Below are 112,100 nucleotides of genomic sequence, written 5' to 3'. Positions count from 1 at the left end.
GTCTCGCATGCCAACAACAAGACCCGTCGTCGTTTCCAGCCGAACCTGCACGAGCGTCGTTTCTGGGTCGCCAGCGAGAACCGCTGGGTCAAGCTTCGTGTTTCCGCGCATGCACTGCGCACCATCGACAAGAACGGCATCGATTCCGTTCTGGCTGAGCTGCGTGCGCGCGGCGAAAAGGTCTGAGGAGTAAACCATCATGGCAGGTAAGCGCGATAAGGTCCGTATGATTTCCTCGGCCGGCACTGGCCACTTCTACACGACCGACAAGAACAAGAAGAACACCCCGGGGAAGATGGAATTCCTGAAGTACGACCCGGTGGTCCGCAAGCACGTGATGTACAAGGAAGGCAAGATCAAGTAATCCGCAAGGATTGCCTGGATCGCCGTTCCACACCGGACCCGCCGCAAGGCGGGTTCCGTGTTTCAGGGCCATGGGCAGGCTGTCGGCAGGCCATCGGGCCACCATCAGCACATGCGCCGGCGGCATCAGGCAGTGGTGGCGGCATCGCCTACAATCGGCGCATGACAGTTTCCGACCAGACGCAGGCCTGCGACATCGCGATCATCGGCGGTGGCGCCGCCGGTGTGCTCGTGGCGATCGGCGTGCTGCGCGGCGCCACCCGCGCGCAGCGCGTGGTGATCGTCGAGCCGCAGCTGCCGCTCGGCCGCGGCGTGGCCTACGCCACGCGCCACTCCGCGCACCTGCTCAACGTGCCCGCCGGCCGGATGAGCGGTTTCCCCGACCGTCCCGACGACTTCCTCGATTACCTGCTCGCGCAGGACGCATTCCCCGGTGTCGAGCGCGAGGTGCTGGCGCGTGCCTTCGTCGCCCGCCACCACTACGCGGCGTACCTGCGGCAGCGCCTGCAGCAGGCGGTGGACGCCAGCCCGGCGTTGCTGGACGTGCGCGCGGCGCGGGTCCAGGCGCTGGAACGCCACGCCGCCGGCATCGTGCTGCAGCTGGATGCGGGCCCGGCGCTGCTGGCCGGATCGGTGGCGCTGTGTACCGGCAACGCGCTGCGCCCGCTGCCGGCCCGCGGCGCCAGCGCGGTGCCGCCCGGCAAACGCATCGAGGCCTGGGATTACGACGCGGTGCAGGACGTCGCCGCCAGCGCCGACGTGGCCATCGTCGGCTCCGGGCTGAGCATGGCCGACAGCGTGGCGTCGCTTGCCGCCTGCGGGCATCGCGGGCAGGTGCACGTGCTTTCGCGCCACGCGCTGCTGCCGCTGCCGCATGCGCAGGGCCCGGCCGCCGACTACGATCCCGAGCCGTTGCTGGCCATGGGCCTGCGCCAGCGCGTGCGCGCGCTGCGCCTGCATGCGGCCGAGGCCGCGCAGCGCGGCATCCCGTGGCAGAACGTGATGGAGCGCATCCGGCCGCTGGGCCAGGCGTTGTGGCAATCGCTGTCGCTGGACGACCAGCGCCGCTTCCTGCGCCACGTGGTGCGCTACTGGGACGTGCACCGGCACCGCATCGCCGTGCCGGTGCATGCGCAGTTGCTGGAGCTGCAGCGGCAGGGCCGCCTGCACCTGCACCGCGGCCGCCTGGAAACCGCCATCGCCGAAGGCGCCTGCGTGCGCCTGGGCGCGCTCGACCGGCGACGGCAGCCGTTCCAGATCGATGCGCACTGCGTGATCAACGCCACCGGCGTGGAGATGCGCGCGCAGGCCATGCGCAATCCGCTGCTGCAGCAGATGCTGGGCAGTGGCACCGCCCGCCCGGGCCCGCACGGCATCGGCATCGACAGCGCGCCGGACGGCAGCCTGCTCGATGCGGACGGCGTGGCCGAGCCGCGCGTACAGGTGCTCGGCAGCCTGCGCATCGGTCGCCTGTGGGAGAGCCTGGCGATACCCGAACTGCGCGTGCAGGCGGCGCAGGCGGCCGCCCGGCTGCTGCCGCCACAGGGCTGAACGCACGGTGCCGCCGGGGCCTTTCCCGTAGAATGCGCCGATGGATGTTTCCCACCTGCTCGATGGGCTGAACCCGGCCCAGCGCGAGGCCGTTTCCGCTGCCCCCGGCCATTACCTGATCCTTGCCGGCGCCGGTTCCGGCAAGACCCGCGTGCTCACCCACCGCATCGCCTGGCTCAACGAAGTGCACGGCGTGCCGACCCACGGCATCTTCGCGGTGACCTTCACCAACAAGGCCGCCGGCGAGATGCGCCAGCGCATCGACCTGCAGCTGCGCAACGGTGCGCGCGGCATGTGGATCGGCACGTTCCACGGCCTGGCCCATCGTCTGCTGCGCCTGCACTGGGCCGATGCCCGGCTGCCCGAAGCGTTCCAGGTGATGGATTCGGACGACCAGCTGCGGCTGGTCAAGCGCGTGGTGCAGGCGCTGGAACTGGACGACGGCAAGTTCCCGGCCAAGCAGATCGCGTGGTGGATCAACGCGCAGAAGGACGAAGGCCGGCGCCCGCAGCACATCCAGCCCGAGCCGCACGATGCCTGGCTGGAAACCATGCGCCAGGCCTACATCGAGTACCAGGCGCGCTGCGACCGCGCCGGGCTGGTGGATTTCGCCGAACTGCTGCTGCGCGCGCACGAACTGCTGCGCGACAACCCGGCCCTGCTGGCCCACTACCGCGCGCGCTTCGGCGAGATCCTGGTCGATGAGTTCCAGGACACCAATGCCATCCAGTACGCCTTCGTGCGCGTGCTGGCCGGCGATTCGGGCCACGTGTTCGTGGTCGGCGACGACGACCAGGCCATCTACGGCTGGCGCGGCGCCAAGGTCGAGAACGTGCAGCGCTTCCTGAAGGATTTCCCGGGCGCGCAGACCATCCGCCTGGAGCAGAACTACCGCTCCAGCGCCAACATCCTCAACGCCGCCAACTCGGTCATCGCGCACAACCCGGACCGCATCGGCAAGCAGCTGTGGACCGACAGCGGCGATGGCGAGCCGATCGACCTGTATGCCGCCTACAACGAGATGGACGAGGCGCGCTACCTGGTCGAGCGTGCGCGGCAGTGGGTGCGCGACGGCGGCAGCTACGGCGACATCGCCGTGCTTTACCGCAGCAACGCGCAGTCGCGGGCCTTCGAAGAGGCGCTGCTGTCCGAGCAGGTGCCGTACCGCGTGTACGGCGGCATGCGCTTCTTCGAGCGCGCCGAGATCAAGGACGCGCTGGCCTACCTGCGGCTGCTGACCAACCGCAACGACGACGCGGCGTTCGAGCGCGCGGTGAATACGCCGGCGCGCGGCATCGGCGAGCGAACCCTGGACGAAGTGCGGCGCGTCGCGCGCGCGCAGTCGCTGTCGTTGTGGGAGGCGGCGATGCTCGCTACCCAGGGCGGCGACCTCGCCGCACGTGCCAGGAACGCGCTGGCCGGTTTCCTCAACCTGGTCCAGCAGATCGGCGGCGAAACCGCGCAGATGACCCTGGCCGAGCGCATCGACCACGTGCTGGTGCGCTCGGCGCTGCGCGAACATTGGAGCAAGGAGAGCCGCAACACGCTCGACTCCGAATCGCGCAGCGACAACCTCGACGAACTGGTCTCGGTGGCCTCGCGCTTCGTCCAGCGCGACCAGGACGAGGAGGGCGCCGCCGACATGAGCGAGCTGGTGGCCTTCCTGTCCTACGCCTCGCTGGAGGCCGGCGAAGGCCAGGCCCAGGTCGGTGAGGACGGCGTGCAGCTGATGACGCTGCATTCGGCCAAGGGCCTGGAGTTCCCGCTGGTGTTCCTGGCCGGGCTGGAGGAAGGGCTGTTCCCGGGCGCGCGCTCGCTGGAGGAAAGCGGCCGGCTGGAAGAAGAGCGCCGGCTGGCCTACGTCGGCATCACCCGCGCCCGGCAGAAGCTGGTGCTGGGCTACGCCGAGTCGCGCCGCATCCACGGCCAGGACAACTACAGCCTGCCGTCGCGCTTCCTGCGCGAGATCCCGCGCGAACTGCTGCACGAAGTGCGGCCCAAGGTGCAGGTCTCGCGCCCGGCCTCGCTGGGCAGCAGCCGGGTGACCGGCCATGCCGCGCTGGAGGCGCCGGCGATCCGCCTGGGTGCCAGCGTCAGCCACCCCAAGTTCGGCGAGGGCGTGGTCACCGACTACGAAGGCAGCGGCGCACATGCACGGGTGCAGGTGGAGTTCGCCGAGGCCGGCAGCAAGTGGCTGGTGATGGCCTACGCCAACCTGAACGTGCTCTAGGCGCCGCAGCGCGCCGGTCGCCCGCGGCCGGCCGTTTGATCAGGCTCAATGCGCCGGGGCGGGCGCGGGTGTGTAATGCTCTCCTGCCACCCTTGCCAAGGAACACCGCCATGTACAAGCGCATCCTGATCGCGACCGATGGTTCCGAACTGGCCATGAAGGGCCTGCAGAAGGGCCTGGAACTGGCGGCGCAGCTCGGCGCCAAGGTCGACATCGTCACCGTTTCCGAGCCGTGGGCGGTGGGCATGTACGACGCCATGGGCTGGAGCGCCGGCTACGAAGCCAGCCCCGAATACAAGCAGGACCGCGAGGCCGCGGCGCAGAAGATCCTGCAGCCGTCGCTGGACGCCGCGCGCGCGGCCGGCGTGGCCGAGGTGATCGGCCACCACGTGCTCGACCGCTATGCGGCCGACGGCATCATCGAGACCGCCGATGCCTGCGGCAGCGACCTGCTGGTGATGACCTCGCACGGCCGCCGCGGCATGACCCGGGTTCTGCTCGGCAGCCAGACCGCCGAAGTGCTGGCGCGCAGCAAGGTGCCGGTGCTGGTGATCCGCTGAGGTCGCCGTACCGGCGCTGATCGATCCGGCGGGAGGGCGACTGCGCCCTCCTGCGGACAAGGCTGCCGCCCTTTCCCCGTTTTCAGCGTACCCCCTTCAATGCCATTGTTGCCGAAGGGGGCTTTTCCGTGTCCGCCGGTGCCGGTCGCGGCAGGCCATGCCCGCCGCGGCGGCCGAGGCGATCACCAGCTGTACAGCTTCCAGTAGACCGGCGACACGCCGTCCTTGTCGTTGTCCAGGCGGCCGTCGCCATTGCGGTCGTAAAGATAGAACGGCGCCCCGCGCGCGGGGGTGACCTTGACCATGCGCAGCTGGCTGCCGACGCGGTATTCCTCGATGGTGTCGCCGTTGTCGAGGCTGCGGCGGGTGACGTCGGCGCCGGTCACGTCGACCGGCGGCGCATCGGCGTCCCGGCCCATGCTGGCGCAACCGGCCAGGGCGAGCAGGGGGATCAGCAGCAGGTGTTTCATGACGGCGGCTCCTCGCATCGGTGTCTCCTGATTATGCCTGCCTGCGGCCAGTGCGCGCGTCGTGCGCAGGCCGACCGCGTAGAATCGTCGCATGAGCAGATTAGTCCTGATCGACGGGTCCAGTTACCTGTACCGCGCGTTCCACGCGCTGCCGCCGTTGTCCAATGCCGCCGGCGAGCCCACCGGCGCGCTGTTCGGCGTGGTCAACATGCTGCGCGCCACGCTGAAGGAAAAGCCCGACTACGTGGCCTTCGTGGTCGACGCCCCGGGCAAGACCTTCCGCGACGACCTGTACGCCGAGTACAAGGCCAACCGCCCGCCGATGCCCGATGAACTGCGTGCCCAGGTGCAGCCGATGTGCGACATCGTGCACGCGCTGGGCATCGACATCCTGCGCGTGCCCGGCGTGGAGGCCGATGACGTGATCGGCACCCTGGCCCTGGCCGGCGCCGCCGACGGGCTGGAGGTGACCATCTCCACCGGCGACAAGGACTTCGCCCAGCTGGTGCGCCCGGGCGTGATCCTGGTCAACACCATGACCGGCAGCCGGACCGATTCCGATGCCGCGGTGATGGACAAGTTCGGCGTGCGCGCCGACCAGATCGTGGATTACCTGGCGTTGATGGGCGACGCCGTGGACAACGTGCCCGGCGTGGACAAATGCGGCCCCAAGACCGCGGCCAAGTGGCTGGCCGAGTACAACGACCTGGACGGCGTGATGGCCGCCGCGGCCGCCATGAAGGGCAAGATCGGCGATAACCTGCGCGCGGCGCTGCCGCGGCTGCCGCTCAACCGCGAGCTGGTCACCATCCGCACCGACGTGGCGCTGGAGCAGGGGCCGCGTGACCTGCGCCTGCGCGAGCAGCACGTGGACAGCCTGCGCGAACTGTACGGCCGCTACGGCTTCACCCAGGCGCTGCGTGAACTGGGTGGCATCGCGGCACCGGCCGCGGCCGACGAGGCCAAGGTCAGCCTGCGCGGCACCGCCGCCGGCTTCGCGCGTGGCGGGGACGGCCCGGCGCCGCCCGTGACCGACCCGGCGATGGCGGGCAAGGGCGAGTACGAGACCGTGCTCACCGATGAACGGCTGCGTGCCTGGGTCGAGCGCCTGCAGGCGGCGCCCGAATTCGCCTTCGACACCGAGACCGATGCGCTGGACGCGATGCGCGCGCGGCTGGTCGGCGTGAGCCTGGCGGTCGAGCCGGGTACCGGTGCCTATATCCCGGTCGGCCACGACTACCCGGGCGCGCCCGCGCAGTTGCCGTCGGCGCAGGTGCTGGACGCATTGCGGCCGCTGCTCGAGGACGCCGGCAGGCGCAAGCTCGGCCAGCACGGCAAGTACGACATCCACGTGTTGCGGCGCCACGGCGTGGAGGTGCGCGGCTACGCCGACGACACCATGCTGGAGAGCTTCGTGCTCAATTCCACCGCCACCCGCCACGACATGGATTCGCTGGCGCAGCGCTACCTGGGCTACACCACGACCAAGTTCGAGGACGTCGCCGGCAAGGGCGCCAAGCAGATCTCGTTCTCGCAGGTCGGCATCGACGAGGCCGGCCACTACGCCGCCGAGGACGCGGACATCACCCTGCGCCTGCATCGCGCGCTGGCGCCGCAGCTGGCCGCCGAACCGGCGCTGGAAAAGGTGTACCGCGAGATCGAGATGCCGCTGGTGCCGGTACTGGCGCGCATCGAGGCCAACGGCGTGTGCATCGACAGCGCCGAGCTGCGGCGGCAGAGCGCCGACCTGTCCGCGCGCATGCTCGCCGCGCAGCAGAAGGCCACCGCACTGGCCGGGCGCAGCTTCAACCTGGATTCGCCCAAGCAGCTGCAGGCGGTGCTGTTCGACGAGCTGGGCCTGCCGGCGCTGGTGAAGACGCCCAAGGGCCAGCCGAGCACCAACGAGGAGGCGCTGGAAGCCATCGCCGAGCAGCACGAGCTGCCGCGCGTGATCCTGGAATACCGCGGCCTGGCCAAGCTGCGCAGCACCTATACCGACAAGCTGCCGGAGATGGTCAATCCCGACACCGGCCGCGTGCATACCAGCTACCACCAGGCGGGCGCCGCCACCGGGCGGCTGTCCTCGTCCGATCCCAACCTGCAGAACATCCCGATCCGCACCGACGATGGCCGCCGCATCCGCAAGGCCTTCGTCGCGCCGCCGGGACGCAGGCTGATGGCCTGCGACTATTCGCAGATCGAACTGCGCATCATGGCGCACCTGTCCGAGGACCCCGGCCTGATCCGTGCCTTCGAGCAGGGCGTGGACGTGCACCGTGCCACTGCCGCCGAGGTGTTCGGCCGCAAGCTGGAGGACGTCAGCGCGAACGAGCGCCGCGCCGCCAAGGCCATCAACTTCGGCCTGATGTACGGCATGAGCGCGTTCGGCCTGGCCAAGAACCTGGGCATCGACCGCGGCCAGGCGCAGGACTACGTGGCGCTGTATTTCAGCCGCTACCCGGCGGTGCGCGACTTCATGGAGCGCATGCGCGTGCAGGCGCGCGAGCAGGGCTACGTGGAAACCCTGTTCGGCCGCCGCCTGTACCTGAACGACATCCATGCGCGCAACCAGGGCCTGCGCGCCGGGGCCGAGCGCGCCGCGATCAACGCGCCGATGCAGGGCACCGCCGCGGACATCATCAAGCGCGCGATGGTCAGCGTGGATGACTGGCTGGCCGGCCACCGCGCGCGTGCGCAGATGATCCTGCAGGTGCACGACGAACTGGTGTTCGAGGCCGACGTGGATTTCATCGACACGCTGCGCGCGGAAGTTGAATCGCGCATGGCCGGCGCGGCCCGGTTGCGGGTGCCGCTGGTGGTCGATACCGGCGTCGGCGACAATTGGGACGAAGCGCACTAGGCATCGCTTGCCTTGCTCCACCGGCGCCGCGTGGCGGCGCGGTGGAGGCCCTGCCTGCGCTGGCGTGCCCGGAATGCAGGCGCGCAGGGCGCAACGGATGCGGAGCTGCCGATGCCGGGCCCCGGATTTCACGATATCGAAACTATTTACGCGTCGAATGGCATCCAGTGCGTTTCGTGATGCATGCCATCCGGTTTGCGATCGGCAGCACGGATTTCAGGTGAATCCACCCATTGCTGGAACGTTGCATCGTGCATGCAATATGCAATGGCGGCGCACCGCGTTTTGCGGATGAATCACTCCTTAATCATCCGGAGATAAATAGCCATTCTTCACGAACCATCAATGTACGCGGTGGTCATATAGACCGTGACAGGTGCAACGCCTGTCGCGGATCTCTCCCATCCCCTGGAGCAGATCTCGGAGCGGGGATTCCTCCCCAAATCGCCGCTCCTCCCGCCCCGTCGACCCCCCCCCTGGTCGGCGGGGCTTTTTTTTTGTGCTCGCCCCGGCGCATCCATCGTGCGCGGGCGTGGCGGGCTGTGCATCATGGGGAACGTACAGGAAGGGGGTGCAGACCGATGTCGGACATGTTCGCACTGGCGATGCCGTGGTGGGAATTCATCCTGCGCGCGGTCGTGGTCTATGCCGTGGTGCTGGGAATGGTGCGGCTGAGCGGCAAGCGCGCGCTGGGGCAGATCACGCCGTTCGACGTGCTGCTGATCGTGCTGCTGGGCAATGCGGTACAGAACGCGCTGCTCGGGCAGGACACCTCGCTGGCCGGTGGCCTGCTGCTGGCCGCGACGCTGATCACGATCAACTATGCGGTGGGCTGGCTCGCCACCCGCAGCCGGCGCGTGGAGCGCCTGGTCGAGGGCGAGCCGGTACTGATCGCGCGCGACGGCCGCCTGCTGGACTCGGTACTGCGGCGCGAACTGATCACGTCTTCCGATTTCGACGCGGCCATGCGCCAGCAGGGATGCCGTGGCATCGAGGACGTCGAACTGGCGCTGCTGGAAACCAACGGCCACATCACCATCGTGCCGCGCCGCCAGGACGGGCAGGGGCCCGGCTGACGGCCGCCGGCTACGCGGCCGGCCGTGCCGCGGTCACAGCCACTCGCGTGGAACCAGGTACGCGGCCAGCCGCGCCTCGTCGCTGCCGGCCTCGGGCTGGTAGCCATACTCCCAGCGCACGCGCGGGGGCAGGCTCATCAGGATGCTCTCGCTGCGCCCGCCGCTCTGCAGGCCGAACAGCGTGCCGCGGTCGTAGACCAGGTTGAACTCGACGTAGCGGCCGCGCCGGTACAGCTGGAACTCGCGCTCGCGCTCGCCGTACGGGATGTCCCTGCGGCGCGCGACGATCGGCAGGTAGGCGTCGAGGAAGCCGTCGCCCACGGCGCGCATGTAGGCGAAATCAGCTTCGAAATCACCCTGCAGGTCGTCGAAGAACAGGCCGCCGACACCGCGGGTCTCGTTGCGGTGCTTGAGGAAGAAGTACTCGTCGCACCAGCGCTTGTGCGCGTCGTAGCGCCCGGCGCCGAACGGCGCGCACACGTCGTGCGCGACCTGGTGCCAGTGGCGCACGTCCTCGTCGAACGGATAGAACGGGGTCAGGTCGAAGCCGCCGCCGAACCAGGCCGCGACCGCCTTGCCGTCGCGTTCGGCCTGGAAGTAGCGCACGTTGGCGTGGGTGGTGGGCAGGTAGGGATTGAGCGGATGGAACACCAGCGATACGCCGCAGGCGCGCCACGAGGCGCCAGCCAGTTCCGGGCGGTGCGCCGAGGCCGACGGCGGCAGGCGGGTGCCGGAAACGTCGGAGAAGCCGATGCCGGCCTGTTCGAACACCGCGCCGTCGCGCAGCACGCGGGTGCGGCCGCCGCCGCCAAGCAAGGGGCTGGCAACGGAGCCGGGTGCGCCGGGATGCGTGCCGGGATCGGCGCGCTGCCAGCGGTCCTCGACGAAGCGGGCGCGGCCATCGGCGGATTCGATGGCCTGGCAGATACGGTCCTGCAGACCGGTGAGGTAGTCGCGTACGCGTTCGAAATCGTCCATGCGCGTACTGTAGCGCAGGCGCTCAGCGGAACAGTGCGCGGACCTCGTCGCGGCACAGCTTGACCACCAGCCAGGCGTGCAGGCCGGCGAACGCCAGCGCGGTGACGCCGGCACTGATCAGGGCGGTCCAGCGGCTGGCCTGCATCTGGGCCATCGCGTGGCGACCATCGGGCGAGTCATGGAAGCCGGGCGGCATGATCGCCTGCATCGCGGTGAACATGCCGTCCACCAGCGGCAGCATGGCGAAGTTGGCCAGGGCCACCCCGACCAGGAACACGATGAAGCCGATCCGCCCCCACTCGTAGCGTCGCAACATCGCCCACGACACCGCGAGCAGGGCCACGCACAGCAGCAGCATCAGCACGGTCAGCGACAGCGCATGCTGCGCGGTCCACTGCAGCGCCGCCGGCACCGGCAGCCCCTGCCGCTGCAGCCAGTCCAGCGGGTCGAGCCGGTCCAGGAGGACGACCAGCAGCAGCTGGAACAGGCTCCAGGCAATGGACAGCACGGCCATCGCCAGCGACAGGCGGGCGGTGACATCGATGAAGCCGGCGGCCGATGCGGACGCGGGACGGAGAGGCGGCGGGACGGGCTGGATCACGCGATGCGCTGGTGGTGGCGGTGGGCGCACTATCGCCGGCTTCAGCCCGGTTGCCCAGCCCCCGCCAGCCGCCATGCCGCCGGCAGTACGTGGCGTTCGCTCAGCGGCGCCAGCTTCACGCCGTGGGGTGGACGCAGGGGGATCCAGACCAGTTCGGCGATCTCCGCCTGCGCATGCGGCGTGCCGTCCACCTGCACCAGGAACGATTCGCCCTGCACGCGCCGCCCTGGTTCGTTGACCGCATCGTCCTCGAAGCGGCCCAGCGCCCGTACCGGGGCCTGGCGCAGCGTCACGCCCAGCTCTTCGTGCAGTTCGCGCGCCAGCGTGTGCAGCGCGTCTTCGTCGGGTTCGCGCTTGCCGCCAGGCTGGATGAAGGTGTCCGAGCCGTGCTTGCGGACCACCAGCACGCGGCCGGCGTCGTCGAGGATCACCGCTGTGACGATGCGGATGGGAGGCACGGCCGGTTCCTGTCGCGGGAGATGCCCGGGGAGCGACGCCGGCGGCAGGCCGCCGGCACTGCCGCTCCCGCGGGGCTGGAGCCAGGGCGGCCGAGGGCCGCCGCGGCCGCTTACTTCAGCGTTTCCTCGAACAGCTTGAGGATGCGCTTGTACTGGTCCAGCCAGGAATCGGCGCGGGTGTAACCGTGGCGTTCCAGCGGGTACGGCGCGATCGACCAGTTGTCCTTGTGCAGCTCGATCAGGCGCTGGGTCATGTTGACCGAATCCTGGAAGAACACGTTGTCATCCATCATGCCGTGGGCGATCAGCAGGTGGTCCTGCAGGCCTTCGGCATACTCGATCGGCGAGGACACGCGGTAGGCCTCCGGATCGATGTCCGGCGTGTTGAGGATGTTGCTGGTGTAGCCGTGGTTGTACTGGTGCCAGTCACCGACCGGGCGCAGCGCGGCGCCGGCCTTGAACGTGCCCGGTGCCCGGTACAGCGCCATGAAGGTCATGAAGCCGCCGTAGGAGCCGCCGTAGATGCCGGCGCGGTCGCGGTCGCCCTGCTGGGTGTCCACCAGCCACTCCAGCCCGTCCAGGTAGTCCTCGAGTTCCGGATGGCCCATGTTGCGGTAGATGGCGGTGCGCCAGTCGCGGCCGTAGCCCTCGCTGCCGCGGTAGTCCATGTCCAGCACGATGTAGCCCTTCTGCACCAGCAGGTTGTGGAACATCTGCTCGCGGAAGTAGGTGGGATAGCGCTGGTGCACGTTCTGCAGGTAACCGGCGCCGTGCACGAACATCACGATCGGGTACTTCCTGCCCGGCTCCTTCTGCGCCGGGCCGTAGTACTTGGCCCAGACCACGCCGGCGCCATGCCGCGACGGCACCGCCACCAGTTGCGGCTGGATCCACTGCCGCGCCTTGAACTCGGCGCTGCGGGTGTCGGTGAGCACGCGCGCGCTGCCGCCCGTGGCCGGCACCACCGCCAGCTGCGCCGGCAGGTAGGCGCCGGAGTAGCGCACCAGCAGCTGCTGGCCGTCGGGCGAGAGCGAGAAATCCTCCACGCCGTCGAGGTTGGTCAGCTCGCGCACCTGGCCGCTGGCGGCATCGACGCCGCAGACCTCGTAGTCGTGCGGCGCCTGTCGGTTGCACAGCACGTAGAAGCCCTTGCCATCGGCCGACGGCACCGGCGCGGAGGCCTCCCACTTGCCGCTGGTCAGCGCGCGCGGCCGCGCGGTCCCCGCCTGGGTGTACAGGTGCGAGAAGCCGGACTCTTCGGACAGCAGCCACAGCGTGCGGCCGTCGGCCATCCAGCCGAAGTCGTTGAAGCCCCAGTTGATCCAGCCCGGGTCGGTGAGGCGGTGGCGGTTGTGCAGGCCGCCGTCATCGCCGACGCTGACGATCCAGCGATCCTTGTTGTCGTTGGCGCGCAGCATCACCGCCGCCTGTGTGCCGTCGGCGCTCCAGCGGATGCCGCCGCCCATGAAGTCGCCCATCACCTGCACGCTGCGGTTGCCCTTTAGCGGTTCCTTGCCGGCGGCCTTGCGCAGCGCGGCCAGCGGATCGGTGCCGATGCCGGGCAGCGCGTCCAGCGGCAGCGGCCGGACCTGGCCGGTGCGGGTGTCGGCCAGCCACAGCGCATGCGGCGCGAAACCATTGCGGCCGACGCGGGTCCGGGTGTCCTCGGTTTCCTCGTAGCCGGATTCGGTGACGTACAGCGGCATCTTGCCGCCGCGGCCGTCCTCGAAGTTCTTCGGCTTGGTCACCACCACCAGGTGGGTGGCATCGGGCGACAGCGCGCTGTCCACGATCTCCACGTCCGCGCCCAGGTAAAGCGGGCCCGGCGCGCGGGTCGGATCGGCCTGGCGCCAACGCTCGCCCTGTTCGCGCAGTGCGTCGCGCTGCGCGCGGTCGCGGCGCAGGGTCTCCAGCGTGCGCATCTGCTGGTCGCGCAGCACGTCGGCCTTGGGTGCGTCGGCCGGGTTCTTCTCGGCCTTGAGCTGGGCGACCAGGGCGATGCCGCCGGTGCCGGGGGTCCAGTGGTACCAGCTGTTGCCGACGTTCCAGATCACCCCGCCATCGGTGGCGAAGTCCACGCCCGAGGCGCGCTCGTTGCCGCGCGTGAGCTGGGTCAGCGCACCGCTGCGCAGGTCACGCACGAACACGTCGCCGTTGCGCACGAAGGCCATGCGCTGGCGCTGGCGGTCGTAGACCCGGCCGGCCGCGTCCAGGGTGCCGCGCTGGTCGTCGGCGACCTGCTGCGCCGCGCCGCCGGCCACCGGCTGGCGGAAGGTGTCGCGCACCGGGCTGCCCTTGCGCTTGAGCGCGTACTCGACCTGCGTGCCGTTCCACGACCACCAGGCCGACTCCACCGGCGGCCCGATCCAGTCCGGGTCGGCCATCGCCTGTTCGATGGTGATCGGCGTGGGTGCGGCATGGGCACCGCCGGCGGCGGCCAACAACAGCAGGGACAGGGGCAGGAATCTGGACATCGCGGGCACCGGTGAAGAAAACCGGCAAAGCCTAGCAGCCCGGCCCGTTGCGGGGCTGGGCCACAGGTCATGGGCGGGCCGGCAAGCCGCGGCTGCGGCGGGCGCGGTGGCTGCCCGGTGCCGCCGTCGCGTTTGTCCGGCTTCCGCCAGCGGCTATGCTGGGCGCCGGCCGCATCCCTGTTCCGCGGCGGTTTTCCCCCAAGGTTGTCCCGCGTGCCCGCCGCCCATCCGATGTCCTCCTGCCTGCACCCCCTCGCCGTTGGCGCCCCCGCACGACCGCTGGCGGCGGGGGCCGGCGCGCGGATCGACCTGGCCACGTTCCTGGAGCATGTACGCGGGGTGGCGGCGCTGCTGCCGCCCGGGCGCCACGCGGTCAACCTGTGCGAGGACCGGTATCGCTTCCTGGTCGGTTTCTGCGCGATCGCCCTGCGCGGCCAGGTGAACCTGCTGCCGCCCTCGCGCGCGCCGGCGGTGGTGGCCGACGTGCAGCGGTGCCATGACCAGGCCTGGTGCCTGGGCGACAGCGCGCCCGATCCCCTGCCGGACGGCTGGTTCGCGTTGCCCGAGGTGCTGCCGCGGCTGCCGGGCGAAGCCCCGCTGCTGGATGCGGCGCAGCAGGTCGCCATCGGCTTCACTTCGGGCAGTACCGGCGCGCCTGCCGCCAACCCCAAGACCTGGGGCGCGTTCGTGACCAGCACCGCGCAGAACCTGCAGGCGCTGGGCGACCTGTGGGGCGGATGCACCCCGGCGGTGGTCGCCACGGTGCCGCCGCAGCACATGTACGGCATGGAGATGTCGGTGCTGCTGCCGCTGCTGGCGCCGGCGGTACTGCATGCCGGCCGCCCGTTCTTCCCGCAGGACGTGGCGCAGGCGCTGGCCGAAGTACCGGCGCCGCGGCTGCTGGTCACCACCCCGGTGCACCTCAAGGCGCTGGTCGAATCGGGCGTGGCGCTGCCGCCGCTGGCCGGCATCGTCACCGCCACCGCGCCGCTGCCGCAGGCGCTGGCCGCGGCGGCCGAAGCGTGCTTCGCCACGGAAGTGCGCGAAGTGTTCGGTTCCACCGAGACCTGCATCTTCGCCCGCCGCCGCACCGCCAGCGAACAGGCGTGGACGCTGCTGCCGGGCGTGCGCCTGGTAGCGGAGGAGGACGGCACCCAGGTCCATGCCCCGCATCTGCCCGGCCCGGTAGTGCTGGCCGATCTGGTCGAGCTGCTGCCGGAAGGGCGCTTCCTGCTGCGCGGCCGGCGTGCGGACCTGCTGGAGATCGCCGGCAAGCGCGCCTCGCTGGGTGACCTGACCCGCCGCCTGCAGGCGGTGTCCGGGGTGCGCGACGCGGTGGTGGTGCAGCTGGATCCGGAGCCGGGCCAGCCGGTCGGCCGCATCGCGGCGCTGGTGGTGGCACCGGAGCGTGAGGAGGCGGACATCCTGCGCGAACTGCGCGCGGGTATGGACCCGGTGTTCCTGCCGCGGCCGTTGCGCCGGGTGGCGTGCCTGCCGCGCAACGAGACGGGGAAATTGCCGAGGGATGCGGTGCTGGCGTTGCTGCGGGGCGGGGAATAGTTCTGCGGTTGCCGTTGCCGTTGCCGTTGCCGTGATTTTGTTTTTGCCCTGGCTTTTGACTACCGGGTCCCCTTCCGCAGTGACGGAGCCGGCGGGAATAACCCGAAGGGCGACGCGCATGGACGCGCGTCGTTTTTCGACGAGACAGGGATGTCTCGTCGAAAAATCCCACCGGCGGAGTGGACCCGCGGCACGCAGTGCCGTGGGCGCGTAGGCAGGGCGTGCTTTCTCTTGGCTACCTTTTCTTTGCACGAGCAAAGAGAAGTAACTCGCTCCAGCGAAGCAGGGGCGAACGCTCTGCTTTCAAGCTTCCGCTTAATGGTTGGCTCCGGCTCTGCCTATCGCTTTGGCACAGACCTCCAAGGGATGCACAGCAAGGGCAGGAGCAGGATCAAAGGCTTTCGCTCCCCTTCGGGGCGCGAGCTACTTTTCTTTGCTCGTGCAAAGAAAAGGTAGCCAAAAGAAACACGCCCCTGCCTACGCGCCCGCCGCGCTACGCGCGCCGGGTCCACTCCGCCGGCGGGATTTTTCTACGCGACATCCCTGTCGCGTAGAAAAACGACGCACATCCATGTGCGTCGCCCTTCGGGTTATTCCCGCCGGCTCCGTCGCTTCGGAAGGGGACCCGGCAGTCAAAAGCGGGGAGCAACGGCAACGGCTACCGCAACCGCGGTCAGGCGCCGTGGACCCCGTCGATCTCCACCCGCAGGTCGCGCCGGCACACTTCGGCGTGCAGCACGATGTACGCCACCTCCGGCGGCAGATGCCGCGCCAGCGCCTGCCGTATCGCCGGGATCTCGGCCGCATCGCGCACGTACACCTTCAGCCGGCTGCCCGCGCCGAAATGCGCCGGCAGAGACGGCAGGCGCGCGCGCGCGGTGCCGACCAGCGCATCGAGGTTGGCGAAGGTCTCCTCCAGCTGCCGCAGCGTGTCCTCGCCGTGCAGGGTGGCGTGGCCGACCACGCTGGCAGTGCCCGACAGCAGCAGCGGCAAGCTGCTGCCCGGTGCGGCCAGCATGCCGCGGGCGAAGCTGGGCGACTGCGGGCCGTACTGGCGCGGATAGCGCCAGGCGCTGACCTGGCGCGGGTTTTCCAGCGGCGTGCCCGGCACGCGTGCGGCCAGCCAGTAGACCTGCAGTACGCGCACGCCGTCGAGCCGGCCGATGGCGGTCGCCGCCGGCAGGGTGCCGGGATCGATGGTGCCGATGCCGCGCGCGCGGCCCACACAGAACTGGCGGTAACGCTCGTCGTCGCCATCGCCGTCGGTGATCGCGTCCAGGTAGTTCCAGATCCGCAGCAGGTGCGGATAGCCCTGCCCGGGCAGGGCCGACAGCAGCCGCGCATAGGCGTGCTCGCCGGCCTCGAGGATGCCGCCGTGGCGCGATTCGTCGATCTGCAGCGCGCCGAACATCAGCGCGCCGTCGCTGGCCCAGGCCAGGCCGTCGGCCTCGCGGCCGCTGTGTACCGTACCGGTGCTGCGCCAGACCTCCAGCCGCGGTGCGCCGTCCGGCTGCAGGCCGACCTGCAGGTAGCGCGGATCGTCGCTGGCGGGCGCGCCGTCGCCGGCCTGGAAACCGAATACCGCCAGCACCCGCGGATCGGCCAGCAGCACCGGCAGCTGCGCCGGGTCGGCGTAGTCCACCTCCAGCCCGGCGGCGGGCACGAAGCCGGAAACCGCGTTCATCGCGCGCTCCGGCGGCCAGGGCGACCGGCAGCGGGGGCGAACGTGGGAGCGGGAGCGGTGCAGGGGAGCAGGGACGTCATCGTGCGCGCGGATCGGTGCTGCAGAAACCGCCATGATACCGCGCGCGCCGTCGTGGCCATGGTTGCGCCGCGGGCGGCGATACCGGATCGTTGCGCATCAATCTCTTCATGGAAGTGGCAATGTCGCAACAAACCGAGGCCGAGCGCGAGCTGGCCGAACTGCTGGTCGAGAGCCTGAACCTGGAAGACGTGGATCCCGCGGCGATCGACCCGGAGGCGGCGCTGTTCAACGACGGGCTGGGCCTGGACTCGATCGATGCGCTGGAACTGGCCCTGGCCATCGGCAAGCGCTACGGCTTCCAGTTGCGTTCGGACAACGACGACAACCGCCGCATCTTCGCCTCGCTGCGCGCGCTGTCGGCGCACGTGCAGGCCCACCGCACCACCTGAACGCCATGAACGGTGCCGGCCACGCGCCCGGCCACGGGGCGGCCGCCCAACTGCTGCGGCTCCTGCTGCTGCTTGCCTATCCGGTCCTGTCGCACGTGGCCAGCCTGCGCAGCGAGGGCGGCTGGGCCGCGCTGGCGCTGTTCGGACTGGTGCTGCTGTGCCTGCTCGATGCGCTCGCACGCCGCCGGCCGCCGGCCTGGGCCGCGCTGCTGGCGTCGGCACTGCTGCTGGCCTGGCTGGGGCGTTCGCCGTGGGCCTGGATGCTGCTGCTGGCGCCGCCGGTGGTGTTCCCGCTGCTGGTGGCCTGGGGGTTCGCGCGCTCGCTGCGGTCCGGCCGGGTACCGCTGATCACCCGCATCGTGCAGGCGCTGCATGCACGCGCCGGGGTGCCGGTCGAGCCGCCGCTGGAACGCTATGCGCGGCGCCTGACCGCGGCCTGGGCGCTGCTGCTGGCGCTGCTGGCGGCGATCAACCTGGCGCTGGCGATGAGCGCGGTGCCCGATGGCCTGCTGGCCGCGTTCGGCCACCAGCCGCGCTGGCCGCTGAGCCACGCGCAATGGTCGTGGTGGGCGAACGTCGCCGATTGGGGCCTGATCGGCGGCTTCTTCGTCGCCGAATACGCGCTGCGCTGCCGCTTGTTCCCGCACCGGCCCTACCGCAGTGCCGGCCAGTTCGTGCGCCAGATGGGGCAGCTGGGCCCGGCGTTCTGGCGCGACCTGCTGCGCTGAACCGGCGGGGCCGCGGGTATCCTGTGGCCCCCGCCGCCACCCACCCTGCCATGCAGTTCAGCATCCGTCCCGACCATCCCTGCCTGCCCGGCCATTTCCCGGGGCGGCCGCTGGTGCCGGGCGTGGTGGTGCTGGAGCAGGTCATGCGCGCCGTCGAGGCCGCGGCCGGGGGACCGCTGGGCGCGCTGCGCCTGCCGCAGGTGAAGTTCATGGCGCCGCTGCTGCCCGGGCAGGAGGCACGGATCGAACTGGACGGCGGTGCGCCGCACTGGAAGTTCCGGGTGTGGCGTGGCCACGAACTGCTTGCACGCGGTGAACTGGTGGCCGGCGGCGGACCGGTGGCATGAGCGATGCCGACTGGAAGCGCCGCCCCGAGGGCGGTGGCCGCGCCGCTATCCGCCTGATCGCGGCCATCGCCCGCCACGGCGGGCGCGGCATCGCCCGGCTCTGCCTGTATCCGATCACCGGTTACTTCCTGCTGGTACGCGCCAGCGAGCGCCGCGCCTCGCGCGCCTACCTCGGCCGCGTGCTGGGCCGCCGCGCCCGGCTGCGTGACGTGGCGCGCCACATCCACACCTTCGCCGCCACCATCCTCGACCGGGTGTTCCTGCTCGGCGGGCGCATGGACCTGTTCGACATCCGCACCGAAGGCACCGGCGAGCTGCTTGCGCGGCTGGACGAAGGCCGCGGCGTGCTGCTGTTCGGCTCGCACCTGGGCAGCTTCGACGCGCTGCGCGCGCTGGGCCGGCAACGGCCGGACCTGAAACTGCGCGTGCTGCTGGACCGTGGCCACAATGCCGCCATCACCGAACTGCTGGCCGAGCTCGACCCCGGCCTGGCCGCGGGCATCATCGATGCCGGGCAGGGCGGGCCGGCGGTGGTGCTGGCGATCCAGCAGGCGCTGCAGGAAGGGGCGATGGTGGCGTTGCTGGTGGACCGTGCGCGGCCGGGCGAAACCGCGCTGGCAGCGCCGCTGCTCGGGACGCCGGCGCCGTTCCCGACCGCACCGTGGCTGATCGCCAGCGTGCTCAAGGCGCCGGTGATGCTGGCCTTTGGCCTGTACCGCGGCGGCAACCGCTACGATCTGCTGTTCGAGCCGTTCGCGACCGCGGTCGACGTACCGCGCGCGCAGCGGGCCGAGGCCCTGTCGGCGCTGGTTCACCGTTATGCCGGCAGGCTCGAACACCACCTGCGCGGCGCTCCCTGGAACTGGTTCAATTTCTATGATTTCTGGCATTCCCAAGCCTCACCTCCTGCGCCGCCTGACGGCAGCGGCGCTGCTGGCCGCCTGGGCCAGCGCGCCGGCGATGGCGGCCGACGTTGACGCGGGGTGGATCCTGCGCCGGTTGGCGCAGCCGGCGCCCAGCCAGACCGGCTTCGTCGAACTGCGCGGCTCGGCGCTGCTGAAGGAACCGTTGCGGGTCGAAGGCCGCTACCGCCGCCCGGACACGGCCACGCTGGTGCGCGAAGTGCGCGTGCCCTATGCCGAAACCACCACGATCGCCGATGGCAAGGTCAGCATCGCCCGCGCCGGCAAGCCGCCGCGGGTGTTCTCGCTGCAGCGCGTGCCGGAGCTGTCGGACCTGCAGGCCAGCTTCGGCGCGCTGCTGTCCGGCGACCTGGCCGCGCTCGAACAGGCCTACCGCCTGCAGGCGTCGGGCACCGCGCAGCGCTGGCAGCTGGTGCTCACGCCCAGGGCCCAGGCGCTGGCGGCGCGGGTGCGTGCGGTGACGCTGCGGGGGCGCGACGGCGAGCTGCGCTGCATCGAAACGCAGCCGGCGCGGGGCGAACTGCAGCGTACCCTGCTGGGTGCTGCGGCCACTGCCGCCGATGGCGTGCGCCAAGCCGATGCCCTGGCCGCGCTGTGCCATGACGGCGCGCAGGCCGGTTCCGTCGCCGCTCCGGGCCTGGACGGGAGCCGGCGTTGAAGCTCACCCCGCGCCTGCGCATCGGCCTGGCGATCACCTGGTTGCTGCTGCTGGGCCTGCTCACCGCCTGGCTGAGCGGGCGCATGCAGGTCAGCGGCGACCTGCGCAAGTTCATGCCCGATGCACGCACCCCGGCACAGAAGCTGCTGCTCGACGAACTGGGCGAAGGCCCGGGCGCGCGGCTGCTGCTGCTGGCGCTGTCCGGTGCCGCGCCGGAGCAACTGGCCGAGCAGTCGCGGCAACTGCACCAGGCGCTGGCGGACGACCCGCAGTTCGAGCTGGTCGCCAATGGCGGCCAGGCCGGGCTGGAGGCCTTTCCCGAGCGGCTGCTGCCCTATCGCTACCTGATCGACGCGCTGCCCGCCGATGCGTTCAGCGCCGATCGCCTGGGCGAGGAACTGCAGGCACGGCTGCAGGACCTGGGCTCGCCGGCCGGGGCGCTGGTCGAGCCGCTGCTGCCGTCCGATCCCACGTTGCAGGTGCTGCGCGTGGCCGAGGCGCTGCAGCCGGCCAACGCGCCGCAACGCATCGACGAGGTCTGGTTCGACCGCAGCGGCCGCCAGGCGCTGCTGCTGGTGCAGACGCGCGCGGCCGGTTTCGACCCCGGCGCGCAGCAGCAGGCGGTGGACACCATCACGGCCGCGTTCGCGGGCATCGCCGGCGACAGCGGCAGCCGCCTGGAGATGAGCGGGCCGGGCGCGTTCTCGGTGAAGATCGGCAACCGCACCGCGCGCGAGGCCGGCACCATCGGCACCATCGACACGCTCGGCATGATCCTGCTGCTGTGGATCGCCTACCGCAGCTGGAAGATGCCGATCCTGGGTTTCCTGCCGCTGGCCAGCGCCGGCCTGGCCGGGTTGTCGGCGGTGGCGCTGGCCTTCGACGGCGTGCACGGCATCACCATCGCCTTCGGGTTCACCCTGATCGGCGTGGTGCAGGATTATCCGATCCATTTCTTCAGCCACGAACGCCCGGGCCGTTCGCCGTGGGACAACGTGCGCGCGCTGTGGCCGACCCTGGGCACCGGGGTGGTCGCCACCTGCATCGCCTACCTCACCTTCCTGTTCTCCGGCGTCGATGGCCTGAAGCAGTTGTCGGTGTTCACCATCACCGCGCTGGCCACCGCGGCGCTGGCCACGCGTTACCTGCTGCCGGCGCTGGTCGACCCGGCCACCCGCGACTTCGCCGATTCGGCGCGGCTGGCGCGGTTGTGGCGCCATACCCGGCGGCTGCCGCGCCCACGCCGGTCGCTGGCGGTGCTGGCGGTTGCGGCGCTGGCGGTGCTGGTGTGGGCGCCGGGGCCGTTCTGGCAGAACGACCTGGGCAAGCTGACGCCGGTGGATCCGGCCGACCTGCAGCGCGATGCGCAGCTGCGCGGCGAACTCGGCGCGCCCGACGTGCGCTACGTGATCACCGTGCGGGGCGCCGATGCGCAGGCGGCGCTGGCTGCCAGCGAAGGCCTGCGGCCGGTGCTGGAGCAGCTGGTCGCCGACGGCGCGCTGGACCGCTACGACATGGCCGCGCGCTACCTGCCCAGCGCCGCGCTGCAGCGCCAGCGGCAACAGCGGTTGCCGGACGAAGCCACGCTGCGCGGCGCGCTGGCCGCGGCGGTGGCCGCAACCCCGTTCCGCGATGACGCCTTCGAGCCGTTCATCGCCGACGTGCAGCGTGCCCGCGGCGCACCGGTGCTGCAGCCGCAGGACCTGCACGGCACGCCACTGGCCACCGCGGTCGATGGCCTGCTGCTGCAGGGCCATGGCCACGCCACCGCGCTGGTGTCGCTGAGCGGACTGCACGACGTGGCCGCGGTGGCCACCAGCGCGCGCCTGCATGGCGCCGAACTGCTGGACCTGAAGCATGCCTCCGAGTCGCTGGTGGCCGAGTATCGCGGCCGCGTGCTGATGGCGCTGGCGGTGGCGGTGCTGCTGTTGTCAGCCACGGTGTGGGCGGCGCTGCGCTCGCCGCGGCGCGCGCTGCGGGTGCTGCTGCCGATGCTGCTGACCACGCTGGTGGTGCTGGCGCTGCTGCGCGCCAGCGGCGTCGAACTGAACCTGTTCCACCTGATCGGGTTGATCCTCGCCGCCGGCCTGGGCCTGGACTACGGCCTGTTCTTCGAGCACGCCGGCGACAGCCTCGACGACCAGCTGCGTACCCTGCACGGGCTGCTGGTGTGCAGCGCGATGACGCTGCTGGTGTTCAGCCTGCTCGGGCTGTCCTCGATACCGGTGCTGCGTGCGATCGGTACCACCGTGGCGCTGGGCGTGGTGTGCAACTTCGTGCTGGCGCTGCTGATATCGCGCCATCCCTGGCAGGAGGCCGCCGATGCTGGCGCGTGAGGACATCCTGCAGCTGGTGCCGCACCAGGGCGACATGTGCCTGTGGGACGAAGTGCTGGCGTGGACCGCCACGGACATCGTCCTGCGCGCGCGCAACCACCGCGACCCGGCGCATCCGCTGCGCAGCGACGGCCGGCTGCGCGCGATCCACCTGTGCGAGTACGGCGCCCAGGCGATGGCGGTGCATGGCGGCCTGCGTGCGCGCCAGCGTGGCGGCGCGGTGGTGCCCGGGGTGCTGGTGGCGCTGCGCGACGTGCAGCTGCACGTGGCACGCATCGACGATCTCGACGGCGCCATCGAGGCGACCGCACAGGTGCTGGCCGAGGCCGAAAACAGCCAGCAGTATGGCTTCCGCATCACCCATGGCAGCCGCGTGCTGGCCGCAGGCCGGGCCGCGGTGATGCTGCAGCCGCGGCCGCTTCCCGGACAGGACTGACCCAGCCGCGGTCGCGGCGGTCGTGCCTCAGTCGCGCGCGTCGTCGCCCAGTCCCAGGGCCAGGGCCCGTGTCAGCAGCGCGCGCAGCCGCGCGGTGTCCATGTCCGGATCGTGGATCGCATGCACGGCAAGGCCGTTGATGAAGCAGCGCATGAACACCGCGCGCAGCGCCGCGTCTTCCGGGTCGAGGGCCACGCCACGGGCATCGGCCCGGCGCCGCAGCCACTGCGCCAGGTCTTCGCATGATTCGCGCTCGAACCGGTTCAGGACCTCCGCCACCTGCGCGTCGCGCAGCCCCAGCGCGCTGATCTCCGACAGCAGACCGGCATGCCGCATGTCCGGCGCGCCGCGGCCCCACGCCGCGTAGGCGGTGATGAGTTCGCCGACGAAGTCGGAGGTGACCGGCACCTTGTCCAGGCCCTGCCGGTCCTCGTCCAGCTGCATCTGCACCATCGCCAGGATGATGGCGCGCTTGTTGGCGAAATACCGGTACAGCAGGCTGATGCTGATTCCCGCTTCGGTGGCGATGTCGGCCATCGAGGTGGCTTCGAGCCCATTGCCGATGCAGCACCTGCGCGCGGCCTCGAGGATGCGGCGGCGTTGCTGTTGCGCGTACTCGGAGGGCGGCCTGGCGGCCGGAGGTGCGGTCGGACTCATCGGTTCTGCATGGCCCCGGGATGGCTCTGGCCGCGCAGGGTAACCGAATCCACGACAGGTGAACGGTCATTCACCTGTCATTTCCGGCCACCAGAATCCGTCGCGCCTCCTACCTACGACGAGTACCCAGACCATGACCCATCCTCTTTCACGAGCGGTGGCCGGCGTGCTGCATACCCGTGCCGCGGTGCTGTTGGCCGTTGCCTCGGCGGCACTGCCGGCGTTCGCCGACGACCGCCCGGAAGACGCGCCCGCCGCCGGCCTCGAAGCGATGGCGGCCACCACCCTGGATTCGGTGGTGGTCAGCGCGCAGAAGCGCGAGACCAACCTGCAGGAAACGCCGATTTCGGTATCGGTGGTCGGCGCCGAAGCGCTGGCCGACCGCCATGCGATCTCGCTGGCCAGCCTGGCCGACGGCTCGGTGCCCTCGCTGCGGGTGGCGCCGTTCGCCACCCGCTCCTCGGCGCTGAACATCGGCATGCGCGGCATCGGCGCCTCGGGCGATGCCAACCAGCCGGCACGCGACGCCGGCGTCGGCGTGTACGTGGACGGCGTGTTCCTGGGCCGCTCGCAGGGCCTGGGCATGGCGCTGTACGACGTGGAGCGGATCGAAGTGCTGAAGGGCCCGCAGGGCACGCTGTTCGGGCGCAACACCGAGGGCGGGGCGATCAGCGTGATCACCCGCCAGCCGACCGGCGAATTCGGCCTGAAGGCGACCGCCGGCGTGTCCAACTACGGCGGCTACAACGCTGGCGCACACCTGGACCTTCCGCGCGTGGGCGATTTCAGCTTCAAGCTGGACGGCGTGCTCGACTCGCGCGGCGGCACCACCGACAACCCGATGCGCGGCCAGCGCGACTTCAACGCCTACGACAAGCGCGGCCTGCGCTTCACCACGCTGTGGCAGCCCAGCGCCGACTTCCAGGCGACCTATGCCTACGACTACTCCTACGACGCGACCACGCCATACCACGCGCAACTGCTGGTGGCCGGCCCGTATGCCAGCCAGGCGCAGCGCGAAGGCGCGTCGACCGGGCGCCGCGACGGATCCATCTTCGGCGGCCCTCAGGAAGACAGCGTCGGCAAGACCGACGGGCACCTGCTGGTGATGGACTGGATGCTCTCGGACACGCTGCAGCTGAAATCGATCAGCTCGTACCGCGAGCTGCGGCAGAGCCAGTTCGACCAGGGCCTGGTCGATGCGATCTCCACCTTCGCGCCCAATGGCGAGTTCGGACGCTACAGCCTGGCCCAGCTGTGGCAGCACCAGTACAGCGAGGAACTGCAGTTGATCGGCAACACCGACACCCTGGAATACGCGGTGGGCGCGTTCTACTACAAGGAAGCGGTGGCCGACAACGCGCAGACGCCCAACACCCTGCGCTGGAACGCGGACGGCAGCAGCTACACGGTGATCAACGCGCCGCTGGACCTGGGCAAGGTCCGCATCGACCGCGCCAGCAAGGCGTGGACCGACAGCCTGGGCATCTTCGGCCAGGCGACGTGGACGCCGGCCTCGTTCGACAGGCTGCACCTGACCGCGGGCGGCCGCTGGACCCGCGACAAGAAGGAAGGCGTGCTGCGCACCCTGAACGACGCGCCGTCGGACCTGGCCTTCGACGGCAAGTGGAGCCGTTTCGACCCGATGGTCAACATCGCCTACGACCTGGGCAGGGAGGTGATGGCCTACCTGCGCTACAGCACCGGCTTCAAGGCCGGCGGCGCGAACTCGCGCTCGTTCAGCTACCGCGCCTTCGCGCCGGAGGAAGTGAGCGCGTTCGAGCTCGGCCTGAAATCGCAGTTCTGGGACAACCGCGCGCGGCTGAACCTGGCGCTGTTCGATTCGCGCATCGAGAACAAGCAGATGGATTTCTACCTGCCGCTGGCGCCGGGGCAGAGCCGTACCGTTTCCGACACCACCAATGCCACCACCACCGGCACCTCGCGCGGTGCGGAAGTGGAGCTGAACATCGTGCCGCTGGACTACCTGACGCTCAGCCTGAACTACGCCTACACCGACATCGGCGCGCTGCAGGCACCCAATCCCTATGTGGAAGGCAACCCGGTGGTGACCGTGTTGCCGCTGTACGCGCCGAAGAACGCCGGCAGCCTGGCGGTGGACTACCTGCTGCCGCTCGGCGCCGCGGCGCTGAAGTTCCATGTCGATGGCAACTGGTCCGACGGCTTCTACACCAGCGAGATCGAGCAGACGCTCACCGACAGCTCGTTCGTGGTCAACGCGCGCGTCGCGCTGATCGACGTGCCGCTCAACGGCACCGGCGCGACCGCCGAGTTCGCGTTGTGGTCGCGCAACCTGCTCGACGAGCAACACCTGTTCTACAAGAGCAGCAGCACCTCGCTGGGCACCTACGGCATTTTCAACGACCCGCGCACCTTCGGCGCGGAAATCAGCATCCGCTTCTGACCGACGGGAGAACCGACCCCATGCAATGCAGGAAAACCGCCCTGGCGCTTGCCCTGGCCTCGCTCGCCTCCGCCGCGCACGCCCGCCTGCCGGCCGACGTACAGATCGAGCGCCTTTCGCCGACGCGTATCGCCGTGGTCTGGAGCGGTGCGCTGGTGCCCGCCGAGAAGCTGGACGTCGGCCTGGCTCCCGCACCGGGCAAGCCGGTGGACGGCGCCACGCTGCGCGATGACGTGGCCGGCAGTGCCGGTCGCGTCGAACTGGAGCACGCCAGCGGGGTACGTCCCTACGTGTGGATCGGCGACAACAAGGGCAACGAGACCACCCTGGGCGAGCGCGTGCTGCCGCTGCAGGGCGGGGTGAACTTCCGCGACCTGGGCGGTTACCGCACCGATGATGGCCGCAGCGTGCGCTGGGGCCGGCTGTACCGCAGCGGGGTCATGGCCGACCTGACCGACACCGACTATGCCTACCTGCAGCGGCTGGGCATCACGGCCATCTGCGACCTGCGCGACAGCCGCGAGCGCAGCCATTCGCCGACGCAGGCCGGGCGCATCGCCCGCGGCGGGCGCTACATCGCCTGGGATTACCAGCAGGACTTCGACATGAAGGCGTTCGCAGGCGCCTTCGCCATGGGCGGCGACCCGCAGGAAACCGCGCTGCGGTTGATGGCCGCTTTCTACCGGCAGATGCCGGCCGCGTTCGCCGCGCGCTACCGCGAGGCGTTCGACGTGCTCAAGCAGGGCGACGGACTGCTGTTCAACTGCAGCGCCGGCAAGGACCGGACCGGCCTGCTCGCCGCACTGGTACTGACCGCGCTGGGCGTGGCCCCCGACGTGGTGGTCAACGACTACGCGATGAGCCAGCGCGTGCCCAGCCTGCAGCGCCTGCGTACGCGCATGGATGCCTCCGCCACGCAGGACCCGGGCATGAGCGCGTTGTCGCGCCTGCCCGAGCCGGCGCTGCGTGCGCTGATGGGCACCGATCCGATGTACCTCAGCGCCGCCTTCGACCAGATCCGTGCCGACCATGGATCGATCGATGCCTACCTGGAACAGCAGCTCGGGGTCGGCGCCGCCGACCGGGCGCGGCTGCGCGCGCTCTACCTGGAGCCGGCACCGGCATCGGCCGGGACCGCCGCGCGCTGACCGCGGCCGCATCCATGCCCCCGTGCGCGCGGCGCCGGGGGCGTCCGCGCCGGCTTGCCCTGCCCGCCGCTTTGCGACAGGCTGCGCGCTCGCAGCGGAAGTGGAACACCGGCATGGCCGACATCGACAACAAACGACGCGCGCTGGTGACCGGCGGCAGTGGCGACCTGGGCGGGGCGATCTGCCGGCGGCTGGCAGCGGCCGGCGCGCACGTGATCGTGCATGCCAACGGCAACCTGGCGCGCGCGCAGGCCGTGGCCGCGGAGATCGCCGCCGCCGGGGGCAGCGCACAGGCGGTTGCCTTCGACGTGGCCGACGGCGAGGCCACCGCGGCGGCGCTGGACGGCCTGCTGGCCGACGGCCCGATCCAGATCGTGGTCAACAACGCCGGGGTGCACGACGACGCACCGATGGCCGGCATGGATGCGGCGCGCTGGCGGCGGGTGATCGACGTGTCGCTGCACGGTTTCTTCCACGTCACCCAGCCGCTGCTGCTGCCGATGGCGCGCACGCGCTGGGGTCGCATCGTCAGCGTCTCGTCGGTGGCGGCGGTGCTCGGCAACCGTGGCCAGACCAACTACGCGGCGGCCAAGGCGGCGTTGCACGGGGCCTCGAAGTCGCTGGCGCGGGAGATGGCCAGCCGCGGCATCAGCGTCAATGTCGTCGCCCCGGGGGTGATCGAAGGCCGGATGGCCGGCGATGCGTTCCCGCCGGAGCTGATCAGGCAGACCGTACCGGCCGCACGCGCGGGCCGCCCGGAGGAAGTGGCGGCGCTGGTGGCGTTCCTGTGCAGCGACGACGCCGGTTACATCAACGGCCAGGTGATCGGCGTCAACGGCGGCATGGGCTGAGCCGCCGGCGGATGCGGCCAGCGGCCGGCGGCGCGGTTCACCCGCTCGGGGTGTCGTCGATGAGCGGCGGGTTGGCGCGGATGCTGCGGTGGACCCTGCGCACGTCGCCATGGCGCAGCGCCAGCCGCACGATGTGCACGGTGATCCGGGTGAGATCGCGCAGCGGGCGGAAGTGGCTGGGGCGGAAACACTCGTCGCGGTCGGCGCTGCGGTAGCGCGATTCGATCGGCACCGACACGCAGCGCGTGCCCAGTTGCCGTGCCGCCGAGATCAGCACCTGCGCCTCGAACACGAAGTCCTCGCCGGGCACGTCGCGCATGGCGATCACCCCGGCCGGGTAGAAGCGCTGCCCGCTCTGGCTGTCGGCGACCTGGTAGTGCGTGCCCCAGGCCACGCCCCAGTCGCCGAACTCGTTGGCCAGCCGCCGCAGCAGCGGCTGCGAGGCGCGCTTGCGCAGCCGCGCGCCGATGATGATGCAGCCGGGGTGGCGGTTGGCGCTGGCCAGTAGCCGTGGCAGGTCGGTCGCCGCGTGCTGGCCGTCGCCGTCCATGGTCAGCACGCCGCGCAGGCCGCGCCGCACGGCTTCGGCGAACCCGCTGCGCAGCGCCTGGCCCTTGCCGCCGCGGCGCGCGTGGCGCAGCACGGTGACCGGCAGGTCGGCGATGCACTCGACGGTGCCGTCGTCGGAGCCGTCGTCGACCACGATCACGTGCGGGCAGAACGCGAGCGCGCCGCTCACGACCTCGCGGATGCGCAGCGCTTCGTTGAGCGCCGGGATCACCACCGCCACGTCGTCCGGGCGCAACATGCGGGAATCAGCCATGGCCGATGTCGATCCGCAGCGCCTGGTCCGGGCCGGCCGGCAGCAGCACCTGCGTGCGTTCCAGCGCCAGCGCCTCCAGCAGCGGCAACGCCGGCTGCATCGCATTGCCGGCCAGCCGCCGCGACAACGGCCCGGCATCATCGGCGGCGTCGGTGCCGGCGCATGGCTCCAGCGCCATGCGCAGCGTCGGCAGCCCGGCGCAGGGCGTGCGCGACAGCACCAGGGCGACGCCGAGCAGGCCTTCGCTGGGGGCCACTTCGCCGAGCGGCCCGCACGCCGGGCCGTCGTAGGCGACCAGCAGCACCGCCTCGCTGCCGGCGGCCAGCTGCGCCATCGCCTCGACCAGGCCCTGCGCGAAGCTGGCGCGGCCGGCGCTGATCGCGGTGGCCGGTACGTGCGCGCCGGTGCCGATGGTCCAGTAGCCGGCGGCGGCGTTGTGCACCGAGTTGTGGAAGCGGGTCGGCGATATCGCGCGCGGGTCGCTGGCCAGCGTCGTGCACATGTAGTCGCTGATCGACATCTCGCCATGGGTGGAGGTGAACACCGACGGCAACTCCGCCGCTTCGCGCCCGGCCGCCTCGCAGGCGGCGAGTGCCGCTTCCAGCGCCACTGCGACGGTGGCCGGTGCGCGGCGGCGCTCGTTGGCGGCCAGCAGCATCGGCGCCGGCCGCGCCGGCACCTGCGCCGGCTGCACGCCCACCCGCGCCCAGGCGCACGCCGCGTCCCAGTCGGGCAGCCCGCTGCCCCAGAATCCGATGCCTTCGACGACCGCTTCGCGCATGCGCCTCATCCCACCTTGCCGAACACCAGCGAGCAGTTGTTGCCGCCGAAGCCGAAAGAGTTGTTCATCGCATGGCGGATATCCGCCCGCGCATTGTCGAACCGGATCTGCGGCCCGCAGGCCGGATCGGGAACCGTGCTGTTGAGCGTGCCCGGCAGCAGCCCGTCGGACAAGGCCAGCAGCGCGAACACCGACTCGACGATGCCGGCCGCGCCCAGGGTGTGGCCGGTCCAGCCCTTGGTCGAGCTGGCATGCAGCGACGGCGGGAACAGCGCCGCCACCGCGGCGGCCTCGACGCCGTCGTTGGCCGGGGTCGAGGTGCCGTGCAGGTTGAGGTAACCCAGCTGCGCGGGCTCGAGTCCGGCGCTGTGCAGCGCCTGCTGCATCGCCAGGCGCGCGCCCAGCCCCTGCGGATGCGGCGCCGACATGTGGTGGGCGTCGCTGGATTCGCCGTATCCGCTCAGCTGCAGCGCGGTCTCCGGGCCGGCGCCGGCGCGTTCCAGCACCGCATAGCCGCCGGCCTCGCCCAGCGACAGCCCGCTGCGGCGCGCGTCGAACGGCTGGCACGGCGCAGTGGCGACCAGCTGCAGCGAGTGGAAGCCGAACAGCACGCTGCCGCACAGGGTATCGACCCCACCGACCAGGGCGGCATCGGCGAAGCCGGCATGGATCAGCCGCGCAGCCTGCGCGAACACCTTGGCGCTCGACGAGCAGGCGGTGGCCACGGTCACGCAGGGGCCGCGCAGCCCGGTGGCGGCGCGGACGAAATCGCCCAGCGCATGCGGGGTGTGGATGCGCGGGCGCTGCAGCTCCGGCGGGAAATGCGCCACGCCGGCGCTGTCGGTGTGCAGGCGCGCGTACGCCTCCTCGGTGGCGCCGATGGCGGAAGTGGAGGTGCCCATCACCACCGCCACGCGGCTGGCGCCGTGGCGGGCGACGACCGCGGCCACGGCGTCGAGCAGGCCGTCCTGCTGCAGCGCCAGCCACGCCAATGCGTTGTTGCGGCATTCCAGGCCGGCCAGTGCCGGCGGCAGTGCCACCTCCTCCACGCCGTCGACGCGGCCGATCCAGCAGTCCAGCGGGTCGGCGCCGAAATCGTTGCGGCGCAGGCCGCTGCGGCCTTGTGCCAGCGCCTGGCGCTGCGCATCCAGCCCGGCGCCCAGCGCGGTGGTGGCGCTGTGCGCAAGGATGTTCAGCGGGAGCAGGCGCGGTGGCGAGGCGGCGGTCACGCGGTCTTCCGGGCATTGGGCGGGGCGCGAGTATATCGGGGCGCCCGTCCACCGTACGGTGTCCCGGCAGGGTGATGGCGTGCGCGTTTCTTGATGAAAATGAATGAAGCCCCGGCAAAGATGCGGACGGCGGCGTACGGCAATGCCTTTCACCGGCGTCGGGTTTCCGACACAATCACTTGGATTCCCAAGCAGGGCAACGCCCGCGGGCATGCAAGCCTACGTCTACAAAAGCCAACGCAAGCAGGACACCTACGTCTACCTTGCCAAGCGCGACAACTTCGATGCGATCCCGGCCACGCTCGGCGCCGCCCTGGCGCCGTTCGCGTTCGTGCTGGAAGTCGCGCTGACCCCGGAACGGCGCCTGGCCCAGGCCGACGCCGCGCAGGTGCGTGCCAACCTGGCCGCGCACGGGTTCCATCTGCAGCTGCCACCGCAGCCCCTGGCGCCGGTGAAGATCGCCCGCATCGACGGCCGCGATGACTGACGCCCGCCGTACCCGTGCCCTCGGCGCGCTGGCGCTCGGCGCGCTGCTCGCGCTCGCCGCCGGGTTCGGTGGCGTGGCGGCCGCCGCGTGCGGCCTGCTGGCGCAGCCCGCGTTCGCGCTGGGAGTGTCGTGGTGGCGGCGCACGCGAGCCCCTGCGCCGCTGTCCGCGTTGCCACGGCAGGACCTGCCGGGCCTGCTTGCGGTGTGGACCGCCGGCACGCTGTTGCTGGCATTGCTTGTGTCCTGGCCGCTGGCGGCGCTGCACGACAGCGGCAGCCTGCAGGCGGTGCTGGCCCTGTGCGTGGCGCTGAGCATCGCGGTGGCCGCGCTGTGGCGCACCTGGCCGCTGTGGCAGGCGCTGGAACGCGAGGGCGGCACCCTGCGCGCGCAGGGGCAGGCACTGTCCTCGCGGGCCATGGACTCCTGGCATGGCGTCGGCGCGGCGCTGGTGCTGTGCCTGCTGTGCGCGGCGGTGGTCGCGCCGGCCTGGCCGGGCCTGGTCGGCGACAGCCTGCGCTGGCCGCTGGCCATCGCCGTCGCCCTGTTCTCGCCGCTGCTGCACGCCGCGCTGCAGGCGCTGCCGGCCGCGGCGCCGGCCGCGCCGGCCGTGGCGGTGCAGGCCTTCGATCCGTTTGCCGAGGCGCTGGCCGAACCGGCACCGCTGGAGCCGATGGCGCAGCACGAATGGGTGCCGCAGCTGTACGAGGCCGCGCGCGCCGGGCGCGTCGACCGCGCCCTGCAGCTGCTCGATGCCGGCGCCGATCCGCACGCGCCGCCGCCGGCCGATTCGCGCGACCAGCGCAGCCTGGTGGTGCTGGCCGCGGTGCTGCCGGACCTGCGCCTGCTGCGCGCGCTGATCGGCCGCGGCGTGGACGTGAACCTGGCCCATCGCGGCATGACCCCGCTGCTGGCGGCGACCCGCGACAGCTGGCATGGCCGCCCCGAGGCGGTGATGACCCTGCTGGCCAACGGGGCCGATCCGCGCGCCACCGACGCCGACGGCAACACCCCGCTGCACCACGCCGCACGCAGTTCCGACCCGGGCGTGGCCGCGCTGCTGCGCGATGCCGCCGCCGAGATCGACGCGCTCAACCATGAAGGCCACAGCCCGCTGGCGGTGGCCTGCCAGGCCGGTAACTGGCGGCTGGCGCGGTTCCTGCTCGAACGCGGCGCCCGGGTCGAACCCGCCGACGGCGTACCGGTACTGATTCCCGCCGCCGCCACCGAAGACGACGATGCCGCCGGCGTGCAACTGCTGCTCAAGCACAAGGCACGTCTGGACGCGCGCGACCGCCGCCGCCGCAGCGCGCTGCACGAGGCCGCCGCGGCCGGCCACGGCGACATCGTCGATGCGCTGCTCGCGGCCGGCGCCAATGTCGAGCCGCGCGATGCCGGCGGCCGCACGCCGTGGCTGGATGCCGCCGCGCATGGGCATGCCGGCGTGCTCGAGCGCCTGCTCGCGCACAAACCCGATGTCACCGCGGTCGATGGCGAGGGCTGCAATGCCGTGCTGCTGGCTTGCCGCGCCGAGAGCGTGACCGCGGCGCTGGTGCGCCGCCTGCTGGAGCTGGGCGTCGCCGCCGATGTGGTTGCCGCCGATGGCCGCCGTGCCATCGACCATGCCGCCGCCGCCGGCCGCTGGAGCATCGTCTCGCTGCTGGATCCGGCGTATCCGCTGCCGGCCGCGGTCAGCGACGCGCTTGCCGGCGCTGACGCCGGCGATGGCGCGGCCACGCCACCACAGCTCAACGACCGTCCGCCGCTGGCACTGCTGCGCGAGGCGCTGGCCTTCGGCAACACCGAGGGCATGGCACCGCTGGCGCGGCTGTGTTCGGCACGGGAACTGGGCACGCTGCTGCACGACGTGGAGCTGGCGCTGCAGCCGCGCGTGGTCGACTGGCTGCTGGCGCACGGTGCCGATGCCGAGGTGCTCGATGCCTGCGGCGACACGCCGATGTTCGCGCTGCTGGCGCGCGGCGTGGATGCCGTTCCCACGCTGCAGGTACTGCTGCGGCACGGGGTTTCGCCCGCCGGCCGCGGCGGCCTGGGGCGCCTGCTGGCTGCCTGCGTGCAGCACGACCAGGGCTCGCGCGGTACCGAGCAGTTCGTGCTGGAGCTGCTCGAACAGGGCGCCGACCCGTTCGGCGCATCGCCCGCCGGCGATCCGCCGCTGGCGCTGGCGGTACGCCTGGGCTGGCTGAAGGTGCAGCATTGGCTGCTGGTGCATGGGGTCGACCGCGAGGCGCGCGACAGCCACGGCATGACCGCGCTGCACCTGGCCACCGCGCTTGCGCGCGAGGCCTCGCTGAAACAACTGGTGATGCATGGTGCCTCGCCGGACGCCCGCGCCGCCGACGGGCAGACGCCGCTCGGCGTGGCGCTGTCCAGTGGCCGCCGCGACCTGGCCGACTGGCTGGACTGGCGCGGCTGGCCGTTGCCGCTGCGCGCACTGCGCGAATCCGACGTGCCGGCCGCGGCGATGGCCGGCGACGCCGACGCGGTGCGCCGCCTGGTCGAACTCGGGCTGCCGGTGGATGCGGTCGATGCCCAGGGCTGCACCGGCCTGCTGCGTGCGGCCGGTGGCGGGCACGTGGCCACGGTGGACCTGCTGCTGGCGCGCGGTGCCGACCCGCAGCACGCGGCCGCCAGCGGTGCCACGCCGCTGTCGGCGGCGGTGAGCATGCGCCAGGCCGCGATCGTCACCGCCCTGCTCGACGCCGGTGCGCGCATCGACCACCGCCTGCCGGGCGGCGTCACCGTGCTGATGCTGGCCGCGGCGCTGGGGCTGCCGGACATCGCCGCCAAGCTGCTGACCGCCGGCGCCGACGTGCATGCCGGCGACGACCAGCAGCTGGCGCCGCTGCACTGCGCCGCGCTCTACGGGTTCACCGCACGCGACCGCACGCGGCTGCTGGCGCTGCTCGACACCCTGCTGCTGGCCGGTGCCGAGCCGGACCAGGCCTCGGCCGGTACGGTCACCCCGTTGCTGCTGCTGCTGGGCGCGCGTGCCGAGCCGGGCACCGCCTGCGACGAGCACGTGGTGCTGGCCGCGGTCGAACGCCTGCTCGATGAAGAAGTGGCACTGGACGTGCGCGATCCGCGCGGCTTCGGCCCGCTGCACCTGGCCGCGCTGCATGGCCTGCCGTTGCTGGTGCAGCGCCTGCTGCGCGCCGGCGCCGACCCCGACCTGCGCGACGCGCTGGGCCGCAGCCCGCGCGAGATCTCGGTCATGCGCGGCTTCATCGACGTGGCCGGCGAGTTCGAACCGGCGGTGCCGGGCGTCTCGTCGATGGCCCGGTTCCTGCGCGACCGCGGCTGACCGCGCCGGGCCGAGCGCCGGGCCGATCCTGCCTCCGACCGGGACGGTGCTTCCCCATGTGCCGCCGGCTATAGTCGGCGCGGGGAATCCGGCCATTGCGCCATGGAGGGGGGGATGCAGGAGTGGTATGTCCGGCGGGACGGCGCAGTCGCCGATGGCCCGCACGATATCGAGCAGCTCAGGGTGTTGTGGGGGCAGGGTGCACTCGACAGTGAAGCGGAGATCCGGGCCGGTATGGACGGTGATTGGCTTCCGCTATCCCGCGCGCTGCCGGAGATGACGGCTCCCCGCACGACCGGGACGAATTGGGCGTCGTTGCGATTCCGCGGCGGTGCGACGGAGCCGGGCATGCCGGACCTGGCGGTGGAAGATGATGGCTGGCAGCAGGCGAGGCCCGCGCCATGGCGCCGCTTCTTCGGCCGCACCTTCGACACGATGCTGTTCCTGTCCGTCGGCAGCGGGGTGCTGGCCAGTCTCATGGTGGCGTACTTCCCGCAGGCGTATGAAGCCGTGTTCGCCGAACGCAAGGGCATGGTGCTCGGCGGCGTGCTGTCCAGCCTCATGTTGTACGCCTGGATCATTGTCTGCGGCGCAACGTTGCTGGGCCTGACCGGCACCACCCCGGGCAAATGGCTGTTCGGCACGCGCGTGACCTACCGCGACGGGCGCCCGATCGGCCTGTGGCCGGCGCTGCGGCGGGAGTTCTCGGTACTGCTCGTCGGCCAGGGACTGGGGCTGCCGCTGATCACCCTGGTGGCCAATGGGTTCGCCTATGCCACGCTCAGGTCCGATGGCGTGTCCACATGGGATGCAATGGACCGGTGGGTGGTGACCCACAGGCCATGGGGTGCGATGCAGGCAGCCCTGGTCGCAGCCACCATCGTGGTGCCGATGATGCTGGTCGTCGCATGGAACATGCTCGGGGACGTGCTTGCATGAGCGCCATCTGGTTGCGTCGCGATGGCACCACCGAAGGTCCGTTGGCGACGGATGAAGTGAGGCGCCGTTTCGCGGCGGGCGAACTGGCGGGGGACACCATGTCCTGGCGTGTGGCCGAGCCGGGCTGGCAGTCGCTCGGTCGCCGCTGGGGGGCATCACGGCGGATCGCGGGCTGGCATTGGCTGGCGTGGCTGCTACTGGTGACGGGAGCGGCCGTTCTGTTGGGCTGGAACTGGATATGGGAGGCATGGGTTCCGCTTCCGGAGCGTTCAGGTGAACGGCTGGTGGCGAGTGGGGCGGTGCTGGCCTGCGTGCTTGCGGCGCTCGCACTGGCCTATGCGCTGGCCACCTCCCTGCCACGCCGCCGGCTGACGCCGCCGGCGCTGTATGCGTTGGGCATTGCACTGCTGGCCATGGCGTTCGCACTGCCGCAGCAGCACCTCCGCTCTGACCTGCTGGACGTGCTGCAGGCCGTGCCCAACGCCCGCGTGGAGGTGGACGCCGCCGGCGGTCAGCTGCTCATCACCGGAGAAATAGGGCCACGCCTGCTTGCGGACATCGAGAAGGCCTGGGCGGCGCATCCCGACATCACTCTGGTGACGATCGACAGCCCGGGCGGACTGATGGCCGAGGCCGAGCGTGCCGGGCGCTGGATCGCCGGGCACGGCATGCCGGTGCGCATCCGTTCCGAATGCAGCAGTGCCTGCGTGTTGATATGGGCAGCGTCGCCTGACCGGCAGATGCTGGCGTCGGCACGCGTCGGCCTGCACCGCGCTTCCAGCCAGATGGATCTTCCGGCCAGTGCGCTTCGTCCGTCGCTCGAACAGGTCGACCGCAGATACCGCGAGCTGCTTCGGAAAGCCGGGTTCGGCGAGGATCTGCTCGATATCCAGCGCAATACCGATGCCAGCGCCATGCATTGGCTGACGGCGGCGGAACTGCTCGACCGCAAGATCAGGCTGACCGCGGTCGATGCGGCGGGCGGTGCGGTAGCGGATGCGCGACTCCGCTGGGAGAGCATGATCGCACGCAGGGATGCCCAGGATCCGATGGCCGCCTTGATGGCGGCCACCGCCCGGCGCCTGCCGCAGGTCGTGGATAGCTACGCATCGAAGATGTATTGGGCAGCAGACAACGGCAATGGCGCCACATTCGGCTACCACGAGGACACGATGCTGTTCGATATCAAGCGCGACGCGCTGCGCCGTGCCTCGGATGCAGCAGTGGTCGCCTGGTGGGAGCCGGAGCAGGACGCATACGCTGCAGCGCTGCAGGCCCAGGATGCGGTCCGCTGCGCGGCATTGACCGGCCTCCAGTCGCCGATGCCCGGAGACGTGCTCTCGTTCCACCAGTCGCGGCTGACGGCGCTGGTGGACTCCCTGCCGGAACAGGCGGCGCCCCGGACCGCCACGCCCGAGCAGGTGTTCCGCGATGGCCAGGCCTATTCGCGGCTGGCGCAGCAGGCCTACCTCGATCTTGCCGGACGCCTGAACGACAGGCCCGAGCGCTGGAATGCCATGCAGCGCTGCGCGTTCGTGGTTTCGCTTGGTCGTCAGCTGCAGCGGCTTCCGCTGGCCGAGCGCGCGGCGATGATCCGCCACGCGGCTCTCCAGTGAACCGCCGGAAGCGGCGTGCGCGGTCAGCAGGACGCGCATGCCGGCAGAACGCCCGCCGGCTGCCTGGGCGTTGATCGAGCGTGGCCACTGACGGCGGTCGCGCAGCCGTCGTGTCCAGAGTGCCGCAGGGAGCCGCGCTCCGGTCCGCCAGGGCCTAGTCGCCGGCCGCCGGACGCTGCGGCGTCCCGTCGTCCTCGTCGTCGCCGGCGTCGGCCTCGAACAGGTGCATCAGGTCGGCGCGTGCGTCATGCGAGGTCTGGATCACCGCCGCTTCGTCGTCGTAGACCAGGTGCTGGGCCTTGAGCAGCTTCTCGTCATGTTCGCGGAAGCGGCGCACGTGCTCGCGCGCGGTGTTCTCGGCGATGCCAAGCGCGGTCAGCACCCGTTCGCTGATCTCCAGGCTGGAGCCGAATACTTCGCGGAACGGCTCGGCCGACATGTCCATCAGCTTCCACGCGTGCTGGCGGTTGCGCGCGCGTGCCAGCACCTTGGCGTTCGGGTACAGCCTGCGTACCAGCCGCACCGCGCGCAGGTTGGTATCCGGGTCGTCCATGGCCATCACGAACACCCGGATCTGGTCGCCGCCTGCCGCGCGCAGCAGGTCGGGGCGGGTGGGATCGCCGTAATAGAGGTGGTTGCCGAAGCGGCGCAGGTCTTCCACCGTGCCCGGGTCCGCTTCCAGCGCGACGAACGGGATGCGCTGCGCGGTGAGCAGGCGCGCGACGATCTGGCCGAAGCGGCCCATGCCGGCGATCAGCACCTGCGGATGCTGGGCCTGGGCGTCGTTCATGTTGTCCGGGGCGCGTTCCGGGCCCAGGTTCGGGGTGCGCGGCCGCACCAGCTGCTTGAGCCCGATCATCAGCAGCGGGGTCAACGCCATCGACAGGCTGACGATGGCCACCAGGCGGTCATGGTTGATGCGCCCCAGCAGGTTGACGCGCTCGGCCTCGTTGAACACGACGAAGGCGAACTCGCCGCCCAGCCACAGCACGCTGCCCAGCATCAGCGCGCTGCGCAGCGGCATCCGCGCGGCCAGGCCGATCAGCACCAGCAGGCCGAACTTGACCGCCAGCAGCACACCGACGCCGATGGCGATCACGGTCGGTTCGGCGGCGATGCGCGCCAGGTCGATGCTCATGCCCACGGCGATGAAGAACAGCCCCAGCAGCAGGCCCTTGAACGGCTCGATCTGCGACTCGATCTCGTGGCGGAACTCGGAGTCGGCCAGCAGCACGCCGGCCAGGAACGCGCCCAGGCTGGGGCTCAGCCCGGCCGTCTGCATCAGCCACGCCGTGCCCAGCACCACCAGCAGCGCGCTGGCGGTGAACACCTCGGGCATGCGCGTGCGCGCGACCATGCCGAACAGGTGGCGCAGCACCGGCCGGCCCAGCAGGATCACCACGGCCAGCGCGCCGACGGCGGTGGTCACGTTCTGCCAGGTCAGGGTTTCGTTGCGGATCCCGCCCAGCAGCGGGATCGCCGCCAGCAGCGGGATCGCGACCAGGTCCTGGAACAGCAGGATGGCGAAGCCGAGCCGGCCGTAGTCCGTGTTCAGGGCCTTGTGCTCGGACAGCAGCTGCAGGCCGATGGCGGTGGAGGACAGCGCCAGCGCGGTGCCGATCACCAGCGCGCTCTTCCACTGGAAGTGGTAGAGCAGCAACAGCCCGCCGAGCACTCCGGCGGTGACCAGCACCTGCAGCGCGCCGCCGCCGAACACCGTGCGCCGCATCACCATCAGCCGTGACGGCGAAAGCTCCAGTCCGATCACGAACAGCAGCATCACCACGCCGATCTCGGCGGCGTTGAGGATGCGGTCGGCGTCGTGCACGAACGCCAGCACGTGCGGGCCGAGCACCACGCCGGCGGCGAGATAGCCCAGCACCGCGCCCAGCCCGAAGCGCTTGAACACCGGCACGGCGATGACGGCCGCCAACAGCAGCACCAGGGCCAGTTCCAGACCGCCGCCATGCATCGGGATCACGCTCGGAGAAAGTGAAGGGGAAAGGCGGAGCCGTGGCCGGGGCGGGCGCATGCGGGTGCCTGTACGAAAGAGTACCGCGCGCCTGCGGCCTTGGAAAATTTCACGGCACGCCGCTTGACCCCGCCGCGCGCCGGTCGCAGACTCGCGCAGCCGCCGGCCCGTGCCGCGCGGTACTTCCTTCGGAGTTCCACCCATGCCCAGCGACAGTAGAAGTCGATCTCGTCCGACGTCGGTGACGGCCAACGCCTGAGTGGGTGTTTCGCCGCTGCCGGCGTTGCGCCAGCAACCCAGCAGCCGACCCGGTCGGCAAGGCGAAACACGATGAACCAGAAGCAACTCCTGCGTCCGGCAGCGGACGCCAGCGCCCTTGGCGCACCCCTGGCCGAGTTCAACACCGCCGACGCGGTGGTCCATCTCAACCAGCTCGAACAGGCCGCTGCCGGCGCGGTGCTGGCGGCGTTGCCGTTGCCGCGCGCGGTCAAGCTGCTGGAAGCGCCGGAGCTGCAGCATGCCGGCGAGCTGGTGGCGGCGATGCCGCCGGCCCGGGCCGCCGCCCTGCTCGGGCTGATGGCCGACGACCGCGCCACCGACATCGTCCATGAGCTGGACGAGGCGCAGCGCGCGCGGCTGATCCCGCTGCTCGACCCGGAGGCGCGCCGCTCGATCCAGCTGCTGCTCAGCTACCCGCCCAACACCGCCGGCGCGCTGATGACCACCGAGTTCGTCAGCGTTCCTGCCGACTGGACCGTGGCGCGGACGCTGCAGCACATCCGCGAGGTCGAGCGCACCCGCGAGACGGTCTACGCGATCTACGTGCTCGACCCGCGCACCCGGCAACTGCTGCAGGTGGTGACCATGCGCCGGCTGATCACCGGCGCGCCGTCCGACTCGATCCTCGACGTGGCGCAGGTCAACCCGCCGGTGAGCGTCGGCCCGGAGCTGGACCAGGAGGAAGTGGCGCAGCTGATCCGCCGCCACGACCTGCTGGCGATCCCGGTGGTCGACGCGCAGCAGCGCATGCTCGGCATCGTCACCGTGGACGACATCCTCGATGCCCTGATCGACGAGTCCACCGAGGACGTGCACAAGTTCGGCGGCGTCGAGGCGCTGGACCGTCCCTACATGCATATCGGCTTCTTCGACATGATCAGGAAGCGCGCCGGCTGGCTGAGCGTGCTGTTCCTCGGCGAGATGCTCACCGCCAGCGCGATGCAGCATTACGAGGACGAACTGGCGCGCGCGGTGGTGCTGACGCTGTTCATCCCGCTGATCATGAGCTCGGGCGGCAACTCGGGCTCGCAGGCGACCTCGCTGCTGATCCGCTCGCTGGCGCTGCACGAACTGCGCCTGCGCGACTGGTGGAAGGTGGCGCTGCGCGAACTGCCGACCGGCGCCGTGCTGGGCGCCATCCTCGGCCTGCTTGCCATCGTCCGCATCAGCGTCTGGCAGCTGGCCGGCCTGCACGACTACGGCGAGCACTGGAAGGTGCTGGCGGTGACCATCGGCGCGGCGCTGGTGGGCATCGTCACCTTCGGCTCGCTGTCCGGCTCGATGCTGCCGTTCGTGCTCAAGCGGCTGGGTTTCGACCCGGCCAGCGCTTCGGCGCCGTTCGTGGCGACCCTGGTGGACGTCACCGGCCTGGTCATCTACTTCAGCATCGCGGCGATGATCCTGGGCGGAACGCTGCTGTAGCGCGGTGGCGACCGGTTGGCGGGCGCTGGCGCGCGGCTGGCGTGGCATCATCGACCGCGTGTCGTACAGCCGTGGCTCCCCGGCACGGGGGGCACGGCATCGAGCGGGCCATGAAACGGAATCCGTCGATCGTCCGCCGCGTGCGCAAGGCCAGGCAGGGGTCGCAGGAGCCGCTGGCCTGGGCCTGCGGACCGTGCAGCGTGTGGAGGCCGACGGCGTCGCCTCGCGCGGGACCCGGGTCTGCCTGGCGGCGGCGCTGGATACCGACGTGAGCGCGATGCTGGACGCCGGTCCCGGTCCCGGCCCGGTCGCCGCGGCCCGCTGGCAGCCATGGATGCTGCTGGTCGTGGCCGGCGTGCTGGTGTTCGCCGCCGGCACGACGCTGGGGGCGCCGAGGGTCGTCGATTACGTCGCGATCCTGCTGGTTTCGGTCGGCATGCTGGGCCGTTCGCTGGCGCGCTGAGGGCCGCGGCATGGCCGCCGCGGCCGCTTGATCCTGCTCATGCCGCGGGCACCGCGACGCGTGTACCTTTGACCGCGTTCCCGTTGCCGGCATCGCGATGAGCACCTATCACCTGCAGACCGTGTTCCGTCCCCGTTCCGTGGCCGTGGTCGGCGGCAGCCCGCGCGAGCGCTCGGCCGGGCGCGCGGTGGTGCGCAACCTGCGCGCGGGCGGCTTCGCCGGGCAGATCGGCTGGGTCAACCCGCGCCACGCCGAGATCGACGGCATGCGCACGGTCAAGCGGCTCAAGGACCTGCCGTGGATACCGGACCTGGTGGTGGTGACCACGCCGGCGGCGATGGTGCCGCAGGTGGTGGCCGCCGCCGCCGACCTGGGGGTGGCCGCGGCCATCATCCTCACCGCCGGGCTCGGCCGCGGCCCCGGCTCGCTGGCCGCGCAGGTGGAGGCGGCGGCGCGGCCGAAGGGCATGCGCATCCTCGGCCCGCACTGCCTGGGGGTGATCGCGCCGCACGCGCGGCTCAACGCCTCCATCGCCGCGCACACCCCGCAGGCCGGCGACCTGGCGCTGATCTCCGAATCCAGCGCGATCGCTGCCGCGCTGGTGGAATGGGGCGTGGCGCGTTCGATCGGGTTCTCCGCGGTGGTGTCGCTGGGCGATGCGCTGGACGTGGATTTCGGCGACCTGCTCGATTACTTCGCCGCGGACTACCGCACCCGCGCGATCCTGCTCTACGTCGACCAGATCAGCGACGCCCGCAAGTTCATGTCGGCCGCGCGCGCGGCGGCGCGCGCCAAGCCGGTGGTGGTGGTCAAGTCCGGGCGCCAGCCGCGCAGCGCCGGGGCGCGCGCCGAGACCCACGCGCAGACCCTGGCCGCATCCGATGCGGTGTACGGGGCGGCGTTCAACCGCGCCGGCCTGCTGCGGGTGAACGCGCTCGACGAACTGTTCACCGCCGCCGAGACCCTGGGCCGGCTGGGCACGTTTCCGGGCAACCGGCTGGCGATCCTCAGCAACGGCGGCGGCATCGGCCGGCTGGCGGTGGACCAGCTGCAGGCCCTGGGCGGCACCCTGGCGGCACTGTCGCCGGCCACCGTGGCGCACCTGGACCAGGCATTGCCGCAGGGCTGGTCGCGCGACAATCCGGTGGACATCATCGTCGATGCCGGCGGCGACCGTTACGCCGCCGCGGTGGAGGCGCTCCTGGCCGACGAGGCCAACGACGCGCTGCTGGTGGTCAACGTGCCCACCGCGTTTACTTCGTCGGCCGATGCGGCGCAGGCATTGACCCGCACCCTGGGGCTGCGCTCGCGGCAGCTGCGCGACAAGCCGGTGTTCGCGGTGTGGCTGGGCAACGACGAGCAGGCCACGGCCACCCTCAACACCGCGCGGGTGCCCACCTATCCCAGCGAGGCCGAGGCGGTGCGCGGGTTCCAGCACCTGGTGCGCTACCGCCAGGCGCAGGCGGCGCTGATGGAGACGCCGCCCAGCCTGCCGGCCGATTTCGTGGTGGACGCCGCGGCCGCGCGCGCACTGGTGGAGTCGGCGCTGGCGCGCGGCCAGCAATGGCTGGACCCGGTGGCCACGCACGCCCTGCTGCAGGCCTATGGCATCCCGTCGCTGGCGGTGATGGTCGCGCGCGACGCGCACGAGGCGATGGAGCTGGCGCAGCCGCTGCTCGAGCGCGGCGCGACCGTGGCGGTCAAGGTGCTGTCGCCGGACATCCCGCACAAGTCCGACGTCGATGGCGTGCGCCTGAACCTGGGCACGCTGCAGGCGGTGCACATGGCGGCGACCTCGATCCTGCAGCGCGCGCGCGAACTGCGCCCGGAGGCGCGCATCGAGGGCGTGCTGCTGCAGCAGACCCTGGTGCGGCCCAAGGCGCGCGAGCTGATTGCCGGCATCGCCGACGATCCGGTGTTCGGCCCGGTGCTGGTGTTCGGCCGCGGCGGCACCGCGGTGGAAGTGATCGACGACAAGACCCTGGCGCTGCCGCCGCTGGACCTGCGCCTGGCGCACGAGGTGATTGGCCGCACCCGGGTCTCGCGCATCCTCAAGGCCTACGGCGACGTGCCGGCCGCCGACGAACGCGCGGTGGCGCTGGTGCTGGTCAAGCTGGCGCAGCTGGCCGCCGACATCCCCGAGATCCGCGGCCTGGACCTCAACCCGCTGCTGGCCGACCGCGACGGGGTGATGGCGCTGGACGCGCGCATCGCCATCGCCCCGGTGCGGCGGCTGCACAAGGGCCGCGGCCATCCGCGTTTCGCGATCTTCCCGTATCCGACCGAATGGGAGCGCACCATCGAACTGTCCGACGGTGCCCGGGCCTTCGTGCGCCCGGTGCGGCCGGAGGACGATGCGCTGTTCCGCACGTTCTTCGCCCGCGTCACCGACGACGACCTGCGCCTGCGCTTCTTCCAGTCGGTCAAGCACTTCAGCCACGAGTTCATCGCGCGCCTGACCCAACTTGACTACGCCCGCTCGATCGCGCTGGTGGCCATCGACCCGAAGAGCGGCGACATGCTCGGCGCGGTGCGCCTGCACGCCGACGCCGACTACGACCGCGGCGAGTACGGCATCCTGATCCGCTCCGACCTCAAGGGCCACGGCATCGGCTGGAAGCTGATGCAGATCATGATCGAGTACGCCGGCTGGCAGGGCCTGAACGTGGTCGAGGGCCAGGTGCTGCGCGAGAACAGCACCATGCTGGCGATGTGCCGCACGCTCGGCTTCAAGGTCAAGCCCGATCCGGACGACCCGGCGATCATGAGCGTCACCCTGCCGGTGCATTGCAGCGGCGACGGTACCGGCTGAGCGCCGGCGGCGCGACAATGGCGCCATGCAAACCGCCACCGCCGGGAATCCGCCCGGGAAAATCCCGCTGCTGTTGCTGCCGGGCCTGCTCAACGACGCCGAGCTGTGGCGCGCGCAGATCGCAGACCTGTCCGACGTCGCCGACTGCATCGTCGGCGACCAGACCCGTGGCCAGACCCTGCAGGCGGTGGCCGCCGACGTGCTGGCGCAGGCGCCGCCGCGGTTCGCGCTGGCCGGGTTCTCGCTGGGAGGCTTCGTCGCCCAGCAGATCCTGCGCGTCGCACCCGCGCGGGTACAGCGGCTGGCATTGATCGGCGCCTCGATCCACGCCGATTCGCCGGAGCGCGCAGCGCAGCGCCGTGCCCAGCGCGCCAGCGTGCGCCTGCCCGGCACCTTCCACGGGTTCGGCGACCGGCTGATGCGCAGCTACATCGACGCCTCGCGCCTGCACGACCAGGCGCTGGTGCACCGCGTGCGCGCGATGACCACGCGCCTGGGCGCGGAGGTATTCCTGCGCCAGAGCGCGCTGGAGCGGCTGGACGGCCACGACGTGCTGGCCGCCTACCGCGACCCGCTGCTGATCGTGTGCGGCGCCAACGACCGCATCACCCCGCCGGCGGTCAGCGAGGAAATGCACGCGCTGGCACCGCATTCGCGGTTGCTGCTGCTGCCCGGCTGCGGGCACCTGGCGCCGATGGAAAAGCCGGCCGAAGTCAGCGCGGCGCTGCGCGACTGGCTGCTGGCACCGGCCTGATCCTGGGCGCTCGAACGCAGGGAACGCGCCTGTCCGGGGTGATGCCAGCAGGGCGTACCCGCCGGCGCGCCGCGTCCCATGGCATCGCCAGCGCATGCCGGTGATGGTGGCCCCGAAGCACGCGCTGGCGCTGCTCCTGGCTGGCGCGCGGCCATGCCGGCCAGGCCTCGGAGCGCATCTGCCGCACGGCGCCGAGACTGGTCGAAGCCGTGCCGGCCGCTGGCGTGGACGCCGCGCCAGCACGCCATCTCCGCGTGCCCATCGAGGTTGCGACGGTCGGCAGTGTGCGGGTGTGCGCGAGCGGCCGCCGTTCGCGGTTCGTCCCCTGCAGGTTGGACTTCGCTTCCGGGCCGGCGCCGCGTTCAGTCCCCGGCGCTGGCCGCGTCGAGCTGGGCGATATCCGCTGCCGACAGCGACAGCCGCGCGGCGTCGAGGACTTCGCGCAGCTGCGCCACGCCGGTGGCGCTGACGATCGGGGCGGTGATGCCGGGCCGTGCGATCTGCCACGCCAGCGCGACCTGCGCCGGTGTCGCCCGGTGGCTGGCGGCGATGTCGTCGAGCGCGCCGAGGATGCGCCGCCCGCGCGGGTTCAGGTAGCGCGCGACCACCCGTGCGCCCCGCGCGCCGCTCTTGCCGGCGTCGGCGGCGTCGCGGTACTTGCCGCTGAGGAAGCCGCTGGCCAGCGCGTAGTAGCCGATCACGCCCAGCCCGTGTTCGCGTGCCAGCGGTTCGAGCGCGGCCTCGTAGCCGGCGCGGTCGTAGAGGTTGTACTCGGGCTGCAGGCTCTCGTAGCGCGGCAGGTGGTAGTCGGCCGACACCTTCAGCGCGTCGCGCAGGCGCGTGGCGCTGTAGTTGGAGGCACCGATCGCGCGTACCTTGCCGGCTTCGACCAGGCGCGCGAAGGCGCCGAGGGTCTCCTCCAGCGGCACCGACTCGTCGTCCTCGTGCGCCTGGTACAGGTCGATCACGTCGGTCTGCAGCCGGCGCAGCGAATCGTCCGCGGCGGCGTGGATGTTGGCGGCCGACAGCCCGGGGCGTTCGGACCATTTGCCGACCTTGCTGGCGAGCACCACCTTGTCGCGCCTGCCGCCGCGCCTGAGCCAGCGGCCGATGATGGCTTCCGATTCGCCGCCGCTGTTGCCCGGCACCCATGCCGGGTAGACGTCGGCGGTATCGACCAGGTTGAAGCCGGCCTCGACGAACGCGTCGAGCAGGGCGAAGGCGGCCTTCTCGTCCACGCTCCAGCCGAAGACGTTGCCGCCGAAGGCGATGGGGCCGACCTGCAGGCCGGAACGGCCGAGTTCGCGTAACCGGGTCATGCGCAGCTCCTTGGGATCGGCGCCCCAGCATAGACGCAGCGCCGTCCGGTTCCGTTGCGCAGCGGTAAAAACAGCGTTCCGCATGCCCTGCGCGCAGCGCCGGGGCGCGGCGTGCGCATGCTAGGCTCGCCGGACTCCAACCGTGGAACCTCCCGATGAAGACGACTGCCCCGCTGGTTGCCGCCTGTCTGTTGTTCGCCGCCCTGCCTGTCGCCGCGCAGGACCCTGCGCATGCCGGCCACGACCATGCCGCCATGCACGGCGCACCGGCCGCCTCCGCCTCCGCGCAGCTGCAGGCCGCGGTGGCCGGGGACTGGCGCAGCCCCGCCAACACCGCGCGCGATGGGTACCGGCATCCGCTGCAGACCCTGGAGTTCTTCGGCGTGCAGCCGCAGCACACCGTGGTCGAGATCACCCCGGGCGGTGGCTGGTACGCCGAGATCCTCGCGCCCTACCTGCGTGGCCATGGCCATTACGTGGCCGCGGTGGTCGACCCGATGGCGCTGCCGGCCGGCAAGGGCCGCGACTACCAGCAGCGCACCCGCGATGGGCTGGAGAAGAAGTTCGCCGCCGCGCCGGCGCTGTTCGACAAGGCCACCGTGGTCGCCTACGACCCGGCGGCCCCGGTGCTCGGCAAGCCGGGCTCGGCCGACGTGGTGCTGACCTTCCGCAACGTGCACAACTGGCGCGCCGCCAACCAGGCCGAAGGCCTGTTCCGTGCGTTCTTCGCGGTGCTCAAGCCCGGTGGCACGCTGGGCGTGGTCGAGCACCGCGCCAAGGCCGACGTCGCGGCCGACGACAAGAGTGGTTACGTCGGCCAGGCGCAGGTCATCGCCATGGCCGAAGCCGCCGGCTTCAAGCTGCAGCAGAGCAGTGAGATCAACGCGAACCCGCGCGACACCAGGGATCACCCCAATGGCGTGTGGACGCTGCCGCCGTCCAACAACCACGACGCCGCCGATGCCGCCAGGTACAAGGCGATCGGCGAAAGTGACCGGATGACGCTGCGCTTCGTGAAGCCCTGACCGGGGCCGAACGCAGGGCAGGGCGCGTGGACGCCCGCGCGGCGCGCCCTGCCGGCGGCCGCGCACCCTGCCGTTGCGGCCGGTTGCACGGCGCGGGGATGACGCCGCGGCTGCGGCCATCCCGTTCGCCGTCGTCATCGTCATCGTTTTTGCCCGGCTGCCATGCTCATCGCCTTCAACAAACCCTTCAACGTGCTGTGCCAGTTCACCGACCGCAGCCAGCCGCCGCGGGCGACACTGGCCGGCTTCGGCCTGCCCGGGGACGTGTACCCGGCAGGGCGCCTGGACTACGACAGCGAGGGCCTGCTGCTGCTCACCGACGACGGTGGCCTGGCACACCGCCTGACCGATCCGCGCCACAAGCAGGACAAGACCTATTGGGTGCAGGTGGAAGGCGTACCGGCCCCGGACATGCTGCAGGCGCTGCGTGACGGGGTGCTGCTCAATGACGGGCCGACGCTGCCGGCGCGGGTGCAGCTGCTGGAGGCGCCGCCAGCGCTGTGGCCACGCGATCCGCCGGTGCGGTTCCGCAAGACCGTGCCCGACGCCTGGCTGGCGATCACCCTGCGCGAAGGGCGCAACCGCCAGGTGCGGCGCATGACCGCCGCGGTGGGCCTGCCGACGCTGCGGCTGGTGCGCGCGGCGATGGGCGCGCATGCGCTCGATGGCCTGCAGCCCGGGCAGTGGCGGGTGTTGCAGGGCTAGGAAAAGGGCGGGCGCGCACCGCGGCGCGCGCCCGCAGGCATCAGGCGTCGCTGCCGATGTCGCTGGTCTCGTCGACCGTGGTCTGCGCGCGGCGGCGCTGGGCGATCTGCTGCGACTTGGCTTCCAGTGCGGCGTTGTCGCGCTTGTTCTTGCGGTAGACCGCGTAGCCGATCAGCCCCAGCCCCACCGCAGCCACGGCGATGGTGGCGGTCGGGTTGCGCCGCGCCACCCGGCCCACGGCGCGGCCGCCGGTCTTCATGGCGCCGATGGCAGCCCCGGCCTTGAGCCAGTCGGCGGCGTTGGAGCCGCCGTGCTTGAGGCTGTCGCCGGCATGGCCGGCCAGTTCCATGGCCCGTTCCAGGGCCGATCCGGTGATGTCGCTGAACTTGCTCATGGGGGAATCCTCGGTTGCGGGGACAGGCATGCAGTGTCGCGGGACGCGCGTGCAGGAAATGTTAGTCGCGCGCCACGCATCGCATCATGCAGCAATGCCGCGCCACTTGGGGTGGGCCGTCCGCGCCGGGGCAGTGTCACGGGCGGTGGGCGTTCACGTCCCGCGGGGTTTTGCGCGGTGCGTGGCGGTTGCGCTCCAGGGGTCGTCCGGCCATGGATGCCGGGGATACCGGCCCTTCATCTCCTTCCGCACTTCCGCATAGGTGTTCTCCCAGAAGTTGCGCAGGTCGCCGGTGACCTGCAGCGGCTTGCCGCCGGGTGAGAGCAGGTGCAGCAGCAGCGGCACGCGGCCATCGGCGATGCGCGGTGTGTCGGCCAGGCCGAACAGCTCCTGCAGCTTGACCGCCAGTACCGGCGGGCGCGGAGTCAGTCCATCGTCGTCCATCGCGTAGTCGATGGCGCGATCCATGCCCGACGGCACGCTGATCCGCACCGGCGCATGGCGGTCGATCTGCTGGCGCAGGTTCCAGTCGATGCCCGATTTCAGCGCTTCGCCCAGCTCCGGTTCGCCGAGGGCGTCGAGCCGGGTCTTGCCGGCGAAAGCCGGCAGCAGCCAGGTGTCGAGCGTGTCCAGCAATGCCGCGTCGGACAGGTCGGGCAGGCCCAGTTCCGGCATCCACTGGCGCAGTCCCTGCACGCGGTGGCGCCACTGGCGCAGCGCGCCGGTCCATGGCAGCGCGTCCAGCCCCAGTTCGCGCACCGCGTCGGTGAGCGCGCGCGCGGCCTGTGCCGGATCGACCCTGCCGGCCGGGCGGCTGTCCAGCACGATGCGGTCGAAGCCGGATTCGCGCCGTGCCTCCAGCGCGCGCCGCTCGCCGTTCCAGCGCACCACGTCGCGCTGGTGGAAGCGCTGCGGGAAATCGGTACGCAGGCGCGCCTCGTCCACCGGCGCGGCGCGCAGCAGCAGCGCGTCGCGTGCCTCGAAGCGCAGCTCGCTGATCACCAGCCAGGGCTCGCCGCGCAGGTCGCTGTTGTCGTGCAGGCGCGCGCTGCGGCCGTTGGCCAGCTGGTAGCGCAGCGGGTCGGACGGATGGCGTGCGGCGATGCGGTCGGGAAAGGCATGGGCGAGCAGGTCGCCGAGCGCGTGCGCCTCGACGTCGTCCGGGGGCGTGGCGTCGCAGCGCAGGCGCCGCCGCCACTGCCGGCTGGCCGCATCGATGGCGGCCAGCGCGCCGCGGCTGGCATCGTGCGGCACGTGGCCACCGCGCATCGCCGCCAGTGCGCGCCAGCGTGCGGCCAGCGCGTCGCCGCCCTGGCGCAGTGGGTCGCGTGCCTCCAGCAGCGCGGCCAGGTCGGCAGCCAGCGCCTGCTCGCGCGGATCGGCCGCGGCGATCAGCATCGCCGCCAGCCGTGGGTGGGTACCCAGCGCCAGCATGCGCCGCCCGGTAGCGGTGATCGTGTTGCCGTCGAGCGCACCGAGCCGCTGCAGCAGTTCCCGCGCGGCAGCCAGCGCACCGGCCGGCGGTGGATCGACGAAGCGCAGCGCGTCGCTGCCCCAGGCAGCCAGCTCCAGCGCCAGCGCGGCCAGCTCCACCTGCGCCATCTCCGGGCGCCGCTGCGGCTCCAGCCGTTGCGATTGCGGCCACAGGCGCAGCGCCAGCCAGAGGCCACGCGCCCGGCGCGGCCGGCGCGCTGGTCGGCCGACGCCTGCGATATCGGCACCGCGTCCAGCCGCGGGAAACCGCTGTTGGGGTCGTAGCGCGGCTCGCGCGCCAGGCCCGCGTCGACCACCACGCGCACGCCGGGCAGGGTCACCGAGGATTCGGCGACGTTGGTCGCCAGCACCACGCGGCGGCGCCCGTCGGGGTCGGGTTGCAGCACCCGCGACTGCTGTTCCACAGGCAGTTCGCCGTGCAGCGGCAGTACGTCGGTACCGGCCGCGCGCACCGCGTCCAGCGCGGCCTGTACGCGCGCGATCTCGCGCTGGCCCGGCAGGAACACCAGCACGTCGCCCGGATGCGCCGCCAGCGCGTGTTCGACCGCGCGCCGCGCCTGGGCTTCCAGCGTCTCCTCGCGCCGTGGCGGGAAATGCGCGACCTCCACCGGAAACCCGCGGCCCTGGCTGGACAGGCGCGGCGCGTCGAGGAACGCGGCCAGGCGCTCGCCGTCGAGGGTGGCCGACATCACCACGATGCGCAGGTCCTCACGCAGCCCGGCCTGCACGTCCAGCGCCAGTGCCAGGCCGAGGTCGGCCGACAGGTGGCGCTCGTGGAACTCGTCGAACAGCAGCGCGCCGACGCCGTCCAGCAACGGGTCGTCCTGCAGCATGCGGGTGAGGATGCCTTCGGTGACGACCTCGATGCGGGTACGCGCGGAGATCCTGTTCTCGAAGCGGATGCGGTAGCCGACGGTCTCGCCGACCGGCTCGCCGAGCTGCCGCGCCATGAACTGGGCGGCACTGCGCGCGGCGACGCGGCGCGGTTCCAGCATCACGATCCGGCCGCCCTGCAGCCATGGCGCGTCGAGCAGCGCCAGCGGCACCTGGGTGGTCTTGCCGGCGCCGGGCGGGGCTTCGAGTACCAGCCGCGGGTGCGCGGCCAGGCTGTCGGCGATGGCCGGCAACAGCGGGGAAATGGGGAAGTCGGGGCGTGCCATCGCGCAAGGATAAGGGTTCGCGCCGGCGCGACCGCCTACAATGCGCGGTTTCCGTATCCGCATCCCTGCCCACGGCCATGCAACTGATCGACATCGGCGCCAACCTCACCCACGAATCCTTCGCCCGCGACCTGGACGCGGTGCTGGAGCGCGCGCGCGCGGCCGGCGTGGTGCAGATGGTGGTGACCGGCGCCAGCCGCGAGCACTCGCCGATGGCGCTGGCGCTGGCGCAGCAGCACCCGGGCTTCCTGTACGCCACCGCCGGGGTGCATCCGCACCACGCGGTCGAGTACACCGACGAATGCGACGCGCAGATGCGCGCGCTGCACGCGCACCCGGAAGTGGTCGCGGTGGGCGAATGCGGGCTGGACTACAACCGCGACTTCTCGCCGCGCCCGGCCCAGCGCCGCGCGTTCGAACGGCAGCTGCAGCTGGCGGCGGACCTTGCCGTCGATGGCGTGGGCAAGCCGCTGTTCCTGCACCAGCGCGACGCCCACGACGACTTCCTGGCGATGATGCGCAACTTCGATGGCCGGCTGGGCCCGGCGGTGGTGCACTGCTTCACCGCCGATCGCCGCGAACTGTTCGACTACCTGGACCGCGACTGGCATATCGGCATCACCGGCTGGCTGTGCGACGAGCGTCGCGGCGCGCACCTGCGCGAGCTGGTCAGGCACATCCCGGCCGGGCGTTTGATGATCGAGACCGACGCGCCCTACCTGCTGCCGCGCACGCTGCGGCCGTTGCCCAAGGACCGCCGCAACGAGCCTGCATTCCTGTCGCACATCGTCGAGGAGCTGGCACGCGACCGCGGCGAGGAGGTGACGCTCACCGCGGCCAATGCCACCGCCGCCACCCGCGCGTTCTTCCGCCTGCCCGATCCCGCCGCCTGAGCGGCGGCACCGGCCACGGCCCGGTTGCTGCCGGGCCGCGGGCCGCGCATCAGCGCTTGACCAGTTCCACCCGGCGGTTGCGCGCGCGGCCTTCTTCGCCGGCGTTGGCGGCGACCGGCTTGTCGGCACCGAAGCCTTCCGGTTGCAGGCGGCCGGCATCGATGCCCTTGCCGGCCAGGGCCGCGACCACGGCCCGGGCGCGCGCCTGCGACAGGCTGCGGTTGTGCGCGGCGTCGCCGGTGGCGTCGGTGTGCCCTTCGACCGCCAGCTTCAATGCCGGGTCGGCGCGCAGCAGGTCGAGCACCTGCGCCAGCTGCGGTTCGGAGCTGGGCAGGATGTCGGCCTTGTCGGTGGCGAAGTTGACCTGGATGGCAACGCGTCCGTCGCTGTCCAGCTTCTGCTTCAGCGCCGCGGCGGGCAGCAGCGTGGCGGTCTGCACGAAGCCGGTGCGCTCGCTCACCACCCAGCCGGCGCTCAGGTACTCCAGCCGTGCATGCACCCAGACCTGGCGGCCATCGGGCAGGTCGGCGCGATAGACGACCAGGTCGAAGTCGTCCCAGCTGTAGCCGGCGGCCTGCGAGTAGGCCGAACGCAGCGCTTCGGGCACGGATTCGGCCTGCTCCTTGGGGATGCGCCCGTCGAACACCTTGGTGGCGTCGACCGTGGCCATCATCGCTTCGAGATTGCGGCGTACCTCGTGCATCGAGTACTCGCGCTCGCCCTTGTCGAAATCGGCCGCCCAGGTGCGGCCCTCGACCTGCTCGAAGCGGTCGCCGGTCCAGAACGGGAAGCGGTCGAAGTCGCGCTGCTGCGGCTTGTTGCGGTCGCGGTAGCCGGCCGGCAGCGACAGGTGCGGGAAGGCGTCGTTCCAGTGCGCGCTGGGCTGGAACGGCACTTCCTCCAGTACCGTCATGCCCGCGCCGTTGGCGTCCATCGCCAGCTGCACCCACACGTTGCGCTGCGCCTGGCGTACCACGTACACCGCGGTCGGCGCGTCCTGCCCCATGTTGACCGCATCGATGAAGCCGCCGCCGATCTCGTCCTCCAGCTGCGGGCCGTAGTAGATGTCGCGATGCAGCGGGCCTTCGAACACCTTCTTGCCGCCGGCGGCGTCGATCAGGTTTTCCAGGTTGCGCTGCAGCTCCAGCGCGGAAAACCCCTTGTCGCCCTCGGCGACGATGCGCGCCGACCAGCTCGGGCCTTCCACCCAGTGGATGCCGTCGCCGATGCGGAACGGGAAGCGCGCCCAGGCGCGCGGATAGGGACGATTCTGCGGCGCGTAGCCCTGCGGCAGGCCGAAGAACGGCATGGCGCCGAGCGTGGCCTGGCTGGTCGGGATGCTGGCGATATCGAACGGCAGTACCGCCACCGGCTTGCCGTCGCGGTCGACGATGCCGCCTGCCGCCGGCTGCGCGGCCTTCGCCGCGGGTGCGTCCGTGACGGGAAGCGTGGGTTGCTGCGCGTCACCGGCCGCGGTGGTGGCGGTGTCCGTGTCGGGTGCGGCGCCACACCCTGCCAGCAGCAGCGCCGCCATGCCGTAGCCCAACATCCTGCCGTTCCTGCGCACGCTGATCTCCTGGGTCGGGGGAGCGCCGAGCATAACGGACGTCTGCTGCCGCATCCCACTCAGGTGCGGTGGCGGCCGACCCGGTCGTCAGTGCGCGGGTATGACGCCGTCGCCGGCTTCCCAGGCATCCGCCAGGCCTTCGCGGTAACTGCGGAAGCGCGGTTGCCACTGCAGTGCCTGGCGCGTGCCGCGGCTGTCGATGCGTTTGTTGCTGGCGTGGAAACGGCGCAGCATCGGCTCGAGCTCCGGATCGTCCCAGGCCACGGCTGGCGGCAGGGTGAAGCCGCCGAGTCGCGCGGCATGCGCCAGCACGTCCTGCGGCGGTGCCGGCTCGTCGTCCGCCGGCAGGTACAGCGCGTCGCGGGCCGGACGGCGCATCGCCGCCACCACCGCTTCGGCCAGGTCATCGACGTGCAGCCGGTTGAACACCAGCCCGGGCCGCACGACATGGCGCGCGTTGCCTTGCGCCAGCCGTACCAGCGCGTTGCGGCCACGGCCGTACAGGCCGGGCAGGCGCAACGTCGCCGAGGTGATGCCGCGCGCATCGGCCAGCGCGCGCCACTGCGCTTCAGCCAGCAGCCGGCGCAGGGCGACGGGGTCCCGGGCATCGGCATCGGAGTGCGCGTCGACCCAGCCGCCGCCGCGGTCGCCATACACCCCGGTCGAGGACAGGTAGCCGACCCAGCGCAGCGCCGGGCTGGCCTGCAGGGCGGGGCCGAGCAGGCGCAGCGCGGGGTCGCCTTCGGCATCGGGCGGCACGCTGCACAGCACCGCATCGGTTCGGGCGATGGCTTCCAGCAGCGCGGTGTCGGGGGCGTGGTCCGGATGCAGGCGGTGGCGCGCGATGCCGTCGCCGGGCGCGGCGGTTGGATCGCGCACCGTGCCCGCCACGGCGACACCCAGCGACTGCAGGTGCAGCGCAAGCGCGCGCCCGGCAAAGCCCAGCCCCAGGATCAGCACCCGCTGTGGCAGCTCCGCGGCGGTGGTCATGCGCCCCGCTGCGCCTCGTAGGCCTGCAGATGGCAGTACGCAGCGTGCAGGTGCGGCGCGGGGTGTCCGGCGGCGAGTGCGCGGTCGAGCATGTCGCCGACGATGTGCGCCGCTTCGACCCGCTGCCCGGCCTCCAGGTCGCGCAGCATCGACGCCTTGATCGGCGAGCCGGCCCTGGTCAGTGTGGACAGGGCGGTCTCCTGCGCCTTGGCCGGTATCGGCTGGCCGGCGTGCACGGCCGCGGCCAGGCATTCGCCGTACAGCGCCTGCAGGAACGCGGTGCCATGATCGGTGGCGACGATGTGGCCGATGTCGGCGCGCATCAGGCAGGTGGCGGCCGCCAGCGTGGCCAGGAAGGTGTACTTGATCCACTGCTCGCTGGCGATGTCGTCCGTGGCGAGATGGTCGATGCCCGCGGTTCCGCAGGCAGCCGCCAGTGCGGCCACGCGTGCGCTGGCACTGGTACCGTCGCGCTCGCCGAAGGTCAGCCGCGCCGGCCGGTCCAGGTGCACGATGGCGCCATCCGCGGCCTTGGTCGCACTGATGAAGCACAGCCCGCCGAGCACCGCCCCGCGGCCGAAACGGGCGTCCAGCGCGACGTAGTGGCGCAGGCCGTTGAGGATCGGCAGCAGCGTGGTGCCCGGGCCCATCGCCGGTGCGATGGCCTCGATCGAGCTGTCCAGGTCGTAGGCCTTGCAGCTGAGCACCACCAGGTCGAACGGCCGTGCCGCGGCCAGTGCCGGCAGCGCATCGGCGGTGACATGCGCCACCGGGAACGCCGCGTCGCCGAGCGGGCTGCGGATCACCAGCCCGTCGCGCTGCAGCTGCGCCGCGCGGGCCGGCCGCACCAGGAAGGTCACGTCGATGCCGGCCTGGGCCAGGCGGCCGCCGAAATAGCCGCCGGTACCGCCGGCGCCGAGGATCAGGATGCGCATGTTGCCGGCTCCATCGGGATCAGGGGGAAAGAGCGGCCGCGCTCAGCTGCGCAGGCCGACGCCGCGCCGCAGCAGCCACAGCGACAGCGCGGTAAGCGCGGCGACGAAGCCGAGCATCAGCGCGTAGGACACCCACAGCGGCACGTCGCTGGTGCCCAGCAGGCCATAGCGGAACGCGTTGACCATGTAGAAGATCGGGTTGGCCTTGGTCAGCGCCTGCGCCCAGCCCGGCAGCAGCGTGACCGAGTAGAACACCCCGCCCAGGTAGGTCAGCGGGGTCAGGATGAAGGTCGGCACGATGGCCACGTCGTCGAACTTCTTGGCGTACACCGCGTTGATGAAGCCGGCCAGCGAGAAGATCGTCGACCCCAGCAGCACCGTGCTCAGCGTCACCAGCGGGTGCGGCACGTGCACGCGGGTGAAGAACATCGCGATCATCAGCACGATGGCGCCGACCATCAGCCCGCGCAGCACCGCACCGGCGACGTAGCCCCACAGGATCACCCAGTTAGGCATCGGGCTGACCAGCAGCTCCTCGACGTGGCGGCCGAACTTGGCGCCGAAGAACGAGGAGCTGATGTTGCCGTAGCTGTTCTGGATCACGCTCATCATCACCAGCCCGGGCACGATGAACTGCATGTAGCTGTAGCCGCCCATGTCGCCGATCTTCGAGCCGATCAGGCCGCCGAAGATCAGGAAGTACAGGGTCATGGTGATGGCCGGCGGCACCAGGGTCTGGCCCCAGATGCGCAGGATGCGGTTGACCTCGCGGCGGACGATGGTGCCCAGCGCCACCCGGTTGCGGGCGCTGTCGGTCAGGGGAGCGGGCGTGCTCATGCGGCGGTGTTCTCCAGGTTGCCGGTGAGGCGCACGAACAGCTCCTCCAGGCGGTTGCTCTTGGTGCGCATCGAGCGCACGCGGATGCCGGCGGCACCCAGCGCGTCGAACACGCGGTTCAGGTCCATCGCCCGCGGCATGTCCAGGTCCAGGGTGTGCGCGTCGACCGCGGCCAGCTGCGCGCCGTCGATGTGCGGCAGCTGCGCCGGCAGCTCGCCGTCGATGTCGAGCACGAACCCTTCCACGTCCAGCTTGGCCAGCAGCGCGCGCATCGGCCCCTGCTCGACGATGCGGCCGTGGTTGATGATGGCCAGGTTGCGGCACAACTGCTCGGCCTCTTCCAGGTAGTGCGTGGTGAGGATGATCGTGGTGCCGGCGGCGTTGATCTCCTGCAGCGTCTTCCACATGTCGCGGCGGATCTCGATGTCCACGCCGGCGGTGGGTTCGTCCAGGATCAGCAGGCGCGGGCGGGTCATCATCGCGCGGGCGATCATCAGCCGCCGCTTCATGCCGCCGGACAGCGTGCGGCTCATCATCTGCGCCTTGTTCCACAGGTGCGCGCGCTTGAGTTCCTGCTCGGCGCGGGCCTCGGCCTCGGCACGCGGGATGCCGTAGAACCCGGCGTAGTTGACCAGGATGTCGAAGGGCTTTTCGAACAGGTTGAAGTTGATCTCCTGCGGCACCAGCCCGATCAGGCGCATGGTCGCGCTGCGCTCGGCCACCAGGTCGGTGCCGAACACCCGCACGTCGCCCGCGCTCAGGTTCACCAGCGACGAGACGATGCCGATCAGGGTGGACTTGCCGGCGCCGTTGGGGCCGAGCAGGGCGAAGAAGTCGCCCGGGGCGACCTCCAGCGAGACGCCCTTGAGCGCCTCCACGCCGTTGTCGTAGGTCTTGCGGAGATCGTGGACGCGCAGTGCCGGCGCGACGGGAGGAATTCGGGAGTCCAAGCTCGGGCCTTCGCGCCGGGGTGACGGCGCCGGATGAGTGCGAGCGGCTATTATAGGAGGCCCCGTGGCGCCAGCCCGGCTACACACTGTTTCCCGTTCGTGCCTGTCCAATTCCCCCTCAAGCTGGTCGGTCGCCGCATGCTGGCGCCCACCGTCGGCCACTACCAGTTCGTCCGCGACGACGGCCAGCCGCTGGATTTCCAGCCCGGGCAGTTCATCCAGGTGCACTTCGACTATGCCGACGGCACCGCCACCAAGCGCAGCTACTCGCTGGCGACCATCCACGACCACGCGCTCGGCCCGGGCGACGCGGTGGACATCGCGGTCAGCTTCGTGCCCGGCGGCGCCGCCACCGCCCTGTTCGAGGGCCTCGAGACCGGCCAGTGCATCACCGCCAGCGGCCCGTTCGGGCGCTTCTGCCTGCAGCCGGGCGACCATAACGGCCGTTACCTGCTGATCGCCACCGGCACCGGCGTCACCCCGTACCGCTCGATGCTGCCGCTGCTGGCCAGGGCGATGGCCGGGCGCGGCGTGGAAGTGGTGCTGCTGCAGGGCGCGCGCACCCCGGCCGAGCTGCTGTACGCCGATGATTTCCGGGCCTTTGCCGACGCCCACCCGGGCTTCCGCTACATGCCGTGCCTGTCGCGCGGGCTGCCGGCCGACCCGCATCCGGACGTGCGCAGCGGTTACGTGCAGCAGCAGCTGGCCGAGGTCGCCCCGGACCCGGCCCGCGACATCGCCTACCTGTGCGGCAACCCGGTGATGGTCGATGCCTGTTTCGAGGCGCTCCGGGCGGCCGGCCTGGCGCTGCCGCAGCTGCGCCGCGAGAAGTACGTCAGCAGCAAGTAGGCTTGCCCCCCGCGCCACGGGGCGTGATGATCCGGCAGACTGCTCCACACGTGGCGATGCCGCTCGACGCAAGGACCCCGGGCATGACTGCGCTGGACTTCCCCACCATTGCCGCCATCGGCCTGCTGCTGAACATCGGCCTGGCGGCGGGCTTCTCGCTGATCCTGCTGGTGTTGCGCAGCCAGCCGGTGCCCAGGCTGTGGGCCGCCAGCCTGTGGGCCGGGGCGGTCAGCACGGTGCTGGTCAGCGTGCCGCTGCCGCTGCCGGCCGCGGTGGGCATCCTGGTGCGCAACGGGTTCGCGGTACTGGGCAGCGTGCTGATGCTGTTCGGCGTGGCCCTGCATGTCGGCCGCCGCGTGCCGCTGCGTCCGGCCCTCGTGCTGGGCGGCGGCTACCTGCTGGCGATCGCCTGGTTCAGCGTGGCCCGGCCCGACCTTGGCATCCGCCTGGCGCTGTACAGCGTGCTGATCATCATCTGGAAGACCTGGGAGGCCTGGCTGCTGCTGCGCCATGCCCCGGCCGACGTCCGTCGCAGCTGCCGGCTGGCGGCGGCGGTGTTCCTGCTGGATGCGGCGCTGTTCCTGGTGCGGGCCCTGATCCCGGTCGCGCCCGGTGCCGACGGCGACATCCTGCGTGCCGGCCTGTCGATGAACGTCACCTACGTCGGCGGCATGTTCGTGATGCTCGGCCACACCTTCGCCCTGGTGCTGATGATCGTCGAGCGGCAGATGGTGGACCTGCGCCGGCTGGCCCGCCGCGATGGCCTGACCGGCCTGCTCAACCGCACCGCGCTGATGGGCGACGGTGAGCAGCACCTGGCGCAGAGCCTGCACCAGCAGCGGCCGTTCGCGGCGATGCTGCTGGACCTGGACCACTTCAAGCGGATCAACGACACCCGCGGCCACCCGGTCGGGGACGAGGTGCTGCACCACGCCGCACGGACCCTGCAGCGTTCCCTGCGCGGGCGCGACCGGCTGCTTGGCCGTTATGGCGGCGAGGAGTTCGTGCTGCTGCTCCCGGACACCGGCATGGAACAGGCGATGGCCCTGGCCGAGCGCCTGCGCGCCACCCTGGAGGCCAGCCCGCTGCACCGCGAGGGCGGCACGATCGGCATCACCGCCAGCATCGGCGTGGCCGTTGCCGATGCCGCGCCGGGGCTGGAAAGTCTGCTGGCGCGTGCCGACGCGGCGCTCTACCGGGCCAAGGCCGCTGGCCGCAACCATGTCGCCTGCGACCTGGGAGTGGAGCCGGCACCGGTGGCTTGAGCGCCGGGCCGCATCGTCCGGGCGATACCCGCCTGTAAAGCATGCTTGACAGATGGCGACGGTACCCGCATCCTCCTGTAAAGCTTGCTTGACAGGGTGGGTCATGGGAGACGGGGACATGAACGAAGCAGGAAGCCGGATGCGTGCGGGTGCCGCGTGGCCGGGAATCGGTGCGGCCTTCATGGGCGTCGCCGCGACCGGCCAGGCCGCGATCGTCCTCGCGCCGGGCCTGGTCGTGCTGGCGCATGCGCGCGGAGGGTGCTGAGCCATGGCGCGCGCACTGGACCGCTGGATCATCGCCGCCGCCTTTGCCACCGCCGCGGCCGGTCTGGCGCTGCTGCGGCTGGTGCCGGGCGACAGCGCCGACATGCTGGGCGGGATCTGCATCGGCGTGGCCGTGGGCCTGTCGTTCGTGCTGCTGCTGCGGCGGCAACTGCCCAATGCCTGCGACACCGCGCCGTTGGCGCTGCGGCGGCGCTACAGCCGCGAGATGATGATCGCGATGGGCGCCTACGTCGTGCTGCTGGTGCTGTCGATCCTGCTGCTCAAGCGCGTGGAGGGCACCGCGCTGCGCGCCTGCATCGCGCTGCTGCCGGTGCCGCCGATCGCGATGACGCTGCGGGCGATGATCCGCTACATCCGCGACGCCGACGAACTGCAGCAGCGCATCGAGCTGCAGGCGGTCAGCTTCGCCGCGGCGTTCGTCTCGCTGCTGTATCTCACCGGTGGCCTGCTGCAGTCGGCGCGGGTGCTGGACGTGGCGGCCAGCGCGGCGATGATCTGGGTGTTCCCGCTGGTATGCCTGGCCTATGGCCTGGCCAAGATCGTCGTTTCGCGCCGCTACGGTTGAGCCCGCATCCATGGACAACCGCCTGCGCGAACTGCGCGAAGCCCGGGGCTGGTCGCAAGGTGAACTGGCCGAACGGCTGGAGGTCTCGCGGCAGACCGTCAACGCGCTGGAGACCGGCAAGTACGATCCCAGCCTGCCACTGGCGTTCCGCATCGCCCGCCTGTTCGACGCCAGGATCGAGGATATTTTCTTCCCCGCTGTCACATGACGCCGCCAGCCGCGTCTTGGGCTGGCAGGACCCAATCCGTTCCATCAACCACAAGGGGCTGTTCCGATGATGTCCCGCAAGACCCGTACCCTCCTGGCGGTGGCCGCGCTTGGCGCCGTGCTCGGCTACCGTGCGCTCAAGCCCGCACCCGATCAGGCGGAGTCCGCCAAGGCACCGCTGCCCGCCGCCGAGGCGGAGGTCAAGCCGCTGATGCTCGGCAGCCTCGCGTTCCGCCCGTGTACCCTCGATTCGCCGACCAGCCGCGACAGCCTGGAAGCCCAGTGCACCACCTTCGAGGTCCCCGAGGACCGCGGCAACCCGCAGGGCCGGAAGATCGCGCTGAACATCGCGCTGCTGACGCCGGACAAGCCCGAAAGCGCGCAGCCGGACCCGGTGTTCTTCCTGGCCGGCGGCCCCGGCCAATCGGCGACCCAGAGCTATCCGCAGATCGACCCGGCCTTCGCCGAGGTGCGCAAGCGCCGCAACGTGATCCTGGTCGACCAGCGTGGCACCGGCAAATCCAACCTGCTGTCCTGTGAGCCGCCGGAGGACGACGACGCCAGCATCGAGGCGATGCAGGCCAGCGCCGCCGCCTGCGCGGCGACGTTGTCGGGCAAGGCCGACCTGCGCCACTACACCACCACCGACGCGGTGGCCGACCTGGACGCCGTGCGCCAGGCCATCGGCGCGGCCCGCATCAACCTGATCGGTGTCAGCTACGGCACCCGCGTCGCGCAGCAGTATGCGATGCGCCACCCGGACAGCACCCGCAGCATCGTGCTCGACTCGGTGGTGCCCAATACCCTGCAGCTGGGCAACATCTTCGCCCGCAACCTGGACGATGCGCTGGCGCTGCAGTTCGCCCAGTGCACCGGCAACCCCGCGTGCAAGGCCGCGCTGGGCGATCCGCGCGCCGAACTGGATGCATTGCTGGCCGCACTGCGCGCCAACCCGGTGACGGTGCGCTACCGCGATGCCAGCACCGGGCAGGAGCACGAGGACGTGCTGCGCGCCGATACCGTCGCCGGGCTGGTGCGCATGTACGCCTACATGCCGGAAGCCGCCGCGCTGCTGCCCAAGCTGATCCACGAGGCGCGCAATGGCCGCTACGGCGACCTGATGGCGCTGGCGAAGATGCTGCAGGGAGGCATGAAGGACAGCATGGCCATGGGCATGCAGCTGTCGGTGATCTGCAGCGAGGACGACGAGGGCATGGTCGCGCGCGCCGAGGACGCGGACACCGTGCTCGGCAACCGCATGGCCGATGGCCTGGCGGCGATGTGCAGCACCTGGCCCAAGGGCAGGATGCCGGCCGATTTCCACAAGCCCCTGGCCACCGCGGTGCCGGCGCTGGTGCTGGAAGGCGAGTTCGACCCGGTCACCCCGCCGCGTTATGGCGAGGAAGTGGCCAAGAGCCTGCCCAACGGCCGCCTGTTCGTGCTGCGCGGCCAGGGCCACGCGGTCGTCGGCGCCGGCTGCATGCCCAAGCTGTTCGCCCAGTTCGTCGACACCACCGACGCCGCCGCGCTCGATGGCGCCTGCCTGGAAAAACTGAACTACGTGCCGCCGTTCACCAGCTTCAATGGCTGGGAACCGTGACCGTCCACGCATCACTGAGGAATCCGCTTCCATGATCGTTGCAGAACGACTCCGCAAGACCTTCCCCGGCAAGGGCAAGGACAAGACGCCGGTGATCGCCGTGGACGACGTCGGCTTCACCGCCCACGACGGCCAGATCACCGGCCTGCTCGGCCCCAACGGCGCCGGCAAGACCACCACGCTGCGCATGCTCTACACGCTGATGACGCCCGAGACCGGCAAGGTCGTGGTCGACGGCGTGGACGCCGCGGCCGACCCCGACACGGTGCGCCGCAGCCTGGGCGTGCTGCCGGACGCGCGCGGCGTGTACAAGCGCCTGACCGCGCGCGAGAACATCGAGTACTTCGGCCAGCTGCACGGCATGGATGCGGCGGCGATCGCAGCGCGCATCGCGCGCCTGGCCACGGCGCTGCAGATGGAGGACTTCCTCGACCGCTCGACCGAAGGCTTCAGCCAGGGCCAGCGCACCAAGACCGCCATCGCCCGCGCGCTGGTGCACGACCCGAAGAACGTGATCCTCGACGAGCCGACCAACGGCCTGGACGTGATGACCACCCGCGGCCTGCGCGGCTTCCTCAAGGAACTGCGCGCCGAAGGCCGCTGCGTGATCTTCTCCAGCCACATCATGCAGGAGGTGGCGGCGCTGTGCGACCGCATCGTCATCGTCGCGCATGGCCGCGTGGTGGCGCAGGGCACGCCGGACGAGCTGCGTGAGCATGCCGGCGAGAGCAACCTGGAGGACGCGTTCGTCAAGCTGATCGGCAGCGAAGAGGGCCTGCACGCATGAACAAGACCGGATTCATTGGCAGCATGTTCACGGTGATGCGCAAGGAACTGCGCGATTTCGCCCGCGACCGCCGTACCTTCTTCCTGACCCTGTTCATCGCGCCGCTGCTGTACCCGCTGCTGTTCCTGGGCATCGACAAGCTCAGCAACCTGCGGGTGTCCAACCAGCTGGAAAAGGACATGGCGTTGTCCGTGGTCGGCATGGAGCGCGCGCCCAACCTGATGGCGTTCCTGGCCAGCCAGGGCATCACCCCGCGCGAGGCGCCGGACGACTACGAAGCCCGCATCCGCGCCCAGCGCGAGGACGTGGCGCTGGTGGTCGCGCCGGATTTCGCCGACGACTGGCACGCCGGCAAGCCGGCCAAGGTCGAGGTCGTCGCCGACACCACCCGCCGTACCAGCGACGTGCAGGTGGCGCGCGTGCGCAAGGTGCTGGCGGCCTACGGCCAGCAGGTGGGCGCGCTGCGGCTGATGGCGCGCGGCGTCAATCCCGCGGTGGCCATGCCGGTCAGCGTGGGCACGCGCGACCTGGCCACCGCCGAGGCCAAGCGCGGCATCCTGCTGTCGGTCATCCTGCCGATCCTGCTGATGATGTCCGCCTTCATCGGCGGCTCGCACCTGGTCATGGATACCACCGCCGGCGAGCGCGAGCGGCAGTCGCTGGAACCGCTGCTGGCCACCCCGGCGTCACGCGGCGCCCTGGTCAGCGGCAAGATGCTGGCGTCCACGCTGGTCGGGTTGACCGCGATCCTGCTGATCCTGCTGTCGTTCAAGTTCAGCGCCAGCATCGGCCGTGGCGTGGGCAGTTCGCTGGACGTGAGCTTCATGGCGATGGGCAAACTGCTGCTGGTGCTGCTGCCGCTGGTGCTGATCGGCACCGCGCTGCTGACCTGCCTGGCTGCCGGCGCCAAGAGCATGAAGGAAGCGCAGAGCCACATCGTCTGGCTGATGATGATGGCGATGATGCCCGGCTATGCGCTGATGGCCTATCCGCTGAAGGACACCCAGCTGTGGCAGTACGCGGTTCCGTTCCTGTCGCAGAACCAGATGCTGGTGAAGGTGACCCGCGGCGAAATGCCGGTTGCCGAGCAGTGGGGTGTCTACCTGGGTGCCTCGCTGCTGCTCACCGTGGTGCTGTGGGCGATGGCAGTGTGGCGCTACAAGCAGGAAAAGCTCGCGATTTCGGGCTGAGCCCCGGGTCGCCACGCTGGTAACGAAAAGGCCCGGAGCGATCCGGGCCTTTTCTTTTTTGCTGCAGGTACGCAGTGCGGCGCGCGTGCGTGCCGTTACTGGTTGGGCTCGAACGCCAGCGTGCGACGGGTGGTGGTCGGGCTGGAGATCGGCTCGAAGCGCCAGCGCCTGACCGCATTCAACGCCTCGCGGTCGAACACCCGCGGCGGGTTGGCGCGCAGCACGCGGGCGTCGGTCACCGAACCGTCGGTACCGACGGTCAGCTCCACCAGCACTTCGCCGGAAGTACCGGAACGCAGCGCGTCGGCGGGGTAACGCGGGGCCGGCGTGCTTACCGCGCGCAGGCTCGGCGCGGCCGCGGCCGGCTTCGGTGCGGCGGCGACCTGCTGCGCGGCGGCACGGGCGTCGGCTTCGCGCTTGGCCGCGGCCTGGCGTTCGGCTTCCAGCCGCTCGCTTTCCTTGCGTGCCGCCTCCTGTCGTGCCGCCAGCTGCTGCGCGGCGGCAGCCTCGGCGGCCTGCTGCTGGGCCAGGCGCTGCTGCTCGACCAGCTGCTTGGCGCGGTCCTCGGCATTCTTCTTGACCTGGTCGGTCTCTTCCTGGGTGCGCTTGACCGCCACTTCCATGCCGCGGGTGATGCCCTGCTTCAGGCGCGGCAGCGCCGGCGCCGATGGGTCCACCTTCTCGATCAGCGCGACCAGGCGCTGCGCCTCGGGGAAGTCCTCGCGTGCCAGGCTCTGCTCGGCGGCGATCAGGGTGTAGGGCTGCAGGTCGGTCAGCGCGCTCTTGACCGCCGCATCGTCGGGCAGCTTGTCGCGCAGGGCCAGATAGTACTCCATGGCGTTGTCGCCGGCCGGCGCGTACATGCGGTTCTCGCGCAGCGCGGTACTGGCAGAGTCGCGCAGCTGGTCGGTGCCCATCGACTGCACCTTGGCCGAAACCGCAGGTTCGGGCGCGGTGGCAGCGGGGCTGGCGGGCGTGCCGGCGGCAGCCGCCGGGGCGGAATCGTCCTTGCCCGAACAGGCCGCCAGGGCGACGGCCAGCAGGGTGGGCGCCAGCAGGCGCGCTTTGCCGTGGATCGTGACGTACGACATCAATCTTCCCCTTGAATCGACGAACGCGAATGGTTGGTCGCCCGGGCCGTCATGGATGCGCGGCGTTTCCCCACGCCGGCCGGATCCGGGCGAAGGGAGAATCTAGCATTGCCGCCCCCGGTTGCACGAGGCGGGGGCGGCTGGCGCCGCCCGCGTTGCCGGCCACCACGCGATGATGGCCAGCGGTCCCGCGTGTGTGGATCAGTGCCCGTTCTGCTTGGAATGCCCGTTGGACATCAGTTTGTCGGTCCAGGCGATGCCGACCGCCGACAGGATGAACACGCAGTGGATGATGGTCTGCCACATCACCCCGGTGGAGGTGAACTTGGTACACGCAACGCCCGTGGCCGCTTCCGACCCGCACAGCGGCAGCCCCAGCTGCCCGGCCTCGATGAAGGTCTTGAGCAGGTGGATCGAGGAGATGCCGATGATCGCCATCGCCAGCTTCACCTTCAGCACCGAGGCGTTGACGTGGCTCAGCCACTCCGGCTGGTCCGGGTGACCCTGCAGGCCCAGGCGCGAGACGAAGGTCTCGTAGCCGCCGACGATCACCATCACCAGCAGGTTGGAGATCATCACCACGTCGATCAGGCCGAGCACGATCAGCATGATCTGCTGCTCACCCAGCGCGTTGGCATCGTGGATCAGGTGCCACAGCTCCTTGCCGAACAGGAACACGTAGACGCATTGGGCAACGATCAGGCCGAGATAGAGCGGCAGCTGCAGCCAGCGCGAGGCGAAGATCAGGGCCGGGAGGGGGCTGAGCGGTTTGTGTTCGGACATGGCAGGAATGCTGCGTTGCAGGAAGGCGGCAGGTTAACGGTCGTCCGCCAGACTGCCAAGCGTTACCGTATCGGTCCCGGTGACCGTTCCCCCACGGAGACGCATTCATGATCGACCTCTATTACTGGCCCACCCCCAATGGCCACAAGATCACCCTGTTCCTGGAAGAGGCCGGGCTGCCGTACCGCCTGGTGCCGGTCAACATCGGCAAGGGCGACCAGTTCCAGCCCGATTTCCTGGCCATTTCGCCGAACAACAAGATGCCGGCCATCGTCGACCATGCACCGGCCGACGGTGGTGCGCCGCTGAGCGTATTCGAGTCCGGCGCGATCCTGCTGTACCTGGCCGAGAAGACCGGCCGTTTCCTGCCGACCGACCTGCGCGGCCGCGCCACCGCGCTGGAATGGTTGTTCTGGCAGATGGGTGGGCTCGGGCCGATGAGCGGGCAGATGGGCCACTTCAACGTCTATGCGCCCGAGCGCATCGCCTACGCCATCGAACGCTACGACAGCGAGGTGCGGCGCCTGCACCGGGTGATGGACAAGCGCCTGTCCGGATCGGCGTACCTGGGCGGCGACGAGTATGGCATCGCCGACATGGCCAGCTACCCGTGGATCGGCGCCTACAGCAAGCTCCCGGCCGACTTCGACGCCTTCCCGCACCTGCACCGCTGGCACCAGGCCATCGCCATGCGCCCGGCCACGCAGCGCGCCTACGCGCTCGGCCCGACGGTCAACCCGGACGCCGGCAAGCCGCTGAGCGAGGAGGAGCGCAGGCAGCTGTTCGGCCAGAGGTGAATGGCCCTGGGTTGAACCGTGCGGGTGATTTCGAGGCAGGGAAAGGGCCTCTCGCAACCCGTACCGATCCAGTGATTGAATGAGGCCCTCCGGTTCAGCATCCCAATATGGGTGAATCTCGATGTCGATGCCAATTGACGAGCGCTGGGATATTGCGGGCTCTGCTTATGTATCGGGCGATTTCGCGAAAGCAAAGGCGCTTTTTGATGAGCTGATTAATGAGAGTCCTCATTCACTTTACGGCATCGGTGCAAGATATCTGAGGGCACGTGGGTTCGAGGATGGCATCTTTTCGGCTGAGCCGGATCTGCAGAAGGCCTACGACGATTTCGCCTTGGTGAGAGAACATGCGGATGAGTACGGCAGTGACGGAACACTTGGTTGTGCGCGAGTTCTTTTTGAAATGGACCGAATCAGCAACAGGGACGACATCATCTCGCTCTGTTCCGAGGCGATCGCGCAGGATTCAAATGTGAAAGCCATGATGTTGCTGGGCAATGTCTACCAAGATGTTCTGAAGGATGGAAAAAGTGCGCGAAGATGGTACCTGAACGCCTTTTGGCGTGGGCTGCCTTGGGGCATGAGGTTTTTTGCCCGTTCGCATGCGAATGACGGCAACGTTGTCAGGGCGGCACTGGCGCATGCGGTCGCTACGGTCGCCAGCCCGTTCCTGGTACTAAGGTATGGAGTGAGATGGCCATTGAAATGAACCGTGTACGGTCCATTGGTGCAGGACAATGCCGTTCTCCGAGAGGGGTCGACACGTACCGGGTTGGCGACCGGTCGTGGCTTCGCGCCTTGAAACACTGGGCAGGCGCATGATGCTGCTGCGAGGCTGCAGGCGCACTTATAACCGCTGGCGAAGTCGTGGATGCAGCAAAAGGGCGTGGCGCAGGGCGAGAACATCGTAATAGCAGGAGATACACGGCATTTGTCTGGCGGCAGAAGAATGGATGATCCTGAAAACGCGTATTGTCACCAGGGCGGTGGCTGCGTGGTTCGCAACGATGCGACAGGAGATGTAGCCCAGGCTTCTGATAGGGCCAATGCAGGTTGGTTTGCACCATGGGATTAGTCGAAAAGATTGCAAATCGCGCCGGATTGATGGTCGAGAGGAGTGGTTCTCTCAGGCTAATACAATCAGCTGATGCATTGGCTTTTCTCGACCAATGCGAGGCTGAAGGTTTTCGTGTATTGGGCATTGAGGGATTCGCTAGAAAGCAAGGTGCTTTAATCCCTGACATGGACGCGATCGCTGATTTTTCTGATGCGCCTGGTTGCTCAATCCTCGAGGCGAAGAGATTCGTAACGGAAGTACATGCATCCAGCCTGATGCTAGATTTTGCTGTTGAGTGAATGTCGCTGGCATTCGATCTTCTTGATGCCGCGCTCTCTGCTTCATTCCACGCCCTGTCGCGCACACCTGGTCCTGCTACATGTTCTGCTTCATGTCATCCAGCGTGGCGTGAATCGGGCGGCGATCTTCATTGACGACGAGGATCGCCATCACTACCGACTACTGCTGCGTGAAGCCTGCCTCGAAAACGACATTGTCGTTCACGCCTTCGTTCTGATGGACAATTACGCCCCTCTGCTGTTGACGCCACCACGGGCGGAAGCACTGGCGGTTGCGATGCGTGCTGTTGGCCAAAACTACGTCCAGTTCTTCAACCACCGTGATGGTCGGACGGGCACCTTGTGGCAGGGTGGTTCCAAGTCCTGCCTGGCCGAATCTGATCGTTACGCACTGATGGTATGCCGATATGTCGAACTGAATCCGGTACGCACCGTTATGGTTGCGTTGTCGGAAGAGCGCCGCGGGTCCAGTGTGCACTCCCGCCCGTGTCCGCTGATTACGCTGCATTTGACCCGGCGGGCGCTTGGCGCGACGTGGGAAGAGTGGGCCATCGAATATGGCAGGTGGCTGCGTGCCGGGATAGAAGATGAGGAAATCTCTAAGATACGCAGCTACATTGCCAAGGAGCGAGCGTTTGGTTGTACACGATTTCAGGCTATGGTCGAGAAGGCATTGGGCCTGCCTGCCGGATGGCGTAACCGTGGACGGCCCAGCTCCAGGTCGGTTTAATTGCCTCCGTACCCTTTCAGTTGTTCCGCCGCCAGACGATAAAATGGGGGGTGACGGCTATGAACGGCAAGCTCTATGACAAGGCACTTGCGTTGATGAATAAGGGCGCCTCGCCAGATAAGGTCTATCCATTGCTCTTGGAAGCCGTGGATGCGGGCGATTATCGAGCCCACTACGCTCTGGGCACTTGGTATCTCTACGGTCGACACGTAAAGGCAAGTAACAGAAAGGCCGTAAGCCTGTTCAGGCAAGCTGCTGAGAATGATGTGGCGGAAGCTGCGTTCGATCTCGCGGTTTGTTATGAGAAAGGAGAGGGCGTAAGGAAGGATCTGTCGAAGGCTGCGGCGTTTTACCTCCGGGCATTGCGTTGTGGCGATGAATCAGCAGCCGAAGAGCTGCGTAGGATGTTCTATTGGGGCTTTGGCGTTGAGAAGAATAGGATGATCGCTACCGAATTTGCGGCGTTCGAAAAAACGGGACTGGAAAAGCCGGGGCGGAGGTAGGGCTTAAAGGGACGGAGGCAAGTAAATATGGGCTACGGCAGCCGCGACCATGTGTACTGGTATGACGCGAACAATCGCCTGACCAACGTGCTCAATGGCCCCGGTGGTACGAGCATCATCGGGCTGGGCTATGACGTACGCGGCAACGTGAACAACAAGAACGGCAACCTGTTCGTGTTCGACCACGGCAACCGGCTGCGTACGGCACAGGGGACGGACACCTACCGTTACGACGCCCAGGGGCGCCGGGTGCGTACGGCCGGCTCGGACGGGCTGCTGTACGAGATGTACAGCCTGGACGGCAAGCTGCTGTGGCAGCGCGACGAGCAGCTGGGCCTGCGCTTCCAGCACATCTACCTGGGCGGCAGCCTGGTGGCGTCGCGACGGATGCCGATCGGTGAAACGGTATACGGAACGATCTACCGGCGTACCGACGCGCTGGGCAGCCCGATCGCGGCGACGGACGAACTGGGCAATACGCTACAGACGACTGAGCATGAGCCGTACGGAAAGATGCTTAACCGGACCAACGACAACCGTCCGGGCTACACCGGGCACATGATGGACAAGGCCACCGGCCTGGTCTACATGCAGCAGCGCTACTACGACCCGCTGATCCCGCGCTTCCTGAGCGTTGACCCTGTCACTGCTTACGACAGTGGCGACATGCGGTTGTTCAACCGCTACGCGTACGCATTCAACAATCCGTACAAGTTCACTGATCCAGACGGGCGTTGCTCCTTCTGCAGTGCATTGAACCTGAAGAATCAATTGGTTAATGCAGCGGAGTGGATATCCGACAAAGCGAATGCAGTGTCCGAGAAGCTGGATAAGGTGGACGTTCGGCTTGAGGCTGGCGTTGCACTGGGTCCAGGCATTGAGAGCTCAGTTAGCCTCTTGCATGGTGATGGTCAGATTGGGTTTATTCGAGTTGGTGAAGGCGCGGACATGAATATCTCGCTTCAACCGAAAGAAGGGTTTGAAGTTAGTTTTGCGAATAAGCCGGTTGATGCGCCAATTCAATTCAGTGGTGCCTTGGAAGCAAGCGGAGGCGCGATTCTCCACGGAGGTGCGGAAGTTAATTTCAATCCAGGAGGCACAGCTGAAGTGGTGCCTAAAGTGGGTGTCGGTGCAGGTGAATTGGTGAAGTATTCGTCAACAATTAATTTCATCGAGTGGAAACCCTTGGACGAAAAGATCAAATAGCTGAGAGGGTCATGCGTGGACGCTAAGGTGGTGATTGCGATAGGTGCGGCTTATGCCGGTATTTACTATTTGGCAGCGCGGCGTTTGTTGTTCGAGTTGAAGGATGCAGATCAGGAATACTTCAAGTACTTAGGAGCCAAGGGAGGCGTTGGGCAGAGCAACTCTTCGGCTGTGATAGCGATGATTCTTGACAGTAGCGTGCCGAAGGAGTTTTGGCCGAAAAGCTTTAAGCGTCGGCTTATTACAGTACGTACAATGCTCGCGCTGTCTCCATTTGTCCTAGCTGTTATTTTCTTCTTGCTCTAAGGCGAGGGAAATGGACGGAGGAAAACCTGAAGAACGGTTCCAGGTTCACTTCCTGATCGCCCATGAAGCATAAGGCCCGCGTTCGCGGGCCTTGTCGTTGTTGCGGTGAGACTTAAAGGGGACGGAGGCAATTAATCCGCACATTGGTTACGGCTACAACGGCAATGGCCACCTGGCCAGCCTGGTGTGCCCGGGCAGCCTGACGGTGGACTATCTGCCCAACGCGCTGGGCCAGCCGACCCAGGCCGGTACCTTCGCCACGGGGGTGCAGTACTACCCGAACGGTGCGATCAAGCGGTTCACCTACGGCAACGGCCTGGTGCACACGATGGCGCAGAACGCGCGGCAGCTGCCCGAGCGCAGCGCCGACAGCGGCGGGGTGCTGGACCTGGGCTATGCGTATGACCGCAACGGCAACGTATCGGCGATCACCGACTTCACGGTGGCGGGGCGGCAGAGCCGGAGCATGGGCTACGACGCGCGCGACCGGCTGACCTCGGCCAGCTCGCTGTTGTACCCGGGCGGGGCGACGTACACCTACGACGTGCTGGACAACGTCACCCGTGCCACGGTGGCCGGGCGGGACCATGTGTACTGGTACGACGCGAACAACCGGCTGACCAACGTGCTCAACGGTCCGGGCGGAGCGAGCATCATCGGGCTGGGCTATGACGTCCGCGGCAACGTGATCAACAAGAACGGCAATCTGTTCGTATTCGACTACGGCAACCGGCTGCGCACGGCGCAGGGCATGGAAACCTACCGCTACGACGCGCAGGGGCGCCGGGTGCTCACGGCCAGCGCGGACGGACTGCTGTACGAGGTGTACAGCCTGGACGGCAAGCTGTTGTAGCAGCGCGCCGGGCAACTCGGCCTGCGCCCACCAGCATGTTTACCCGGGCCGCGCTCTGGTGGCATCGAGGCGGGCGCTGATCGGGGGGCAGGCATCGGCGATCCCGGCCGGTGCGATCCCGCCGATTGATCCTGCGCAAAGCCGGCCGCGGACGGTACCCCTACGCTGCGTGCATCGACAAACGGCACGGGGAGGGGACGATGCATCCGATACTGCGCGACATGCTGACGCAACCGGTGGGCTGGCTGACGATCTGCGGGGCGTTGATCATCCTGGGGATTCCGGTTTTCACGGTGTTCTTCATCCGCCGCCGGCTGCGCGAGGAGCAGCGCAACCAGCGCTGAGCCGCGGGCGGGACTGAAGGCAGGGGGCAGGCGCGGGCGGGCTCGGCTAGGATGGTGCGATCCATTCTGTCCATGACAGGAAGCCCATGCGCCCCTTGTTCCTCGCCCTTGCCATGATGCTCGCCACGCCCGCCGTCCACGCCGAAAAACTCACCTTGGAAGCCATCACCGGCAGCGCGCCGCTGTCCGGGCCGACGCTGATGAAGCCCAAGGTGGCGCCGGATGGTTCGCGCGTGACCTTCCTGCGCGGCAAGGACAGCGACCGCAACCAGCTGGACCTGTGGGAATACGACATCGCCAGCGGCCAGACCCGGCTGCTGGTCGATTCCAAGGTGGTGCTGCCCGGCACCGAGACCCTGAGCGACGAGGAAAAGGCGCGGCGTGAACGCCAGCGCATCGCGGCGATGACCGGCATCGTCGATTACCAGTGGTCGCCCGATGCGAAGACCCTGCTGTTCCCGCTCGGCGGCGAACTCTACCTGTACGACCTGGGCAAGCAGGGCCGCGAGGCGGTGCGCCAGCTCACCCACGGCGAAGGCTTCGCCACCGACCCGAAGATCTCGCCCAGGGGCGGGTTCGTCAGCTTCGTGCGCGAGCGCAACCTGTGGGTGATCGACCTGGCCAGCGGCAAGCCGCTGCAGCTGACCCGCGACGGCAGCGTCACCATCGGCAACGGCGTGGCCGAATTCGTCGCCGACGAGGAAATGGACCGCCACACCGGCTACTGGTGGGCGCCGGACGACTCGGCGATCGCCTTCGCCCGCATCGACGAATCGCCGGTGCCGGTGCAGAAGCGCTATGAGATGTACGCCGACCGCGTGGAGATGATCGAACAGCGCTACCCGGCGGCCGGCGACCCCAACGTGCGGGTCAAGCTCGGCGTGGTCGCACCGCGTGCCGGTGCCGCGCCGAAGTGGGTCGACCTGGGTAGGGAGCAGGACATCTACCTGGCCCGCGTCACCTGGCGCGACCCGCAGCGCCTGACCTTCCAGCGCCAGAGTCGCGACCAGAAGACGCTGGAACTGATCGAGGCCACGCTGGCCGACGGCCGCCAGCGCACCCTGGTCACCGAGACCAGCCGGACCTGGGTGCCGCTGCACAACGACCTGCGCTTCCTCAAGGATGGTCGCTTCGTGTGGTCGTCCGAGCGCAGCGGCTTCGAGCACCTGTACCTGGCCAGCGAGGACGGCGCCACGCTGACCCCGCTGACCTCCGGCGCCTGGCCGGTGGACGAACTGCTGGCGGTGGACGAGGACGCGGGCAAGGTCTATTTCCGCGCCGGGATCGAGTCGCCGCTGCGCAGCGAGATCCATGCCGTGCCGCTGGCCGGCGGCGCGCCGGTGAAGCTCTCGCGCGCGGCGGGCATGCACAGCGCCGCGTTCGCCAACAACGCCAGCGTCTACGTGGACAGCTGGTCCAACAGCACCACGCCGCCGCAGATCGAGCTGTACCGCGCCAATGGCGAGAAGATCGCCACGCTGCTGGACAACGACCTGGCCGACCCGGCGCATCCGTACGCGAAGTACCGCGACGCGCAGCGGCCGGTCGAGTACGGCACGCTCACCGCCGCCGATGGCCGCACCGAACTGCACTACAGCCTGATCAAGCCGGCCGGCTTCGACCCGGCGAAGAAGTACCCGGTGGCGGTCTACGTGTATGGCGGCCCGGCATCGCAGACGGTCACCGACAGCTGGCCCGGCCGCGGCGACCACCTGTTCAACCAGTACCTGGCGCAGCGTGGTTATGTGGTGTTCTCGCTGGACAACCGCGGCACGCCGCGCCGCGGCCGCGATTTCGGTGGCGCGCTGTACGGCGTGCAGGGCACGGTGGAAGTGGCCGACCAGCTCAAGGGCGTGGAATGGCTGAAGCAGCAGCCGTGGGTGGACGGCGCGCGCATCGGCGTGCAGGGCTGGTCCAATGGCGGCTACATGACCCTGATGCTGCTGGCCAAGGCGTCGGACCATTACGCCTGCGGCGTGGCCGGCGCGCCGGTCACCGACTGGGGCCTGTACGACACGCACTACACCGAGCGCTACATGAACCTGCCGGCGGCCAACCCCGACGGTTACCGCGAAGGGCGCATCCTCACCCACATCGATGGGCTGAACTCGCCGCTGCTGCTGATCCATGGGATGGCCGACGACAACGTGCTGTTCACCCACTCGACCAATCTGATGAGCGCGCTGCAGAAGCGCGGCCAGCCGTTCGAACTGATGGCCTACCCGGGCGCCAAGCACGGCCTGTCCGGCAGCAATGCGCTGCACCGCTACCGCGTCGCCGAGGACTTCCTCGCGCGCTGCCTCAAGCCCTGAGCCGGACAGGAGGACACGGATGTCGTCACCGCCACCTCCCTTGCCGGGCGCGCGTCCGCCCGGCCTGCGGCCACCCCGCAACTGGCTGCAGCGCAACCTCAAGTGGGCGTTGCCGCTGTTCGTGCTGCTGATCGTCGGCGGCTGGTCGCTGACTTCCTGGATGGGCCTGCGGCAGATGTCCGCGCCGCTGGAAAGCAGCGAGCCCTACCGCGAGGCGCTGGCGCGCGCCGGCCGCGACCCGGAAGTGGCCGCGGCGCTCGGGCAGCCGCTGCGGGCCAAGCCGTTCCCGTTCGGCAGCATCAACCAGTTCGGCGATGGCGGCGGCGCCGACATGGTGATCCGCATCCAGGGTCCGCGCGGCAGCGGCAAGCTCGACGTGCGCGCGCGACGCAGCCAGGGGCGCTGGTCCTATCCGCGGCTGCAGGCCGAGCTGCCGGGCCGGCATGTGCCGGTGGACCTGCGCGACGAACGCGACCGCGACTGCGCGATCTTGCCGGGTTGCCGCTGACTGCGTAGGGTCACGGCTCCACCCCCGGAGCCGCGCGCATGAAACCGATCGTCCTCGCCGTCGCCCTTGCCCTGGCCGCGCCGTTGCCGCTGGCCGCGGCCACCACGCCGCCGTCCCCGGCATCCGCGCCCGCTCCGGCCTGGGTGGCGCACAGCAACGCGCTGGCGCAGATCCTGCTGCGCGCGCAGGCGCCGTTCCGGCCGGAAATGGCCAGCTTCTTCGGGGTGCCGGGTTACGACGACAAGGTCGTCGACCTGGGCCCGGACAATGCCGCGCGCTACCGCGCCGCGCTGGACGCCGCACGTGCGCAGCTGCGCGGGAAGCTCCAGCTCGAACGCGATCCCAACGTGCGCCAGGACCTGGAGATCATGATCGCCGCGGCCGGCCGCGGCATCGAGGGCAGCACGCTCGAGGAACAGCACCTGATGCCGTGGGTGGACGTGCCGCAGAGCGTGTTCGGCGGCCTCAACGGGCTGCTGTCCGACCAGGTGCCGCCGGAACGCCGGGCCAGGGCGCTGGACCGGCTCAAGGCCTACATCGGCCAGGCCCCCGGCAGCCAGCCGCTGGCTACCCTGGCGCGGCAGCGCTATGCCGAGAAGAGCGGCACCCCGGGCCTGCTGCAGCCGACCCGGATCGAGGTCGAACAGGCGCTGGCCAACGTCGACACTTACATCGACGGCATCGGCAAGCTGTTCGCAAAGTACGACATCAAGGGCGCGGACGCCGCGCTGGCCACCCTGGCCACGCAGATGAAGGAGTACATCGAATGGACGCGCCGGGACGTGCTGCCACAGGCGCGCACCGACACCCGCCTGCCGGCCGAGTTGTATGCCTTCCAGCTCAAGGACGTGGGCGTGGACATCGACCCGGCGCTGCTGGTGCAGCGCGCGCAGCTGGAGTACATGGAAACCCGCGCGATGATGCGCCAGCTGGCGCCGCTGGTGGTGCAGGCCAAGGGCCTGAAGGTGGATGATGCCAACGACTACGCTGCGGTGATCCGCGCGCTGAAGCGGGACACGATCGGCAACGACCGCCTGGAGGCGCACTACCGCGGCATCATCGACGCCATCGATCCGATCATCCGCCGCCAGCGCATCGTCGACGTGCCACAGCGCCCGCTGCAGATGCGCCTGGGCAGCGAGGCTGAAAGCGCCGCGTCGCCGGCGCCGCATTACCTGCCGCCGCCGCTGGTCGGCAACACCGGGCAGCAGGGCACCTTCGTGCTGCCGCTGGGCAACCCGGCCTCGGGCGGCAAGGCGCAGTACGACGATTTCAACTTCGGTTCGGCGGCGTGGACGCTGAGCGCGCACGAAGGCCGCCCGGGCCACGACCTGCAGTTCGCGGCGATGGTCGAGCGCGGCATCTCGCTGGCGCGCACGCTGTTCGCGTTCAACTCGGTCAACGTCGAAGGCTGGGCGCTGTACGCCGAGGCCGAGCTGGTGCCGTTCGAGCCGCTGGACGGGCAGATGATCGCGCTGCAGTTCCGCCTGCTGCGCGCCGCCCGCGCCATGCTCGACCCGATGCTCAACCTCGGCCTGACCGACCGCGAGCAGGCGCGCAAGGTGCTGGTGGAAGGCGTCGGCCTGTCCGAGGCCATGGCCACCCAGGAACTGGACCGCTACACCGTGCGGGCTCCGGGCCAGGCCTGCAGCTACTTCTACGGCTATACCCGGATCATGGAACTGCGCATGCGCACCGAGCTGGCGCTGGGCGACCGCTTCGACCGCCTGGCCTTCAACAACTTCCTGCTCGACCAGGGGCTGCTGCCGCCGGACCAGCTGGCCACCGCGGTGGACGAGGTTTTCATCCCGGCGCAGCGCCGCAGGTGACGCCGCGGGCACCGGGTGGCGCCCGTGCCGGGCGGCCCCGGCCGCGAATGAGGGCGGGGCACGGCATGCCGCCGCCCGCGCCACGAGGGACGTGGCCGGACTTACCTGGCCGCGCCCGGCGGTACCCAGATCGCCACGCCGGCGGCGCGCTTCTGCTGGGTCGGGATGCCCACGCTCAGGCCACCGCCACCATGCCGGCCGTAGCTGCCGGCGCCGACCGACATGCCCACCGGCGAGCCGCCGGCGCCCACGCCCATCAGGATCACGCCGTTGGCGCCGAGCGCCGCGGCCTCGCGCTTGAGCCGGGCAATGGCCGCATCGGTCTGGCCCTGGGTGCCGAAGCCGACCGCGCTGGAGGCTTCCAGCTGGGCGATCTCCACCGCCCCGGCCGGTGGCGTGGAATAGATCTGCACGCTGGCCGGGTCCACCGGCGCGCGCGCCTGGCCGAGCATGACCCGGGAGGTACTGGCGCAGCCGCCGGTGGCCAGGGCCAGGCCCAATGCGATGGCGAGCGGGAATTTCATGGGTTCACTCCCGGGTGGATGATGGCTGGATCATCGGTGTGCGTGCGTGAATCGGCCGCGAACCGCGTGGAACATTTGATCGCGGGGATTTCCGGGCTATCTTGCGCGCATCAACCAGTGGAGGGAACGACATGGGGCTGATCAGCCTGGTCTGGGGCATCGTGGCGCTGTTGTGGATGGTGTTGGCCTTCATCCCGCTGCTGGGCTGGGGCAACTGGTTCCTGATCCCGTTCGCCGCGGTCGGTGCGGTCATCGCCGCCATCGGCCTGCTGTTCACCCGCGAGGGCAACCGCGGCCGCGCCAAGGCCGGGCTGCTGCTCAACGTGGCGGTGATCGTGGTCGGCGTGATCCGCCTCGGCCTGGGTGGCGGTTTCGTCTGACCGGCAGGCGTAGAATTGCGGGCCCTGCCGGCACCCGGGCCCGGCGCACAGGGCCCGCCGCCGGCGCGACCTTCCACCGATGATCATTCGACCCCGCCCCCGCGGCTGGCAGCTGCTGTACATCCTGCGCGGTTCGATCGTGCCGGCCATCGCCCCGCGGGTGCTGGCGATCGGCGTACTGGCGGTGGCCGTGGCGCTGCTGGCCAAGCTGCATCATCCGTTCGCCGCCGATGGCCTGGCGGTGGCGCCGTTCACCCTGCTGGGGCTGGTGCTGTCGATCTTCCTGAGCTTCCGCAACAACGCCTGCCACGAGCGCTGGTGGGAAGGCCGCAAGCTGTGGGGCCAGCTGCTGATCGAGACCCGCAGCTTCGTGCGCCAGGGCAACGCGCTGCTGGCCGACGATGCGCCGCTGCGCCGGCGGGTGTCGCGGCTGCTGGTGGGTTTCGCCCACGCGCTGGCCGCGCGCCTGCGCGGTCGCGACGAGGCCGCCGCGGCCGCGCCGTGGCTGGCGCCGGGGCAGCAGGCGCTGCTGCAGCGGCAGAACATCCCCGACGGCCTGCTGGCGCTGGTCGCCGCCGAACTGGCGGTGCCGCTGCGCGGCGGCCGCCTCGACCCGTACCTGTACGCCTGTTTCGAACAGCGCCTGCATGCGCTGTCCTCGGTGCAGGCGGCGTGCGAGCGCATCGCCGGCACGCCGCTGCCGTTCGCCTACACCCTGCTGCTGCACCGTTGCGCGTGGCTGTTCTGCGTGCTGCTGCCGTTCGGCCTGGCCGGCGCGCTGGGCTGGGCCACGCCGGTGGTATCGATGCTGCTGGCCTACGCGTTCTTCGGCCTGGACCAGCTGGGCGAGGAGCTCGAGGAGCCGTTCGGCCTGGAACCCAACGACCTGCCGCTGGACGCCATGGTGCGCACCCTCGAGATCGACGTGCTCGACGCACTGGGCGAGCACCCGCTGCCCGAACCGCTGCAACCGCAGGGCTACCTGCTGCAATAGCCATTCCCCCCATCCGGAGTCCCGCCATGTTCCACCCCCGTTACCGCCCGCGCCGCATGCGCCACGATGCCTTCTCGCGCCGGCTGATGCGCGAGAACACGTTCACCGCCGACGACCTGATCTGGCCGGTGTTCGTGCACGAGCTGGCCGGCCGCGCGCCGGTGGCATCGATGCCGGGCGTGGAGCGCCTGTCCATCGACGAACTGCTGCGCGAGGCCGAGCAGGCGCTGGAACTGGGCGTGCCGGTGATTGACCTGTTCCCGGTGGTCGACCCGTCGTGCAAGTCGCTCGACGCCGCCGAGGCCTGGAATCCCGACGGGCTGGCGCAGCGCGCGGTGCGCGCGCTCAAGCAGCGCTTCCCCGAGCTGGGGGTGATGACCGACGTGGCCCTGGACCCGTTCACCGTGCACGGCCAGGACGGCATCATCGACGACCGCGGCTACGTGCTCAACGACGTCACCGTCGATGCCCTGGTGAAGCAGTCGCTGTCGCATGCCGAGGCCGGCGTGGACATCGTCTCGCCCTCGGACATGATGGACGGGCGCATCGGCGCGATCCGCCAGGCGCTGGACGACGCCGGCCACATCCACACCCGCATCATGGCCTATTCGGCCAAGTACGCCTCGGCCTTCTACGGCCCGTTCCGCGATGCGCTGGGCAGCGCCGGCAACCTCGGCAAGGCCGACAAGCACACCTACCAGATGGACCCGGCCAACAGCGACGAGGCGCTGCGCGAGATCGCGCTGGACCTGGACGAAGGCGCGGACATGGTGATGGTCAAGCCGGGCATGCCGTACCTGGACGTGGTGTACCGGGTGAAGCAGGAGTTCGGCGTGCCGACCTTCGCGTACCACGTCAGTGGCGAGTACGCGATGCTCAAGGCGGCCGCGGCCAATGGCTGGCTGGACGAACGCCGCTGCGTGATGGAAACCATGATCGGCTTCAAGCGCGCCGGCGCCGACGGCGTGCTGACCTATTACGCGCCGCAGATCGCGCGCTGGCTGCGGGAAGGCTGAGATGGACGCACCCGGCATGCAGCCCTGGCAATGGGCGGTGTGGGTGGTCGGCGTGACCGCGTTCGCGGTGGTGATCGGGCTGGTGATCGCCGCCGCGGTCCGCACCGCGCGGCGTCCGCCGGAACTGCCCTCGGCCGCGCAGCGGCTGCAACGGCAGTCGCCGCCGTCGCCGGAGGTCGAGGCGCAGCTGCGCGAACTGGCCGGCCTGCAGCAGGCCGGGCGGATCGGCGAAGTCGAGTACGAGCGGCGGCGCGCCGAGGTACTGGCCGGCAACCCGGCTCCCGGTAACGACCCCCAACCGTAGATGCGGGGTCCGCCCCGCATGTGGCCGTCCCGGTGAAGCCCGTGCCGGGCGAGCCCGGCACCTACGGGGCCTGCTGCCACAACCCATGCACTCCGTAGATGCGGGGCTCGCCCCGCATGGACCTTGACCGCCCTCACCGCCGCACGTCGCACGCGCGGTGCCGGGGCGTTGGCTCCCGCTAGCGGCAGTCGCCGCTGCCGTCGCTGGCCGGCGCGCGCATCCGGTACAGGTCGAAGCCACCGGCACGCGGCGCGCGCGCATGGCCGCTGACCAGCAGTTCGCCCGGGGTGCTGGCATCGACCAGCGCCGCCCGGGTATCGCCCTCGGCGCTGTTGAACGACAGCGCCAGCGGTTGCGCCGCACTCCAGCGGCCATGGCGGCAATGCGACAGCTGCAGCTGCGCGCCGCCGTTGCCGTTGCCGCGCGCGAACACCACCGCGCGCCCGCCGGCCAGCCAGGCGCCGTCGAATTCGTCGCCGGCGTGGTTGAGGCCGGTCATCGGCCGCGGTGCGGCGAAGCCGTCGCCGGTACGGTGCGCGCGCCACAGGTCCCAGCCGCCGGCCCCGCCAGCGCGGTCGCTGGCCAGCAGCAGGCTGCCGTCCTGGTCGTGCACGGCCGGCGAGCGTTCGTGGTCGGCGCCATTGATGGCCGGGCCCAGGTTCTGCACAGGGCCGAAGCCGCCGTCGTCCCGCAGCGCCGCGCGGTACAGGTCGAAGCCGCCATGGCCGCCCTTGCGGTTGGAGGCGAAGTACAGCCAGCGACCGTCGGCATCCAGGAACGGATCGACCTCGTCGGCCGCGGTGTCCAGCGGCAGCGGGCGCGGGTCGCTCCAGCGCGCGTCCTGCCAGGTGGCCTGCCACAGGTCCCAGCCGCCGGCGCCGCCGTCGCGGTTGCTGGCCCAGACCAGGCGCCGGCCATCGGCCGAGCGCGTGGCGCGCAGTTCGTCGGCACGGGTGGATACCACGCCGATGCCTTCGATGCCGAACTCCGCCAGTGCCGTCACCCGCGGTGCAAAGAGTAGACTCATGGACAGCGCGAGCAGCAGCGATCGGGTCCGCATGGAGGTTCCGCAAGCCAGGGATCGCGCCAGTCTAGGTCATGCAGAGGATCACCATGAGCGTTGCCCGCTACGCCGTCTTTGGCCACCCCATCGCCCATTCGCAGTCGCCGCGCATCCAGGCCGCCTTCGCCAAGGCGCAGGGAATCGAGATCGATTACCGCGCCGTCGACGCGACGCCGCAGGATTTCGCCGCGGCGCTGGACGCCTTCGCCGCCGATGGCGGGGTGGGCGCCAACGTCACCCTGCCGCACAAGGAAGCGGCGTTCGCGCTGTGCGCCACCACCACCTCGCGCGCGCAGCGTGCCGGCGCGGTCAACACCCTGCTGCGCAAGGGCGAGCGCTGGCATGGCGACAACACCGACGGCATCGGCCTGGTGCGCGACCTCACCGGCCGCAACGGGCTGGACCTGCGCGGCCGCCGCGTGCTGCTGCTCGGCGCCGGTGGCGCCGCGCGCGGCGTGGCCCCGGCGCTGCTCGACGCCGGCATCCTCGAACTGGTGGTGGCCAACCGCACCCCGGAGCGTGCCGACGCCCTGGTCGATGCGATGAGCGAGCCGGGCCGCGTCATCTCGGCCTATTGGGACGCGCTGCGCGAGCAGGGCGACTTCGAGCTGATCATCAACGCCACCTCCGCCGGTCGCGGCGACGGCGCGGTTTTCAACCTGCCGCTGTCGCTGGTCAACAGCCTGACCACCGCGGTGGACCTGAACTACGGCGAGGCGGCGATCCCGTTCCTGGCCTGGGCGCGCGCGGCCGGGTGCCGCAATGAGTTCGACGGGCTCGGCATGCTGGTCGAACAGGCCGCCGAGAGCTTCCAGCAGTGGCATGGCGTGCGTCCTGAAACCGACGCGGTCTACGCCGCGCTGCGCGAACGCGCCGCCACCCTGGTCACCGCGGACTGAGCGGCATGGACCAGGCGCAACTGCTGAGCTCGCTGCTGGTATCGGTCGGCTACCGCCTGCCGGTGATGATCGCGCTGGGCGTGGCGCTGGTACTGCTGTTGGGGGCGCCGAAGGCGGTGGCGCGCAGCGCCGCGCTGTGGGCGCTGGCGATCCTGATGGCGACGACGCTGTTCGGGGCGGTGCTGGCGGTGTTGCCGCTGCTGTTGATCGCGGCGGGCAACTTCGATGGCATCGCCGCGCTCAATACCGCCCTGGGCATCGGCCACTTCGCGTTGGCGCTGCTGGAAGCCGGCGGCTTCGTGCTGCTGGCCTGGGCGCTGGCCCGGGCGCTGCGCGCGAACGCCGCCGCGCCCGGCTGAACCGGCGCGGGTCGGCGTCCGCGCGCCGGTATGGGAAAATGCCGGCCATGAACGGAGCAGGCGGCAGGTCGGCGTGACGGAGAAAGTGGAAGCGCCGCGTGCGTTGACCGAGGAAGTGAAGACGGCCATCCGCGACGCCTACGCGAAGCTGCAGGCCAACACGCCCGGATTCAGCACGCGGCGCTCGCAGAGCCAGATGATCGGGGTGGTCTCGCGCGCGCTGGCCAGCGGCGGCGTGGGCGTGGTCGAGGCGCCGACCGGGGTCGGCAAGAGCCTGGGCTACCTGACCGCCGGCGTGCCCATCGCGCTGGCCTCGAAGAAGAAACTGGTGATCAGCACCGGCACGGTGGCGCTGCAGTCGCAGCTGGTCGAACGCGACATCCCCAATTTCCTCAAGGCCACCGGCCTGCAGGCCACGGTGGCGCTGGCCAAGGGCCGCACCCGCTACCTGTGCACGCGCAATGCCGCCGAAGCGCAGGGCGAGGGCGCGCAGGAGAGCATGTTCGGCGACGAAGTGCTGCTCTACGAGCGGCCGCTGGCGCCGATCGAGATGGACGTGGCCGGCAAGCTGATGCGGGCCTTCACCGAAGGCCGCTGGAACGGCGACCTGGACAATGCGCCCGAAGCGGTGACGCCGGGCCTGCGCCCGCGCATCACCACCCCGGCCTCGGGCTGCGCCGGGCGCCGCTGCGCCTATTCCACCCAGTGCCCGGTGCTGCGCGCGCGCAACGAGGTGCGCGAGGCGCAGATCGTGGTGACCAACCACGCGCTGCTGCTGTCGGCGCTGTCCATCGGCGAATCCGACAACGGCCAGCCGCTGATCGCCGCGCCCGCCGACATGCTGCTGGTGCTGGACGAAGGCCACCACATCGGCAACGTCGCCATCGACCAGGGCGCGGCAAGCCTGCCGCTGGACGACATGGCGCGGCGCACCGGGCGCCTGCAGATCATCATTGCCGGTGCATATCGCGCGGTGGACAAGGACAAGATCGGCAACCTGCTGCCGAACGAGGCCATCGACGCCGCGGCGCGCGTGGCCAAGCTGCTCAAGGCATTCGCCGACGGCATCGCGCAGGTGTGGACGCCGGCGCCGGACGAACGCGAGCCGCTGTGGCGCGCCGCCAATGGCCGCCTGCCCGAGGCATGGCGGCAGCCGATCGAGGAACTGGCCGACGAGACCCGCACCCTGCTGAACTGGGCCACGGCCGCCGCCGCGCAGGTGGCCAAGGGCAAGCCCGAGGATGCCGGCCACGAGCGCCTGCAGCGCAGCCTGGGCATGGCGCTGGAGATGATCCAGCAGCAGTACGACCTGTGGGCCGGCTGGCGCCGCGAGGACAAGGAAGGCCAGCCGCCGATGGCGCGCTGGATCACCCTGACCCGCGACGGCGAGCACGTGCTGCACTGCTCCCCGGTGTCGGCGGCGATGGTGCTGCGCAAGCTGCTGTGGGACGAGGTGGATTCGGTGGTGATGACCTCGGCCACGCTCACCGGCGGCGGCGACTTCCAGGCGCTGGCCATCGACAACGGCATCCCCGAAGAGGCGGAGATGGTGTCGCTGGCCTCGCCGTTCGACCTGCCCAACCAGGCGCAGCTGGTGGTGCCGCCGTTCCCGGTGACGCCCGACGACCGCGAGCGCCACCCGAAGGAGGTGGCGAAGTACCTGGCCGCCGAACTGGACTGGGACAAGGGCAGCATCGTGCTGTTCACTTCGCGCTGGAAGATGGAGAAGGTGGCCGAACTGATGCCGGCCACGCAGCGCAGGAAGGTGCTGGTACAGGGCGAGGGCGCCAAGCAGAAGATGATCGACGAGCACCTGCGCCGTACCGCCGCCGGCGAGGGCTCGGTGCTGTTCGGGCTCAATTCGTTCGGCGAGGGCCTGGACCTGCCGGGCGAGGCCTGCACCACGGTGGTCATCACCCAGGTGCCGTTCGCGGTGCCGACCGATCCGCAGACCTCGACGTTGAGCGAGTGGTTCGAGAGCCGCGGGCTGAATTCCTTCAACCTGATCGCGATCCCGCATGCGCTGCGCACGCTGACCCAGTTCGCCGGGCGCCTGATCCGCACCTCCACCGATACCGGCCGCGTCGTCATTCTCGATTCGCGGCTGCTCACCCGCCGATACGGCAGGCGCATCATCGACGCGCTGCCGCCGTTCAGGCGGGTGATCGGCTGACGTCGCCGGCCGCGTGCGGGCGCCGCTCCGGCGGCACCGGCGCGGCGCCGCGAACGGTGCGCCTCATTCCTCGCGCTTGTTCAGCGCCGAGGTCACCGCCGCGGCATCTTCGCGCGACAGGAACAGGTATTCCAGCTCGCAGCCGCCGAACTTGTCCTCCAGTTCCTGCATGCGCACGGGATGGCTGCCGAACCGGTAGTGCTGGCTGTCGTTGTCGGTGTCCTGCACCAGGTAGACACCGAAGGAAGGGGGATTGGTGAGGGTGCCTTCCAGCTTGACGGATGAAGGGTCGATGGCGCGCTGGATGAGGTCTTCGAGGTCGGTCATGGCGTTGCGTGGGGGCGTCGTGTCGTACTTTCGGGGGCAAGTGGAATCGTTGGCGGGGCCGGCGTCAATGCCTTTCGTGCTTCCGCTGTCCGCGCGTGCCCCGGACCAGCCTCCGATGGCCTGGTGAAGCGCTGCCGGCGGCATGGGTAGCGGCGGCCGCGGGCCACGCTTGAGGGCTGGCGCACCACCCCCCGGTGCGTTGCGTGGCCTGGCGCGGCCGGGCGTACAGGCCAATGCCCTGGCCGGTGCCGCGCGCGCTGAACGCGCGGCTACGCGCCGGGCGCGGCGTGCGCGCTGAGCGGGAGGGTCGGCCGCCCCCGCCGGGTCGCCTGTCGCGCCAGCGGGACAGGCCGTGTGCACATGCTGGCGGATCCGGCGCAGGATCGGCTCGGCGCTGCCGGCCTCGACCCGGGATCGGGCGTGGGCCTGGCGGGGCCCCGGATGCGCGGAGCCCGCCGCTACCCGTGCGCCGATACACGCCCGTCGCCAGGCCGGCCGCGGATGGCCGGCGAGGGCGTCCTCAGCCGCGCCGGAAGCGCCGCGCCATCCCGCTCACCACGGCGATGGCGGCGGTCAGCGCGGCCATCGACAGGAACTGCAGGCGGGTCTCGGGTGCGGACAGCAGCAGCGCGAAGATCAGCACCAGGATCGCCAGCGCCAGCACCGTCAGGTAGGGGAATCCGGCCATCCGGAACGGCAACGGCGTGCCCAGGCGTTCGGCGCGGCGGCGCAGTACCAGCTGCGAGACCAGGGTGATGGTCCACACCAGCAGGCAGGTCGAGCCGACCACGTTCAGCAGCACCGGCAGCACACGGTCCGGATACAGCAGTTCCAGCACGGTGGCGGCGAAGCCGAACAGCACGCTGGCCAGCACCGCCAGCACCGGTACCTGGCGGCTGCTGATCCGCGCCAGCCCGCGTGGCGCTTCGCCGCGCGCGGCCAGCGAGTGGATCATGCGCGAGGCGCCGTAGAGATTGGCGTTGAGCGCCGACAGCAGGGCGATCACCGCGATCAGGGTGATGGCGGTGGCCGCGCCGGGGATGTTGGCGACCTGCAGCACCGCCGCGAACGGCGATTTCAGCGATTCGCTGGTCCACGGCACCACCGCGATGATCACCCCGATCGAGCCGATGTAGAACACCAGGATGCGCCAGGCCACGGTGCGGATCGCGCGTGCCAGGCTGCGTTCGGGGTCCTGGGTCTCGGCCGCGGCCACCGCCACGATCTCGGTGCCGCCGAAGGCGAACACCACCACCAGCAGCGCCGCGCCGACGCCGGCCAGGCCATTGGGCGCGAAGCCGCCATGCTCGAACAGGTTGGACAGGCCCGGCGAGGGCACGCCCGGCAGCAGCCCGCACAGCAGCGCGATGCCGACGGCGATGAAGGCGATGATCGCCGCGACCTTGAGGATGGCGAACCAGAACTCGAACTCGCCGTAGTTGCGAACCCCCATCAGGTTGATGACGGTGAACACCACCATGAACGCCAGCGAGGTCAGCGGCACCGACAGCTGTGGCCACAGCGTCGCCAGCAGGCCGGCCGCGCCGACCGACTCGGCCGCGATCACGATCACCAGCTGCACCCACCACAGCCAGCCGATGGTGGCGCCGGCGGTGGCGCCCAGCGCATCGGCGGCGTAGACCGAGAACGCGCCGCTGGCCGGGCGTGCGGCGGCCATCTCGCCCATGGCATGCATCATGATGATCACCAGGGTGCCGGCGACCAGGTAGGACAGCAGTACCGCCGGGCCGGCGGCGTGGATGCCCACGCCCGAGCCCAGGAACAGGCCGGCGCCGATCGCGCTGCCCAGGCCCATCATGATCAGCTGGCGCGGTTTGAGCGCGCGTTCCAGTTTCTGCGACGGCGGAGCCGGGGCGGCGACGGACGGGTTGGCGGGCATCGGCGGGCTTCGGAGGGCGGAAAGGGCGACACCATACCGCGTCGGCCGCGTCCCGTGCCTGTTCCGTTGGTTGGGCCTGCCGCCCCCGGCTGCGGGGGGGCGCGACCGCCGGTCAGGGGGCCTCTGGGGCAAGGGTCGGGCCCGCTGCCGGCCTGTCAAGGTGCGGCCGCAGCAACTTTCCCGGCGCGGATGCACTACCTTATTCATCCACCCTCCCGGCCGTGATGGCAGCTTTCCGAGACAGCAATGACTTTGAAGACCCTCAACCCCTTCGACCTGTTCGATGTGCGTTCGCTGCTGAGCGAGGAAGAGCGCGCCGTGCAGGACTCCGTTGCCCGCTTCACCGACGAACGCGTACTGCCGATCATCGGCGACTGTTTCGACCAGGGCCGCTTCCCCGACGAGCTGATCCCCGAGATCGCCGACATGGGTCTGCTGGGCAGCACCCTGCCGGAGCAGTACGGCGGTGCCGGCCTCAATGGCGTCAGCTACGGCCTGATCTGCCAGGAACTGGAGCGCGGCGATTCGGGCCTGCGCAGCTTCGTCTCGGTGCAGAGCTCGCTGTGCATGTACCCGATCTATGCCTACGGCTCGGAAGAGCAGCGCATGCGCTGGCTGCCGGACATGGCGCGCGGCAAGGTCATCGGCTGCTTCGGCCTGACCGAGGCGCACGGCGGCTCGGACCCGGCCAGCATGAAGACCCGCGCGGTCAAGGACGGCGGTGACTGGGTCATCAACGGCTCCAAGATGTGGATCACCAACGGCTCGGTGGCCGACATCGCCATCGTCTGGGCCAACACCGACGAGGGCGTGCAGGGCTTCGTGATCGAGAAGGGCACCCCGGGCTTCACCGCGCAGGAGATCAAGCACAAGATGAGCCTGCGCGCCTCGGTGACCGGCGCGCTGTTCTTCGACAACGTGCGCGTGCCCGACGCCAACCGGCTGCCCAACGTCAAGGGGCTGAAGGGTCCGCTGGGCTGCCTGACCCAGGCCCGCTACGGCATCACCTGGGGCCCGATCGGCGCGGCCATCGCCTGCCTGGACGAAGTGCTGGCCTACACCAAGGAGCGCATCCTGTTCGGTCGCCCGGTCGCGGCGACCCAGAGCGCGCAGATCAAGATGGCCGACATGGCCCGCCGCATCACCGCCGGCCAGCTGCTGGTGCTGCAGCTGGGTCGCCTGAAGGACGCCGGGGAAATGCAGCCGCAGCAGGTGTCGCTGGCCAAGTGGAACAATTGCCGCCTGGCCATCGACATCGCCCGCGAATGCCGCGACCTGCTGGGGGGTGCCGGCATCACCACCGAGCACTCCGCCATCCGCCACGCGCTGAACCTGGAGTCGGTGATCACCTATGAAGGCACCGAGACCGTGCACCAGCTGGTGGTCGGCCGCGAACTGACCGGCATCAACGCGTTCTGAGTGCGATCGACATGAGCGCGGGACGCCCCGGAAGCCGCGCTTCCGGGGCGCAAGGGGGAACACCACGATGAACCTGCTCGACGGCGTGCGCGTACTTGACCTGTCGCGCATCCTGGCCGGGCCGTGGGCCACCCAGGTGCTGGCCGATTTCGGCGCCGACGTGATCAAGGTAGAGCGTCCGGGGGCGGGCGACGACACCCGCGGCTGGGGGCCGCCGTTCCTCAAGGACGCCGACGGCACCGACACTGCCGAGTCGGCGTACTACCTGTGCGCCAACCGCGGCAAGCGCTCGGTCGCCATCGACTTCACCCTGCCGCAAGGGCAGGCGCTGATCCGCGCGCTGGCCGCGCACTGCCAGGTGCTGGTGGAAAACTACAAGGTCGGCGGGCTGGCGAAGTACGGGCTGGATTACCCCAGCCTGCGTGCGCTCAACCCGGCGCTGGTGTACTGCTCGATCACCGGTTACGGCCAGGATGGACCCTACGCGCGGCGCGCCGGCTACGACGCCGCCATCCAGGCCATCGGCGGGTTGATGAGCGTGACCGGCGAACCCGACGGCGCGCCCGGTGGTGGCCCGCAGAAAGTGGGCGTTGCGGCGACCGACCTGATGACCGGCATGTACGCGGCCACCGCGATCCTGGCGGCGCTGCGCCATGCCGAACGCACCGGCCAGGGCCAGCAGATCGACCTGGCCCTGCTGGACACGCAGGTGGCCTGGCTGGCCAACCAGGCCTCCAACTGGCTGGTCGGCGGCCAGGTGCCGGGCCGCCAGGGCACCGCGCATCCGAACATCGTGCCCTACCAGGTGATGCCCGCGGCCGATGGCCATTTCATGCTGGCGGTCGGCAACGACGCGCAGTTCGCGCGCCTGTGCGAGGTGATCGACGAGCCGTGGCTGGCGGCCGATGCCCGCTATGCGACCAACAATTGCCGGGTGGCGCACCGTGCCGAACTGGTGTCGCTGCTGCAGCAGCGGCTGCGCACGCGCACGGTCGCCGAATGGCTGCAGCGGCTGGAACGGGCGCTGGTACCGGCCAGCCCGGTCAACCGCATCGACCAGGTGTTCGACGATCCGCAGGTGCGCGCGCGCGGATTGCGCATCGACCTGCCGCACGCCAGCGGCGATACGGTGCCGGCGGTACGCAATCCACTGCGGTTCTCGGCCACGCCGCTGCAGTACCGGCACGCCGCGCCGTTGCTGGGTCAGCACACCGCGCAGGTGCTGGAACAGGTGCTGTCGCTGGATGCCGACCGCCTGCGGGAGTTGCAGGCGGCGGGCGTGGTCGGCGGCGCGTGAGCCCGCCGCCCCGCAGGATCAGGGAATTATTTCCGGCCGGCTGATGCCGGTCTTGCGCATCGTATCCATGCTGCGCTCGCGTGCCGCGGCGCGTTCGGCGACCGTCATGCAGATGGTCTGCGGGCGATTGGTGCCAACGAGGGTTTCCCTCCGGCACACCAGGCGGCTGTCGGCCCTGGCCTTGGCAAGCAGGGTGTTGATCAGTTCCTGGTCGTTGACCACGTCCACCTGCGCAGCCGGATGCAGGCCGGACAGGACGCCCTCGCTGCCCAGCTTTTCCTGGATCCGCGACAGCGCATTCACCACCTGCGCGTGGTCGGCCGGTTTCAATTCGCTGTAGGTCTTGTGCCCGGCCAGTTCGGCCTGGATGCGCTCGATCTGCGGAGCAGTCGGCCGGGTGGTGTCGATGACCGGGGTGGTCGAGGCGTGGAGTTGGCCGATGGCCATGAAACCGATCAGCCCGGCGGCGATTGCGATGCGCTGCATTGTCCTTCCATTGATTGGCGCATGGGTATGCGGAACCCTCAAGCATACCGGGCCGGCGCAGCCGCTTTGCATGTCCTGGTCGCCTTTTTACTGGCCGCCGACAAAGCCATGCTGGCGCCAGGCTTCGAACACCACCACGGCGACCGAGTTGGACAGATTGAGGCTGCGGTTGTCCGGCTGCATCGGCAGGCGCAGGCGATGGCCGGCGGGCAGGGCGTCGAGCAGTTCCTGCGGCAGGCCGCGCGTTTCCGGGCCGAACAGGAAGGCGTCGCCGTCGGCAAAGCGCACGCTGTCGTAGCGCACGCTGGCGCGGGTGCTCATGGCGAACAGGCGGCTGGGCGCGATGCGCGCCAGCGCGGTGTCCAGGTCCGGATGGACCTGCATGCGCGCGTATTCGTGATAGTCCAGGCCGGCCCGCTTGAGCTGCCTGTCGCTGAGGTCGAAGCCGAGCGGTTCGATCAGGTGGAGCCGGGCGCCGGTGTTGGCGCAGAGCCGGATCACGTTGCCGGTGTTGGGCGGGATCTCGGGCTGGTACAGCAGTACATGGAAAACGGGAGGCGCGGTCATCGGCGCAGTTTACGCCGTGGGTGTCCGGCTAGGACCTGCCCGCGCCGCTGCAGCCTGCTGCGGGCGAAGGGATGGCACGTGCCCGGCATGGCTGCGGCACGGACAGGTCCGGATGGTTGCGACGACTCACTTGGCGACCATCCCGTTGGCGACCTGGCCCAGGGTATCGGTGGCCAGCTCGGTGGCCAGCGCCTTGACCTGCTGGGCATCGGGACGAACGGTGATGGCCGGCAGCGAGACCATCCACTGGCCGATGCTGGCGCCGATGGCCACCGGCGTATGGGTGGCCAGCTGGGCGGCGGCCTGCTCGGCAGCGAGTTCGACGATCTGGCCGGCGGTCGGGCGCACCTGGACCGACGACAGGGTCGGGATGGTGCTGGAGCGCTCGCGTTCGGCCTGGACCAGCTGGTCCGCGGACGGACGCACCTGCACGGTTTCCAGAGTGACGATGTTGGACGCATGCGCGGAGGCGGAGAAGCCGGCGACGAGGGCGATGGCGATGGCGAAGGACTTGGTGTTCATGGCGGGCCTGTTTGGTGTGTGTGAGCGGTGGTGTGGTAGTAAGGTAGTACACCAAATCTCAGGATGCAAGGGATTCTTTGCATTTCTTTGATTTGTTCAGCATCCAGTCATGTTTCGTTGGATCCTGGTCTGCTGCGGGTATCCAGGAAGCAGAATGCGTGCCAAATCCATTGCATTGATTTAAAAGGATATTTTTGATTCTTGAGTGTCCGCTGTCCGGACGCTGCGGCCTGTGGCCGCCGTCCGCGGACATCCATGCACTGGTGGACGCAGGGCGGTTCACCGCCCGCCAGGTAGCGCGGTGGTGTGCAGGTCACCCGTCAACGGACCGCACGCGTGCCCTGCCACCCATGACCCATGGCGTATGCGGCTGGCCGGCACGCCCGGTTAGGATCGGTTTTCACATTCATTGCTCAAGGAAAGTGGGATGAACGCAGCAACTCCCCGGACCGCCCTTCTCGCCACCGCGCTGGGCCTCGCCCTGGGCGGGTTCGCCGGCATGCCACTGCCTGCCGCTGCCAAGGCCCCGGCCGCGGCCACCTCGGTGGACATTCCGTTCGAGGAATTCACCCTGCCCAACGGCCTGCGCGTGGTGGTGCACACCGACCGCAAGGCGCCGATCGTGGCGGTCAACATCTGGTACCACGTCGGTGCCAAGGACGAGCCGTCCGGGCGCACCGGCTTCGCCCACCTGTTCGAGCACCTAATGTTCCAGGGCAGCGAGAACCACAGCGGCGAGTTCTTCGAGCCGTTCAAGCAGGTCGGCGCCACCGACCAGAACGGCACTACCAACACCGACCGCACCAATTACTTCCAGAACGTGCCCACCACCGCGCTGGACATGGCGCTGTGGATGGAATCGGACCGCATGGGCCACCTGCTCGGTGCGATCGACCAGGCCGCGCTCGACGAACAGCGCGGCGTGGTGCAGAACGAGAAGCGCCAGGGCGAGAACCAGCCCTATGGCCAGGTGTGGGACAAGCTGACCCGCGCGCTGTACCCGGCCGGGCATCCGTATCACCACGGCGTGATCGGCTCGATGAACGACCTCAACGCCGCCTCGCTGGAAGACGTCAAGACCTGGTTCCGCACCTGGTACGGCCCGAACAACGCGGTGCTGGTGCTGGCCGGCGACATCGACGTGGCCACCGCCAAGGAAAAGGTCGCCCGCTACTTCGGCGACATCCCGGCCGGCCCGACCATGGCCCAGCCGAAGGTGGACGTCGCCCAGCGCGCCGCCTCCACCCGCGAGGTGATGACCGACAAGGTGCCGCAGGCGCGCATCTACCGTGCCTGGAACGTGGCCCAGGTCGGCACCACCGACATCGACCAGCTGCAGTTGTTCGCGCAGGTGCTGGGCGGTGCCAAGTCCTCGCGCCTGGACCAGCGGCTGCTGCACCAGGACAAGCTGGTGGACAACATCGGCACCATGGTCGGCCCGTCGCAGCTGGGTTCCAACTTCATCATCATGGCCACGGTCAAGCAGGGCGTGGACCCTGCCAAGGTCGAGGCGGTCATCGATGAAGAGCTGAAGCGGCTGGTGGCCGAAGGCCCCAGCGCGGAGGAGCTGGCACGCGCCAAGACCGCGTTCCGCGCCGGCTTCATCCGCGGCATCGAGCGCATCGGTGGCTTCGGCGGCAAGGCCGATGCGCTGGCCGAATGCGCCGTGTACGAGGGCGACCCGGGCTGCTTCCGCACCTCGCTGTCCAACATCCGCGACGCCAGCGTCGCCGACGTCAAGGCGGTCGGCGCCAAGTGGCTGGGCGTGGGCGACCACACCCTGGTGGTGGAGCCGGGCGAGCGCGTGGCGCTGGCCGAGCTGCCGTCCGGCAAGCCCGCGCCGTTCAACGTGCCGGCGGTCGACGCCAGGTACCGTGTGCTGCCCTCGCAGGTGGACCGCAGCGCCGGCGTGCCGCAGACCGCGACCTTCCCGGAGCTGAAGTTCCCGCAGCTGCAGCGCGCCACGCTGAAGAACGGCACGCGGGTGGTGCTGGCCGAGCGCCATGACATCCCGGTGGTGCAGTTCAGCTACGAGTTCCAGGGCGGCTTCACCGCCGACCAGGGCCGCAAGCCGGGTACCGCCAACTTCACCATGGGCATGCTCGACGAGGGCGCAGGCAAGCTCGGCTCGCTGGCCTTCGCCGATGCCGCCGACGCGCTGGGCGCACGCATCGCCGCCGGCGCCTCGCTCGACGGCGCCAATGTCTACCTGTCGGCGCTGAAGGAGAACCTGGCGCCGTCGCTGGCGCTGTATGCCGACGCACTGCGCGCGCCGCGCTTCGACCAGGGCGAGATCGACCGCATCAAGGCCACCTGGATCGCGGGCATCAAGCAGGAGAAGGTCAACCCGAACGCGGTGGCGATGCGCGTGCTGCCGCCGCTGCTGTACGGCAAGGGCCACCCGTACGCCATCCCGTTCACCGGCAGCGGCGACGAGGCGGCGATCCAGGCGCTGGGCCGCGACGACCTGCTGTCCTTCCACAAGGACTGGGTGCGCCCGGAGAACGCGACCCTGATCGTGGTCGGCGACACCACGCTGAAGGAGATCGTGCCGCTGCTGGACCGCCAGCTCGGCGACTGGAAGGGCGAGGGCGCGGCACCCGCGGTGGGCGCACCGTCGGCGGTCGCGCGCCCGGACAAGGCCCGCGTGTACCTGATCGACCAGCCCGGCGCGGTGCAGGCCAACCTGTTCGCCGGCCAGGTCGTGCCTTCCACCATGGACGCGGGGGCGACCCGCTTCGACATCGCCAATGGCGTGCTGGGCGGTGACTTCACCTCGCGCCTGAACATGAACCTGCGCGAGGACAAGCACTGGTCCTACGGTGCCCGTTCCAGCGCCAGCGGTGCGCTGGGGCAGCGGCCGTGGATGGCGGTGGCGCCGGTGCAGATCGACAAGACCAGCGACGCGATGAAGGAAATGCAGGCAGAGATCAGCCAGTTCGCCAGTGGCCAGCGGCCGCCGACGACGGACGAAGTCACCCGCATCCGCAACATCCAGACGCTGAGCCTGCCGGGCGCCTACGAGACCGCCTCGGCGGTGATGAACACCATCGGCGGCATCGTGCGCTACCAGCGCCCGGACGACTACGTGTTCAAGCGCAAGGCCGAGATCGAGGCGATGACCCCGGCCCAGGTGGCCGAAGCGGCCAGGACGCTGGACCCGGCAAGGCTGACCTGGGTGGTGGTGGGCGACCTCAAGCAGACCGAGGCGCCGGTGCGTGCGCTGGGCCTGGGCGAAGTGGTCGTGGTCGACAGCGACGGCAACCCGGTGCCGGCCGCCAAGTGATGTAGTACCGTCGCGGCCCGCTCCCCCGGGAGCGGGCCGCGGATCATCACCGATTCATCCACACCCGGCACAATCCGTTCCGATTCCAACAAGGACCTGTCCATGCGCGCTCTGATCCTTACCGCCCTGATTGCCAGCACGGCCGCCTGCACCTGGGTGCCGATCGAGAGCGGTGGCAAGGCGGTGCGCGTGCTGCCGGCCGGCCCGGTGGCGCCGGGCTGCGTGGCCAAGGGCGAGATCGTGGTCTCGGTCAAGAGCAAGGTCGGTTTCTACAACCGCAATCCGCTGCGGGTGCAGGAAGAACTGGAAACCCTGGCGCGCAACGAAGCGCCCAGTGCCGGCGCCAATGCCATCCAGGCCCTGGCCGCGCCGGCCGATGGCAGCCAGCGCTACAGCGCCTGGCAGTGCCGCTGACGCGCCGCGCGCGGAGCTGTGACGCCGGCGCCCGGGCGGGTGGGGTAACGCCGACACGCGGGCGCTGCCCACCGTAAAACGTGCCTGGCGCGGGGCATCCGGCCGCTGGCCTGCACACCCGGTCCCCATACGCAGCGGCCGCAAACCGTTAAAGATGCGTCAAACACGGGCAGCCGCTAGAATGGCGCCCCCTTCGCCTGAGTCCTGGCGCCTTCCGATGCCCTTCCAGAATGTCTCCATCGCGGGACTGGCGCATGTCGACGCGCCGCATACCCTGACCTCCAAGGAAATCAACGAGCGTCTGCAGCCGACGCTGGACCGTCTGGGCATCCGTGCGGACATGCTGGGCGATGTCGCCGGCATCCATGCGCGCCGCCTGTGGGACCCGGGTACGCAGGCGTCCGACGCGGCCACCATGGCCGGGCGCAAGGCGCTCGAGGACGCGGGCGTGTCGCCCGACCGCATCGGCCTGCTGGTCAACACCTCGGTCAGCCGCGATTACCTGGAGCCGTCCACCGCCTCCATCGTCTCGGGCAACCTGGGCATCGGCGAGGACTGCGTCACCTTCGACATCGCCAACGCCTGCCTGGCCTTCATCAACGGCATGGACGTGGCCGCGCGCATGATCGAGCGCGGCGACATCGACTATGCGCTGATCGTCGACGGCGAAAGCTCCAACCTGGTCTATGAAAAGACCCTGGAGCGGATGAGCGCGCCGGACGTCACCGCGCAGCAGCTGCGCGACGAGTTCGCCGCGCTGACCACCGGTTCGGGCGCCGCCGCCATGGTCCTGGCCCGCGCCGAGCTGGTGCCCGACGCGCCGCGCTACAAGGGCGGCGTGACCCGCGCGGCCAACCAGTGGAACAAGCTGTGCGTGGGCAACCTGGACCGCATGGTCACCGATACCCGCCTGCTGCTGATCGAAGGCATCAAGCTGGCCTCCAAGACCTTCGAGGCCACCCGCCAGGCGCTGGGCTGGGCGGTGGACGAGATCGACCAGTTCGTCATCCACCAGGTCAGCCAGCCGCATACCAACGCCTTCATCAAGGCGTTCGGCATCGACCCGAAGAAGGTGATGACCATCTTCGGCGAGCACGGCAACGTCGGCCCGGCGTCGGTGCCGATCGTGCTGAGCAAGCTGCGCCAGCTGGGCAAGCTCAAGAAGGGCGACCGCGTGGCGCTGATGGGCATCGGCTCGGGCCTGAACTGCACCATGGCCGAGGTGGTCTGGTAAGCCAGCGGCTGCGCTGCCGCAATGGCCCGCCCGACCGGTACGGGCGTGAGCCCCTGAAACGCCCGCAAGCCGCACTTGCGGGTGTTTTGCGTGACAGCCCCGCCTCGCACGCCGCTGCCGATCAGGTGCCTGGCGGGGGCGGGGCTTGCCCCGCACGGTTTCTAGCGGGGCGGGAGCGCGTGGCGCGATCCCGGGACCTGTGTCCGGTCGCAGAGGCCGGGGGTGCATCCCCGGCCCGGTGTCCCGGGTTCGGGCTGGCCGTGGCTCCGTTGCCCGGCATCGCCGGGCTGGGCAGGCTTGCCCGGCCGGCTCAGTTCAGCCCGCAGCATTTCTTGTATTTCTTCCCGCTGCCGCAGGGGCAGTCGTCGTTGCGGCCGGGTTCGGCGTCGCGGCGGATCGGCACGCGCGGGGTCAGGGCATCCACGCGGTGGTGGTTGAGGTCGGCCAGCATCGCCGGCAGCTCCATGCAGATATCCAGGCGTTCGCGATAGCTGACCTTGGCCGGCGGAGCCTCGGGGTTCTCCGGATCGATCCGTTCGCCGCTGGCCAGCTGGTCGAGCAGGTCGAAGATCTCCTCGATCCATGCGTGTTCGTCCAGCCACGTGTCCCACTCCGCTTCATGCAGCATGACCGCGGTGAAGAAGCCCATCGCCCAGTCCCGGCCGACATCGAGCTCGGACTCGTCCAGGGCTTCCTCGGCCTGCTCCGGGTCTTCAGGCAGCCACATCAGCGGGGCGAGGTGGTCGGGCAGGTCTTCGCCTTCGAACCGCGCACGCGCGGCGCACATGTTCCAGTGGCCCATCAGCAGGTTCTGGACCTGGAGGGCTTCGTCCTCGTCATTCCAGCGCGGCGGCTGGCCGCCCCAGACCTGCGGCTGCCATTGGCCGGGCGGCGCAGGTACCGGCGCAACCACCAGCGCCGAGAGGAAGCCGTCCAGCGCTTCGAGGTTGAGGCCCTTGAACGGCACCGCGCGCTGCTCAAGCAGGCTGGACAGCCGTTCGATCTGGTTGTCGTCGAGGAAGGAGGGAGGCGTGGACATGGCGGCCGCTGGGTGGGGTGGGCGTGCATGGTAGTCGCTGCGGGGCCGGATCCCGCATCCGGGCGCGGGCAACGGACCGGACGGCCGCGACGTTCGGCTTCTGCATCGTCCGGTGCTGGCCAGCCCGGGAGTCGCGGCGTGCCGCCGGCTCAGCCGGCCAGCGCGTCCGCCACCCGCGCACGCAGTACCGGCAGCAGGTCGCGCTCGAACCACGGGTTGCGGGCGAGCCACAGCCGGTTGCGCGGGCTGGGGTGGGGCAGCGGCAGCACGCCACGCTGCAGGTGCTGCCGCCACGCCTGCACGGTTTCGGTGAGCGTGCGCCCGCGCTGTTCGCCGAGCAGGCCGGCCTGCGCGTACTGGCCGATCGCCAGCGTCAGCCGCAGCCGTTCCAGTCGTGGCAGCAGCCGTGGATGCCAGGTGGGGGCGCATTCCGGGCGCGGCGGCAGGTCACCGTTGCGGCCGGTGCCCGGGAAGCAGAAGCCCATCGGCACGATGGCGACCCGGGCGGCGTCATGGAACACCGCACTGTCGATCCCCAGCCAGCCGCGCAGGCGTTCGCCGCTGGGGTCGTCGAAGGGGATGCCGGTCTCGTGCACCCGGCGCCCGGGCGCCTGGCTGACGATCAGCAGGCGCGCGCGCGGCGATGCCTGCAGCACCGGGCGGCAACCCAGCGGAAGCCGGCTCTCGCACAGGCGGCAGGCGCGGATGCGCGCCATCAGGGCATCGAAGGGTGCGTTCACGGTTGCTCGGTCTTCGGCCGCCCCATTGTGCCGCCATCGGCCGCAGGAGGGCCGGCCGGCGCATTGGCCTACAATGCGCGCCCTGTCCGCGATTGCGTGAAGCCGCCGATGCAGTTCCCCGGTTACCCCGCCACCCGCCACCGTTTCGATGTCCGCCCCGGCCTGTCGATGAACTACATCGACGAAGGCCCGCGCGACGGCGAGGTGGTCGTCATGCTGCACGGCAACCCGTCGTGGAGCTACCTGTGGCGGCACCTGGTCGACGGCCTGAGCGACAGCTACCGCTGCATCGTGCCCGACCATATCGGCATGGGCCTGTCCGACAAGCCGGACGACAGCCGCTACGACTACACTCTGCAGTCGCGGGTGGACGACCTCACCGCGCTGCTCGAGCACCTCGGCATCAGCGGCCCGGTGACGCTGGCCGTGCACGACTGGGGCGGCATGATCGGCTTCGGCTGGGCGCTGGCGCACCATGCCCAGGTCAAGCGGCTGGTCATCACCAACACCGCGGCCTTCCCGCTGCCTGCCGAGAAGCCGATGCCGTGGCAGATCGCCATGGGCCGGCACTGGAAGCCGGGCGAGTGGTTCATCCGCACCTTCAACGCGTTCTCGGCCGGTGCCTCGTGGCTGGGCGTGAGCCGGCGCATGCCGGCCGCGGTGCGCCGCGCCTACGTGGCGCCGTACGACAGCTGGGACAACCGCATCGCCACCATCCGCTTCATGCAGGACATCCCGCTGTCGCCGGCCGACAAGGCCTGGCCGCTGCTGGAACGCGCCGCCGCGGCGCTGCCGTCCTTCGCCGACCGGCCCGCGTTCATCGCCTGGGGCCTGCGCGACATCTGCTTCGACCATCATTTCCTCGCCGGCTTCCGCAAGGCGTTGCCGCAGGCCGAGGTGATGGCCTTCGAGGACGCCAACCACTACGTGCTCGAAGACAAGCACGAAGTCATCGTGCCGGCGGTGCGGGCCTTCCTGGAGCGCAACCCGATCCGCTGATGCCGGGCCGAACGCGCGGGGACACGGCCATGGCCTGGCTCCGGTGAGACGTCCCCCTTGCGTCAAAGGGGCGCGCGCGGACAGGCACGGGCGACGTGCGCAGCGATGCGCCGGGTGCCCGCGATCTGCGCGGCAAACCGTGGGGCGGCATGGCGCGGACCGCGCTTACGCCGCCACAGGCGTGTTCGGTGGCGAGGACGGGCTGTTGCCGCTGTCGTCCGGATGGTCGTCGTCGTTGTCGGCGCCATCGCGCCAGCGCCAGTTGGCCAGCGTCAGCGGCGCCATGCCATGGGCGATGCGCGCGCGGTCGCACTGCGAACTGGCCTTGCCGTACTCCCACGACGCGTCGACCTCGCGGCACACGCTGGGCCGGTTGGGATGGATGCTGCAGCGCGAATACACGCCGATCTCCGAATCCAGCGCCACGCAGCGGATCGGGTCCGAATAGGTGCCGCGCATGCACAGGCGGTGCGCATCCAGGCGTTCGGTCAGTTGGTGCGGCACGCCACCGTCGGTGACCTCGTCCGATTCCATCCAGTGGAAGGCGACGCGGTACTGGGTGCAGCAGGCGCCGCAGGTGAGGCAGGGATGGAGCATGGCGGCCGGCCTTCGGGCGGCGGTGCGGGGGTGAGGGAGGCGGAAAATTTTCCACGCGCCCGGGCCGCGCGCAAGAATTTTCTTCAGCGGCGACAATAGGAAGATGAACGAACCGTGCAACATCGCCGCGCGCCTGCCGCAACTGGCGCGCGAACGGCCCGACCAGATCGCCATCCGCTGCCCCGGCCGGCCCGGCCCCGGCGGCATGGCCGCCTACGACGTCGCCCTGGACTACCGCAGCCTGGACACCCGCAGCGATGCCATCGCCGCGGGCCTGGCCGCCCATGGCATCGGCCGCGGCGTGCGCACGGTGGTGATGGTGCGCCCGGGCCCGGCGTTCTTCCTGCTGATGTTCGCCCTGTTCAAGATCGGCGCGGTGCCGGTGCTGGTCGACCCCGGCATCGACCGCCGCGCGCTGCGCCAGTGCCTGGACGAGGCGCGGCCGCAGGCGTTCGTCGGCATCGGCCTGGCGCACGTGGCGCGGCTGCTGCTGGGCTGGGCGAAATCGGCCACGCGGCTGGTCACGGTCGGCACCCGCTGGGGCTGGGGCGGCACCACCCTGGCCAGGATCGAGGCCGCCGGGGCCGGCGCCGGCAGCCAGCTGGCGGACACCGCGCCCGACGACGTCGCCGCGATCCTGTTCACCAGCGGCTCCACCGGCGTGCCCAAGGGCGTGGTCTACCGCCACCGCCACTTCCTCGGCCAGGTCGAGCTGCTGCGCAACGCCTTCGGCATCGAGGCCGGCGGCGTGGACCTGCCGACCTTCCCGCCGTTCGCGTTGTTCGACCCGGCGCTGGGGCTGACCAGCGTGATTCCGGACATGGACCCGACCCGGCCGGGCAGCGCCGACCCGCGCCGGCTGCATGACGCCATCGCCCGCTTCGGCGTGACCCAGCTGTTCGGCTCGCCGGCGCTGATGCGGGTGCTGGCCGAGCACGGGCAGCCGCTGCCCACGGTGACCCGGGTGACCTCGGCCGGCGCGCCGGTACCGCCGCAGATCGTGGCGAAGATGCGCGGACTGCTGCCGGCGCACGCGCAGTTCTGGACGCCCTACGGCGCCACCGAATGCCTGCCGGTGGCGGTCATCGAAGGCCGCGAGCTGGAGGACACCCGCGAGGCGACCGAAGCCGGCGCCGGCACCTGCGTCGGCCGCGTGGTGGCGCCGAATGAGGTGCGCATCATCGCCATCGACGACGCGCCGATCCCGGACTGGGGCGACGTACGCGAACTGCCCGCCGGCCAGGTGGGCGAGATCACCGTCGCCGGCCCCACCACCACCGACAGCTATTACAACCGCCCGCAGGCCACCGCCGCGGCCAAGATCCGCGAGGTGCTGGCCGGTGGCGGCGAGCGCATCGTGCACCGCATGGGCGATGTCGGCTGGTTCGACGACCAGGGCCGGCTGTGGTTCTGCGGGCGCAAGACCCAGCGCGTGGAAACCGCCACCGGGCCGCTGTACACCGAACAGGCCGAGCCGGTGTTCAACACCGTGCCCGGCGTGCGCCGCACCGCGCTGGTCGGCGTCGGCGAGTTCGGCAGGCAGGTGCCGGTGCTGTGCTACGAACTGCTGCCCGGCACCGATGCGGCGGCGGTCGAGCCGCAGCTGCGCGCGCTGGCCGCGCGCCATCCGCACCTGGCCGGCATCGGCCACTACCTGCGCCACCCCGCCTTCCCTGTCGACATCCGCCACAACGCCAAGATCGGCCGCGAGAAACTCGCCGCCTGGGCCGCCACGCAACTGAAGGAGCACGCATGAAGATCCTGGTCACCGGCGGTGGCGGTTTCCTCGGCCAGGCGCTGTGCCGCGGGCTGGTCGAGCGGGGCCATGAGGTGCTCAGCTTCAACCGCGGCTATTACCCCGCGCTCGCTGCCTTGGGCGTGGGCCAGATCCGCGGCGACCTGGCCGATGCCAATGCGGTGCGCCATGCCGCCGCCGGCGTGGACGCGGTGTTCCACAACGCCGCCAAGGCCGGGGCCTGGGGCAGCTACGACAGTTATTTCCAGGCCAACGTGGTGGGCACCCGCAACGTGCTCGACGCCTGCCGCGCGCACGGCATCGGCCGGCTGGTGTACACCTCCACGCCCAGCGTGACCCACCGCGCCACCCATCCGGTGGAAGGATTGGGCGCGGACGAGGTGCCCTATGGCGAGGATTTCCAGGCGCCGTATGCGGCCACCAAGGCCATCGCCGAACAGGAAGTGCTGGCCGCCAACGGCCCGGAGCTGGCGACCGTGGCGCTGCGCCCGCGGCTGATCTGGGGCCCGGGCGACAACCAGCTGGTGCCGCGCCTGGCCGAGCGCGCCCGCGCCGGGCGCCTGCGCCTGGTCGGCGACGGCCTGAACAAGGTCGACACCACCTACATCGACAACGCCGCGCAGGCGCACTTCGACGCCTTCGACCACCTGGTGGCGGGCGCGGCCTGCGCCGGCAAGGCCTATTTCATTTCCAACGGCGAGCCGTTGCCGATGCGCGACCTGCTCAACCGGCTGCTTGCGGCCATGGGCGCACCGGCGGTGGAGAAGTCGATCTCGTTCAAGGCGGCCTACCGCATCGGTGCGGTCTGCGAAACGCTGTGGCCGCTGCTGCGCCTGCGCGGCGAGCCGCCGATGACGCGCTTCCTCGCCGAGCAGCTGTGCACCCCGCACTGGTATTCGATGGAGCCGGCACGGCGCGATTTCGGCTATGTGCCACGGGTGTCGGTCGAGGAGGGATTGCGGCGCCTGCGCGCCAGCGTGCAGGCGGCGGGCTGAGCCCGGCGGGGACCCATCATCTGGCGATCACGTCCCCGTCACCGTACCGCCACCGCGGTTTGCAGAGGATGGTGCCCGGGTTCTCACACAAGGGAGATGCTGATGCTCCACTACGCAGTCGTGTTCTTCGTCATCGCCATCATCGCCGCGCTGCTGGGCTTCTCCGGCATTGCCGGTGCCGCCAGCAACATCGCCTGGATCCTGTTCGTGGTGTTCCTGATCCTGGCGGTGATCTCGCTGTTCCGCAGGAAGGGATGACCGCCACAGGCGCAAGGCAATGGCCCCCGCTCAAGGCGTGGGGCCTGTTTTCCCCGGCATGGCGCGGCCGATGACGGGCAGGCCGGCAAGGCACAGGGCCGCGAACACGCCGCCGGCCCAGAAGGTCGCCGAGGGGCCCCAGGCATCCCACAGCGCGCCGGCGATGAGGCTGGCCGCGAGCAGGGCGATGCCGCTGACCAGGTTGAACATGCCATAGGCGGTGCCGCGCAGGTCGGGCGGCGCGGTGTTGGCGACCATCACCGACAACAGCCCCTGGGTCATGCCCATGTGGATGCCCCACACCGCGACGCCGGCGATCACCATGCCCCAGTGCCGCGCCGTGGCCAGCAGCACGTCGGACACGATGAGCACGGCCAGGCCCGCGCCCAGCAGATGGATATGGCTCAGGCGGTCGGACAGCTTGCCGAACGGATAGGCGCTGGCGGCGTAGACCAGGTTCATCGCCACCATCACCAGTGGCACCAGCGCCACCGCGATGCCGGCCTGCTGCGCGCGCAGTACCAGGAAGGCTTCGCTGAAGCGTGCCAGGGTGAAGACCGCGCCCAGCGCCACCACCCACCAGTACGTCCTGTCCAGCCGGCGGAGATTGTCGCGCCGGATCGGATTGCCGGGGCGCCCCGCTTTGCCCGGGGCCGGTTCGCGCACGCCCAGCAGCAGCACCACCACGGCCAGGACCCCGGGAATCACCGCCACCCAGAACACCGCGCGGAAATCATTGGCCCACGCCAGCATCAGCGCGACGGCCAGCAGTGGCCCGACGAAGGCGCCGACAGTGTCGAGCGATTGCCGCAGTCCGAAGGCGGCGCCGCGGATCGCGGCCGGGGTGATGTCGGCGATCAGGGCGTCGCGCGGCGCGCCGCGGATGCCTTTGCCCACCCGGTCGGTGAGGCGCGCGGCCACGATGAGCCCGGCGCCGGGGGCGAGCGCGAACAGCGGTTTGCTGAAGGCGCCCAGCGCGTAGCCCAGCAGCGCCAGTCCCTTGCGCCGGCCCAGCCAGTCGCTGAGCATGCCCGAGAACACCTTGACGATCAGTGCGGTGGCCTCGGCCAGCCCTTCTATCAGGCCGACCGCCAACGCGGTCAGGCCCAGCGTGCCGACCATGAACATCGGCAGCAGGCTGTGGATCATCTCCGAGGAGATGTCGGTGAGCAGACTGACCAGGCCCAGCGCCCAGACCATGGCCGGGATGCGCGGCAATGGGCGTGGGGGCCGGGCAGCCATGCGTGCAACTGCTCCCGGTCAGGTCCGCGGCGCGCGATGGCGGGCGACGCGGGCGGCCATCATCAGGCGCCGGTGATCGAGCTGCGCAGCGCCTTGTCGGCGGCGTGGCGCTCCAGTGCCAGTTCCACCAGGCGGGTGATCAGCGCCGTGTAGTCCAGGCCGCTGGCGCCCCACAGCTTGGGATACATGCTGATGCGGGTGAAGCCGGGCAGGGTGTTGATCTCGTTGATGACCACCTCGCCGGCCGGGGTCAGGAACACGTCCACCCGGGCCATGCCGGCGCAGTCCAGCGCCTGGTAGGCGCGGATGGCGATGCCGCGGATGCGCTCCTGCGCCTCGGCCGGGATGTCGGCCGGGATCACCGTCTCGGCGCCGTTGGCGCTGATGTACTTGGTGTCGTAGGCGTAGAAGTCGTCGTGCACTACCACCTCGCCGCAGACGCTGGCCTCGGGGTGGTCGTTGCCCAGCACCGCGCACTCGATCTCGCGGCCGACGATGGCCGATTCCACCAGCACCTTGTGGTCGAAGGACAGCGCCAGCGCCATCGCCCGGGCGAACTCGCCGGCATCGCGCACCTTGCTCACGCCCACCGACGAGCCCTGGTTGGCCGGCTTGACGAACAGCGGCGTGCCCAGCTGCGCGACCAGTGCCGCGTAGTCGGCGCTGGCCGCGGTGGCGCGGCTGAAGCACACGAACGGCGCCACCGGCAGGCCGGCATCGCGCAGCAGGCGCTTGGCCACGTCCTTGTCCATCGCCACCGCCGAGCCGAGCACCCCGGAGCCGACGAACGGCAGGTTGGCCATGCGCAGCAGGCCCTGCAGCGAACCATCCTCGCCCAGCGTGCCGTGCACGATCGGGAACACCACGTCGATCTGCGCCAGCGCCGTGGCCGGGTCGCTGGGCACCAGCTGCGCCTGTTCGCGGCCGGGCAGCACCGCCAGCGCGTTGCCGGAGCGGTTCAGCGCGATCTTCGCTGGGTCGCCGGGGTTGAGCAGGAACTGCTGCGGATCGCTCAGGTGCCAGTGGCCCTGTTTGTCGATGCCGATTAGGCTGACGTCGAAGCGCTCCTTGTCCAGCGCGTCGAGGATGTTCTTCGCCGACTGCAGCGAGACCTCGTGTTCGGCCGAACGACCGCCGAAGATGATGCCGACCCGGGTCTTGCCCATTGCCTGTAGCTCCTGCGCTTGCATTGATGCGCATAGCATGGGGGGAAAGCCGGCAATGGGGAACAGGCAGGCGCCGGCGCCGGTTTGCCGGGCGTCAGCCGCGGCCGTTGCGGCGCCCGCGCCCGCGGCAATGCCGTTGCCGGTTCCGCGCTTCGGTAGAATGCCGCGCATGCCTGCTTCCCCCTTCAAGTTCATCAAGCCGCTGGCCGGCCGCGCGCTGGAAACGGCGCTCAACCGTGCGCTGGCGATGGATCCGGACACCCGTGCCGCACTGGTGCCGCTGGATGGCCAGCGCATCGCCCTGACCCTGGAGTCGCCCGCGCTGGCGCTGCAGATCGGGGTGGCCGGGCAGCGCCTCACGGTCGGGCCGGTGGACACCGCGCAGGAGCCGGGCCTGGCCGTGCGCAGCACCCTGGGCGGGGTGCTGGCGCAGCTGCCGTTCCTGGCCAACGCGCGGCGCAGCCCCGGTGCTGCCCCGGCCGGGCGGGTGAAGGTGTCCGGCGATGCCGAACTGGCGCGGCGCCTGCAGCAGCTGGCCACGCGCTTCGATCCGGACTGGCAGCAGCCGTTCGTGGCGGTGTTCGGCGAGGTGCTGGGGGTGCAGGTGGCGCAGACCCTGCGCGCGGCACTGGCGCAGGCCCGCCGCAGCACCGCCGACCTGGCCCGGACCGCGGCCGAGTACGTGACCGAGGAGTCGCGCGACGTGGTGCCGCGGGCCGAGCTGGACGCCTTCCACGACGATGTCGATGCGATCCGCGACGACGTCGAACGCCTGGCCGCGCGCGTGGCCAGGCTGCGCAGCGGGGGTCGGGCATGAGGACGACCCGCGCGATGTTCCGCGCCAGCCGCATCGGCCGGGTGATGCTGCGCTACCGGCTCGACGACCTGTTCGACGGCACCCCGGCCGAACGCTGGCTGCGCATCGCCAGGCCGTTCGTGCCGCGCGCCCGCGGCGACATCGCCTCGCTGCCGCGTGGCGCGCGCCTGCGCCTGGCGCTGCAGGAACTGGGGCCGATCTTCGTCAAGTTCGGGCAGATCCTGTCCACCCGCCGCGACCTGGTGCCGCCGGACGTGGCGGTCGAGCTGACCCTGCTGCAGGACCGGGTGCAGCCGTTCGACGGCGAGCGCGCGCGGCAGATCGTCGAGCAGGCGCTGGGCCGGCCGGTCGCCGAGGCGTTCGCCAGCTTCGACACCGTGCCGCTGGCGTCGGCCTCGATCGCGCAGGTGCATGCGGCGACGCTGCCCGGTGGCCGCCAGGTGGTGGTCAAGGTGCTGCGCCCGGACATCGAGCGGCAGATCGACGCCGACATCGCGCTGCTCCGGTCGCTGGCCGCACTGGTCGAGCGCACCCATCCGCGCGCGGAAAAAATCCGTCCACGCGAGGTGGTGGCGGAAATCGAGACCACCCTGGCCGCCGAGCTGGACCTGCAGCGCGAGGGCGCCAACGCCAGCGTGCTGCGCCGCTTCTGGCAGGACTCGGACGACCTCTACGTGCCCGAGGTGATCTGGAGCCACACCGCCGAGCGCGCGCTGACCCTGGAGCGGGTCTGGGGCATTCCCTCGGACGACATCGCCGCGCTGGACGCGGCCGGCATCGACCGCAGCGCGCTGGCCGCCAAGGGCGTGCGCGTGTTCTACACGCAGGTGTTCCGCGACAACTTCTTCCATGCCGACGCGCACGCCGGCAACATCTGGGTCGACACCGACCCGGCGCGGCGCGACAACCCGCGCTTCATCGCGCTCGACTTCGGCATCATGGGCCAGCTCTCGGAAGAGGACCAGTACTACCTGGCCGAGAACTTCATGGCCATCTTCAACCGTGACTACCGGCGCATCGCCGAACTGCACGTGCAGGCGCGGTGGATGCCGGCCAGCGTGCGCATCGACGACCTGGAGGCGGCGGTGCGCGCGGTGTGCGAGCCGTACTTCACCCGCCCGCTGTCGCAGATCTCGCTGGCCGAAGTGCTGCTCAAGCTGTTCCGCACCGCGCAGCGCTACCAGCTGACCCTGCAGCCGCAGCTGATCCTGCTGCAGAAGACCCTGCTCAACATCGAGGGCGTGGGCCGCCAGCTCGACCCGCAGATCGACATCTGGGCGGTGGCCAGGCCGGTGCTCGAGCGCATCCTGCGCGAGCGCTACAGCCCGCGCCGCGCGCTGCGGGAACTGCGCCGCCGGCTGCCGGAGATCATGACCCGCACCCCGGACATGCCGGTGCTGGTGCATGCCTGGCTGCGCCAGCAGGTCGAGGGCCAGCACCAGCTGTCGATGCGCTCGCGCGACATCGTCAACCTCGACCAGACCCTGCAGCGCATGCAGCGGCGCGTGGTCACCGCCGTGGCCGGTGCCGGCCTGCTGGTGGTGGCGGCGCTGCTGCACGGCCTGCATGCCGGCGGCCCGCAGTGGGCCACGGTGCCGCTGTGGTCGTGGATCAGCGGCGGCGTGGGTGCGCTGGCGCTGGCCTCGGCATGGCTGCGGCGATGAACACCGGTGCCGTCGCGGCGCCGGCCATCGTCAGCAACGAGCGGATCGGCAGGGAGCGTTTCACCGGCGCCACGGTCGCCAACACGCATTTCCGCAACTGCGATTTCTCCGGCGCCGACCTGACCGGCACGACGTTCGTGAACTGCGTCTTCTACGATGCCGACACCCAGGCCGGTTGCCGCTTCAACGGCGCCCAGCTCAAGGAAGCCCGTTTCCACCAGTGCGACCTGAGCATGTGCGGTTTCGCCTTCGCCAAGGCGCTCGGGCTGGAGATCGTGGAATGCCGGGCGCAGGGCGCGGATTTTTCCAATGCCAGCTTCATGAACCAGATCACCGCGCGCAGCTGGTTCTGCAGCGCGGTGATCCGCCAGTCCAATCTTGCCTATGCCGACTTTTCCGGCGTGACGCTGGAAAAATGCGAACTGCCGGACAACCGCTGGACCGGTGCCAGCGTCGCCGGTGCGAGCTTCAGCGGTTCGGACATGTCCGGCGGGGATTTCTCTTCGCTGGACTGGCGTTCGGCCAACTTCACCCATTGCGACCTGAGCGGCTCGGAGCTGGGCGACCTGGACCTGCGCGTGGTCGACCTTGAAGGCGTCCGGCTCGATGCCCTGCAGGTCGCGCAGCTGATGCTGCAGCTGGGCATCACGGTCGGGCCGGTGAAGGCCTGACCCCGTTCCCGGCCCGGCCGGAGCGACCGCCCCGCCGCTCGCGGGGCATCCACGAAACGGGCCGCGCGGCGTGCCCTAGCAGGTGTGCCGAACCATGGATCACGACACCACGACATCGATGCCCGCGCGGGCGTTGCCGGTGCTGTACGCCGACGACTGGCTGGCCGTGGTCGACAAGCCGGCCGGGCTGATGGTCCACGACAGCAAGCTGGCGCGCGGCGAGGACGATTTCCTGGCCGACCGCCTGCGCGAGCAGCTGGGCCGGCCGATCTTCCTGATCCATCGCCTGGACCGCGCCACCAGCGGTTGCCTGCTGCTGGCCTTCGACCGCGAAACCGCCAGCGCGCTGGGCAAGGCGCTGATGGGCGGGGATGTCGGCAAGGACTACCTGGCCGTGTGCCGCGGCTGGCCGGCGGAGGATGCCTTCAGCGTCGACCACGACCTCGACGGCGGGCCGGGCAAGCCGCTGAAGAAGCCGGCCGTCACCCACTTCCAGAAGCTGCTGACCGGCGAACTGCCGGTGCCGTCCAACGGCTTCCCGACCTCGCGTTACGCCCTGCTGCGATGCCAGCCGCAGACCGGGCGGTTCCGCCAGATCCGCCGCCACCTCAAGCACGTGTTCCATCACCTGATCGGCGACACCAGCCATGGCGACGGCCGCCACAACCGCACGTTCCGCATGCACGGCGTGCACCGCATGCTGCTGCATGCGGCGCGGCTGTCGTTCCCGCACCCGCACGACGGGCGTCGCATCGAGGTGAGCGCGCCGCTGGATGCGGAGTTCCGCAAGGCATTCGCGCTGCTGGGCTGGGACGCCGACGCGCCGACCGGCGACGCACCGTCCCCGGGGCACGGCTGATCCGGCACCTGGCCGACCGGCCCCACCCGCAACCGGCGGCCCGTGCTGCGGCCCCGGCGCGGCAGCTGGGTTCCCTCAGCCTGCGCCGGGCCGTCCCTGCGCCGGCGGGGATCAGCGGCCGGCGGCCTGCGCGGCCAGCACGATCAGCGCCACGCTGCAGGCGAAACCGCCGAGCCACGCCAGGCTGCGCGGCAACGGCTTGTCGCCGACATACAGCACGCCATGCAGGACGCGGAACACCACGAAGGCGATGGCCAGCGGGTTGACCGTCGCCGGGTCCACGCCGGCCAGCTGCGCCAGGACCACGCCGGCGGCGAACGGCGCGAAGTTCTCGAACGCGTTCAGGTGTGCCGCATTGGCGCGCTGCACGACGTAATTGTCGCTCCTGGCGACCCAGGCGCGCGGATTGCGGTTGTTGTAGCCGGGCCGCATCTTGGCCACGGCCACCCACACGTAAGGCAGGATCGCGGCGATCAACACACACCAGTAAGCGGTCGACATGGGCTGCTCCGTCCGGAAAAGGTGGAGCCTAGCCGATGCCGCCGTCACGCGCCGTCAGCGGCCGGCTCAGCGTGGCGCGTCCGCCGGCTGTTTCAGGCGCTCCAGCAGCGCGTTGACCTCGGCGTTGTCCGGCGACTCGGCGTGCAGGCGTTCGAGCAGGGCGCGTGCCTGTTGCGTCCGGTCCTGCCGGTAGAGCACCTGCGCCATGCCCAGCATCGCGTCGTTGTCGTCGGGCGAGAGCCTGAGCGCCTGCTCGAACGCGGTGGACGCACCTTCCAGGTCATCCAGGCGCAGCAGCGCGAAGCCCAGCCCGCCCCAGGCGTCGGCCTTTGCATCGGCCATCAGCGTCGCCCGTCGGAATGCATCGCGCGCCAGCACGTTGTCGCCGAGGCGCAGCTGGATCCAGCCGGTGAGCACGTGCGCGGCGTAGTCCAGCGGCTGCACGGTGGCCAGTTCGCGCAGTGCGCCCGCGTAGTCGTCCTGCTCGTACAGGCCCTGTGCGCGTTCGTTGGCGAGCTGGCGCTGGCTGCGGCCGTGTTCGAGCGAACCGTCGAACTCGCGGGTGGCGACCTGGCCCGCGTGCTGCTCCAGGTAGTCGCGCACGCTGGCGGCGCGGTGCAGGCCGAGATAACAGTGGATGTAGACCGTGCCCGGGCTGGCGATGGCCGCCTCGGCCGCGGCGCGCGAGTTGCGCTCGTAGTCGGCCCCGAAGCGTTGTCCGAGGATGCTGCCCATCGGGAAGTTCAGGACCCGCATGCCCAGGCGCGCGGCACGTTCCTTCTCGTCCTCGAGCAACGATGCCTCGTAGGGAAGCTGCGGATTGAGCAGGCTGATGATGGTGGTGATGCCCTCGGCCTTGAGCCGGTGCATGTCCGCGTCCACCGGGTAGGGGCCGAACACGAAGCGCGCACCGGTGACCGACTGCTGCGCGCGCCACGGCTGCACCACGAAACTGGCCGGATGCAGCAGCACCCAGACCCCGGCGGCGCCGAGCAGCGCCACGCACGCACCGATGGCCAGCCACTTGTTTCTTAACGATTTATTCATTTCCCCACTCCCGATGCAGTTGCACGTTGGTGAGTATGTGTGATTATTGTGACGCAAATCACAAAAACTTTGCACCTTTTTACCGGTATTAGCCTAGAGATATTTCAACGCGGACATGGATGCCGCTTCAGCGACAGGGAGACCAGCATGGACAGTCTTTTGCACGGTTCGCCGGTAGTGGTGATTGCCTTCTGGGTTGCGGTGCTGACCATCACGATGTCCTGTCTCCTGCTGGCCGGGGTCGTGCTGCTGAGAATGCGCGCGTTGCGGCGGGAAAGGCGGGACTTCCGCGAGCGCGAGCATTGGACGCAGGTACTGAAGCAGGAGCTGGCCGGCGCGTCTCCCCCGGTGCGCAGGCTCGATGCGCGCCAGGCGCATGGTTTCATCGAGGCGTGGAACACGGTCCATGAATCGCTGCCGGAGGCCGATTCGCGCCGGCTGGCCGCGCTGGGCGAGCGTGTCGGCCTGGTCGACGCCGCGCGCCGGCAACTCGATGGACGCTACCACGACCGGGCGATGGCGATCATCGCGCTCGGCCACCTGCGCGATCCGCAGCTGTTCGACGAACTGTCCGGCTTCCTCGAGAACCCCAGCCCGATCGTTTCGCTGTGCGCCGCACGCGCGCTGGCGCAGATCGACCCGCCGCGGGCGATGGCATTATTCGTGCCGATGATCGCCTCGCGCGAGGACTGGTTCCCGGGCAGCGTGGCGCGGATCCTCACCGACAACCACGACGGCAGCGCGGCGCGCGAACTGTCCAGCGTACTGATGCGCGCCAACACCGACACCGCCGCGACGCTGGTGCGCCTGCTGGCGCGCGTCGCCCCGGCGCAGGCCGCCGGCGTGGTGCGGCAACTGCTCGACGCGAAGGTGGACGACCACGTCATCTCGGTGTGCCTGCAGCTGCTCGATGACCCGCAGGACCGCGAACGGGCCAGGCGCTTCCTCGATTCGCCACGCTGGCACGTGCGCATGCATGCGGCCGCGGCGCTGGGCCGCATGGGCGATCCGGGCGACCGCAGCCTGCTGGAACCGCTGCTGTCGGACAGCGTCTGGTGGGTGCGCTACCGGACCGCGCAGGCATTGCTGGTGCTGCCCGGCATGGGCGCGCAGGCGCTGCTGCAGATCAAGGAGCGGCTGGCCGACGCCTACGGCCGCGACATCATCGACCACGTGCTGTCCGAGCACCGCCTGGGGATCACGTCATGAACACCTTCTGGCAGATGCTCCTCGATCATTTCTACCAGGTGCCGTGGGTGCACCTGATGATCTCGCTGCAATGGTTCTTCATGGCCTACTTCGTGGCCATCAACCTGGCCTACCTGGCGCTGAACTACATCTCCGCGTACCAGATCGTGCGCTACATGCGCGAGCACCGCGCCAACTACCTGCCCGAGGCGCTGCGCGAGTACCAGCCGCCGGTGAGCGTGCTGCTGCCTGCGCACAACGAGGAGAAGTCGGTGGTGTCCTCGGTGCGCTCGCTGCTCAAGACCAGCTACCCCGACTACGAGATCGTGGTGGTCAACGACGGCTCCACCGACGGCACCCGCGAGGCGCTGATCGCGGCGTTCGGCCTGGTGATGGTGCCCGAGGCCTACCGCGCGCGGTTGAAGACCGAGATGGTGAAGGGGGTCTACGCATCGGCGACCCACCCGCGCGTGCGCATGGTGGACAAGGCCAATGGCGGCAAGGCCGATGCGATCAACGCCGGCATCAACTGCGCACGCTATCCGCTGTTCTGCGTGATGGACGCCGACAGCATCCTGCAGCCGGAAAGCCTGTCGCGGGTGGTGCGGCCGTTCCTGGAGGACCGCCGGGTGGTGGCCAGCGGCGGCGTGGTGCGCGTGCTCAACGGCTGCACCGTCAGCGACGGGCAGCTGTCCAAAATCGGCCTGCCAGACCACTGGCTGCCCAGCTTCCAGCTGGTCGAGTACCTGCGCGCGTTCCTGTTCGGGCGCGTGGGCTGGTCGCCGATGAACGCCCTGCTGATCATCTCCGGCGCGTTCGGCGTGTTCTACAAGGAACGCGTGGTCGCCATCGGCGGATACCGCGCCGATACGGTGGGCGAGGACATGGACCTGGTGGTGCGCATGCACAGCAGCCTGCGTCGGGAACGCCGCGACTACCGCATCGTGTTCGTGCCCGACCCGGTGTGCTGGACCGAAGTGCCGACCGACCTGAAGTCGCTGCGCAGCCAGCGCATGCGCTGG

General features: G+C 70.2%; 106 protein-coding genes and 1 pseudogene (1 of these 107 running past the window's edge). 72 read left to right on the top strand and 35 right to left on the bottom strand.

The window, feature by feature from the left end; translation table 11 throughout:
* The 5 genes from rpmB to ABB33_RS02180 form a co-directional block, all read left to right on the top strand.
* Positions 1–186: the 3' portion of a 50S ribosomal protein L28 gene (rpmB, locus tag ABB33_RS02200; RefSeq protein ID WP_054668347.1), read on the top strand. Its footprint begins 51 nt before the window's first position; 186 of the gene's 237 nt are visible here — the last part of the coding sequence; its start codon lies beyond the left edge, outside the window; the stop codon is at positions 184–186.
* 10 nt (positions 187–196) lie between these two features.
* The gene (rpmG, locus tag ABB33_RS02195; protein ID WP_172675037.1) at positions 197–364 is read left to right on the top strand and encodes a 50S ribosomal protein L33; all 168 of its coding nucleotides are present in this window, start codon (positions 197–199) and stop codon (positions 362–364) included.
* Positions 365–525: 161 nt separating this feature from the next.
* Positions 526–1,914, top strand: a complete 1,389-nt coding sequence (locus ABB33_RS02190) for an FAD/NAD(P)-binding protein (RefSeq protein WP_056930980.1) — start codon at positions 526–528, stop codon at positions 1,912–1,914.
* 40 nt (positions 1,915–1,954) lie between these two features.
* Complete coding sequence (uvrD, locus tag ABB33_RS02185) at positions 1,955–4,144, top strand: DNA helicase II (protein ID WP_056930979.1); 2,190 nt, start codon at positions 1,955–1,957, stop codon at positions 4,142–4,144.
* Positions 4,145–4,254: 110 nt separating this feature from the next.
* Positions 4,255–4,704: a universal stress protein gene (locus ABB33_RS02180; protein ID WP_054668342.1), complete on the top strand. Its 450-nt coding sequence runs from the start codon at positions 4,255–4,257 to the stop codon at positions 4,702–4,704.
* 182 nt (positions 4,705–4,886) lie between these two features.
* On the opposite strand, the gene ABB33_RS02175 is transcribed toward ABB33_RS02180, so the two are convergent.
* Positions 4,887–5,174, bottom strand: a complete 288-nt coding sequence (locus ABB33_RS02175; RefSeq protein WP_054668340.1) for a DUF2782 domain-containing protein — start codon at positions 5,172–5,174, stop codon at positions 4,887–4,889.
* A gap of 91 nt (positions 5,175–5,265) precedes the next feature.
* On the opposite strand from ABB33_RS02175, the gene polA reads away from it, so the two are divergent.
* Both polA and ABB33_RS02165 read left to right on the top strand, forming a co-directional pair.
* Positions 5,266–8,034: a DNA polymerase I gene (gene polA, locus ABB33_RS02170; protein ID WP_056930978.1), complete on the top strand. Its 2,769-nt coding sequence runs from the start codon at positions 5,266–5,268 to the stop codon at positions 8,032–8,034.
* A gap of 581 nt (positions 8,035–8,615) precedes the next feature.
* On the top strand, positions 8,616–9,110 hold the full coding sequence (locus ABB33_RS02165) for a DUF421 domain-containing protein (protein ID WP_056930977.1): 495 nt from the start codon (positions 8,616–8,618) through the stop codon (positions 9,108–9,110).
* Between the two features lie 33 nt (positions 9,111–9,143).
* On the opposite strand, the gene hemF is transcribed toward ABB33_RS02165, so the two are convergent.
* The 4 genes from hemF to ABB33_RS02145 all read right to left on the bottom strand — a co-directional run bounded on the left by hemF (position 9,144) and on the right by ABB33_RS02145 (position 13,621).
* Complete coding sequence (gene hemF / locus ABB33_RS02160) at positions 9,144–10,088, bottom strand: oxygen-dependent coproporphyrinogen oxidase (protein ID WP_056930976.1); 945 nt, start codon at positions 10,086–10,088, stop codon at positions 9,144–9,146.
* 22 nt (positions 10,089–10,110) lie between these two features.
* Complete coding sequence (locus ABB33_RS02155; RefSeq protein ID WP_152984925.1) at positions 10,111–10,689, bottom strand: hypothetical protein; 579 nt, start codon at positions 10,687–10,689, stop codon at positions 10,111–10,113.
* A gap of 41 nt (positions 10,690–10,730) precedes the next feature.
* The gene (locus ABB33_RS02150) at positions 10,731–11,147 is read right to left on the bottom strand and encodes an NUDIX hydrolase (RefSeq protein ID WP_056930975.1); all 417 of its coding nucleotides are present in this window, start codon (positions 11,145–11,147) and stop codon (positions 10,731–10,733) included.
* A 110-nt stretch (positions 11,148–11,257) separates the two neighbouring features.
* Positions 11,258–13,621, bottom strand: coding sequence for a S9 family peptidase (locus ABB33_RS02145; RefSeq protein WP_082594942.1), 2,364 nt, complete (start codon positions 13,619–13,621; stop codon positions 11,258–11,260).
* Between the two features lie 231 nt (positions 13,622–13,852).
* Between ABB33_RS02145 and ABB33_RS02140 the strand changes: the two genes are divergently transcribed.
* On the top strand, positions 13,853–15,181 hold the full coding sequence (locus tag ABB33_RS02140; protein WP_056930974.1) for an AMP-binding protein: 1,329 nt from the start codon (positions 13,853–13,855) through the stop codon (positions 15,179–15,181).
* A gap of 673 nt (positions 15,182–15,854) precedes the next feature.
* Here the strand turns inward: ABB33_RS02140 and ABB33_RS02135 are convergent.
* Entirely contained in the window at positions 15,855–16,865 is a 1,011-nt protein-coding gene (locus ABB33_RS02135; RefSeq protein WP_056930973.1) for a chorismate transformation FkbO/Hyg5 family protein, read from the bottom strand.
* 200 nt (positions 16,866–17,065) lie between these two features.
* Here ABB33_RS02135 and ABB33_RS02130 point away from each other — a divergent pair, with 200 nt between their 5' ends.
* From ABB33_RS02130 to ABB33_RS02100, 7 genes are read left to right on the top strand one after another with little or no spacing between them, the layout of a single operon-like run.
* Positions 17,066–17,335 carry a phosphopantetheine-binding protein gene (locus tag ABB33_RS02130; protein ID WP_054668824.1) on the top strand — a complete coding sequence of 90 codons (270 nt, stop codon included), beginning with the start codon at positions 17,066–17,068 and terminating at the stop codon, positions 17,333–17,335.
* A 5-nt stretch (positions 17,336–17,340) separates the two neighbouring features.
* A complete protein-coding gene (locus ABB33_RS02125; protein ID WP_056930972.1) occupies positions 17,341–18,063 on the top strand; it encodes a hypothetical protein in 723 nt (240 codons plus the stop codon).
* A gap of 50 nt (positions 18,064–18,113) precedes the next feature.
* Positions 18,114–18,410 carry an ApeI family dehydratase gene (locus tag ABB33_RS02120; protein ID WP_056930971.1) on the top strand — a complete coding sequence of 99 codons (297 nt, stop codon included), beginning with the start codon at positions 18,114–18,116 and terminating at the stop codon, positions 18,408–18,410.
* Entirely contained in the window at positions 18,407–19,387 is a 981-nt protein-coding gene (locus tag ABB33_RS02115; RefSeq protein ID WP_056930970.1) for a lysophospholipid acyltransferase family protein, read from the top strand. The genes ABB33_RS02120 and ABB33_RS02115 overlap by 4 nt, the downstream gene beginning before the upstream one ends.
* Positions 19,371–19,991: a LolA-related protein gene (locus ABB33_RS02110; protein ID WP_054668323.1), complete on the top strand. Its 621-nt coding sequence runs from the start codon at positions 19,371–19,373 to the stop codon at positions 19,989–19,991. Before ABB33_RS02115 ends, ABB33_RS02110 begins: the two co-directional genes overlap by 17 nt.
* On the top strand, positions 19,988–22,327 hold the full coding sequence (locus ABB33_RS02105; protein ID WP_056930969.1) for an MMPL family transporter: 2,340 nt from the start codon (positions 19,988–19,990) through the stop codon (positions 22,325–22,327). The genes ABB33_RS02110 and ABB33_RS02105 overlap by 4 nt, the downstream gene beginning before the upstream one ends.
* Positions 22,314–22,763 carry a hotdog family protein gene (locus ABB33_RS02100; RefSeq protein ID WP_056930968.1) on the top strand — a complete coding sequence of 150 codons (450 nt, stop codon included), beginning with the start codon at positions 22,314–22,316 and terminating at the stop codon, positions 22,761–22,763. The genes ABB33_RS02105 and ABB33_RS02100 overlap by 14 nt, the downstream gene beginning before the upstream one ends.
* 27 nt (positions 22,764–22,790) lie before the next feature.
* On the opposite strand, the gene ABB33_RS02095 is transcribed toward ABB33_RS02100, so the two are convergent.
* A complete protein-coding gene (locus tag ABB33_RS02095; protein WP_054668318.1) occupies positions 22,791–23,420 on the bottom strand; it encodes a TetR/AcrR family transcriptional regulator in 630 nt (209 codons plus the stop codon).
* 133 nt (positions 23,421–23,553) lie between these two features.
* Between ABB33_RS02095 and ABB33_RS02090 the strand changes: the two genes are divergently transcribed.
* From ABB33_RS02090 to fabG, 3 genes are all read left to right on the top strand, one after another.
* Positions 23,554–25,845 carry a TonB-dependent receptor gene (locus tag ABB33_RS02090; RefSeq protein WP_056930967.1) on the top strand — a complete coding sequence of 764 codons (2,292 nt, stop codon included), beginning with the start codon at positions 23,554–23,556 and terminating at the stop codon, positions 25,843–25,845.
* A 20-nt stretch (positions 25,846–25,865) separates the two neighbouring features.
* Positions 25,866–26,993 (top strand): tyrosine-protein phosphatase, encoded by a 1,128-nt coding sequence (locus ABB33_RS02085; protein ID WP_056930966.1) that lies wholly within the window; start codon positions 25,866–25,868, stop codon positions 26,991–26,993.
* A 113-nt stretch (positions 26,994–27,106) separates the two neighbouring features.
* Complete coding sequence (gene fabG, locus ABB33_RS02080; protein ID WP_056930993.1) at positions 27,107–27,844, top strand: 3-oxoacyl-ACP reductase FabG; 738 nt, start codon at positions 27,107–27,109, stop codon at positions 27,842–27,844.
* 37 nt (positions 27,845–27,881) lie between these two features.
* On the opposite strand, the gene ABB33_RS02075 is transcribed toward fabG, so the two are convergent.
* From ABB33_RS02075 to ABB33_RS02065, 3 genes are read right to left on the bottom strand one after another with little or no spacing between them, the layout of a single operon-like run.
* Positions 27,882–28,667, bottom strand: a complete 786-nt coding sequence (locus tag ABB33_RS02075; protein WP_054668313.1) for a glycosyltransferase family 2 protein — start codon at positions 28,665–28,667, stop codon at positions 27,882–27,884.
* Positions 28,660–29,448, bottom strand: a complete 789-nt coding sequence (locus ABB33_RS02070; RefSeq protein WP_056930965.1) for a beta-ketoacyl synthase chain length factor — start codon at positions 29,446–29,448, stop codon at positions 28,660–28,662. The genes ABB33_RS02075 and ABB33_RS02070 overlap by 8 nt, the downstream gene beginning before the upstream one ends.
* A 5-nt stretch (positions 29,449–29,453) precedes the next feature.
* Positions 29,454–30,653 carry a beta-ketoacyl-[acyl-carrier-protein] synthase family protein gene (locus ABB33_RS02065; protein WP_056930992.1) on the bottom strand — a complete coding sequence of 400 codons (1,200 nt, stop codon included), beginning with the start codon at positions 30,651–30,653 and terminating at the stop codon, positions 29,454–29,456.
* 235 nt (positions 30,654–30,888) lie between these two features.
* Between ABB33_RS02065 and ABB33_RS02060 the strand changes: the two genes are divergently transcribed.
* The 4 genes from ABB33_RS02060 (at position 30,889) to ABB33_RS02045 (ending at position 37,038) form a co-directional block, all read left to right on the top strand.
* A complete protein-coding gene (locus ABB33_RS02060; RefSeq protein WP_054668310.1) occupies positions 30,889–31,164 on the top strand; it encodes a YcgL domain-containing protein in 276 nt (91 codons plus the stop codon).
* Positions 31,157–34,483, top strand: coding sequence for an ankyrin repeat domain-containing protein (locus ABB33_RS02055; RefSeq protein WP_056930964.1), 3,327 nt, complete (start codon positions 31,157–31,159; stop codon positions 34,481–34,483). The genes ABB33_RS02060 and ABB33_RS02055 overlap by 8 nt, the downstream gene beginning before the upstream one ends.
* A 114-nt stretch (positions 34,484–34,597) precedes the next feature.
* Positions 34,598–35,422, top strand: coding sequence for an RDD family protein (locus tag ABB33_RS02050; RefSeq protein ID WP_161809396.1), 825 nt, complete (start codon positions 34,598–34,600; stop codon positions 35,420–35,422).
* Positions 35,419–37,038 carry a GYF domain-containing protein gene (locus ABB33_RS02045; protein ID WP_056930962.1) on the top strand — a complete coding sequence of 540 codons (1,620 nt, stop codon included), beginning with the start codon at positions 35,419–35,421 and terminating at the stop codon, positions 37,036–37,038. The genes ABB33_RS02050 and ABB33_RS02045 overlap by 4 nt, the downstream gene beginning before the upstream one ends.
* Before the next feature lie 154 nt (positions 37,039–37,192).
* Here ABB33_RS02045 and ABB33_RS02040 read toward each other — a convergent pair whose 3' ends face one another.
* Entirely contained in the window at positions 37,193–39,010 is a 1,818-nt protein-coding gene (locus ABB33_RS02040) for a monovalent cation:proton antiporter-2 (CPA2) family protein (RefSeq protein ID WP_056930961.1), read from the bottom strand.
* Positions 39,011–39,340: 330 nt separating this feature from the next.
* Between ABB33_RS02040 and mgtE the strand changes: the two genes are divergently transcribed.
* From mgtE to ABB33_RS02020, 4 genes are all read left to right on the top strand, one after another.
* The gene (gene mgtE, locus ABB33_RS02035; protein WP_056930960.1) at positions 39,341–40,711 is read left to right on the top strand and encodes a magnesium transporter; all 1,371 of its coding nucleotides are present in this window, start codon (positions 39,341–39,343) and stop codon (positions 40,709–40,711) included.
* A gap of 193 nt (positions 40,712–40,904) precedes the next feature.
* Positions 40,905–41,174: a hypothetical protein gene (locus ABB33_RS02030; RefSeq protein ID WP_152984924.1), complete on the top strand. Its 270-nt coding sequence runs from the start codon at positions 40,905–40,907 to the stop codon at positions 41,172–41,174.
* Positions 41,175–41,271: 97 nt separating this feature from the next.
* Positions 41,272–43,986 carry a bifunctional acetate--CoA ligase family protein/GNAT family N-acetyltransferase gene (locus ABB33_RS02025; RefSeq protein ID WP_054668303.1) on the top strand — a complete coding sequence of 905 codons (2,715 nt, stop codon included), beginning with the start codon at positions 41,272–41,274 and terminating at the stop codon, positions 43,984–43,986.
* 25 nt (positions 43,987–44,011) lie between these two features.
* The gene (locus ABB33_RS02020) at positions 44,012–44,740 is read left to right on the top strand and encodes an alpha/beta fold hydrolase (RefSeq protein WP_056930958.1); all 729 of its coding nucleotides are present in this window, start codon (positions 44,012–44,014) and stop codon (positions 44,738–44,740) included.
* A 362-nt stretch (positions 44,741–45,102) separates the two neighbouring features.
* Here the strand turns inward: ABB33_RS02020 and ABB33_RS02015 are convergent, their stop codons facing one another.
* Positions 45,103–46,059 (bottom strand): aldo/keto reductase, encoded by a 957-nt coding sequence (locus ABB33_RS02015; protein ID WP_056930957.1) that lies wholly within the window; start codon positions 46,057–46,059, stop codon positions 45,103–45,105.
* A gap of 155 nt (positions 46,060–46,214) precedes the next feature.
* Between ABB33_RS02015 and ABB33_RS02010 the strand changes: the two genes are divergently transcribed.
* Both ABB33_RS02010 and ABB33_RS02005 read left to right on the top strand, forming a co-directional pair.
* Positions 46,215–47,084 carry a class I SAM-dependent methyltransferase gene (locus ABB33_RS02010; RefSeq protein ID WP_152984923.1) on the top strand — a complete coding sequence of 290 codons (870 nt, stop codon included), beginning with the start codon at positions 46,215–46,217 and terminating at the stop codon, positions 47,082–47,084.
* 162 nt (positions 47,085–47,246) lie between these two features.
* Positions 47,247–47,789: a pseudouridine synthase gene (locus ABB33_RS02005; RefSeq protein WP_054668296.1), complete on the top strand. Its 543-nt coding sequence runs from the start codon at positions 47,247–47,249 to the stop codon at positions 47,787–47,789.
* Between the two features lie 40 nt (positions 47,790–47,829).
* On the opposite strand, the gene ABB33_RS02000 is transcribed toward ABB33_RS02005, so the two are convergent.
* Positions 47,830–48,183 (bottom strand): mitochondrial import receptor subunit TOM20, encoded by a 354-nt coding sequence (locus ABB33_RS02000; protein ID WP_054668294.1) that lies wholly within the window; start codon positions 48,181–48,183, stop codon positions 47,830–47,832.
* Positions 48,184–48,336: 153 nt separating this feature from the next.
* Positions 48,337–50,837 (bottom strand): annotated as a pseudogene (gene hrpB / locus ABB33_RS01995) (ATP-dependent helicase HrpB).
* A gap of 77 nt (positions 50,838–50,914) precedes the next feature.
* Between hrpB and ABB33_RS01990 the strand changes: the two are divergent.
* Positions 50,915–51,730, top strand: a complete 816-nt coding sequence (locus ABB33_RS01990; RefSeq protein ID WP_056930956.1) for a TatD family hydrolase — start codon at positions 50,915–50,917, stop codon at positions 51,728–51,730.
* A 49-nt stretch (positions 51,731–51,779) separates the two neighbouring features.
* Here ABB33_RS01990 and ABB33_RS01985 read toward each other — a convergent pair whose 3' ends face one another.
* The 5 genes from ABB33_RS01985 to ABB33_RS01965 are packed head-to-tail and all read right to left on the bottom strand — an operon-like array spanning position 51,780 to position 57,009.
* On the bottom strand, positions 51,780–53,330 hold the full coding sequence (locus tag ABB33_RS01985) for an OmpA family protein (RefSeq protein WP_082594939.1): 1,551 nt from the start codon (positions 53,328–53,330) through the stop codon (positions 51,780–51,782).
* Positions 53,331–53,384: 54 nt separating this feature from the next.
* A complete protein-coding gene (locus ABB33_RS01980; protein ID WP_056930955.1) occupies positions 53,385–54,287 on the bottom strand; it encodes an NAD-dependent epimerase/dehydratase family protein in 903 nt (300 codons plus the stop codon).
* Positions 54,284–55,222 carry a 2-dehydropantoate 2-reductase gene (panE, locus tag ABB33_RS01975; RefSeq protein ID WP_056930954.1) on the bottom strand — a complete coding sequence of 313 codons (939 nt, stop codon included), beginning with the start codon at positions 55,220–55,222 and terminating at the stop codon, positions 54,284–54,286. The genes ABB33_RS01980 and panE overlap by 4 nt, the downstream gene beginning before the upstream one ends.
* Before the next feature lie 42 nt (positions 55,223–55,264).
* The gene (locus ABB33_RS01970; RefSeq protein WP_056930953.1) at positions 55,265–56,059 is read right to left on the bottom strand and encodes an ABC transporter permease; all 795 of its coding nucleotides are present in this window, start codon (positions 56,057–56,059) and stop codon (positions 55,265–55,267) included.
* Positions 56,056–57,009, bottom strand: coding sequence for an ABC transporter ATP-binding protein (locus ABB33_RS01965; protein WP_056930952.1), 954 nt, complete (start codon positions 57,007–57,009; stop codon positions 56,056–56,058). Before ABB33_RS01965 ends, ABB33_RS01970 begins: the two co-directional genes overlap by 4 nt.
* Before the next feature lie 99 nt (positions 57,010–57,108).
* Between ABB33_RS01965 and ABB33_RS01960 the strand changes: the two genes are divergently transcribed.
* From ABB33_RS01960 to ABB33_RS01930, 8 genes are all read left to right on the top strand, one after another.
* A complete protein-coding gene (locus ABB33_RS01960; protein WP_225546654.1) occupies positions 57,109–57,858 on the top strand; it encodes an FAD-binding oxidoreductase in 750 nt (249 codons plus the stop codon).
* A gap of 83 nt (positions 57,859–57,941) precedes the next feature.
* On the top strand, positions 57,942–59,123 hold the full coding sequence (locus ABB33_RS01955) for a GGDEF domain-containing protein (protein ID WP_056930950.1): 1,182 nt from the start codon (positions 57,942–57,944) through the stop codon (positions 59,121–59,123).
* A gap of 118 nt (positions 59,124–59,241) precedes the next feature.
* The gene (locus ABB33_RS18750) at positions 59,242–59,388 is read left to right on the top strand and encodes a hypothetical protein (RefSeq protein ID WP_161809395.1); all 147 of its coding nucleotides are present in this window, start codon (positions 59,242–59,244) and stop codon (positions 59,386–59,388) included.
* A 3-nt stretch (positions 59,389–59,391) separates the two neighbouring features.
* Positions 59,392–59,973: a hypothetical protein gene (locus ABB33_RS01950; protein ID WP_056930949.1), complete on the top strand. Its 582-nt coding sequence runs from the start codon at positions 59,392–59,394 to the stop codon at positions 59,971–59,973.
* A 10-nt stretch (positions 59,974–59,983) separates the two neighbouring features.
* Positions 59,984–60,181 carry a helix-turn-helix transcriptional regulator gene (locus tag ABB33_RS01945; protein WP_054668278.1) on the top strand — a complete coding sequence of 66 codons (198 nt, stop codon included), beginning with the start codon at positions 59,984–59,986 and terminating at the stop codon, positions 60,179–60,181.
* Between the two features lie 69 nt (positions 60,182–60,250).
* The gene (locus ABB33_RS01940; RefSeq protein ID WP_082594946.1) at positions 60,251–61,780 is read left to right on the top strand and encodes an alpha/beta hydrolase; all 1,530 of its coding nucleotides are present in this window, start codon (positions 60,251–60,253) and stop codon (positions 61,778–61,780) included.
* Positions 61,781–61,811: 31 nt separating this feature from the next.
* Positions 61,812–62,567: an ABC transporter ATP-binding protein gene (locus ABB33_RS01935; protein WP_054668275.1), complete on the top strand. Its 756-nt coding sequence runs from the start codon at positions 61,812–61,814 to the stop codon at positions 62,565–62,567.
* The gene (locus ABB33_RS01930) at positions 62,564–63,757 is read left to right on the top strand and encodes an ABC transporter permease (RefSeq protein WP_054668273.1); all 1,194 of its coding nucleotides are present in this window, start codon (positions 62,564–62,566) and stop codon (positions 63,755–63,757) included. Before ABB33_RS01935 ends, ABB33_RS01930 begins: the two co-directional genes overlap by 4 nt.
* A 95-nt stretch (positions 63,758–63,852) precedes the next feature.
* Here ABB33_RS01930 and ABB33_RS01925 read toward each other — a convergent pair whose 3' ends face one another.
* Both ABB33_RS01925 and ABB33_RS01920 read right to left on the bottom strand, forming a co-directional pair.
* A complete protein-coding gene (locus ABB33_RS01925; protein WP_056930947.1) occupies positions 63,853–64,848 on the bottom strand; it encodes an energy transducer TonB in 996 nt (331 codons plus the stop codon).
* A 201-nt stretch (positions 64,849–65,049) separates the two neighbouring features.
* Positions 65,050–65,631 carry a TIGR00645 family protein gene (locus ABB33_RS01920; RefSeq protein WP_056930946.1) on the bottom strand — a complete coding sequence of 194 codons (582 nt, stop codon included), beginning with the start codon at positions 65,629–65,631 and terminating at the stop codon, positions 65,050–65,052.
* A 107-nt stretch (positions 65,632–65,738) separates the two neighbouring features.
* On the opposite strand from ABB33_RS01920, the gene ABB33_RS01915 reads away from it, so the two are divergent.
* The 13 genes from ABB33_RS01915 to ABB33_RS01890 all read left to right on the top strand — a co-directional run bounded on the left by ABB33_RS01915 (position 65,739) and on the right by ABB33_RS01890 (position 76,375).
* The gene (locus ABB33_RS01915; RefSeq protein WP_056930945.1) at positions 65,739–66,428 is read left to right on the top strand and encodes a glutathione binding-like protein; all 690 of its coding nucleotides are present in this window, start codon (positions 65,739–65,741) and stop codon (positions 66,426–66,428) included.
* Positions 66,429–66,549: 121 nt separating this feature from the next.
* Positions 66,550–67,137, top strand: a complete 588-nt coding sequence (locus ABB33_RS18400; protein ID WP_152984922.1) for a tetratricopeptide repeat protein — start codon at positions 66,550–66,552, stop codon at positions 67,135–67,137.
* Positions 67,138–67,299: 162 nt separating this feature from the next.
* Entirely contained in the window at positions 67,300–67,503 is a 204-nt protein-coding gene (locus tag ABB33_RS19260) for a colicin E5-related ribonuclease (protein WP_152984921.1), read from the top strand.
* Positions 67,494–67,784: a hypothetical protein gene (locus ABB33_RS18390; RefSeq protein WP_152984920.1), complete on the top strand. Its 291-nt coding sequence runs from the start codon at positions 67,494–67,496 to the stop codon at positions 67,782–67,784. Before ABB33_RS19260 ends, ABB33_RS18390 begins: the two co-directional genes overlap by 10 nt.
* A 25-nt stretch (positions 67,785–67,809) precedes the next feature.
* On the top strand, positions 67,810–68,514 hold the full coding sequence (locus ABB33_RS18045; RefSeq protein ID WP_082594945.1) for a transposase: 705 nt from the start codon (positions 67,810–67,812) through the stop codon (positions 68,512–68,514).
* Positions 68,515–68,573: 59 nt separating this feature from the next.
* The gene (locus tag ABB33_RS18040) at positions 68,574–69,017 is read left to right on the top strand and encodes a tetratricopeptide repeat protein (protein WP_152984919.1); all 444 of its coding nucleotides are present in this window, start codon (positions 68,574–68,576) and stop codon (positions 69,015–69,017) included.
* Between the two features lie 27 nt (positions 69,018–69,044).
* A complete protein-coding gene (locus ABB33_RS01910) occupies positions 69,045–70,223 on the top strand; it encodes an RHS repeat domain-containing protein (RefSeq protein WP_056930944.1) in 1,179 nt (392 codons plus the stop codon).
* Between the two features lie 15 nt (positions 70,224–70,238).
* A complete protein-coding gene (locus ABB33_RS18385) occupies positions 70,239–70,529 on the top strand; it encodes a hypothetical protein (RefSeq protein WP_152984918.1) in 291 nt (96 codons plus the stop codon).
* Between the two features lie 205 nt (positions 70,530–70,734).
* On the top strand, positions 70,735–71,382 hold the full coding sequence (locus tag ABB33_RS01905; RefSeq protein WP_152984917.1) for a hypothetical protein: 648 nt from the start codon (positions 70,735–70,737) through the stop codon (positions 71,380–71,382).
* A 200-nt stretch (positions 71,383–71,582) separates the two neighbouring features.
* The gene (locus ABB33_RS18380) at positions 71,583–71,726 is read left to right on the top strand and encodes a hypothetical protein (RefSeq protein ID WP_161615619.1); all 144 of its coding nucleotides are present in this window, start codon (positions 71,583–71,585) and stop codon (positions 71,724–71,726) included.
* 86 nt (positions 71,727–71,812) lie between these two features.
* Complete coding sequence (locus ABB33_RS01900; protein ID WP_056930942.1) at positions 71,813–74,038, top strand: S9 family peptidase; 2,226 nt, start codon at positions 71,813–71,815, stop codon at positions 74,036–74,038.
* A 19-nt stretch (positions 74,039–74,057) separates the two neighbouring features.
* Complete coding sequence (locus tag ABB33_RS01895; protein WP_161809394.1) at positions 74,058–74,546, top strand: cytochrome c oxidase assembly factor Coa1 family protein; 489 nt, start codon at positions 74,058–74,060, stop codon at positions 74,544–74,546.
* A 38-nt stretch (positions 74,547–74,584) separates the two neighbouring features.
* The gene (locus ABB33_RS01890; protein ID WP_056930940.1) at positions 74,585–76,375 is read left to right on the top strand and encodes a DUF885 domain-containing protein; all 1,791 of its coding nucleotides are present in this window, start codon (positions 74,585–74,587) and stop codon (positions 76,373–76,375) included.
* Positions 76,376–76,476: 101 nt separating this feature from the next.
* Here the strand turns inward: ABB33_RS01890 and ABB33_RS01885 are convergent, their stop codons facing one another.
* Complete coding sequence (locus ABB33_RS01885; RefSeq protein WP_056930939.1) at positions 76,477–76,899, bottom strand: hypothetical protein; 423 nt, start codon at positions 76,897–76,899, stop codon at positions 76,477–76,479.
* A gap of 131 nt (positions 76,900–77,030) precedes the next feature.
* Between ABB33_RS01885 and ABB33_RS01880 the strand changes: the two genes are divergently transcribed.
* The 4 genes from ABB33_RS01880 to ABB33_RS01865 all read left to right on the top strand — a co-directional run bounded on the left by ABB33_RS01880 (position 77,031) and on the right by ABB33_RS01865 (position 79,593).
* On the top strand, positions 77,031–77,279 hold the full coding sequence (locus ABB33_RS01880) for a hypothetical protein (RefSeq protein WP_054668252.1): 249 nt from the start codon (positions 77,031–77,033) through the stop codon (positions 77,277–77,279).
* Between the two features lie 79 nt (positions 77,280–77,358).
* The gene (locus ABB33_RS01875) at positions 77,359–78,273 is read left to right on the top strand and encodes a bestrophin family protein (RefSeq protein WP_056930938.1); all 915 of its coding nucleotides are present in this window, start codon (positions 77,359–77,361) and stop codon (positions 78,271–78,273) included.
* A 26-nt stretch (positions 78,274–78,299) separates the two neighbouring features.
* Positions 78,300–79,289, top strand: a complete 990-nt coding sequence (gene hemB / locus ABB33_RS01870; RefSeq protein ID WP_056930937.1) for a porphobilinogen synthase — start codon at positions 78,300–78,302, stop codon at positions 79,287–79,289.
* Between the two features lies 1 nt (position 79,290).
* On the top strand, positions 79,291–79,593 hold the full coding sequence (locus ABB33_RS01865) for an SHOCT domain-containing protein (protein ID WP_225546653.1): 303 nt from the start codon (positions 79,291–79,293) through the stop codon (positions 79,591–79,593).
* 178 nt (positions 79,594–79,771) lie between these two features.
* On the opposite strand, the gene ABB33_RS01860 is transcribed toward ABB33_RS01865, so the two are convergent.
* Positions 79,772–80,653 (bottom strand): TolB family protein, encoded by an 882-nt coding sequence (locus tag ABB33_RS01860; RefSeq protein ID WP_056930936.1) that lies wholly within the window; start codon positions 80,651–80,653, stop codon positions 79,772–79,774.
* 53 nt (positions 80,654–80,706) lie between these two features.
* Between ABB33_RS01860 and aroE the strand changes: the two genes are divergently transcribed.
* From aroE to dinG, 3 genes are all read left to right on the top strand, one after another.
* Positions 80,707–81,555 (top strand): shikimate dehydrogenase, encoded by an 849-nt coding sequence (gene aroE / locus ABB33_RS01855; RefSeq protein ID WP_056930935.1) that lies wholly within the window; start codon positions 80,707–80,709, stop codon positions 81,553–81,555.
* A gap of 5 nt (positions 81,556–81,560) precedes the next feature.
* A complete protein-coding gene (locus tag ABB33_RS01850) occupies positions 81,561–81,914 on the top strand; it encodes a hypothetical protein (RefSeq protein ID WP_056930934.1) in 354 nt (117 codons plus the stop codon).
* Positions 81,915–81,987: 73 nt separating this feature from the next.
* The gene (gene dinG, locus ABB33_RS01845; RefSeq protein WP_056930933.1) at positions 81,988–84,087 is read left to right on the top strand and encodes an ATP-dependent DNA helicase DinG; all 2,100 of its coding nucleotides are present in this window, start codon (positions 81,988–81,990) and stop codon (positions 84,085–84,087) included.
* Between the two features lie 63 nt (positions 84,088–84,150).
* Here the strand turns inward: dinG and ABB33_RS01840 are convergent, their stop codons facing one another.
* Both ABB33_RS01840 and ABB33_RS01835 read right to left on the bottom strand, forming a co-directional pair.
* Positions 84,151–84,414, bottom strand: a complete 264-nt coding sequence (locus tag ABB33_RS01840; protein WP_054668240.1) for a hypothetical protein — start codon at positions 84,412–84,414, stop codon at positions 84,151–84,153.
* 520 nt (positions 84,415–84,934) lie between these two features.
* Positions 84,935–86,314: an amino acid permease gene (locus ABB33_RS01835; protein ID WP_056930932.1), complete on the bottom strand. Its 1,380-nt coding sequence runs from the start codon at positions 86,312–86,314 to the stop codon at positions 84,935–84,937.
* Between the two features lie 246 nt (positions 86,315–86,560).
* On the opposite strand from ABB33_RS01835, the gene ABB33_RS01830 reads away from it, so the two are divergent.
* Positions 86,561–87,733, top strand: a complete 1,173-nt coding sequence (locus tag ABB33_RS01830; RefSeq protein WP_054668236.1) for an acyl-CoA dehydrogenase family protein — start codon at positions 86,561–86,563, stop codon at positions 87,731–87,733.
* 67 nt (positions 87,734–87,800) lie between these two features.
* Positions 87,801–89,030 carry a CaiB/BaiF CoA transferase family protein gene (locus tag ABB33_RS01825; protein ID WP_056930931.1) on the top strand — a complete coding sequence of 410 codons (1,230 nt, stop codon included), beginning with the start codon at positions 87,801–87,803 and terminating at the stop codon, positions 89,028–89,030.
* A gap of 18 nt (positions 89,031–89,048) precedes the next feature.
* Here ABB33_RS01825 and ABB33_RS01820 read toward each other — a convergent pair whose 3' ends face one another.
* The 3 genes from ABB33_RS01820 to ABB33_RS01810 all read right to left on the bottom strand — a co-directional run bounded on the left by ABB33_RS01820 (position 89,049) and on the right by ABB33_RS01810 (position 90,605).
* Entirely contained in the window at positions 89,049–89,516 is a 468-nt protein-coding gene (locus ABB33_RS01820; protein WP_054668231.1) for a hypothetical protein, read from the bottom strand.
* A gap of 87 nt (positions 89,517–89,603) precedes the next feature.
* Positions 89,604–90,083, bottom strand: coding sequence for a tRNA (cytidine(34)-2'-O)-methyltransferase (locus ABB33_RS01815; protein WP_054668229.1), 480 nt, complete (start codon positions 90,081–90,083; stop codon positions 89,604–89,606).
* Positions 90,084–90,209: 126 nt separating this feature from the next.
* Complete coding sequence (locus ABB33_RS01810) at positions 90,210–90,605, bottom strand: hypothetical protein (RefSeq protein ID WP_056930930.1); 396 nt, start codon at positions 90,603–90,605, stop codon at positions 90,210–90,212.
* Positions 90,606–91,032: 427 nt separating this feature from the next.
* On the opposite strand from ABB33_RS01810, the gene ABB33_RS01805 reads away from it, so the two are divergent.
* From ABB33_RS01805 to ABB33_RS01795, 3 genes are all read left to right on the top strand, one after another.
* Positions 91,033–93,891: a M16 family metallopeptidase gene (locus ABB33_RS01805; protein ID WP_056930929.1), complete on the top strand. Its 2,859-nt coding sequence runs from the start codon at positions 91,033–91,035 to the stop codon at positions 93,889–93,891.
* Positions 93,892–93,993: 102 nt separating this feature from the next.
* Positions 93,994–94,305, top strand: a complete 312-nt coding sequence (locus tag ABB33_RS01800) for a DUF4156 domain-containing protein (RefSeq protein WP_054668222.1) — start codon at positions 93,994–93,996, stop codon at positions 94,303–94,305.
* Positions 94,306–94,522: 217 nt separating this feature from the next.
* On the top strand, positions 94,523–95,539 hold the full coding sequence (locus ABB33_RS01795; RefSeq protein ID WP_054668221.1) for a 3-oxoacyl-ACP synthase III: 1,017 nt from the start codon (positions 94,523–94,525) through the stop codon (positions 95,537–95,539).
* Between the two features lie 310 nt (positions 95,540–95,849).
* Here the strand turns inward: ABB33_RS01795 and ABB33_RS01790 are convergent, their stop codons facing one another.
* On the bottom strand, positions 95,850–96,578 hold the full coding sequence (locus tag ABB33_RS01790; protein WP_054668219.1) for a UPF0149 family protein: 729 nt from the start codon (positions 96,576–96,578) through the stop codon (positions 95,850–95,852).
* A 149-nt stretch (positions 96,579–96,727) separates the two neighbouring features.
* Positions 96,728–97,318, bottom strand: coding sequence for a uracil-DNA glycosylase family protein (locus tag ABB33_RS01785; protein WP_225546652.1), 591 nt, complete (start codon positions 97,316–97,318; stop codon positions 96,728–96,730).
* Between the two features lie 108 nt (positions 97,319–97,426).
* Here ABB33_RS01785 and ABB33_RS01780 point away from each other — a divergent pair, with 108 nt between their 5' ends.
* Positions 97,427–98,317 (top strand): alpha/beta fold hydrolase, encoded by an 891-nt coding sequence (locus ABB33_RS01780; RefSeq protein WP_056930928.1) that lies wholly within the window; start codon positions 97,427–97,429, stop codon positions 98,315–98,317.
* A gap of 165 nt (positions 98,318–98,482) precedes the next feature.
* On the opposite strand, the gene ABB33_RS01775 is transcribed toward ABB33_RS01780, so the two are convergent.
* Positions 98,483–98,914: a YkgJ family cysteine cluster protein gene (locus tag ABB33_RS01775; RefSeq protein WP_056930927.1), complete on the bottom strand. Its 432-nt coding sequence runs from the start codon at positions 98,912–98,914 to the stop codon at positions 98,483–98,485.
* A 103-nt stretch (positions 98,915–99,017) separates the two neighbouring features.
* Between ABB33_RS01775 and oleC the strand changes: the two genes are divergently transcribed.
* From oleC to ABB33_RS18035, 3 genes are all read left to right on the top strand, one after another.
* Positions 99,018–100,670, top strand: a complete 1,653-nt coding sequence (gene oleC, locus ABB33_RS01770; protein WP_056930926.1) for an olefin beta-lactone synthetase — start codon at positions 99,018–99,020, stop codon at positions 100,668–100,670.
* Entirely contained in the window at positions 100,667–101,665 is a 999-nt protein-coding gene (oleD, locus tag ABB33_RS01765; RefSeq protein ID WP_056930925.1) for a 2-alkyl-3-oxoalkanoate reductase, read from the top strand. The genes oleC and oleD overlap by 4 nt, the downstream gene beginning before the upstream one ends.
* A gap of 102 nt (positions 101,666–101,767) precedes the next feature.
* On the top strand, positions 101,768–101,923 hold the full coding sequence (locus ABB33_RS18035; RefSeq protein WP_082394334.1) for a DUF1328 domain-containing protein: 156 nt from the start codon (positions 101,768–101,770) through the stop codon (positions 101,921–101,923).
* A gap of 30 nt (positions 101,924–101,953) precedes the next feature.
* Here the strand turns inward: ABB33_RS18035 and ABB33_RS01760 are convergent, their stop codons facing one another.
* Together ABB33_RS01760 and ddlA are read right to left on the bottom strand one after the other, a co-directional pair.
* On the bottom strand, positions 101,954–103,165 hold the full coding sequence (locus tag ABB33_RS01760) for an MFS transporter (protein WP_054668211.1): 1,212 nt from the start codon (positions 103,163–103,165) through the stop codon (positions 101,954–101,956).
* A 62-nt stretch (positions 103,166–103,227) separates the two neighbouring features.
* Entirely contained in the window at positions 103,228–104,331 is a 1,104-nt protein-coding gene (ddlA, locus tag ABB33_RS01755) for a D-alanine--D-alanine ligase (protein ID WP_054668209.1), read from the bottom strand.
* Positions 104,332–104,500: 169 nt separating this feature from the next.
* Here ddlA and ABB33_RS01750 point away from each other — a divergent pair, with 169 nt between their 5' ends.
* The 4 genes from ABB33_RS01750 (at position 104,501) to ABB33_RS01735 (ending at position 108,342) form a co-directional block, all read left to right on the top strand.
* Positions 104,501–105,148 (top strand): ubiquinone biosynthesis accessory factor UbiJ, encoded by a 648-nt coding sequence (locus ABB33_RS01750; RefSeq protein WP_056930988.1) that lies wholly within the window; start codon positions 104,501–104,503, stop codon positions 105,146–105,148.
* Complete coding sequence (gene ubiB / locus ABB33_RS01745) at positions 105,145–106,812, top strand: ubiquinone biosynthesis regulatory protein kinase UbiB (RefSeq protein ID WP_056930924.1); 1,668 nt, start codon at positions 105,145–105,147, stop codon at positions 106,810–106,812. The genes ABB33_RS01750 and ubiB overlap by 4 nt, the downstream gene beginning before the upstream one ends.
* Positions 106,809–107,483: a Qnr family pentapeptide repeat protein gene (locus ABB33_RS01740; protein ID WP_056930987.1), complete on the top strand. Its 675-nt coding sequence runs from the start codon at positions 106,809–106,811 to the stop codon at positions 107,481–107,483. Before ubiB ends, ABB33_RS01740 begins: the two co-directional genes overlap by 4 nt.
* Positions 107,484–107,577: 94 nt before the next feature.
* Positions 107,578–108,342: a pseudouridine synthase gene (locus ABB33_RS01735; protein WP_056930923.1), complete on the top strand. Its 765-nt coding sequence runs from the start codon at positions 107,578–107,580 to the stop codon at positions 108,340–108,342.
* Positions 108,343–108,453: 111 nt separating this feature from the next.
* On the opposite strand, the gene ABB33_RS01730 is transcribed toward ABB33_RS01735, so the two are convergent.
* Complete coding sequence (locus tag ABB33_RS01730) at positions 108,454–108,843, bottom strand: MAPEG family protein (RefSeq protein ID WP_054668203.1); 390 nt, start codon at positions 108,841–108,843, stop codon at positions 108,454–108,456.
* A 66-nt stretch (positions 108,844–108,909) separates the two neighbouring features.
* On the bottom strand, positions 108,910–109,890 hold the full coding sequence (locus ABB33_RS01725) for a tetratricopeptide repeat protein (protein ID WP_082594935.1): 981 nt from the start codon (positions 109,888–109,890) through the stop codon (positions 108,910–108,912).
* 147 nt (positions 109,891–110,037) lie between these two features.
* On the opposite strand from ABB33_RS01725, the gene ABB33_RS01720 reads away from it, so the two are divergent.
* Positions 110,038–111,099 carry a HEAT repeat domain-containing protein gene (locus tag ABB33_RS01720; protein ID WP_056930921.1) on the top strand — a complete coding sequence of 354 codons (1,062 nt, stop codon included), beginning with the start codon at positions 110,038–110,040 and terminating at the stop codon, positions 111,097–111,099.
* A partial coding sequence (locus tag ABB33_RS01715) for a glycosyltransferase family 2 protein (protein ID WP_056930920.1) occupies positions 111,096–112,100 on the top strand: 1,005 nt, incomplete at its 3' end. The genes ABB33_RS01720 and ABB33_RS01715, both read left to right, overlap by 4 nt.

The sequence above is a fragment of the Stenotrophomonas acidaminiphila genome, from assembly GCF_001431595.1.
Taxonomy (GTDB): domain Bacteria; phylum Pseudomonadota; class Gammaproteobacteria; order Xanthomonadales; family Xanthomonadaceae; genus Stenotrophomonas; species Stenotrophomonas acidaminiphila.
The sequence above is the reverse complement of the archived record's forward strand: the minus strand, read 5'-3'. Positions and strand labels throughout refer to the sequence as shown.

Excerpts from the sequence above, each read along its gene's own strand:
- ABB33_RS02180 (WP_054668342.1), top strand. The coding sequence starts at position 4,255 with ATGTACAAGCGCATCCTGATCGCGACCGATGGTTCCGAACTGGCCATG.
- ABB33_RS01950 (WP_056930949.1), top strand. The coding sequence starts at position 59,392 with ATGGCGCGCGCACTGGACCGCTGGATCATCGCCGCCGCCTTTGCCACC.
- hemB (WP_056930937.1), top strand. The coding sequence starts at position 78,300 with ATGTTCCACCCCCGTTACCGCCCGCGCCGCATGCGCCACGATGCCTTC.
- ABB33_RS01860 (WP_056930936.1), bottom strand. The coding sequence starts at position 80,653 with ATGCGGACCCGATCGCTGCTGCTCGCGCTGTCCATGAGTCTACTCTTT.
- ABB33_RS01810 (WP_056930930.1), bottom strand. The coding sequence starts at position 90,605 with ATGAACACCAAGTCCTTCGCCATCGCCATCGCCCTCGTCGCCGGCTTC.
- ABB33_RS18400 (WP_152984922.1), top strand. The coding sequence starts at position 66,550 with ATGTCGATGCCAATTGACGAGCGCTGGGATATTGCGGGCTCTGCTTAT.
- ABB33_RS01935 (WP_054668275.1), top strand. The coding sequence starts at position 61,812 with ATGATCGTTGCAGAACGACTCCGCAAGACCTTCCCCGGCAAGGGCAAG.
- ABB33_RS02070 (WP_056930965.1), bottom strand. The coding sequence starts at position 29,448 with ATGCGCGAAGCGGTCGTCGAAGGCATCGGATTCTGGGGCAGCGGGCTG.
- ABB33_RS01955 (WP_056930950.1), top strand. The coding sequence starts at position 57,942 with ATGACTGCGCTGGACTTCCCCACCATTGCCGCCATCGGCCTGCTGCTG.
- ABB33_RS01875 (WP_056930938.1), top strand. The coding sequence starts at position 77,359 with ATGATCATTCGACCCCGCCCCCGCGGCTGGCAGCTGCTGTACATCCTG.
- ABB33_RS02145 (WP_082594942.1), bottom strand. The coding sequence starts at position 13,621 with ATGTCCAGATTCCTGCCCCTGTCCCTGCTGTTGTTGGCCGCCGCCGGC.
- ABB33_RS02045 (WP_056930962.1), top strand. The coding sequence starts at position 35,419 with ATGAGCGCCATCTGGTTGCGTCGCGATGGCACCACCGAAGGTCCGTTG.
- ddlA (WP_054668209.1), bottom strand. The coding sequence starts at position 104,331 with ATGGGCAAGACCCGGGTCGGCATCATCTTCGGCGGTCGTTCGGCCGAA.
- ABB33_RS01830 (WP_054668236.1), top strand. The coding sequence starts at position 86,561 with ATGACTTTGAAGACCCTCAACCCCTTCGACCTGTTCGATGTGCGTTCG.
- ABB33_RS01820 (WP_054668231.1), bottom strand. The coding sequence starts at position 89,516 with ATGCAGCGCATCGCAATCGCCGCCGGGCTGATCGGTTTCATGGCCATC.
- ABB33_RS01720 (WP_056930921.1), top strand. The coding sequence starts at position 110,038 with ATGGACAGTCTTTTGCACGGTTCGCCGGTAGTGGTGATTGCCTTCTGG.
- ABB33_RS01925 (WP_056930947.1), bottom strand. The coding sequence starts at position 64,848 with ATGTCGTACGTCACGATCCACGGCAAAGCGCGCCTGCTGGCGCCCACC.
- ABB33_RS02050 (WP_161809396.1), top strand. The coding sequence starts at position 34,598 with ATGCAGGAGTGGTATGTCCGGCGGGACGGCGCAGTCGCCGATGGCCCG.
- ABB33_RS02115 (WP_056930970.1), top strand. The coding sequence starts at position 18,407 with ATGAGCGATGCCGACTGGAAGCGCCGCCCCGAGGGCGGTGGCCGCGCC.
- ABB33_RS01775 (WP_056930927.1), bottom strand. The coding sequence starts at position 98,914 with ATGCTCCATCCCTGCCTCACCTGCGGCGCCTGCTGCACCCAGTACCGC.
- ABB33_RS18040 (WP_152984919.1), top strand. The coding sequence starts at position 68,574 with ATGAACGGCAAGCTCTATGACAAGGCACTTGCGTTGATGAATAAGGGC.
- ABB33_RS01885 (WP_056930939.1), bottom strand. The coding sequence starts at position 76,899 with ATGAAATTCCCGCTCGCCATCGCATTGGGCCTGGCCCTGGCCACCGGC.
- ABB33_RS01825 (WP_056930931.1), top strand. The coding sequence starts at position 87,801 with ATGAACCTGCTCGACGGCGTGCGCGTACTTGACCTGTCGCGCATCCTG.
- ABB33_RS01980 (WP_056930955.1), bottom strand. The coding sequence starts at position 54,287 with ATGACCACCGCCGCGGAGCTGCCACAGCGGGTGCTGATCCTGGGGCTG.
- ABB33_RS01835 (WP_056930932.1), bottom strand. The coding sequence starts at position 86,314 with ATGCCCGCCAACCCGTCCGTCGCCGCCCCGGCTCCGCCGTCGCAGAAA.
- ABB33_RS01890 (WP_056930940.1), top strand. The coding sequence starts at position 74,585 with ATGAAACCGATCGTCCTCGCCGTCGCCCTTGCCCTGGCCGCGCCGTTG.
- ABB33_RS18380 (WP_161615619.1), top strand. The coding sequence starts at position 71,583 with ATGCATCCGATACTGCGCGACATGCTGACGCAACCGGTGGGCTGGCTG.
- ABB33_RS19260 (WP_152984921.1), top strand. The coding sequence starts at position 67,300 with ATGCAGCAAAAGGGCGTGGCGCAGGGCGAGAACATCGTAATAGCAGGA.
- ABB33_RS02025 (WP_054668303.1), top strand. The coding sequence starts at position 41,272 with ATGAGCACCTATCACCTGCAGACCGTGTTCCGTCCCCGTTCCGTGGCC.
- ABB33_RS02085 (WP_056930966.1), top strand. The coding sequence starts at position 25,866 with ATGCAATGCAGGAAAACCGCCCTGGCGCTTGCCCTGGCCTCGCTCGCC.
- oleC (WP_056930926.1), top strand. The coding sequence starts at position 99,018 with ATGAACGAACCGTGCAACATCGCCGCGCGCCTGCCGCAACTGGCGCGC.
- ABB33_RS01750 (WP_056930988.1), top strand. The coding sequence starts at position 104,501 with ATGCCTGCTTCCCCCTTCAAGTTCATCAAGCCGCTGGCCGGCCGCGCG.
- ABB33_RS01865 (WP_225546653.1), top strand. The coding sequence starts at position 79,291 with ATGGACGCACCCGGCATGCAGCCCTGGCAATGGGCGGTGTGGGTGGTC.
- ABB33_RS02120 (WP_056930971.1), top strand. The coding sequence starts at position 18,114 with ATGCAGTTCAGCATCCGTCCCGACCATCCCTGCCTGCCCGGCCATTTC.
- ABB33_RS02055 (WP_056930964.1), top strand. The coding sequence starts at position 31,157 with ATGACTGACGCCCGCCGTACCCGTGCCCTCGGCGCGCTGGCGCTCGGC.
- ABB33_RS01760 (WP_054668211.1), bottom strand. The coding sequence starts at position 103,165 with ATGGCTGCCCGGCCCCCACGCCCATTGCCGCGCATCCCGGCCATGGTC.
- ABB33_RS02090 (WP_056930967.1), top strand. The coding sequence starts at position 23,554 with ATGACCCATCCTCTTTCACGAGCGGTGGCCGGCGTGCTGCATACCCGT.
- uvrD (WP_056930979.1), top strand. The coding sequence starts at position 1,955 with ATGGATGTTTCCCACCTGCTCGATGGGCTGAACCCGGCCCAGCGCGAG.
- ABB33_RS02075 (WP_054668313.1), bottom strand. The coding sequence starts at position 28,667 with ATGGCTGATTCCCGCATGTTGCGCCCGGACGACGTGGCGGTGGTGATC.
- ABB33_RS02015 (WP_056930957.1), bottom strand. The coding sequence starts at position 46,059 with ATGACCCGGTTACGCGAACTCGGCCGTTCCGGCCTGCAGGTCGGCCCC.
- ABB33_RS02125 (WP_056930972.1), top strand. The coding sequence starts at position 17,341 with ATGAACGGTGCCGGCCACGCGCCCGGCCACGGGGCGGCCGCCCAACTG.
- ABB33_RS01990 (WP_056930956.1), top strand. The coding sequence starts at position 50,915 with ATGCAACTGATCGACATCGGCGCCAACCTCACCCACGAATCCTTCGCC.
- ABB33_RS01930 (WP_054668273.1), top strand. The coding sequence starts at position 62,564 with ATGAACAAGACCGGATTCATTGGCAGCATGTTCACGGTGATGCGCAAG.
- ABB33_RS01880 (WP_054668252.1), top strand. The coding sequence starts at position 77,031 with ATGGGGCTGATCAGCCTGGTCTGGGGCATCGTGGCGCTGTTGTGGATG.
- ABB33_RS02000 (WP_054668294.1), bottom strand. The coding sequence starts at position 48,183 with ATGAGCAAGTTCAGCGACATCACCGGATCGGCCCTGGAACGGGCCATG.
- ABB33_RS18045 (WP_082594945.1), top strand. The coding sequence starts at position 67,810 with ATGCCGCGCTCTCTGCTTCATTCCACGCCCTGTCGCGCACACCTGGTC.
- ABB33_RS01725 (WP_082594935.1), bottom strand. The coding sequence starts at position 109,890 with ATGAATAAATCGTTAAGAAACAAGTGGCTGGCCATCGGTGCGTGCGTG.
- ABB33_RS02020 (WP_056930958.1), top strand. The coding sequence starts at position 44,012 with ATGCAAACCGCCACCGCCGGGAATCCGCCCGGGAAAATCCCGCTGCTG.
- fabG (WP_056930993.1), top strand. The coding sequence starts at position 27,107 with ATGGCCGACATCGACAACAAACGACGCGCGCTGGTGACCGGCGGCAGT.
- oleD (WP_056930925.1), top strand. The coding sequence starts at position 100,667 with ATGAAGATCCTGGTCACCGGCGGTGGCGGTTTCCTCGGCCAGGCGCTG.
- ABB33_RS01805 (WP_056930929.1), top strand. The coding sequence starts at position 91,033 with ATGAACGCAGCAACTCCCCGGACCGCCCTTCTCGCCACCGCGCTGGGC.
- ABB33_RS18750 (WP_161809395.1), top strand. The coding sequence starts at position 59,242 with ATGAACGAAGCAGGAAGCCGGATGCGTGCGGGTGCCGCGTGGCCGGGA.
- ABB33_RS02095 (WP_054668318.1), bottom strand. The coding sequence starts at position 23,420 with ATGAGTCCGACCGCACCTCCGGCCGCCAGGCCGCCCTCCGAGTACGCG.
- ABB33_RS02135 (WP_056930973.1), bottom strand. The coding sequence starts at position 16,865 with ATGAACGCGGTTTCCGGCTTCGTGCCCGCCGCCGGGCTGGAGGTGGAC.
- ABB33_RS01915 (WP_056930945.1), top strand. The coding sequence starts at position 65,739 with ATGATCGACCTCTATTACTGGCCCACCCCCAATGGCCACAAGATCACC.
- ABB33_RS01800 (WP_054668222.1), top strand. The coding sequence starts at position 93,994 with ATGCGCGCTCTGATCCTTACCGCCCTGATTGCCAGCACGGCCGCCTGC.
- ABB33_RS01910 (WP_056930944.1), top strand. The coding sequence starts at position 69,045 with ATGGGCTACGGCAGCCGCGACCATGTGTACTGGTATGACGCGAACAAT.
- ABB33_RS01780 (WP_056930928.1), top strand. The coding sequence starts at position 97,427 with ATGCAGTTCCCCGGTTACCCCGCCACCCGCCACCGTTTCGATGTCCGC.
- ABB33_RS18035 (WP_082394334.1), top strand. The coding sequence starts at position 101,768 with ATGCTCCACTACGCAGTCGTGTTCTTCGTCATCGCCATCATCGCCGCG.
- ABB33_RS02100 (WP_056930968.1), top strand. The coding sequence starts at position 22,314 with ATGCTGGCGCGTGAGGACATCCTGCAGCTGGTGCCGCACCAGGGCGAC.
- ABB33_RS01945 (WP_054668278.1), top strand. The coding sequence starts at position 59,984 with ATGGACAACCGCCTGCGCGAACTGCGCGAAGCCCGGGGCTGGTCGCAA.
- hemF (WP_056930976.1), bottom strand. The coding sequence starts at position 10,088 with ATGGACGATTTCGAACGCGTACGCGACTACCTCACCGGTCTGCAGGAC.
- ABB33_RS02010 (WP_152984923.1), top strand. The coding sequence starts at position 46,215 with ATGAAGACGACTGCCCCGCTGGTTGCCGCCTGTCTGTTGTTCGCCGCC.
- ABB33_RS01795 (WP_054668221.1), top strand. The coding sequence starts at position 94,523 with ATGCCCTTCCAGAATGTCTCCATCGCGGGACTGGCGCATGTCGACGCG.
- ABB33_RS02140 (WP_056930974.1), top strand. The coding sequence starts at position 13,853 with ATGTCCTCCTGCCTGCACCCCCTCGCCGTTGGCGCCCCCGCACGACCG.
- ABB33_RS18390 (WP_152984920.1), top strand. The coding sequence starts at position 67,494 with ATGGGATTAGTCGAAAAGATTGCAAATCGCGCCGGATTGATGGTCGAG.
- ABB33_RS01735 (WP_056930923.1), top strand. The coding sequence starts at position 107,578 with ATGGATCACGACACCACGACATCGATGCCCGCGCGGGCGTTGCCGGTG.
- ABB33_RS01815 (WP_054668229.1), bottom strand. The coding sequence starts at position 90,083 with ATGACCGCGCCTCCCGTTTTCCATGTACTGCTGTACCAGCCCGAGATC.
- ABB33_RS01985 (WP_082594939.1), bottom strand. The coding sequence starts at position 53,330 with ATGCTCGGCGCTCCCCCGACCCAGGAGATCAGCGTGCGCAGGAACGGC.
- ABB33_RS02040 (WP_056930961.1), bottom strand. The coding sequence starts at position 39,010 with ATGCATGGCGGCGGTCTGGAACTGGCCCTGGTGCTGCTGTTGGCGGCC.
- ABB33_RS01895 (WP_161809394.1), top strand. The coding sequence starts at position 74,058 with ATGTCGTCACCGCCACCTCCCTTGCCGGGCGCGCGTCCGCCCGGCCTG.
- panE (WP_056930954.1), bottom strand. The coding sequence starts at position 55,222 with ATGCGCATCCTGATCCTCGGCGCCGGCGGTACCGGCGGCTATTTCGGC.
- ABB33_RS02165 (WP_056930977.1), top strand. The coding sequence starts at position 8,616 with ATGTCGGACATGTTCGCACTGGCGATGCCGTGGTGGGAATTCATCCTG.
- ABB33_RS01900 (WP_056930942.1), top strand. The coding sequence starts at position 71,813 with ATGCGCCCCTTGTTCCTCGCCCTTGCCATGATGCTCGCCACGCCCGCC.
- ABB33_RS02190 (WP_056930980.1), top strand. The coding sequence starts at position 526 with ATGACAGTTTCCGACCAGACGCAGGCCTGCGACATCGCGATCATCGGC.
- polA (WP_056930978.1), top strand. The coding sequence starts at position 5,266 with ATGAGCAGATTAGTCCTGATCGACGGGTCCAGTTACCTGTACCGCGCG.
- ABB33_RS01920 (WP_056930946.1), bottom strand. The coding sequence starts at position 65,631 with ATGTCCGAACACAAACCGCTCAGCCCCCTCCCGGCCCTGATCTTCGCC.
- mgtE (WP_056930960.1), top strand. The coding sequence starts at position 39,341 with ATGAACCAGAAGCAACTCCTGCGTCCGGCAGCGGACGCCAGCGCCCTT.
- aroE (WP_056930935.1), top strand. The coding sequence starts at position 80,707 with ATGAGCGTTGCCCGCTACGCCGTCTTTGGCCACCCCATCGCCCATTCG.
- ABB33_RS01840 (WP_054668240.1), bottom strand. The coding sequence starts at position 84,414 with ATGACCGACCTCGAAGACCTCATCCAGCGCGCCATCGACCCTTCATCC.
- ABB33_RS02175 (WP_054668340.1), bottom strand. The coding sequence starts at position 5,174 with ATGAAACACCTGCTGCTGATCCCCCTGCTCGCCCTGGCCGGTTGCGCC.
- ABB33_RS02110 (WP_054668323.1), top strand. The coding sequence starts at position 19,371 with ATGGCGGCCGACGTTGACGCGGGGTGGATCCTGCGCCGGTTGGCGCAG.
- ABB33_RS01740 (WP_056930987.1), top strand. The coding sequence starts at position 106,809 with ATGAACACCGGTGCCGTCGCGGCGCCGGCCATCGTCAGCAACGAGCGG.
- ABB33_RS01730 (WP_054668203.1), bottom strand. The coding sequence starts at position 108,843 with ATGTCGACCGCTTACTGGTGTGTGTTGATCGCCGCGATCCTGCCTTAC.
- ABB33_RS02005 (WP_054668296.1), top strand. The coding sequence starts at position 47,247 with ATGCTCATCGCCTTCAACAAACCCTTCAACGTGCTGTGCCAGTTCACC.
- ABB33_RS01970 (WP_056930953.1), bottom strand. The coding sequence starts at position 56,059 with ATGAGCACGCCCGCTCCCCTGACCGACAGCGCCCGCAACCGGGTGGCG.
- ABB33_RS01850 (WP_056930934.1), top strand. The coding sequence starts at position 81,561 with ATGGACCAGGCGCAACTGCTGAGCTCGCTGCTGGTATCGGTCGGCTAC.
- ABB33_RS02060 (WP_054668310.1), top strand. The coding sequence starts at position 30,889 with ATGCAAGCCTACGTCTACAAAAGCCAACGCAAGCAGGACACCTACGTC.
- ABB33_RS01790 (WP_054668219.1), bottom strand. The coding sequence starts at position 96,578 with ATGTCCACGCCTCCCTCCTTCCTCGACGACAACCAGATCGAACGGCTG.
- ABB33_RS01940 (WP_082594946.1), top strand. The coding sequence starts at position 60,251 with ATGTCCCGCAAGACCCGTACCCTCCTGGCGGTGGCCGCGCTTGGCGCC.
- ubiB (WP_056930924.1), top strand. The coding sequence starts at position 105,145 with ATGAGGACGACCCGCGCGATGTTCCGCGCCAGCCGCATCGGCCGGGTG.
- ABB33_RS02130 (WP_054668824.1), top strand. The coding sequence starts at position 17,066 with ATGTCGCAACAAACCGAGGCCGAGCGCGAGCTGGCCGAACTGCTGGTC.